This window comes from Micromonospora olivasterospora (assembly GCF_007830265.1).
Classification (GTDB): Bacteria; Actinomycetota; Actinomycetes; order Mycobacteriales; family Micromonosporaceae; genus Micromonospora; species Micromonospora olivasterospora.
On the sequence record NZ_VLKE01000001.1, the window covers coordinates 6423473 to 6538815 of the forward strand.

Genomic DNA, 115343 nt, shown 5'->3' on the forward strand with positions numbered 1-115343 from the left:
GAGGCGATGCTCGCCGCCACCAACAAGATTCCGGTCGCGGCGGGCGACGCGATCCTCTGCCCCGCCGGCCTGCCGCACGCGATCGGCGACGGCATCCTGCTCGTGGAGGTCCAGGAGCCGACCGACTTCTCGGTGCTGCTGGAGTACGAAGGCTTCGGCCTCGCCGACGGCCACCTGGGCCTCGGCTACGACCTGGCCCTGCAGTGCGTCGACCGCGGCGCCTGGACGCCATCGCGCCTCGACGAACTCCGCGGCACTCCGGCGCGACTGCTGCCCGAGGCCGCGGACGAGTTCTTCGCCGCCCGCCGCCTGTACGGCGGCGACCGCCTGGAACGTGGCTGCAGCGTATTGGTCGTGGTGGCCGGAGAGGGCAGGCTGATCGGTGAGAAGGACTACCTGTCGCTCCGGCGGGGGGACACGCTGCTGGTTCCGCACGCCGCCGGTCCGCTTCTCCTCGACGGCCAGGTCGAGGTGATCCGCCTCTCGGCGCCCGCCTGACCACTACCGCACGAGTTTTGTAGCCGCAGATCATGTTCGTGCAGCTGATGCTCCAACTCAGTTGCCTCGCTCGATTCATGACCACCGCCCGGGATGCGCCTCCGACGCCGCCGACACTCCAAGCGATGATCTGCGGTATCGGCTTGCCGTCCAGCATCGAGGACACCAGCGCTGCCGTGTCGTTGGGACGCATCGGCGCCAGGGCGATCCTCAGCTGGGTCGCCCAGGCTCCCCCGATCGGGATCCGCCACCTGTACCAGCCATCGCGGTGAAGCTGACCGCCATCTGCGCGGCCGTGCGGGTGGCCACCGTGGTGTCCCTGCCACACCTCAGCAAGCATAGGGGCATCCCCACGCCCTTGCGGCTGTGATCGCTCAAGGATGCCCTGGTGGTACATCCTTCCTCGGTAACTCCCTCGCGCCCGGAGTATCCGCTTTCATGGAGGGAGCCCACAGCGGGCAGGTGCAGCGGAGAGGGAGCGTGATCATGGCCGAGTGGTCGCCCGACGACCTATACCTGCGCGCCGATCTACAACGGCACCGGGCCGTCGCGAATGACCGTCGCGCTGGTCCGGTTCACCCCCGGCGCCCGCACCAACTGGCACTCCCACGCCGTCGGCCAGACCCTGCACGCCACCGAAGGCGTCGGCCTCGTCGGCACCCGCGACGGGTCGGTGCTGCGCGTCCACGCCGGCGAGACGGTGCTCTGCCCACCGGGTGAACAGCACTGGCACGGCGCCGCCGAAGACACGTTCATGAGCCACCTCGCGAGCCCGGCGAAGCACGTACTGACAGTAACTCCCTCGCTCCCGGCGGCCCGCCCCACGTTGTGCCCACGGGGGATCAAGCGTCATGACTGGTCCGAAGCCACCTCGGACCACGATCGATGGGAGTACCCATAAATCGGGGCGGGTGTCCTGGTCCCGTACGTCCGAGCATGGACGACCAGCAGTGGCCACCTGGGCCGGAATAGGTGTCGACTGTTGACGTGGGCCCGGTGACGTGATGTGCTCAGCACGTAACGCTAACGGAAACCATGGTCGTTAAGACCCTGAGGAGGACCATGTCTCTCACCGTGCCGCCTGCCCTGCTCGAAGCCGCCGAGACGGGCCCCGTGGATGACGACGCCTTCGTCGCCTGCGTCCGGGACTCCCTCCCGTACGCCTGGGACACCGTCAGTCGTGTGGTCGCCGACCTGGAATCGTCTGACGCCGAATTCGCCGACAACGTCGTGCCACCGCCCACCGAGGTGGAGCGCGGGCAGCTGCTGCGCGCGCTGGCCAGCGACGCCATCCGGGCGGGCCTGGAGCGCCACTTCGGGGTGAGGCTGGCGTTCCAGAACTGCCACCGGGTGGCGGCGTTCCGGCTCGGCGCCGTGGACTCCGACACGTACCGCAGGTTCGTTTCGGCTCGGGGCCAGTTGCTCAACCAGTCGCCGGAGCTGCGTGACTGCTGACGCGCCCGGCGCCTCGCGGCCCGGCGAGCAGGCCCAATGCCACCTGTTCCTGCTCGCCGGGCACCGCGCCGACGGCACGCACGCGCAGGCACTGGCGGACGCACACCGCTACGGCCTGGCCGCGGAGGCCACCGGTTACACCGGCGTGTGGGTCGCCGAGCACCACTTCATCTCCTACGGCGTGTGCCCGTCCGCCGTCGCCTTCGCCGCGCACCTGCTCGGCGCGACCCGCCGCATCACCGTCGGCACCGCCGCCTGTGTGCTGTCCGTCCGGCATCCGGTGAGCCTGGCAGAGGAGGCGGTGCTGCTCGACGAGTTGTCCGGGGGCCGGTTCCGGTTGGGGATCGCCCGGGGCGGACCATGGGTAGACCTCGAGGTTTTCGGCACCGGCCTGGATCGCTACACGCACGGCTTCGCCGACGCGGTGGAGATCGTGCTGCGATGGCTGTCGGGCGCGGCGCAGGTCGCCGGCAACGGGAGGTTTCCCTTCCGGCCGGTGCCGGTGGTGCCCCGGCCCCGTCGGCGGGTGCCAACGTGGGTTGCGGCGACCTCGCCCGCCACCGTGGACCTCGCCGCCCGCTACGGCCTCCCGCTGCTGCTCGGGCTGCACGCCGACCTGACGGAGAAGCGGTCGTTGCTCGACCGGTACGCGCAGGTCGCCGCCGCGCACGGTCACGACGGCACGCAGGTGCCGCACGCCAGCGCCCATCTGGCGCACGTCGAGGACACCGACGCGGATGCAGCCCGGACGGTTCGAGAGCGACTCCCGGCGTTGCTGGCCGGCACCAGGGAGTACGTCCGTCTCGACGGCGCCACGGCCGGCCCGCCCGACATCGACGAGTACGTCCGGCGCCTGATCGCCATGCACCCGGTCGGGTCGCCGCAGCGGTGCCGGGCGGCCGTGGACGCGGCCGCGGCACTTCCCGGCGTGCGGCATCTGCTGTTTCTGGTCGAGGTGGCCGGGGACCGCGCGACGACCCTGCGCACCATTCGGCGCCTCGGCGGTGAGGTGTTGCGCCAGCGTTAGCGGGTGCTGAGAAGGTCGTGAACGCCCGAGGGCGAATCGTTACGGCGAGTCGCCCCGGATACTGCCCGGTAGGCCCGAGCCATCGCATACGCTCCCGATCATGGAAACGGTTTTCAGTAGAACGGGAGGGTGTCAGCGGTGAAGGTCGCGTTCGTGGGCAAGGGCGGCAGCGGCAAGACGACTCTCGCCGCGCTGTTCGTCCGGCATCTCGCCGGCCAGGGCCGGCCGGCGCTGGCCATCGACGCCGACATCAACCAGCATCTCACCGTCGCGTTCGGCTGCGATGCGGACGCGCCGCGGATGAGGCCGCTCGCTGAGCACATGCCAGCCATCAAGGACTACCTCCGCGGCGCCAATCCCCGCATCGTCAGCGCGGATCGGATGATCAAGACGACTCCGCCGGGGCGCGGTTCACGGCTGCTGCGGGTGGTCGAGGACAACCCGATCTACGCCGCCTGCGTACGGGAGGTCGGTGGGGTGCGGCTGGCCGTCACCGGCGAGTTCGCCGCCGAGGATCTCGGCGTGGCCTGCTACCACTCGAAGGTGGGAGCGGTGGAGCTGCTGCTCAACCACATGCTCGACGGGCCCGGCGAATACGTGGTGGTGGACATGACCGCGGGCGCGGACTCGTTCGCCTCCGGGCTGTTCACCCGCTTCGACCGCACGGTGCTGGTGTGCGAGCCGACCGTGCGCAGCGTCGGGGTCTACCGGCAGTACGCCGGCTACGCCCGGGACTACGGCGTGGCCCTGTCGGTGGTCGGGAACAAGGTCGAGGACGCCAGTGACGTGGAGTTCCTCCGCGAGCACGTCGGCGGCGATCTGTTGACCTGGTTCAGCAGGTCTGGCTACGTGCGCCGAGCAGAGCGGGGCACGGTCGGCCCGCTGGCCGAACTCGAGTCCGCCAACCAGGCAGCCCTCGCCCAGCTCGTTGAGGCAGTGGACGACACACCGCAGGACTGGGCGGCTTTCACCCGGTGGGCGCATGAGTTTCACCGGCGCAACGCCGCCGCGTGGGCCAACGAGCGCGCCGGGACGGATCTCACCGACCAGATCGACCCGGAGTTCCGGATGGGGCCACAGGCGGTCAGTGAGCCCGCGGTGGTGGGCGGCTGACCCGGGGTTCGTCAGTCAGGCGGCGCACTTGCCGCAGGTGCCGAAGATCTCCAGGGTATGACCGACGTCGGTGAAACCATGTTGGCGGGCGACCTGGTCGGCCCACCGCTCCACGGCAGGACCAGCGACCTCGATCGCCCGTCCGCACTTCCGGCACACCAGGTGATGATGGTGCCGGCTCTGGCTACACCGCCGGTACAGGTACTCCCCACCCGGCAGCCGCGTCGAGTCGATCTCACCGGTGTCCACCAGCATCTGCAGCGTCCGGTAGACGGTGGTCAGGCCGACCCGTGCCTTGCGGTCGACGAGCATCTGGTGCAGCTGCTGCGCGCTGTGGAATCCCTCCACCTCGCGCAGCAGCGCCAGTAGCTCGGCGCGCTGCCGGGTGTTACGGGTCGCACCGGGCATTGTCTCGGTCACCGTCCGCCGTCTCCGCTCGTCCCAGCGCCTGCCTCGACGCCCAACTCCCATGCCCTCCCGTGACGCTGGCGGTCACGTGACATCCGAACCCATTATGCATTGCGCATATGTTCACACTCACGCTCCAGCAGACGGCTCGGGCGGCGCAACGGACAGGAGTGGCGGCAGGGCACCGCACCTCGCGGCCGCGACGAGTACGCACGTGAAACCGAGCGCCCACCGCCGCGCCGATGTCGTCGATGGAGACTCCATGGAAGCCGCGACGGGCGAACGTCTCCGCCGCCGCTTGCTGCACCCGCTCGATCGGAAGAAGCTACCTCAAACCGGAACAACGCCGGGGTCCTGGGCGTGGCCGCCAGGTTGCGCGCCGCGTCGGACTCCTTCCACAAAAGCGATATGGCAAGCTACCAACTATGCGACAATCCGGGCATGTCCGCTGAGCCGACCGACGCGCGGAGCGGGTCCGCGTCGACCGCCGCCCAACTACGGCGAGCGACGGCGGCAAGTTTCGTCGGGACCACTATCGAATGGTATGACTTCTTCCTGTTCGGGCTGGTCACGGCGACCGTGTTCGACCGTCTGTTCTTTCCCCGCCTTAATCCGACGGCGGGCACCCTCGCTTCCCTCGCAGCCTTCGCCGTGGCCTTTGTCGCCCGACCGCTAGGCGGCGTGCTGTTCGGGCATATCGGGGACCGGATCGGGCGAAAGGCGACGCTCATCCTCACGCTGCTGATAATGGGCGTCGGCACGAGTGTCATCGGCCTGTTGCCCACCTACAGTGCGATCGGGATCTGGGCGCCGGTCCTGCTGGTGATCGCTCGGCTGGTGCAAGGGCTGTCGGCCGGCGGCGAGTTGGGTGGCGCCATCCTCATAGCTGTCGAACCCGCGCCCGCCAAGCGTCGCGGCTACTACGGCTCGTGGCCGACACAGGGGGTGAACGCAGGCCTAGCGCTGGCCAGTGCGGCCTATCTGTTGGTGGTTCACCTGACCGGGAACTCGCTTCTGAGCTGGGGCTGGCGCATCCCGTTCCTGGCCAGCGCAGTGTTGCTGCTGGTCGGACTCTATGTCCGGCTGCGGGTGCTGGAGACGCCGGAGTTCCGCGAGATCCGCGAGTCGGGGCAGCGGGCCGGCGTCCCGATCGCCGTCGTCCTGCGGCACCACAAGCGGGCCCTGTTGATCGGGATGGGCGCGCTGACGGCGGGGACCATCCCGTTCTACATCGCCACCGTGTTCACCCTGTCCTACGGACCGAAGCAACTCGGCATGTCGCCGCAGATGATCCTGGCCGGTACGGTGGTCGCGGCGCTGGTGGGGGTACCGCTGATCCCGCTGCTCGGCGCCTTGTCCGACCGGCTGGGCCGGATCCGGGTGCTCAAGGCCGGCGCGGTGTACATGGCACTCATCGCGTTCCCGTTCTTCTGGCTGTTCGAAACAGGCGATCCCGTGCTGGTGGGCCTGGCGCTGGTGTTGGTGGTGGCGGTCGGCTCGGCAGTGACCTTCGGCGTCCTGACGAGCTTTCTCGCCGAGTTGTTCGACGCTCCGGTCCGCTACTCCGGAATTGCCCTGTCGTACCAGCTGAACGGGGTGTTGACCAGCGCTCCCGCACCATTCGTGGCGGCCGGGCTGTACGCCTGGGCGAACGGTTCCTGGCCGGTCGCGGTATACATGATCGCCGGCTCCCTGGTCGCCCTCGTTGCCCTGGTGGCCGCTGGCCGCAGGCCTGCCGGCCCCGGAGAGCATCGATAATCGGTGCGCCGCCAGCCGACTACGGCCGGGCAGGGCGGGAGCGGAGTCTGAGCCGGAACCCTAACTGAGCCTTCGGTGCGCCGCCAGCCACGAGGACGAGCGCCCGCGCCGATGCCGGCGCGGGCGTTCACAAGGATCGGCGACAGCACCAGCCTTCCCGCGGTCGAGACTGCCGCCGGCGCGAACACCACGCCGGCGGCCCTCCTCCCGGTCGATGAAATCCGTCCGTGTCTCGCGGCCTACGGCCTGGCCATTCCTCGCCTTGCACTCGCACCAGGTTGCGCCGACGGCGTCGATTCGGACGTGAGCGCGGCGGGTGGCGTCATCACCAGGACGCCTTGCGGACCCCCGGCAGCTCGCCCCGCAGGGCCATCTCCCGGAACCGCACCCGCGACAGCCCGAAGCGGGTCAGCACACCTCGCGGTCGGCCGTCGATGACGTCGCGGTTGCGTAGCCGCACCGAGCTGGAGTCGCGGGGCAGCCGCGCCAGTTGGCGGACGGCGTCGTCCCGCACCGCCGGGTCGGTGTCCGGGTGGGCGATGGTCCGCTTCAGCTCGGCGCGGCGCCGCGCGTGGCGAACAACCAGGTCGGCTCGGCGGGCCTGCCGGTTGCCGAGGCTCTTGCGGGCCATGTCAGCGCGCCTCCCGGAACTCGACGTGCCGGCGGACGACCGGGTCGTACTTGCGCAGCACCAGCCGGTCGGGGTCGTTGCGGCGGTTCTTGCGGGTGACGTACGTGTAGCCGGTGCCGGCGGTGCTGCGCAGCCGGACGATCGGGCGGACGTCGGTCTGCCGGGCCATCAGACCATCACCCCCCGGGCGCGCAGCTCCGCGACGACCTTTTCGATGCCCTTGCGGTCCACGGTCTTCAGCGCCTTGGCGGTCAGCGCCAGGCGGACCCAGCGTCGCTCGGAGGGCAGCCAGTAGCGGTGGTTCTGCAGGTTGGGGTTCCACCGGCGGCGGGTACGCCGGTGGGAGTGGGACACGGCGTTGCCGAAGCTCGGCTTCGCGCCGGTGACATCACAGCGACGGGACACAGGTACTCCTTCAGGAACGGTTCACTGTAGCGATAATCGTTTTCATTGTGGTCGCGCCCGCTCGTGCGACCTCCAGCGGGTCCCCGAACGGCCTCGGTCGACAGCGACGAGTCGAGGCGACACCCGGCGCCACGCGCAGGTCGCCCACAGCCACCGGCGCCGCCGGCCCACCCCGGCGCTTCCTGCGAGAAGGCCTCGCCTGCCACTCGCCGTCGACCACATGTCTATAATGACAACCGTTTTCAGCTAAGTCGAGAGGACTGTGATGTCGACGTCCCCACTCGCACCGGCCAACGCCGGAGTTCCGGCGTCCGACGCCCGACCGTCGTTGACCGTGCTCAGTGGCTTCTGGCCGTCCGCCACGTACGCCGTAGCCCGCAGCCTGCTCGCGGCGGACCCGTCGCTGCTGCTGATCCGCCACGACCTCGCCGGCCTCGGCACCGGCACCGTCCACCGCATCGTGCGCGACAGCGAGGGAGTACTCGAGGACGAGCGCATCACGCTCGCGCACGGCTGTGTCTCCTGCACCCTGCGCGAGGACGTACTGCCGACCCTCGCCCGACTGGCGCGCGCCCACCCACGCCGGGACCTGATGCTGATGCTGCCGGAGGTGGTCGAGCCGGAAGCCGTCGCCGCCGTCTGCGCGCACTGCCTGGTCGACGGCGCGCCGATCACCGACCTGCTGCACGTCGACTCGTACGTCACCGTCGTCGACGCCGAGCACCTGCTCGACGGGCTGGCCAGCACCGACGACCTCAAGACCCTCGGTATCCACGCCGCCGACAACGACGACCGCGGGCTCGCCGACGTCATCGTCCGCCAGATCGAGTACGCCGACACCCTCGTTCTCTGGGGGCAGTCCCGCGAGGGCGCGTACGACACCAGCCGGCTGTCGGTGCTGCTGGAGCGCATGGCGCCGTGGGCGACTCAGGTCCGCGTCGACGGCGACGTCGTCGACGCCGGCGCGCTCGCCCGGCAGCTACGCGGCACCCGCCGGCACCGCCCCGAGACCCCTGGCGTCCTGACTCGCGGATTGGAGGGCTACAACCTCGGCGCGCACGAGCCGCACCCCGACTGCGGAGTGGTGTCCGTGGTCTTCCGCGCCCGCCGCCCCTTCCACCCCCGACGACTGCACGACGTCCTTGAGGAGGTCAACGCCGAGGTGATCCGCTCACGAGGGCACCTGTGGCTGGCCAGCCAACCGGACACCGTCATCGCCTGGGACTTCGCCGGCGGCGGCCTCAGCCTCGGCTCCCTCGGCCGCTGGCTGGCCGCCCTCCCCGACCCGCACTGGAACGAGGCGTCCGACCACCGCCGGCTCGCCGCCGCCCTCGACTGGGACCCCTACTACGGCGACCGGCATCAGCACCTCGTCTTCATCGGCCTCGACCTCGACCCTGCCGGCCTGCACCGCACCCTCGTCGGCTGCCTGCTCACCGACGCCGAACTCGCGGGCGGTGAGGACACCTGGCGCGGCTACGACGACCCCTTCACCGACTGCTTCCCACTCGCCGACCCCGACCCGAACAACACCGACACCGACACCGACACCGACACCGACACCGACACCGAAGGAAAACAGGTATGAAGCCCGACATCCACCCCAGCTACCAGCCCGTCGTCTACCGCGACCGCGCCGCCGACTTCGCCTTCCTCACCCGCTCCACCGCCACCAGCGACCAGACGATCGAGTGGACCGACGGCAACACGTACCCCGTCATCGACGTACAGATCTCCTCCGCCAGCCACCCCTTCTGGACCGGCAGGCAACGCCTGCTCGACACCGAGGGCCGGGTGGAGAAGTTCCGCGCCAAGTACGCCCGCCGCGGACCGCAGCAGCCACGATGACCGCGGCGCGTATCGCCTGGGCGGTGCACGCACCCCGCCTCGTCGGGCGCCGAGGTTGACCGAGCCTGATACCAGGCCGTCGCCCGCGAACTGGTCGCCTTCGGCGACCGGCTCGCGGGCGACGTTGGCTGCGGGACCGGAGCACAACCTTCACCCTGGCCTGGCAGCTGACCTGCGGCCGGAACCCGGCGGGCGGCTCGCCCTGGTCGAAGGCGCCGGCCCGCCCGTCATAGACCTCCGAACGTTGGAATCCCGCCTGGAGTTGCGCCTGCAGGGGACTCGTCAACGTCGATCGCTGTGACCGGGCAGGACTCGGCGGCGTGTAGGACGTCGTCGGGACGGTCTGCCGCGGGGCGTGGCTCCAGCAGCCGTACCCAGCCGCTGTCATCGGCGCCGAAGACGACGGGCGCCGCAGCCCGGCAGTGGCCCATCGCCATGCACCGCTCGGGGTGGACGGTGACCTCGATGCCGGTGCCGCTCACAACCGGACCGGCCGCTTCTCCCAGCCCCGGGCGACCGCGTCGCTCGTGCGACGCACGGCTGGTTCGGAACCTGCGCCGAAATCGGGGTAGTGCCGTAGCAGCTCCTCGAACACGACCTGTCCCTCCAGGCGGGCCAGCGCAGCGCCGACGCAGAAGTGGATGCCGTGCAGGAACGCGAGGTGCTTGTTGTTCTCGGCCCGGTGGATGTCGAAGCGACCGGGGTCGGGAAAGGCCCGTGGGTCGCGGTTAGCCGTGGCGATGCACGGCGCTACGAGTGTCCCGGCCGCCAGGTGGTGCTCGCCGACGATGCGTCCTTGGTCAGCAGCCTGAAGGTGAGGTGCAGGGGCGAATCGATGCAGCATCTCTTCGATGGTTTTCGGCTACCCTTCACGCCCCGCGGCCCGGTCTTCCGACCACGGTAATGACGACGTATCGATGACACGTAGCGACACACCCCTGATCGCGGCAGATCAGTGCGCCGTGACGGGACATGAGCCGTCGATCGAGTGGATGGTTGCTCAACGGTGGCCGATGCTGACCTCTCGAAGAGGTGCGCAGTTCAATCCCTTACGCCGACCGTCGAGGTCCGACATCGGCCAGCTGGTCAGGCTGGCGGATCGTCTCGAAACAGATGCTCTTTCACACCTCGGCCGCCCCACCGGGTCGCAAACCAGCAGCCCGTGCGAACAAGGTCATGGACGAAGCGTGTCCCGCGTACGTCGCCAGGCGAGAGGACGAACGTGCCGACGACCTGATCACGGCCATACGCGGCCTCGTCGATCGCATAGGTGCCGGGGTCGAGGAGCGGCGGGTTGACATGATGGCAATCCAGGAGCGACCAGTGCGGCCCCGCCGGCAACTCCACCAACCGGACTGGGACGCTCAGCGTGTTCCCGCAGCTCGCGCACCGAAAACCCTCCACTGCGGCAGTGTGACATTCGGGCCAGGCGAAGGCCATCCGAGAATATGAGGGAGCAGTCGTATGCGTGACGGACCACCTCGCCGCGCGCGCGAAGGGATCCATCCGCGTGTGGCCGTGGAACATGCTGAGGTTCAGGGAGTGACATGATGGCCTGGCGCAAGAGCGTGTTAGCTGTCGATGTCGTTGTTGTCGTCGTGCTGGCCGCCGCAGACAGCTGGTTGGTCGACTACGAACTGTGGGCGTTGCCGCTGGCGATCATCGCGCTGGCCCCGGCGGTCGTGTGGGTGGCCGCCGCGCCCACGCCAGCCTGGGCCTGGTCGGTTGCCGCGTTGCTGCTCGCAGTCCCCCTGACGTTCATGTGGGTTTCAAGAGTGCCCCTCACTCGCGGCCCGGCTGCCCCACCCGTCGACTGGGTTCTGCCGTCCGCCGCTGCCTCCATCCTCCTGTGCACTTTCGCAATGACGATCTCCCGCTCCTGGCGCTGGAGCCCGGTGATGGCACTCGCGGCTCTGGCCGTCCCAGTAGGGTGCTGGGGAGTGCTACAGCGGGTGTTTGGGGGTGAATGCTGCATGTCCATCCCGGCCAGCGATGCCGCGCCCGCAGCCTCCGGGTTGGATATCGCCGACGCCGGCCACACCGAATGCGGCCAGGACGGCGGACTCTGCGACGCCCCCATGTCGTGCCTCCTGAAGAGGCTCAGAGGCGGGTGGCTACGCGGACGAGGTCGGCGAGTGCTCGGGAGCGGCTGTGTGGCGGCCAGGCGATGACGGTCGTCACGGTCGGCGCGTCGAGAACCGGCACGGCGGCCAGGCCTTCGAGCAGGTTCGCGCGGCAGGATTCGGGCAGGACCACGGTGGTGCGGCCAAGCGCGATCAGCTGGAAGAGTTGTGTCTGGTTGCGTACTTCCGCTCCGGGGCCTTCGGGATAAACGCCGCCGGGGCCGGGCCAGCGGGCGAGCGGGAGGTCCGGCAGTGAACTGACATCTGCCGTCCGGACGTGGGATCTGCCGGCGAGCGGATGCGAGGCAGGAAGAATGGCGACCTGTCCCTCGGTGTTCAGAATTTCGGTGTCGAGTTCGGCAGTCGAGTCGAAGGGTTGATGCAGCAGTGCCACGTCGGCCTGGCCATTGTGCAGCATTCGCTGGGGCTGGTATTCGCAGAGCAGCAGGTCGACGGCGATGGCACCCGGCTCGGCGGCGTACGCGTCGAGCAACTTTGCCAGCAGTTCGCCGGAGGCGCCGGCCTTGGTGGCCAGGACGAGCGGGGGCTGACTCGTCGCGGCACGTTGGGTGCGCCGCTCGGCTGCGGCCAGCGCGCCGAGGATCGCCCGGCCCTCGGCCAGCAGCACTGATCCGGCTTCGGTGAGGGTGACTTTGCGGCTGGTGCGTTCCAGCAACGCGACTCCGAGTCGTTGCTCGAGCTGAGCGATCGTCCGCGACAGCGGTGGCTGGGCGATACCCAGGCGCCGGGCGGCCCGGCCGAAATGCAACTCCTCGGCGACCGCAACGAAGTACCGCAACTCCCGCGTCTCCACCCGTTCAGAGTACCGCCGAATCGATATCAGCTGGGTATCGTTGTGTGACTCAGACGGTGTTGGTGCCCCGCCGGTGTCCGGTCACGATCAACGGCATGAGCGAACAGACGATTGCGCTGATCACCGGCGCGAACAAGGGAATCGGATACGAGATCGCGGCCGGGCTCGGCGCGCTGGGCTGGAGCGTCGGAATCGGGGCCCGGGACGAGCAGCGCCGGGATGACGCCGTGGCGAAGCTGCGTGCGGCCGGCGTCGATGCGTTCGGTGTACTCCTCGATGTGACCGACGACGCCAGCGTTGTGGCCGCCGCTGCACTGATCGAGGAGCGCGCCGGGCGGCTTGACGTGCTGGTCAACAATGCCGGCGTCGCCGGGGTATGGCCGCAGGAGCCCTCGGCCGTTACGCCGGAGAGTATGCGGGCGGTGGTGGAGACCAACGTGATCGGCGTCGTCCGGGTCATCAACGCGATGCTGCCGCTGCTGCGCCGCTCCGAGCGCCCGCGGATCGTCAACCAGTCCAGCCACGTCGCTTCTCTGAACTTGCAGACCACGCCGGGTGTCGACCTCGGCGGGATCAGCGGGGCGTACTCACCGTCGAAGACGTTCCTCAACGCGGTCACCATCCAGTACGCCAAGGAGCTGAGTGGCACCAATATCAAAATCAACAACGCCTGCCCCGGCTACGTCGCTACCGATCTCAACGGCTTCCACGGAACCCGTACGCCAACAGAAGGCGCCAAGATCGCCATTCGGCTCGCCACGCTGCCCGACGACGGCCCGACCGGAGGGCTGTTCGATGACGCCGGGAATGTGCCCTGGTGACGAGCCGCCACGCGGGGATGACCGCGCCGATGAGCTGCTCGTCGGAGCGTCGGCGGGACGGTTGCCGGGCGGCCGTCATGGTGACCGCCGCAGGCGTCTGCGGATCGTCAGCGCGCGAGAGCGAAGGCCGCAGCCACCGGCGGATGCAGGAGTACTACGCGGCGTCCTCGTCGGGAGGGAGCCACCACGGTGGTGAGCTCTCGTGATCTGGCACGAAGAGTGGGTCCGAGGGGATGCCCCCCACGCGTAGCACCCAGCGACAAAAATGGGCGCTCATGCGTCCAAGGATAGCTCTATACGGAGCGTGAACGGCTGTTCGTGTCGCTCGGGCGCGCGATCACCCTCTCGGTTCTTTGTCGGCCGACCGCTGCGCTCAAATGTGTCTGGCGCGGCATTTCGGGAGGGTCCAGGGGTGCCGTTCCGGCTCGGTCGGCACCAAGCGGCGGTCTGGGTGAAGATGTCAAAGACAACCGAGCAGATCCCGTACGAACCGGCGGTGGGCGCCAATCAGGCCACCCAACCACACGCCGCGATCCTCGACAGCCCGAGCCGTGACGATCTCTTCACCAGTGACACTTCGTAACTGGTGAAGAGATCGTCACGGGATCGCCAGATGGTTCGCGACCGACGATCTCACCTCCTACAGGCCCGCTGGCGGGTGGTGATGGCGGGTTCGCCGTATTCGGTGTAGGTCTGCCGGGTGACGGCCCGGCTGGGGTACTGGATGCTGGTGGGGTGCCGTCGTACTCGGAGTAGCCGTAGCTTCAGGTGCCGGCGAGCCCGTGCCTTCGGCCGCCGGGATCACGTAGTTGACAGTGCTCGGCTGGTAGCGCTCAAAAAAATCCGCCGACCTGCCAATTGTAGATTTTCGTTGAGCCGGGCGGGTCATTTCGTCAACTGGCCCGCGGTGCCGCAGGTTGAGCCAACGTAGAGGGTGCCGTACTTTCACTCGGCGCGCAGGTCGCCGGCGGCCGAGTCGTCGCGCAGTTCGGTCTTACGGCCGAGTGCGTCGTGGACGTACCAGAGGACTCCTAAAGGCATGGTGGCCCGAACGACCAGGGAGCCCATGCCATCGCCGTGGCTCCCAGCGGTCAGCGCATCATGCTGCTGCGCACGCGGCAATCCAAGTCGCAGAGAGCAACCACGAGCTCCTACCGCCGGGGCATCCTGCCCACGCCCGGCCCGCGAGCTGCGCGACCCGGCAGTACGCAACGCCCGCGACTGCGTCGCCCCGCCCAGGCCGCCAAACCGGTTCGCGCCCGGCATCCCCGTTCCGGCCGGAAGAAGGCACTCAACGCTCGGACGTTGCGACGGCCAGCTGAAACCGCCCCTGCGCAGCATCGCGGCACAGGTCCTACCGGATTTCGCCAGAAACGCATGCGTGCCATACAGGCGAAGAGGCCCGGTTTTGTCCGCTTTAGTGGGTTAAGAGCGAATCCGAAGATAGCGGACGTCCAGTTGCGGAGGTATCGAGCGAGCATACGATGTGCGCAGTAGATCAACAGGCCCGTACCTGTTCGCGGTACCACCCCAACCCATCGTGCTCAAGGAAGGCCTTCGCGCATGGAGCCTTCGTAGCCCAACCGGTCGAGCGTGGAAAAGGTCCTTTCCCGAGTGGACTGTACCGGGCGCCCGACCAGGAATCGTCGACTATGGCGCGGGGCCACCAGCCCGGCGCAGGCGTGTTCTGCTCGGCGGCGCCGCTGGCCCTCGGCGACCGGATGTCACCGCCGGCTGGCCGCCAGTAAACGTGCTGCTCCTGCGTCCGACCACGGCGGTGCCGCGGCTGCTCGCCGACGTGTCAGGCGCCCTCGAACCCTTGCTCGGGCCACCGTGACGCAACGAGCACCATTCATGGCTTTGCGGACTCTCTCGCACCACCACCGCTACTCGCTGCACCTCTCTGCACCGACGGGAGATTTTGACATGCTTGCGCCAACGAATACGAGCAATGGAATTGACTATCACGCCGGCAGTAAGAAGATAGCGGTCCACTCGGCCAAGAATGGCGATGGTCTAGCCAGCCCTCAGGGGCAGATGTTGATCCCGACGGTCAGCCAGCAACTGTGCGGGACGCACGGGATTTCGGCATGCACCGTAGTCATGCAACCGGGCAAGGTGTCACGGCTGCATTTACATGCGCGCACAGAGATCGTGGTGGTTTGCGTAGAGGGTTGGGCGGCCACGTTGATCGGGCCCAACTTCGAGCCGGTACTGCATGGACCGGGTGAGTTCCTGTACGTGCCCGAAGGCGTCATCCACGCTGCCGTGAATTTGAGCATGGAGCATTGTTTGGTGGCGTATGAGTTTCGGACTGACCCGAAGCTCAATGAGGATGTGGTGTTGGTGCCTGAGCAGGAAGAAGCCATGCTGGAGGCGGCGGCGAAGCTACAGGATGGTTTTGCGGAGGGCAGGCTGAAGCTGCCGACCCACTGGGATCTCACGGAGCCTTCCAACCTTTCGACCGATACTCATCACAGTCCGCGTAACGCCCTTCGGGCAATCGCACACATCTCCGGGGGTGCCTTGACCTCGGGATAGCCGCGGGTCTTGAGTCCTCAGTCAGGGTTCACACAGCACGCGTACCCGCATCACCCCTGACCGGGCATCGACCGGAACGTCCGTGACAGTCGCTGATGGCACCCCCTGCACTCCGCCCGACACGGCTGCGCAGCGCGGTCAGGCCACCGTCCCTTTGGGAGCCCCGGCCCCGGATGCGCTCTGCCTCGTCCACCACGTCATCGATCATCAGCGGGGTGACTTGTCACTGCCGGCTCCATGACCCCGTATCGCTTCTAGGAGATCGTGAAGATGGCCCCATCGCCAATCGTCGGCGTCTGGCGAGTCAGGACCGAGGGAGCTCCATTTCCGTACCACATGTTTGCCTTCCACTCCGACGGCATCCTCCATCAGTCCAATCCCCCGCTCGGCAACGCCATCACAAGCGACACGGCCGGCTTGGGCGTCTGGCAGGAGCGAGAAGGCGTCGTCAAGGCCCGCTTCGAGGAGTACCGCCTCGCCTACCATGACCACAGCATTACCCGCGGCGTAATAGAGCTCACGCTGAGCGTCAGCCACAACTTGTTTACCGGTACCGCCGAGTTCAACGTCTACGACGTGGATGACAAGCATCTTGACGGCCCCCTCCATGCCACCGTGGAAGGACAGAAAGTGACCTTGGAGTAGTCCCATGCCGGCAACCACCCCGCTGTCGTCCCTAGCCGATCGGGCCGTCGCTGACCCCATCGCGCCGATATTTGGCAAAGTCATGTCGCGACAAGCGGCCGATTCCTCGTTTGTCTCGCTGGCCGCCGGCTCGCCCGACAACCGCCTGCTCCCCAACGACCTGCTCGAAGCCCTGGTTCAAGACGCCCGCCAGGCCGACCAGCACCTCGACCTACTCAACTACACCATGCCCCAGGGCCTGCCGTCGCTGCGTGCGCACTTTGCTCGGCTGCTCCAGGGTCAGGGCGTCCGGTGCACGCCCGATGGCCTGCTGATAACGAGCGGGGGCATGGAGGCCATCAGCCTGGCCGCAGAACTCACTCTCAACCCCGGAGATGTCGTCCTGGTCGAGAGCCCGGCCTTCCCCGGTGCCATGAGCGCCTTTCAGCGCTGCGGGGCCAGGGTGATCCATGTGGACTGTGACGACGACGGCATCATCCCCGAAGCCGTCGTCGAGGCCATCGCACTGCATCAGCCCAAGCTCCTGTCGGTCATGCCCGATTTCCAGAATCCGTCCGGGCGGGTCATGCCCGCCGCGCGCCGGGAGCGCTTGGCGCTGATCATCGAGGACACCGGCGTCATGGCGATAGAAGACGGCGTCTACACGCAGCTCCGGTTCACCGGCGATCCCCTGCCGCCCCTGCAGTCCTACGCGCCCGACCACGTCCTCTACGCCTCTTCCGTCTCGAAGATCCTCGCCCCCGCCATGCGCGTAGGCGCTCTCGTGGCTCCGCCCGCCTTCGTGGAGCACGCCCGACGCGTCAAGTCGGCCTACAACATGCAGGCCTCGGGATTCACCCAAGCCATCGCAGCTCGATTCCTGGACCCTGGAAAGTCTTTTCTCACGGACCACCTCCGGTCCCTCCGCACCGCCTACGCCGATCGGTACAGGGTCATGGACCAGGCGCTCGCACAACATTTCCCGGGCAGTGCCGGCTATACCTGGACCAGACCCTCGGGCGGCATGTTCCTATGGCTCGAAGGGCCAAACTCCGTCGACTTCACCGCAGCCCTCGACCGGGCACTGAAGGCGGGTGTTGCCTACATTCCCGGCTCGCTGTTTTATTTCGACCCCAGGCGTGGTCACCAGGCCGCTCGGCTCAACTACGCCAGCACCTCGCCTGACCGAATTCCTGAGGGCATCGCCCGGCTCGCCATGGCGCTATCTGGCTAGTAGTGCTTTGTTGAGTCGTTGTGGCGTGGCTCGTATGAGCGCCGTGGTGGTGTCTGGCCGCCGCGGTGGATGAGCACCGGACCACGCCGAGGAGCCATATCCGGGTCTACTGCCGTTCTCGTGGGTCGGGTTCATGATCGTCCGGGTAGTGGTGGGCAGAGGCCGCCGCGGCGGAGGTTGGCCATGGTGATCAACGCTTTGGCGCTGTGGTAGCCGTAGGCCTGGCGGGTCAGCACGCGCAGGTGGACGTTGTTGGCCTCGATGCGGGCGTTGGACAGTCCGCTGTCGAGCATGTTGTGGATCGCGGGCAGGTGACGGCGAATCGTCTTGGCCAGCTTGACGAACGGGGCCAGCTTCGACCGGCTCGCCCAGCGTAGCCACGCCTGCAGCAGGAGCCTGCCGTCGGCGCCCTTGACCGCGATGATCTCCCGGAACTGTTCCTTGAGCAGGTACGCCCGGTACAGCGGCCGGTTGGTGGCCTGGATCGTGGCCAGGGTCGCCTTCTGCTTGTCGGTCAGGTTCGGCGGGTTCTTCCACAGCGCCCACCGGGCGTCTTTGAGGGTCTTGGACGCCTCGGTGCGGCCGCCTTTGCCGCCACGGGCGGTGTTCCACACCGCCCGGCGTACCTCGTCGAGGGCGTCGGTGACCCAGGCGACCAGGTGATAGGGGTCAAGGCAGCGGACCGCCTGCGGCGCCCGCTCGGCCACCACGTCACCGATCCAGGCGGCGGCGTCGGCCGACACGTGGGTCAGCGCCGCGGCCCGCTGCGCGCCCAGCTCGTCGAAGAACGCGGCGACGGTGGCCTTGTCCCGCCCGTCGGCGGCCCACACCAGGCGGCCGGTGTCGTGATCGACGACCAGGGTCAGGTAGCGCTGGCCCTTGCGGTAGGCGACCTCGTCGATACCGATCCGTTTGAGTCCGGCCAGTCGATCGGTGCCGGCGGCGGCAGCGTCGACGACCCGGCCGACGATGGCGGCTCTTCGAAGTTAGACGGGGTTGAGGTGTCCGCGGTGGCGGCGGGTGGTGGCGGCACGGGTGCGTAGGCGCTGGTTTTCGGGGTTGCGGAAGCCGTAGGCGTCGCGGGCGATCGTCTTGATGACGCGGTTGGTGCCCTCGCTGCCAGCGTTGGTGATTCCGGTATGCAGGAAGGCGAGGATTTGCGGCCACCAGGTCTCGATGGTGGTGGCGAGGCGCTGCAGTTCGGGCAGGTCCGTGGTGGCGCAGCGGGTGTAAAAGCGGTGCAGCAGTCGGCTGATGGCTTCCCGGTCGGGGTGGGTGCGGGCGGTCGCGAGCAGGTCGAGCAGGTCTTCTTTGGCGTTCCATGCGGCCAGGATCGGTGCGCCGATGCGGGTGGGTAGGGCGGTGAGGGTGTCGACCAGACGGTCGACGTGCCGGGCATGCATCCGGGCCGCTGAGCGGGTCAGGCGGTTGCGCAGCTGCCATTCGGGGTCGCTGGCCCGGCCACGGCGGCCCCGATGGGTAGCGGTCATCCGGCGGCGGACCTCGGTGACGGCCCGGTTGGCCAGTTGCACGACGTGGAAGTGGTCCACCACCAGGATCGCGTGGGGCAGGGCCTCGCGGACGGCGGCCTTGAACACGGTGCACATGTCGATCGCGACCGCCTCGATCTGTTTGCGCCAGGCGGCGGGACGTTGCCGCAGCCAGTCGGTCACCGCACTGCTGGTACGACCCTCGATCTGGGCGAGAAGCCCTTGCCCGTCGGTCAGATCACAGAACCCGACGTGCCACCGGTCGGCGGTCGTGGTCCACGACTGCGTGGCCTCGTCGAACGTCCACCGGGGCTTGCCGCGGCGGACCTCATCGATGCCCAGCACGGTGACGGGATCGGGCTCGTCCGGTAGCACCTGCTCGGCGTGGGCGGTGAACGCTGCCGCGACCACCGGCCAGGACAGGCCGTGATCGCGGGCGGCCTGCACGATCGTGCGGCCGGCGTCGGCGACGGCTGCCCCGGCGGCCTGCCGTAACCGTGCGGTCAGCCGGGCTCTTGCCGGAACCTGCGCCACGTGTTCGGTGAACGTCCGGCGCGGGCAGCCGGCCTGGTCACAGTGCCAGCGGCGTTTACGCCACCGCAACCGCGTCGCTCGGCCGGCCACGGGCAGGTCCCGTGGCCGGGTCGTCACCCATCCCTTGACCCGTTGTGCTCGCACACCGCAGTCCGGGCAGCATCGCGCCTGCTCATCGGCGGTAGACAAGCCGACCACCGGGACGCCGTCAGAATCCAGCTCGACCCGATCGGCAGCCAGCCCGTCCAGGCCCAGCAGCCGGGTCGTATCGTTGACCATGCTCGCAGCTCTTCACATGTGACCATCCGAACCAGACACTCAGATGATCACCGACGGGCTGCGAGCCCCTCACGCTCAGGTCGGCTCATCCGCGAACCCCGCTCAACTTCGAAGAGCCACGATGGCGACCACGCTGCGCCAGGCGATGCGTAGCAGCCCGGTCACCGCCGACGCGGACGTGCGCGCGGCCAGCCACGCCGCGGTGTCCTCGAACGCCGTGGTGAACCGGGCACCGTGACGCGCCCACGGCACCGCGATCACCGTCGGCCCGTGCTCGGCACAGTCGACCCGAGGCACGGCGGCCTCGATGACCACCCGCAGCGTGCCGAAGTCCAGGTGCCGCCACCGCCGCCTGCCCCAGCCGCGGTCGTACCACGGCGCGCGAGCCCGGCAGCGCCCGCAGCGACGCGCCGCGCCCTTGCGCGGCCGGGCAGAGATCACCAAGACCTCACCGTCGGTGTCGTCATCGAGGCGCACGCCCTCGACGACGGCCCGTTCCAGCCCTGCCTGTCGATGCAATAACCTGGTCAAACGCACGCCGTTTCCCAATCTTCAGTTTCTGACCTTCGACAAGCCAGAAACCTAGACGGGACACGGCGTGCCCTGTTGATCAGGGCGTCAACCCACCCACGAGAACATCACAAGAGCCCCATATCCGTTGGTGCTTCCGCCAGGACTGCCGGAACCCCCTGTTGCTGGGAGACCGGCTCGGGGGCTGAGCCGGTGCAGTCGGACATGGTGTCCACTTCAGGCTCCCGCCACAGGTGGCCTACGCGGGCTGGCGGTCGGCCGGGACGCCCAGGCGCAGCAGCGGCAGGCAGGAGAGGAGCAGGCCGACCGCACCCACCCACAGGGCCACCCGGGCGCCGGCGGCGGCCCCCAGCACGGTGCCCAGCAGCGCGCCCAGCGGCATCGCCCTGCCGAGCAGGAACCGCATGGTGGCATTCATCCGGCCGAGCAGCTCGGGCGGGCACAGCTGCTGGCGCAGACTGACCTGGGCCACATTGGAGGCCGTCGCACCCGCCCACAGCAGCAGGTAGCCGCCGGCCGCCAGCCAGATCCGGCCGGCGCTGTCGAACAGGGGTGTGAGCAGCGCGAACGGCGCGGTGACGAGGAGGCAGAGCCAGGCCGAGTGATTCTGCCCGAGCCGCTGGGCCAGGCGCCGGGCCACCACCGCGCCGAGGATCCCGCCGGTGCCGCCCGCGCTGAAGTACGCGCTGGCCGTCGCCGGGGACGCGCCCAGCTCGCTGACCAGGCGCACCGGCACCATCGTCTGCAACACCAGGGCAAACATGTTGTACGGATCCGGGCCAGGTACGCGGCGGACCCGGCGAACCCCGCCGCGATCAGCAGGACGGCGGGTCCGGTGCCGGCCAGCTCGACGGCCAGCCCGGCCAGTGCGGGACCCGCGACCTGCGCCACCGCGAGGGTGGTGCTCAGGCGGGCGTCGCCCTCGACCAGCTCCTCGGGCCGCACCACCCGCGGGAGGTAGCTCTGGTGCGCGACGTCGAAGAACACCGTGAGCACCCCGACGCCGAGGACGACGACGTACAACTGGCCGAGCGCCACGCCGCCCGGCGCCGCCGGCACGGACAGCGAGGCGATGAGCGCGGCCCGCCCCAGGTCGGTGCCGATGAGCAGCCGCCGCTGCCGCACCTGGTCGACGACCGCGCCGGCGGGCAGGCCGACGACCAGGAACGCGACCGTGCCCAGCGTGCCGACCAGACCCACCTGCCACGCGGAGGCGTGCATCGGGCCGACCGCCACCAACGGCAGCGCCACCAGGGCCATCCGGGCGCCGAACTGGCTCGCGACCGCCCCGAGCCACAGGGACCGGAAGTCGTGCTGCCGGAGCAGCCCGGAGCGGCGGTACGCCATGTCAGGTCGGCGCGGCCGTGGTCGGGACGTCGGCCGCCCGCAGCCAGGTCGCGCGCAGCAGGTCGGCGGCCCGGTCCGCCTCGATGTCGGGCCGCTCCGCGAGCAGTTCGAAGAACCGGACCAGAGCGGCACCCACCGGCTCGGCGCCCGGCAGCACCTCGGGGTCGTGGTGGACGGTCAGCTCGGGCTGCTCAGCCGACCACGTGACCGCCAGGTGCGCCAGCGCGGCGTCGCGCGCAAGGAAGTCGTCCCGGTCCGTCCCCAGGTCGCGGACGACGGCGCGGACCGTGTCGGCCTCGGGCCCCAGTTCGCCCGGGCAGCGCAGCCGCACGGCGAGGATCCGCGCCCGGGCGACCACGCCGAGCCGGTCGCCAGCCAGGCCGGCGGCCAGGGATTCCGCCGCGGCGAGCGCCTCCCCGGCCGGCTGCCCGCTCGTCGCGGCATGCCCGGCCGGGCCAGTGCGGTGGCGAGGCGGACCGGCAGGCCCGCCGCCTCGGGCGGCACCGGGGGAAGCGGTTGCCGGCCGTCCTCGGCGAGCAGGAGATCCCGCCAGGCGCGCACCGGGGGGGCGGTGCGCCCGCCACTCGGCCCGGGCCGCGTTGCCGCCCGTGACGGCCCTGCTGGTCAGCACGCCCGGAACGCGGCATCGCCGCGCACGGCCGGGCGAATAGATCCCGGGCACTGGCGGACCGGAGGGGATTTGCACCCCCGATGGGGTAGGGGCTTACCCCCTGATCCACCTTGCCGGACACTCCAGGATCAAGCAGGTCATGGAACGTCACCACGCCGACGAAATGCTCATCCCCGCTCTGTTCAACGCGTCCCGGCCATGATCAACCGACTTTGCCCTGGCGCTGGCGCATTCCCGCACCTCAAGGCCCGATTGTCGTCGTTTCGCCGGTGCGTCGGCGTATTGCTCGGCACAGCCAGTCGGCATGATTGCCGAAAAGGGGCTCTTGTGATGTTCTCGTGGGTGGGTTGACGCCCTGATCAACAGGGCACGCCGTGTCCCGTCTAGGTTTCTGGCTTGTCGAAGGTCAGAAACTGAAGATTGGGAAACGGCGTGCGTTTGACCAGGTTATTGCATCGACAGGCAGGGCTGGAACGGGCCGTCGTCGAGGGCGTGCGCCTCGATGACGACACCGACGGTGAGGTCTTGGTGATCTCTGCCCGGCCGCGCAAGGGCGCGGCGCGTCGCTGCGGGCGCTGCCGGGCTCGCGCGCCGTGGTACGACCGCGGCTGGGGCAGACGGCGGTGGCGGCACCTGGACTTCGGCACGCTGCGGGTGGTCATCGAGGCCGCCGTGCCTCGGGTCGACTGTGCCGAGCACGGGCCGACGGTGATCGCGGTGCCGTGGGCGCGTCACGGTGCCCGGTTCACCACGGCGTTCGAGGACACCGCGGCGTGGCTGGCCGCGCGCACGTCCGCGTCGGCGGTGACCGGGCTGCTACGCATCGCCTGGCGCAGCGTGGTCGCCATCGTCGGCCGGGTCGTCGACGCTGCCGCCGCCGGCACCGATCGACTGGCCGGACTCAAACGGATCGGTATCGACGAGGTCGCCTACCGCAAGGGCCAGCGCTACCTGACCCTGGTCGTCGATCACGACACCGGCCGCCTGGTGTGGGCCGCCGACGGGCGGGACAAGGCCACCGTCGCCGCGTTCTTCGACGAGCTGGGCGCGCAGCGGGCCGCGGCGCTGACCCACGTGTCGGCCGACGCCGCCGCCTGGATCGGTGACGTGGTGGCCGAGCGGGCGCCGCAGGCGGTCCGCTGCCTTGACCCCTATCACCTGGTCGCCTGGGTCACCGACGCCCTCGACGAGGTACGCCGGGCGGTGTGGAACACCGCCCGTGGCGGCAAAGGCGGCCGCACCGAGGCGTCCAAGACCCTCAAAGACGCCCGGTGGGCGCTGTGGAAGAACCCGCCGAACCTGACCGACAAGCAGAAGGCGACCCTGGCCACGATCCAGGCCACCAACCGGCCGCTGTACCGGGCGTACCTGCTCAAGGAACAGTTCCGGGAGATCATCGCGGTCAAGGGCGCCGACGGCAGGCTCCTGCTGCAGGCGTGGCTACGCTGGGCGAGCCGGTCGAAGCTGGCCCCGTTCGTCAAGCTGGCCAAGACGATTCGCCGTCACCTGCCCGCGATCCACAACATGCTCGACAGCGGACTGTCCAACGCCCGCATCGAGGCCAACAACGTCCACCTGCGCGTGCTGACCCGCCAGGCCTACGGCTACCACAGCGCCAAAGCGTTGATCACCATGGCCAACCTCCGCCGCGGCGGCCTCTGCCCACCACTACCCGGACGATCATGAACCCGACCCACGAGAACGGCAGTAGACCCCGAAAAGGGCAGCGGCTGCCAGCAACTCCTCGATCTTCGCCACGGCATGAATCCAACCATGACGCCGCAGAGCGTGCCGATGACGGCGGCGATCAGGCAAGACGACGAATCGGGACGGGTCCAGATCGGCTCCGCTGGCGCATAGCCTTAACGCACGCAGGGCATGTTCTGGCATGTTGCCGACAGAGAGCGGCGGTCCACCGGGCCCGGTGGGATCGTTCGCGCATGATGCGAAACATATTCAGAGCAGGTCTGGCAACTGCCCTGGTCGCCGCCCTGGCAGCAAGTGTGATCACGCCGGCTGCCGCCGCCGAGGAGCCGACCAAGAAGTACAGCACGCTGCGGCTTTGCGACCCGACAGCATGCTACGTCGCCTGGTCGGTGGTCGACGCCGACCACGACGGGGTCTGCGACGCCGACGAGCTGCAAGCCGGCTCCGACCCGTACGATCCGGCCAGCCGGCCGGGCCTGGAACTGATCGCCGAGCTGCTCATCGACCGCAAGCTGCCGTCGTTCGAGTATGGCCTCGCCTCCCTGGTGGCGTTCCCCGCCGAGATCATCAAGGCGCGCGAGGCGCTGGGCGTCGACCCGCTCGGGGCGTTCCCGCTCCACAAGCGCGCCGACGCGCTCACCCGGATGGGCGTCTCCGGCGAGCAGCTGAACAAGTTCGGCATCTCGCCTGAGCACAGCGGCTTCTCGCTCGGCATCGAGGGGGTCCAGCCGGGCGGGGCCCGGCCAGGCGCCCGGGTAAACGGCATGGAGGCCAGCCTGATCAGCGCGGGTGAGAAAAGCCCGAGGACCCACGTGTTCGGGGGCGGGATCGTCAGCACCGAGAAGAACTGGTGGGGCGACACCGTCGATACCTATGCCGACGGCTCCAAGCGGACCACCACGCCCATCGACAACGGGGCCAGCATCGAAATCACCGACAAGGACGGCAACAAGGCGGGCACCACTGTCAAGCATGGCGGCACCGTCCATGAGGGCACCACCGAGGTCACCTACAGCAGCGAGGCGCTCCTGGACAGCGACGACAACCTGATCCAGTCGAAGGACACCGAGCACCGCAAGGAGAAGGACGGGTCGTCGACGACGACGACCGTCACCACGGAGTACATCCGCGACGGAGACGGCAAGCTCATGGGCACCGTCACCGTCACCACGAAAGAAGCCACGTCCTCCAGCGGCGCGACCTCCAAGAGCACAAACACCGCGGTGTGCGACGCCAGCGGAAAGCAGTGCACCGACTACCCCGACACCACGAAGTACATCGATCCCGAGCAGGCGTACAACTCGATGGTGACGCAGGAGAGGGTCGACGGTGTGTTGCGCCTGCGTGGCGCGGCGGTCAACGTGGTCCCGGGTTGGAACGCCCCGGGGATGGAGGAGCAGCCGGAGAACCCCGCCAACCCGTCCACGATCATGCTGGTCGACGGCACGGTGGGCGAACTCTTCCTGCTGACCGAGCCCAAGCGGGTCACCCAGGCCCAGCCCGAAGGCCACCCCGGGCTGCCCAGCCCCAGGGACGCGGGTACGTTGCCGGGCGGCGGCGGGTGCGAGGGGCTCTGCTGACGTCCTTCCGGGCGGTACGACAGAGAGCCGTACCGCCCGCAAGCGGGGCGCATGTCCTCTGTAGCGCTTTCGGTGGGACGCCAGAGTTCGCAGGCGTAGAGGACGGCGCACCGGTGGAATGCACCTATTCAGAATCAGTGCTATTCGTCGAATTTGGCGTCGTCCGTAGCGTCCAGCCAATACCTGCGGCGTCCCTGTTGGCTTGGGAGTCACAGGCCGGCGAGGAAGAACGGGGCGGTCAGCGGGCCGACCGAGCCGAGGAGGGCGGAGCCGAGGCCGGAGGCGGCGCCGACGGCGGCGAAGGTCCGGTCGCGGGGTTTGCGGGGGTGTGGGTTGAGGCGTCGCCAGATGACCACGCCGATGAGGAACACGCCGAGCAGGCGCTTGAGAGGGCGAAGGGGGGCGTGGGCCAGCAACAGCCCGCCGGCGATGGCCAGGGGGACGGCGCCGGCGGCGAACCAGCCGATCAGGGGCCAGCGCAGATGGTGGCGGTTGAGCCAGACCCGGGAGGCGTTGCTGGACAGTTGGGTGAGGGTCAGCATCGGCACGGCCACGCGCAGCCCGAACAGGGCGGTGAACACCGGCAGCAGCAACACCCCGCCGCCGAACCCTGCGACCGCGGACAACGCGGCCAGGGTGAACGCGGCGGCGGACGCGGCGACCAGGACCAGCAGCTCGTGCACCATCACCGGCTCAGCCTGCCACCTCTATCGTCTTCGGCTTGGCCTCCTGCTTGTGGTGCAGCGGCTCCGGGTGCCGCCGGCGTTAGTGACCTGGCTGGTTGTAACGGCGTGAATCTGGCGGGTCACGATTGATGCGGCGACGCGTGTCCGGGGTTTCCGGAGCGTTTGCGCAGTGTCTGGTGGGCGAGGAGACACCGGTCGACCCGAAGGGCTATCACCCGAGGGTTGCCAGTCAGGCTGATGGCTTGCCAAGAAGTCGTTCGATGATTCGGGGTTCGCCGGGCCAGGCGGCCATCAGGACTTCCCGGGGAACCTGTCGACCGGCGTAGCGGAGAGCGAGCGCGACCACGACGATGTCGTCGAGGGGGCCGATGACGGGCAGGAATTCGGGGATGAGGTCGATCGGGCTGGCCACCCAGAGTCCGGCGATCAGGACGGCGATCTTTGCCCGGCGGGGCACTCGGGGATCTCTGCGGAGCCGCCGGACGGTGGTGACACAGTCGGGGATGAAGGCGGCGAGGTCGCGCAGGATGCCGGGCGGTAGCCGGCGGGCCAGCAGGATCAGCAGCGCCCACGAGGCGAGCAGCAGCACGACCGCGATGGCCAGGCCGATAAGCCAGTCACGCATTGGGCACCTCTTGACCGAGTGGGGCGTGCACGGCTTGGTAGACGTCGTCGGCGTAGCCGTCGAGGACCTCGGTGCAGTGCTTGAGGCGGTCCTCGGCCTGGACGCCCTCGGCGACGCCGTAGATGTCGCGGGCCTTGAGTTCGCGGAACCAGCGGCGTAGCCGGTCCAGGCTCTGTTCTTCCTCGTCGAGTTCAGCGACGGTGAGCTTGCCGATGCGCTTCTCTTTGGCGATCTCGGCTTCGTACTTGTCGCATTCAGAGACGAACTCGGTCCACTCTTCGGCGCGGGCGGCGTTGAACTCCCGGATCAGGCTGGCCCGGCTGGGCTCGTCGCGGGCGGCGGCGTCGAGCATGAGCATCTGGCCGTCGGCGCGGTGGACTAGCTCCGCGACGCGATCGAGGCCGGTGGCGAAGACCGGTGCGGCGGGTGCGGCCCAGACACCTCCGCCGACCGGGATGGCACCGACCCGGCGTAGTTCTCGCCAGACCGCGACCCGATGCCGAGACGGCCCAGTCGGTAGTCGGAGCACCGTCAGTAACCAGTCAAGAGAATCATCCGCCACGCGTCGGATTGTAACGGCTGCTACATCCGCATCGGTAGCAGCAGCCGGGAGGACGATGTGCTCCCCTGCTGGGCCGCATCAGCGGGTGCCAGCTGGTCCAGCCGCGGACCTGGCAGTGGTCCAGGTCGACCTGACCCTTGCCGGTCTGGCACAACTCCTCGATGCTTCAGCGGGAGCCCGCGATGGTGACGAGGGTGTGCAGCGACATCGCCACCACGGCCCGACATACCCGCCTCCCGATGACCGGACCGGACCGGACCGGACCGGACCGGACCGGACCGGTGGCATGCTCCACAAGCGCCGGACCATCGCCGCCCGGAGTTCCGCCGACCGCTCAGCTGATCACGCCATGCCCTCTACCGGACGCGCCGATACCCCGGGTCGCCGGCCGGAATGTCCCTTCCCGCGCCAAAATCCAGACGCGATTCACGCGGCGGGCCGGTGACGATCGCCCCCCAGGGTGTCCCGAAAGATCTACCACAGTGGATCATCGGGAGGATCGCATGATCGACGGAAGTCAACGACGACGGATCCGACGCCTCGCGTCCCTGGGAGTCGGCGTACTGCTGGCCAGCCTGCTCGCGCCAACCCACACAGCCCAAGCGCAACCGGACCCGGCGCCCGCACCGGGCAAGGCGACCTTCAGCGAGCCCGCCGCCTTCGACGTCACCGCGCCCCTGCGCGACATCGCCAGCACCGCCCGGCGCTCGCTGGCGTCCACGCCGTGGCAGTTGCCCGAGGAACGCGGACCGCGGCTCAGCGACCGCGGCCACACCCCCGACCAGGCGATCCAAGCCAAGAAGCCGCCCCGCACGATCGGCGGCACCACCGCGAACTTCGAGGGCCTCAGCAACCAGGACAACTTCAACGTCACGGGCCGCCGGGTCAACCCGCCCGACCCGGTCGGTGACGTCGGCCCGAACCACTACGTCGAGATGGTCAACCTGGTCTTCGGCGTCTACTCCAAGAGCGGTCAGATGCTGCTGGGCCCCCTGGCGCTCGGCGACCTGTGGGCCGGCTTCGCGGTCGACGAGTGCACCGACGACTCCGGCGACCCGGTCGTGCTCTACGACCAGCGGGCCGACCGCTGGATTCTCACCCAGTTCACCACCCGTGGCTCGAACTACCCGAACGAGCCGGCCAACCTCTTCTACAACTGCGTCGCCGTCTCCACCACCGGTGACCCGACCGGCTTCTACTACCGGTACGCGTTCAGCACCGGCTACAACTTCCCGGACTACCCGAAGTACGGGATCTGGGGCGACTCCTACCTGATCACCACCCGCGAGTTCGGCACCGTCGACCCGTCCGTCTACGGCATCGGCGTCTACGGCCTCGAACGGGACCGGATGATCGCCGGCGACCCGAACGCCCGGGCGGTGGGCTTCCTGCTTCAGGAGGGCAGGGTTCCGCTGAACCTCATCGGCGACGGCCTACTCCCCGCGGACGCGGACGGACCCAAGCCACCCCCGGCCGGCTCGCCCGCACCGATCGTCGGCACCCAGGACGACGGTGCCGGCTACGGCGCCACCTTCGACGCCGTCAACGTCTGGGAATTCAACGTCACCTGGAACGCCGCCCCCACCGCCTCGATCGGCCTCAAGACCCAACTCCCGACCGCACAGTTCGACTCGGTCTTCCCCTGCCAGCCGACCGCCCGCGACTGCCTGCCCCAACCGGCATCACCAACCCCGACCAGTACCTCGACGTACTCTCGTACCGGCAGCGGCCCACCTGGCGGCTGGCCTACCGCACGTTCGACTCGTACGAGTCCATGGTCACCAACCAGTCCGTCGAGGCGCTGCCCGGGCAGGCCGGTATCCGTTGGTGGGAGCTGCGCCGCGACAAGCGCGGCAAATACACCATCCGCCAGGAAGGCACCTTCGCTGCTCACCCTCGGTGAGGGCACCATCGTCAACGGCACCGCCGCCCAGACCAGCCTCAACTCGCGCTGGGGCGACTACAGCTCGATGAACGTCGACCCCGTTGACGACTGCACCTTCTGGTACGTCAACGAGTACTACACCCAGGCCGGCGCCGCCCAGGCACCCAACGGCAACGGCTGGCAGACCCGCATCGCCAGTTTCCGCCTACCCCACTGCTGACCGACGATCGGGGCGGGCGACCACCCGGCCGCCCGCCCCGATGCCCGCGGGATGGTGCCCCGGCGGCAGGGCCTCGACGAGTGTGACCGCGTCAACGTCGAGCAGCACCTGCCGCTCCTCGCGGCTGGTCGAGCGCACCGGTGTTCTCCTCGATTGTGGGCGGCGGTGGTGTGATCAGGCGTTTGCCCTGCCGCGACGGCGCGGGCCCGTCCGTGCGCGGCGGCCGCCGGCGAGGAAGGTGCGGACGTCGGTGTACTGGGCGGGGACCTGCACGTCGAGGGTGAGCGACTCGCCGTCGGTGGCCGGTTCGGCTGTGACGGCGGAGGTGAAGGAGCAGCACGGCGTCTTGCGGGGGCAAGGTCTCGCACCCTGGTCTCCGGGCCGGCGGGTCCGGTCAGCCGCATCCGGCTGTAGGCCGGCCCGACGGTCTCCACGTGGCAGCGCCGTGACGGCGTCCACTCGACGGCAAGCCTGTACCCGGGCACCGATCGCAAGTTCGATGTGCGCGAGGACTCCGACGGCGCGGAGTTCAAGCATGGTGCCGAGCGCCGGCAGTGCCTCCTCGCCGCGTTCCGGTCAATCCGCCAGGCCCGATACGAGCGGAGCAGTTCCAAACGACAGGGCGCATGGGCGGCAACCGTTGGCGCCTTGTCGGCGTCCCATGACTGTGGGTGTGCGAGCAGGCTGGTCGCGAATGGCCCTCGTGCTGCCGGCCGTACTGCTGGCGGGGTGTGCGGTAGCCGATCCTGGAGGCGCGCCGGCGGCACCGACGGCCGGGGGTGCGGGAGTTCGGGGCACGGCAACGGTCGACGTCGGCTGCCCCGTGCTGGACGCCGGATCGCCGTGTCCGCGGGTCCCCCTCAGGGCCCGGATCGTGGTCTTCCGGGCCGGGTCCGACCATCAGGTGGCGGTTACCGAGGCAGGCGAGGACGGGCGTTTCATGATCGACCTGGAGCCGGGCGGCTACGAGTTGCGTGGCGAGAACGCGACCGGCCGGCCGGTCCCGCAGGCCACGCCTGTCAACCTCGTGATACGGCCGGGGCGGTACGCGGAGATCGAAATTCGGTTCGACTCTGGCATCAGAGGCGCCTCGACGGCACAGTGACGCATCGGGCCTATCTCCGACACATTCCAGCAAGTATGGATATTAGTGAATCCGCCGACTTGCACGCCCATCGCCACTCACCGTAACTGTCAAAACCCGACAATCGCCTATGCCGACGCCTCGACGCCTGGCATCTTCACTGTCGGGAAGCTTCCCGCTACTCACGATCACATCCGTCCGTGCCTCGAAACGAGGGAAACAGTGGGAAGACTACGTAACGCCATGGCCGCCACAGGGTGCGCAGCCCTGTTGGCGAGCCTGCTCGTCACCGTCGACGTCGCCGCAGCGAGCCCGCCCACGGCACCAGCGGCGCAGGTCGCGATCGCCCCGGCCGGACGCGGCTACGCCACCCCGAAGCTCATCGACCAGCGCACCAACTCACCGGCCCGCCAAACCGCCACGACTGCCGACCACCCCGTCCTGGGTGTCGACGGCAAGCCCACCGGCGCCACCCTGCCCGCCGGCATCAGCAAGGCCGCCAAGCCGTCCGCCGCAGCCACCAGCGCCCGCATCCCGGACGGTCCGAACACCGGACCGAGCGGACAACCGCGCGCGCCGTCACCGACCACCATCAACTCCAACTTCGCCGGCATCGACCAGGCCGGCGGCGGCGGCGCCCAACCGTCCGACATCAACGCCAGCGTGGGCACCACCCAGATCATGGAGACCGTCAACCGGCGGGTCACCGTGTTCAGCAAGACCGGCGTACTCCAGTGCACCAACACCCTGGCCGGGTGGCTCGGGCTCGGCACCACCAACGTGTTCGACCCGCGCACCATCTACGACAACCTGAACAACCGGTTCGTCATCATCGCCACCACCAGCGGAACCGCCGGCGCCGCCCCGCGGCTGTTCCTGGCCGCCAGCACCACCAGCAACGCCTGCGGCAGCTACTTCGTCTACACCCTGACCTTCACCGGCGCCCTGTTCCCCAACGGAATGCTGCTGGACTACCCGTACCTCGGCCAGGACCGGACGGCGATCCTGTCCTCGACCAACAACTTCAACCCCGGCTACGTCAACTCCACCGCCTGGTCGGTGTCCAAGGCACAGCTGTACGTCGGCGGCGCGGTCAGCTTCCCCGCCTTCTCCGTCGCCTTCTCCACCGCACCGGTCACCGTCACCGGCATCCCCATCGCCGCCACCGCCAACACCTACTACGTCGCCGGCGTCCCCGGCACCGGCTACAACCTCTACCGCATGAACAACAGCGCCGGACCCGGCACCACCCTCGTACTCCAGGCCACCATCGCCTCCGCCTACGCCGCCCCGAGCAGGCGCGTCAACCAGTGCGGCACCACCGTCACCCTCGACCCCCTCGACGGCCGCATAGCCTGGGCGCCCGTACAGGCCAGAAACTCGACCTTCGTCTGGTTCACCCACGGCCAGAACATCGGCGGCTTCCCGGGCGTCCGCTACGGAGCCATCAACACCGCCACCAACACCGTGACCGTGGCCAACGCCTTCCACAGCGGCACCAGCGACGACTTCAACCCATCCCTCGGCGCCTTCGAAACCGCCCCGAACTCGTTCAACATCTGGCTCAACTGGGCCTACACCGACACCGGCGCCACCACCTGCACCAACACCTCCACCACCTTCAACGGCGTGCTCCCGGGAGGCGGCCTGCCCGCCCTCACCGGCAGCGACATCACCCTGGTCACCGGGTCGAACACCACCACCAACACCCGCTTCGGTGACTACTCCAGCGTCCACGTCGACCCCGTCCCCGCCAGCGGCACCTGCCCCGCCGGCAGCACCGCCCTCCTCGCCCAGCAGTACTTCGTCGGCGGGAACTGGGCCACCCGCCTCGCCCGCGTCAGCATCGGACCCGGCTGCTGACACCTGATCGACACGAACACGGCTGCCCGGCAGTTCGACGACCGCCGGGCAGCCCGTGCGAACGAAATCCCGATCCTCGCGGCGGATCCTCGTGGGACGGGCAGCCACCATCCACCTCCCGGGCCGGGCAGCGCTGCGGCCATCGCCCCGACCACCAGGCCGGCCAGTGCCGCCCCCCACGGCCCGCGGGTGGGTTTGCGCAGCGCCCCACGCGTCGCCAGCGCCGCGGCCAGCTCCGCGACGACCGCAGCACCTCGTCGAGGCAGTACCGCCCAACAGTCAGTAGTACTGATGCCACGTCTAGTTGACCCAGCAGTGCGGCGGTCGTCGCACCATACCGATACCGGCCGGGTGAACCTCGGCCGGACAGGTCGGCGGTTCCGGGCTATGGGTCGAGACGAGCGATGCGGATGTGGAAGGAAGCGCTGCTGGCCGGAGAGGATCTCGGCTGGTCAGCTGATGACCAGCACTCCGCGGTGTTCGGTAAAGTCGCGGCGCTGCGTGCCGGCCGGCGTGCAGCGGGCCCTAGGCAAGGCGTTTCACCAGCACGACAGGATGCACATGGGTACGACGGGCGTCGTCGGGCGCGTGGACGAGCTGGCTCGGATCACTTCGCTGCTACAGCCGCAGCCGGTGGAGCGAGGTCTCGTGATCACCGGCGACCATGGCATCGGCAAGACGGCCCTGTGCGGCGCGGCGACGGACCAGATCCGGGCCACCGGTACGCACGAGCTGCTGCAGTGCGCACCGGCCGAGGCCGAACGCCACCTGGCGTACTCGGGCCTGAGCGATCTGCTCGCCGCGGTCGATCCGGCTGTGCTCGACGGTCTGCCACCGCCGCAGCGGCATGCAATGGCGGTGGCGACTCTGACGGCCGATCCGACACCCACTGCGCCGGACGAGCGGGCGGTGGCGTACGGGTTTCTCGGTGTCGTACGCGCTCTGGCCGCCGTACGCCCAGTGGTGATCGCGGTCGACGACCTGCAGTGGCTCGACGCGCCCACTGCCCTCGCGCTGTCCTACGTGGCCCGTCGATGTGCGGCCGAAGCGGTCGTGTTCTTGCTGAGCGGGGTCGGCATCGGTGGCGTACAGCCGCACCCGGTCGTCGCCGCATTGGGCCGCCGGGCCTGGTCCGAACTGGTCCTCGGTCCGCTCGGGCTGGGATCGCTGCATCGGCTGACACGCTCCTGTTTCGGCGTCGACCTGGCCCGGCCGCAGTTGCTGCATCTGCACGCGACATCCGGCGGCAATCCCCAGCGCGCCCTGGAGATCATGGGCTGCACCGCAGCCGCGGGCCGGCCCGGCACGCCCGAGTACGGTCCGGCCGACGTGGACGCCCGAAGCCGGGACAGCGCGGCTTTCGACGCCGACATCGCGGCCGGCGGCGAACGGGCCGGGTTCGCCCACGCGCAACTGGCTCTGCTGCTGCTGAGCACCCGAGCCGACGTGACGGTGGCCCGGGAGCACGCCCGCAACGCCGTCGACCTGCTCGGCGACGCCTGCCCCATCGAGGTGTTGACCGGCCTGGCCGTCTTGGAGAACTTCGCGGGGCCGACGACGACCGCCCGGCTCGACCAGGCGGTCGCACTGTCGCGTACCAGCCGGGTCGACTCCATATATGAGCACCCGGTGTTCTGGGCCGGTCATCGGCTCATGCTCGAGGATCGGTTCGACGAGGCGCGTACCGAGTTCCTCACGGCGCTGGCGATGGCGGCGCCGGGTGGAGATGAGTGGGCGCAGGCCGCGATGCTCGTGCACGTCGCGGAACTGGAGTGCCGGGCCGGCAACTGGAACGCCGCGGCCGCGCACGCGCGCCGTTGCAGCCTGCTCACCCGGGACGCGGCGCACGGCCAGCCGGGACTGGCCCGTTACGCCGAGGCGATGGTGGCCGTACGCCAAGGAGACCTCGTCCGAGCCAGATCCCTTGCGGCGGAAGGAAGACAGCTCGCCGAAGCGGGCGGCGACGAGCTCTACCGGATCCAGAACACCGGTGTGCTGGCGCATGCCGCCGTCGCGCTCGGCGAATGGGCCGAGGCCGCCCGGCTGCTGCGGGAGATGCCCGATCATCTGATCGCTCTGGGCTGGCGGGAGCCGACCGTGTTCCCGTTGTGGCCGGACGCGATCGAGTCCCTCATGGCGGTGGGCGAACCCGATCTGGCCACCCGGTACCACGGCATCTACGCCGCGAACGCCGACGCCTACGCCCGCCCGACCGCGCAGGCGACCGCGGCCCGGTGCGCCGGCCTGCTGCAGGCTTCGCGCGGTGACCTGCCGGGCGCTCTGGACACCATGAGCGCAGCAGCCCGGCTGCATCAGCGTTCGCCCGACCGGTACGAGTCCGGACGCACGCTGCTGGCGCTGGGCGCGATCCGGCGCCGGGCCCGGATGAAGCGGGCTGCCCGCGAAGCACTCGACGACGCGCTGGCCATCTTCGAAGAACTCGGGTCACCGGTGTGGGCCGAGCGGGTACGCGCCGAGATCGCTCGCATCGGTGGCCGGGTCGCCACGACGGAACTGACCGACGCCGAGGAGCGGGTGGCCGCCCTGGCCGCGCGCGGAGCGAGGAACCGTGCGATCGCCGCCGAGCTGTTCCTCACCGAGAACACGGTGGAGGTGCATCTTTCGCGGATCTACCGCAAACTCGCGGTACGATCGCGCGCCGAGCTCGCACACCGCTTCCCCGCGGGCAAACGTTAGGGGTTTCCGGGATTCCGGATCACGGGTGCGGTCATATCGTGGATCTTCCGGTTCGTTGCCCAGGAGAATCCGCTTGCGACCTTTCAAACTCCGTCCGCCCCGGCTGGTGGCGGCCGTACTCGCGGTGAGCCTCGTGCTCGCCGGTTGCACCGACGACTCGTCCGAGCCGGCCAAGGTGTCCGAGCTGGCCGGCGCGATGTCGACGGTCGCCCAGGATCTGCCGCCGGATGCCGTCGAGGCCGCCGAACGCCTCGTGGACATCGTGCTCGACGGTACGCCGGACCAATCCGTCGCCGCCGCGGCCGAGCTGCTGCGCCGCAGTGGCGTACCGATCGTGTCCTCTGGCGGGCCGGTGGTCGCCATGCCGGATGCGCTGGTGCTCTACGACTCTCCGGTCTACGCCGAGCTGATCCCGGCGCTGGTCACCGCGACCCGCGCCCGCGACCGGTACGCCGTCGACCAGTGGGCCACCCTGCTGACGTCATTGGGGCTCACCACCAGGAAGCTGACCTTCGCACAGGTCACCAACGCGCTGGCCGGCTGGGGAAAGCTCGACGGTGAACAGCCGGCGTTCACGACCGCCGCAGCCGTCGTACGCGCGCTGTCGGCCCGGCGCGGCCAGGTGCTCTACCCCGCCGCCGCCGTGGCCACCACCTATCTCGACCCTCTGCAGACCGTGCTGCTGCTCGCGCACGCCACCAGCCGGTTCGGAATGGTGCGGAAGTCGACGACGAAGGCCACCGCGCTCGGACTGGCCGCGGGCGCGTTCGTCGTTGCCCGAGCCGACGACGACAAGGGTCCGTGCGAGGTCTTCACGACGCTGTTCGAAACGGACAACGTCGCTACCAAAGCCAACAGCGACTTCCTCAAGGACCAGCTGAAGGACCGGCTGGCCGGTGCGGTGCTCAAGGAAGGCGCCAAGGAGATCTTCGACAGGGCGTCCGAGGCGTACGGGAAGGCCGGCGCGACGCTCAGCGTCATCATGCTCATGCTCGGCGCGCGGCTGACCCTGACCTCCGACAAAACGTCGACGCATTTCAAGCACCAGGCGGGCAGCCGAGCCGAGCACGTGACGCTCACCGCGAAGGCCGAATTCGACATCAAGATCGCTGCCGACAAGCTGGAGTGCTACTCGCTGGCCGGTCTGTCGATCCCGAAGGCCGGGCCGCTGGAGGGCTTCACCATCAAGTGGTCCAGCGAACAGGATCAGCGCGGAACGATCCAGAAGGGCGGCAGCGCCTACCTCGTCGCGGTCTCCGCCGACTCGACCAAGATGACCAAGGGCGGCAAGACCGGCGCGGACGGCGTCTCGACGCTCGAAGTCAAACCCCCGGTGGAGAAGCCGGCCGGCACCGGCGAGAAACTCAAGGGATCGGCCACCTTCATCGCAAAGATGGACAAGGAGAACTTCCCGTTCGAGCTGGGCGACCTGTTCGCTCTCGGCAGCGGCGCGGCCGGCTTCGCCGTCTCGAAGATCTTCGACCTGGTCAAGGACGCGCTCACGCGCGCGGGCCTGCCGGAACAGTCCATCACCGTCGGCGTCGACTACCACGGCAGCGACATCATCGTGGCCAAGGGCCACGGGCGCATCGAGCTGATCCTCGCCGCGATCCCCGACGCGTATGTCGATCTGGTCAGTTGCAGCGGCATCCAAGGACCATTCAAGGGTACGGGCGGCTTCGGCGGCTCGGTCACCGAATGGATTCGCCTCGCCCGGCTCATCGGCGTCCCGGTCGCCGACGAATACCCCGGCGGCCGAGCCAGGGTCTCGGTCATGGGCAACGCCGGACAACCCAATCCGTTCCCCATCATGAAGGGCGAGGGCGGCAAGCAGTTCCTCGACGGTGTGCTGACGTTCTACCCGCCCGCCTCGGCGAACAGCGCCGTCATCCTGGACGACAAGCGGGTGGGCCGGCCCGTCGGCGAGGTCGAGATGCTCGTCGCCGGCAACCCGTTCCCGTTCGGGGATCTGGTCTGGCCCGCCGTGCGAGTCACCTCCGACCCCCGCTGCCCGGAGGTGACGTATGAATACGACAACGCGTAGCCGTAGCCTCCGGATCGTGATCGCCGCGGCGCTGGCCTTCGGGTTGTCCGCCTGCAGAGACAACCAGGCGCCGGCCGCCGCTCCCCGCACCGGCAACACCATCGGCGGCGCCAACGTGTCGGTGGCCGGCTACCCCGGCCTCTACTACGACGCCTCGCTCGTCTCCGCCGTCCCGGCCGCCGACGATCACCTGCGCCTGGTGGGTGCCATGACCTGCCCGCAGATGGACGCCATGCTGTCGGCCGGGCAGTGGCGAGTGGCGGATCGCCTGTCGCTGCCACCCGGATCGGCCGGCGCGGCCATCGCGGGAATCGTGCCGGGTCTGTTGCTGGAGCGGGCAGGCACACTGGCCTTCGTCGCGCTCAAGGGCGACCGCGCATTGTGTACGGGCACGGTGATGAAGGCCGGAATCGACGGAATCGCGCTCACGGGCAAGGGGTTGCCGGGTCCCACCACCGGCTGGTCGGCGACGACGATGTGCATCAGACTCGGCGACGACACGCTGAACGTCAGCCTCTACTTCGACACCAGGGCGAAGATCGGCGGACTGGCCACCGTCACGCTGGTGGGCAAGAACGAAAAGTACACGGTGGACGGCAGTGGCAGCGACTTCAACATCTTGATGCTCAACCACAAGTCAACCGTGCTCGACGCCTTCGGCAAGGCGTTCTCCGGTCAGGAGAAGCCCGCCGGGGTCACGATGCGGTCCCTCGAACCCGGCGACGCGTTCAGCGGAACGGCGACCGTCGACGCCACCGCCGCGGACCGGCCCCACGGTACGTTCAGCATCACTGGTCTGGTCGATGATGCGACGGAGGCCACGGTCGGCCTCAGCCTGCCGTTCGCCTGCGCCGACGTACAAGTGATCAAGGCTGGCTAGGCTAGCCGCGACACAGGCCGACGGTCATCGCGGTTCTCCCGTGGTAGGTCATCTTCGACCTGCCAGGGCGCTTGCCGTCGAGTTTGCCGCGCGGATGACCGCGTTCAGCGTGGCGGTGAGCACGGAGCGGTCGACGCCGCCCGTCCAGCTGATGCCGTCGGGGGCCCGGTGTTCCAGGAGGGTGAGTGCGTCGCTGTCGCTGCCGGCCCGGATGCTGGTCTGATGCAGGCTCAGGACGTCGACGGGTCGGCCGTGGGCGGCGAGTGCCGAGGTGAGCGCCTCGACGGGGCCAGTCTCGCTGTGGGTGCTCGTGTGCACCTCGCCGTCCACGCGCAGTGTGACGGTGGTGGTGACTCGCCCGCCGGCTTCGGTGGTCTCGTAGCTCATCAGCGCCACGTCGGCGATTGTCCCGTCGGACAGGTACGCCTCCTGGAAGATCGCCCACAGCTGGGCGGCCGACAGCTCGGTGCCGGTCGCGTCGGTGTGGTACTGCACGTGTCGTGCGAGGTCGATCTGGAGCCGGCGCGGCAGTTCAATGCCGTACCGGGTCTCCAAGAGGTAGCTGATGCCGCCTTTTCCGGACTGGGAGTTGACCCGGATGACGGCGTCGTAGGAGCGTCCGATGTCGGCAGGGTCGATGGGCAGATACGGCACCCGCCACTCGATCTCCCGCTCCGGGCGCCTTTGGACGGTCGCGCGGGCGTGGTGCTCGGCGAAGCCCTTCTTGATGGCGTCCTGGTGGGTACCGCTGAAGGCTGTGTGGACGAGGTCGCCGGCGTAGGGGTGGCGGGGGTGCAGCTCGAGTTGATTGCAGTGCTCGACGGTGCGGCGGATCTCGCCGATGTCGGAGAAGTCGATCATCGGGTCGACGCCTTGTGCGTGCAGGTTGAGCGCCAGCGTCGCGATGTCGACGTTGCCGGTGCGCTCACCGTTGCCGAAGACGCAGCCCTCGACGCGCTGCGCTCCGGCAAGTACGGCAAGCTCGGCGCAGGCGATGCCAGTGCCGCGGTCGTTGTGCGGGTGGACCGAGAGTATGACGCTTTCGCGGCGGGTGAGGTTCTTGTGCATGTACTCGATCTGGTCGGCGTACACGTTCGGGGTCGCGATCTCGACGGTCGCCGGCAGGTTGAGGATCACGGGCCGCTCCGGCGCGGCATCCCACAGCGTCGTGATGGCGTCGCAGATGTCGAGGACGTAGTCGGGCTCAGTCAGGTTGAAGACCTCGGGCGAGAACTCGAACCTCGCGTTCGGCATCCCCTCGGTGAGTTTCAGGACGTCACGTCCACCGGCGAGGATCAGCTCCTTCAGCTCACTCGCCGGATGACCGAGCACGACGTCACGCCAAACCGGTGCGGTCGCGGTGTACATGTGGATCACGACGGGGTTCGCGATGCCCCGGACTGATTCCACCGTCCGCTCGATCAGGTCGCGGCGGGCCGGGGTGAAGACCACGATCGTGACGTCGTCGGGGGCGATGTCGGCCTCGGCGATGAGGCGGACAAAATCGAAGTCGGTCTGTGATGCCGACGGATAGCCGACCTCGATCTCCTTGTAGCCCATCGCCACCATCAGCTCGAAGAACCGCTGCTTGCGGGCCGGGTCCATCGGCTCGGGCAGGGCCTGGTTGCCATCGCGGAGGTCGACCGGCACCCACAGCGGCGCCCGTGTCAGGCGGCAGTTCGGCCACTCACGCTCGGTGAGCGGGATCTCGACCCGGGCGTAGACGTCGCGGTAGCGGTGCGACGGCATCTGCGAGTGCCGCTGGCGGTTCCAGGCCGGTGCGTCGTACGGAACCGGGCCGGCTGGCGTGGCGATGGTGGGGAATGCAGACATGATGGCCGTTCCTTCTCGGAATCTATCGGAGGGCGAACCGGCGCACGTGTCGGCTCCACGGAGGGGAGCCGGTCCGACTAGGCCCCACCGTGGCGACGAAGGAGGAGCGCCATCTGCGTCAGCACATCGGCACCATAGCACAACTCCTCAGACAAGCAGAGGAGTAGTATCCGGTACGTGGAACAGGTAAGACGCACATCGCTGGCCGACCAAGCTGCCGGGCTCCTCCTCGCACGCATCCGGTCAGGCGAGTGGGAACTCGGCGCCAAGCTTCCTGGCGAGACGACTCTGGCGCCCCAGCTCGGTGTCGGCCGGTCGACCGTGCGCGAGGCCATCCGGCAACTGGCGGGCCGCGGAGTGCTGCAGTCCCGACAAGGTGCAGGCGTCTTCGTCACCGCGCTCGACGCCCCTGAGGACTGGGACCTGATTCTGCGACGGGCAGACATCAGCGCCGTCATCGAGGCACGAATCGCGATCGAAGGAGAGGCCGCAGCACTGGCCGCCGAGCGGCGGACACCCGCCGACCTACGCGCGATGCGCCGCGCCCTCGAGCGCCGCCGGGAGCAGCGTGCCGCCATCGAAGAGCATGTTGGCACCGACATGGCGTTTCACCGCAGCATCATCGCGGCCTCACACAACGAGATTTTGGCCGGACTGTTCGACGACTTCGTGCCCCGCCTGCGCGAGGCGATGGTCGAGATGCTCCGGATCCGGGGCCACTTCGGCGACGACGCCGACCATGATGCGCACGTCTGGGTGCTCGACGCCATCGTCGCTCGCGACGCCGACGCGGCTCGGGCGCTGAGCCGCGCACACCTCCGATCACTTCAAGAGGGCCTCACGTGATGACCACCGTTCTCGACCTGCGAAACGTGACCTTCAGACGCAACGAGAACACCATCGTCCGCGGCATCGACCTCACCGTTCGCGCCGGACAGCACTGGGCGCTCCTCGGACCGAACGGCGCTGGCAAGAGCACGGTCCTCTCCCTCTGTGGCGCACAGACCCACCCCACCTCCGGCACTGTCGAAGTGCTGGGGCGCCGGCTCGGACGCGTCGAACTGCAGGCTCTACGCCGCGACATCGGCCACGTCAATCCGCGCCATCCGCTACGTTCGCCACTGTCGGTCCGCGAGGTCGTGCTCACCGGCCTCACGGGCACGATCGAGACGCCACCGCGATGGACGCCGACGGTCGAGCAGATCGAGAGGGCCGACTCACTCATCGCCTCAGTAGGACTGGCTCAACGCCGAACAGCAACCTGGCCGACCCTCTCGCAGGGTGAACGGGGCCGCACGCTCATCGCTCGCGCCCTGGCCTGTGAACCCCGACTCCTTCTCCTCGACGAACCAACGACTGGCCTTGACGTCGCCGCACGTGAGCAACTGCTTGAAACGATCGACAATCTCCCCAACACCTCGCCCGACCTGGCGTCGATACTTGTCACGCACCACCTGGAAGAACTGCCAGCAACGACAACACACGCGCTGCTCATTTCCGGCGGCCGAATCACCGCCAGCGGCCCGGTCGAGGTCGTCGTCACGTCCGAGGAGATCTCGCGAGCCTTCCACCATCCGATCAACGTCAGTCGCTCTGGCGGCCGATGGCACGCACGAGCCCAATCCTCCTCTTCCGGCCCCATACCGGTGCCCACGCTGTAGCCCGGTCGACGAAGGTCACGTACGCGCGGGGCGGTAAACGAACGGTGTGACTCCTGATCAAGGAGCAGCACCTGATGACGGATGTCGTGATCACCGAGGTCGATACTGACCAGGTGGCGAAGCGTGGACCGGCGCGGCCGGCAGGAGACGGGGTTGACGATCAGCTCGTGGCCCAGGTGGCGGAACAGGCTCGCGCGGCGGGTCTGCCTGCCATCGCCTGCCGCCCGGTGGCGTCCGCTGGACGGGATGGACATCGACGCGCCGTGGCTCAGCTACGTCCCTTGTTGTTGCAGGTCGTGGCCGGCAGGGCCTTGCGCGGCTCCCGCACCACAGCCGGACTTCATGTCGACTTATCCACATTGTCCTTATAGATAGCCAGCAGGCGATAGATCCAGTGCACGAACTTGGTGTACGGCGTGATGGCGAAGGCGACGATGACCGCGGCCAGGTGCGCCACCAGGATCGGGCCGAACATCGGGCCGCTCGCAGGAAGAGGGTGAGCAGCCCGGTCACCGACAGGATCAGCAGCGCCCACAGCAGACCGTAGTCGGCTCGTCGCATCGACGGCGTGCCGAGTTCCGGGGCGGTGCGCCGTTTGAGCAGCATCAACCCCGCACAGCCGACGACCATGCCGAACCCGCCGATGGTCCCCGTGATGACCGGCACGGACAGGTACGGGTACGGCGGCATCAGGTGCAGGAACTCCTGCATGAACGCGGCCGAGGTGGTGGAGACCAGACAGAGGCCGAACCCGTAGGTGACCGCCAGGTGCAGACGACGCCGTAGCGGGCTCGGCACGTCGGCGGGATAGTCGCAGTCCTGGCCGCCACCCCGCATGTGCCGCAACTGCACTCCCTGAACCAGGGTCCGCGCCCACACTTTAGGCCGGGTGAGGTCCCGCAGCCTGCCGTGGGTGTCGCGCCAGTAGCGCGACACCGCCGCCGCGAGTACGACGATTGTCCAGAGGCTGGGCGCCGCCACCACGGCCACCATCACGAGGTGCGGAAGGATCTCGTACGGCGAACCCGGGTGCGCACCCGTGGAGTCCCCGGCACCGCCGGTGAGAGAGCTGAGCGCCACGAGCAGCACGAAGATCGCCACGAACCAGCCGGCGACGCCACGCCAGCCGTGCATCCATCCGGGCACGGTGGAGGGCCACACGTAGCTGCGGTACGTCTCCTCCCGTACCTGTGCGAACACCTTCGGCGGATTCAGGTCGAACTCGTGCGGCGGGGTGTACATGCAGGCGCTGAAGCAGTCCCGGCAGTCGTGGCACAGATTGGCCAGGTGGGTGATGTCGCCCCGGGTCAGTGTGCTCCGCAGCTCGAGCGCCGGCCAGACCGGGCAGTATCCGGCACAGTACCGGCAGGAGTTGCAGACGGTGAGCTGCCGCTCGGCCTCGGCGAACAGGTCATCCACGGGCATGGCGCGCCGCCTCTCGACCGGCGATGCGTCCCCACACCGTTCCGATGGTCATCCCGAAACCGGCCAGGTACCCGGTCGACAGAATGTTTCCCGACATGATCTCCCCTGCAGCGAAGACGTTGCGGAACACGCCGCCGTCCTGGCGCCGGACGTGTGCCTGTTCGGTGACCGCCACACCGAGGTAGGTGAAGGTGATCCCCGGCCGCATCGCCACGCCGTAGAACGGCGGCCGGTCGATGCGCTGGGCCCAGTTGCTCTTGGGCGGATCGAGGCCGACCGTGGACAAGCCGTCCCGCTCCGCCATCTGAACCGGCCGCCCGGGCCGCGGTCGACCGCCGCGTTGTACCGGGCGACGGTCTCCTCGACCGCAAGCGGATCGAGGTCGAACCGCGAGGCCAGCTCGCCGATGCTCGGCGCCGCCGACACCCCGTACATCGGGGGAAGGAACAGTCCGTGCACCTTGCTGTCCCACAGGGAGTACGCGATCTGATCGGGTTGCACCGCGATGTTGCGTCCCCAGATGGCGTACCGCTTGGGCCAGATGTCCTCGCCCTCGTCGTAGAACCGCCGCCCGTCCCGGTTGACCACGATTCCGAACGGGATGGTGTCCAGCCGGGTGGCGATGCCCCCGTCGAACTTCGGGCTGCGTGCGTCCACCGCGATGGCGTGGAAGCCGCGTTCCTCGCCGGCTCGTTCCGCGCCGGCGTCCAGCAGCTGGGCGAGGACCGTTCCGTCGTTGTACTTCGGGCCGCGCACGTGGTAGTTCAGCGCGGCGTCGCCCCAGTACCGCCGGAGCCAGTCGATGTTCGCCTCGAAGCCGCCGCTGGCGCAGACCACCGCCTTCGCGCGTACCCGCCGCCGCCCCTGGGCCACCCGAACGACGATCTCGGTGCAGGCATCGCCCGTGAAGCCCAGCTGCTCGACGCTCGCCTCGTACAGGACCACGATTCCGGCCCGCTCGGCCGCCCGGTAGTAGCTGTTCACCAGCGCCTTGCCGCCACCGAGGAAGAAGCGGTTGGTACGAGCCAGGGCCAGGGTTCCGGTCAGCGCGGGCTGCCAGCGCACGCCGTGGTCGGTCATCCAGCGCGGTACGGTCTCCGACTCCCGCACGGTCAACGCGGCCAGCGCCTCGTTGCTCGGCCCGGTGCCGACGCCGCCCAGGTCGGTCCACAACTCGTCATAGGTGTAGCGCCCGGTGTAGTAGGCGTCGGTGTAGTCGTGGACACAGCGGATGTTGCGGGTGTGCCGGCTGTTGCCGCCGCGGAACACCGTTGGCGCGCGCTCCAGCAACAGCACCCGGGCGCCATGGTCACGGGCGCTGAGTGCGCTCACCAGGGCCGCGTTGCCGCCGCCGATCACCACGACGTCCCATGGCTCGTCCAACGCCCCGTTCCGGGCTGGGGCGGAACCCTTCGGCGAGGTGATCATGGCAGGTGGTCCAGTACGGCGCTGGTGACGGCGCGGGTGCCGCCGCGCGGGCACCCGGTCGGCTCGATCTGGACGGCCCCGTCGGCGAGCGCCGACTCGACGGCCCGGCGGACACGTCCGGCCGCCTCGGCCGCGCCCAGATGCTCGAGCAGCATCGCCGCGCTGAGGATCTGCGAGATCGGGTTCGCCAGGTCACGCCCCGCGATGCCCGGCGCGCTGCCGTGCACCGGCTCGAAGTACGAGGTACCAAGGCCGATGTTCCCGCTGGGGCACATGCCCAGTCCGCCGACGGTGGCGGCGCCGAGATCGCTGAGCAGGTCTCCCACGAAGTTCTCGGTGAGCACCACGTCGAAGTGCCGCGGCGTCATGACGAGGTCGTGCGCGGCCGCGTCCGAGTACCGGAAATCCAGCTCCACGTCGGGATACTCGGCGGCGACCTCGATCGTCACCTCGCGGAACAGGGCGAACGAGCGCAGCACCTTGCTCTTGTCGACCAGGGTGACCCGCCGGGTGCCGTCCGCCGGGGCGCCGTCCCGCGTTCGCGCCAACTCGAAGGCGAACCTCGCGACCCGGTCCACCCCGGCCCGGGACACGAAAAGCTGGTCGACGCAGGCGTCGCGGGTGCCCACGCCGAGGCCGCGGGACAGGTAGAGCCCCTCGGTGTTCTCCCGGACGATGACGTAGTCGATGTCGCCGGGACGGTGGATGGTCGGCGTGCGCACCCCGGGCAGCAGTCGGACCGGGCGCACGTTGGCGTACGTGTCGAGGCCGGTGCGGAGCACACCGCCGAGCAGTCCCGCCTCGGTGCCGTCGGGACGACGCACCTGGGGCAGGCCGACCGGTCCCTTGAGGACAGCGTCGACGTTGTTGCGGAACCGGTCCAGGGCACCCGGTTCGAGGTTGTCCCCGGTCTCGGCGTACAGGCCGGCGCCGCCGCGCTCGGTGACCAGGTCCAGTGTGATTCCGGCGCCGCGGACCGCGCGGGTCATCACGGTGGTCGCGGACTCGATCAGCTCCGGGCCGATGCCGTCGCCCTCGATGACCGCGACGCGGATCGTCCGGTGCCCTGCCGGGCCGCCGGCTGCGGGGTACCCGGCCGCTGAGCCGCCGGCGGCCGGGGGGCCGTCTGCCGGGTCGGGAGAGGTGGTCAACTCGCCTGTCCTGCCTTCCAGTCGATCCTGCGGTCAGCGCGGCCAGCACGCCCGCGCGACCCGCAGGATGTTGCCGCCGCAGACCGCGGCGATCTCCTCGTCGCGGTAGCCGTGGGTGACCAGCCACCGGATGACGTTCAACGTCCCCTCCGCGGGGTTCCCCACCCCGTCGACGAGCTCGATGGGGTGGACGGGATGCGCCGCCGACGCCGTCGAACAGGGCGCGCCGGCACGCCTCCCCGACCGCTGGCGCGGCCACGGCTCGTACCCCGTGGCAGGCGCGGCCGTGGGAGGGCGCAACGGCAGGCGCGGCCGTGGGGCGCCCGCGACGGCAGGCGCGGGGCCGGTCAGCGATACAGCAGCGCGAGCACCTGGGTACCGAGCTCGGACAGCCCCTGCGTCTCGAGCGAGTAGTAGACGTGCCGGCCCCGGCGTTCCGCCGTCACCAGTTCCGCCTCACGCAACGCCCGAAGGTGGCGCGAGACCTGAGGCTCGGTCATGCGCATCTTGTGGGCGAGGTCGACCGTCGTCCGTGGGGTACGCAGGATCGCGCGGCAGATCTGGATGCGCATGCCGTCGTGAAGCGCGCTGAGCCGCTTCATGGTCACGTCCAGGCCGTCCCCGGCCGCCGGGCCGATGGCGTACGCGATGACGACAGGCAGCCCGGGGTCGTGCTTGATGATCAGATGGGGGGCAAGGTAGAAGGAGGGGACGACGATCAAGCCACTCCCTGCCGGCTTCACCATCGCCTGGTTGACCTTGTCGAAAACCACCCGGTCCGGATCACGCCGGAGCGCCGCGGTGGGGCTCACCGACACGATTGCCGACACCCCACGCCGGGCGAGGTCGTTCTCCTTGCGCCGCGCGTCGTCGACGAGGCGCGATGCCAGCTGCGCCCACTCCTCGTGGAACCAGTCGTTGGTCACGGCGTGCAGGAAGTCCCGTAGGCCGGCCAACGCGGCGGCCGGCCGCTCGACGATCTCTACCGCCAACTCCAGCCGGGACAGCGACAGCCGCTCCACCCTGCGGAAGAACTCGCGCCGCGCCTGACAGTCCGTCCGGAGGTGACGCACATCGATATCTCTGGAAAATTCGATGAGCGACGGCGCGGACTGCTCGACGAACGCGTCAAGGTTCATCGCGCCCAGTTCGTCGAGTCGATCCTCGATCTGGGCCAGCCGACGGCCAGCCAGACTCACCGGCATGAGGTAACGAGCACGAATCGCTCCGTACAGGGGCAAGAAGTGCCGCGCGCGGGCGAGCAGCTCGCCCTGCCGCTCGTCGGCGTACGCCACACCGCGCACCCGCTGTCCCCGCGGATGGTGATCACCGTGAGTGATCGCATGAAGCATCGACCCAAGCTCCGCGAGCGGATCGACCCGGACGACCACCGCGTTCGCCCGAAGACCCGCCAGGCTAGCGGTCACGGCCACGGCGACCATGGTAATAGCCTGGCTCTCCAGCCCACCGGCGCTCGACCCGTCGGCCAGCAGTCCGCCGAGTACGGCCGGAACTCACATGATCCCTGACCGAGACTCGAAGCAGCGCGTCGACCTGCCCGTCGACGATCTCCTGGATCCGCGGCCGCAGCGCCTCCAACCGGCGCACCGTGAACTCGCCGAGCACGGCCTTGCGCGCCGGACCGTGCTCGGGCGCGTCCATAGCGATCAGAATGCGCTCCTCGTCCGGCCGCCGGGACGCTGCCTCGCCCCGGACCAGCTGCGGGAAGTCCGGATGCTGCCGGTCTGCGCTGAACCGCCGGTCGTTCAACACAATTCGCACGTCTTCGTGGCGGCTGACGACCCAGGCCCGCCCGCCGTCGGGCAGCCGAACCCGCGAGACCGGCTCTTCTTCGCGAATCTCTTCGTACGCCGGCGGCGGGCGGCTGGAGCAGGCGCTGGGCGTACGGCTGGGCGACAAGCCGGGCGCGGAGGTCAAACAGCAGATAGATCGCAGCAGCGACCCCGAGCGCCCAGCCACGAATTCTGGACCAGGCCCAGCCGAACAGCCGTAGAGGCGGGGCCCGAAGGCCGCTGAAGGCCAGGCAGCGGATCACGGTGCCGCGGTGCCGCGTCTTCTCGTGAGTCAAGATCGGCTGACAACTCGGGGCAGTCCTAGCGATGCGTTGGCGATAGCTGCGAGGGACGAATCAAGCAGCTTCCATCCCTCGCCGATGCTGCGCCGGACGTCGTCGTCGAGATGTCTGCCCCCCTCGCTGTCGACCATCAGGGCTCATCGCGTCGGCGGACATCGCCCAGTTCACGCTCCGCCGAGGCTGCCGCCGCCGTCAACGCGCAGCGTCTGGCCGGTGATGTAGCCGGCCTCGTCCGACAGCAGGAACGCGATCGCGGCGGCGATCTCCTCCGGGCGGCCGAACCGGCCCACCCGCGACGCGGCGCGGTACCGGGCGACGCTTTCCGAGCCTTCGGGGTTGTGCTGCCAGAACAGCGTGGTCTCCGTCGGCCCGGGAGCGACCGAGTTGACGGTGATCCCCGCCGGGCCGAGTTCGTTCGCCCAGGCCCGGGAGCAGAATTCCAGGGCGGCCTTCGCCGCCCCGTACGCCGTGCGGTCCAGTAGGCCCACCGTCACCACGCTGGAGACGTTGACGATCCGGCCCCACCCTCGCGCCCGCATCGACGGCAATGCCGCCTGCGTCACTTGAACCGCGGCCCTGACGTGCAGGTCGTAGAGCTCGGCCAGGTCGTCGAGGTCCACCGCGCCGATCATGCCCGCACGACCTATCCCGGCGTTGTTGACGACGGCGTCGACGGGACCGCCGGAGAGCACCTTCTCCAGCGCGACGTCCGTCGCCCTGCGGTCGGCCAGGTTCACCTCGTAGAACTCCCCGGGAAACTCTGCGGGTGCGGACCGTGCCAGGCCGACCAGCTCATGGCCGAGGCCCGCCAGCCGCTCCGCCAGGGAGTACCCGATTCCCTTTGACGCGCCGGTGATCAGCATCCTTCTCGTCGTCATCCCTCGCCCTTCCTGCCTTCATCTACTTTGGAGCGATCGTTTTTGGAAGAACCGGCCGCAAGACCTAGCGCATTTGGAACGATCGCTCCAAATGGAGGTAGGCTGGATTCATGCCACGCGGAAAGACCTTTGACCCCGACAGGAAGATCGACGAGGCGGTCGACCTGTTTTCGCGGCGCGGCTGCGACGCCGTCAGCATCCGCGATAGAGCACGTAAGCGCGTGGATTGACGTGTTACGAGGGTGACCATCCGGCTGGTCCCCGGCGACGTCCGCAAAATCAGTTTTGTCGCGGCACGGGCATGGTCGGCACGGGGGGACGCTGCCCCCATGCCGCGACACTTGCGATGCACAGGTCATCGAACGAAGGACTCTCAACCTGGTCGGCGAACTCCGCAAGATCGGCTGCAGTGATCCCGAACTGCGCATCCAGATCGGCCGCGATGTGCTCGGCGGTCAGCCGCCACGCTCGTCCCATCGGCGTGCCTCCAACACCATGGCTGGAGGCGTGGATCCCCGTATGGATCAGCCCATTCGCGCGCAACTGCGCAGGGAATGACCGAGACCAGCCGTAGTCACTTCCCATCCGTTTGGTGGCGACCGCCATGATCGCCTTGCTGACCTTGCGGTACAGCGGGTTCGGCGATGAGTCGAACGGGAACGGCCCCGTGTCTTCGAGGAGCAGCCAGCCACCTGGGGCCAGCCAGCGCACCACCTTGGCGAGCACGGCGTCACGGTCGATGAGGTGCTCGAACACAAACCTGGAACAGATCAGTTCGAAGCTGCCCTCCGGGAAGTCGTCGACAGTCACATCGTGCGCGATGACTCGCAGGTTCGACGGACGTCCTCCCTCGGGGATCAAGCTGGTATCGAGATCGGCTGCGATTACCTCGCCGTGAGGACACTGGGTCGCCAGCCAGTGTGCGATGGTGCCGACGCCAGATCCGATCTCCAAACAGTTCCAGCCGGGCTGGATGCCGAAGCGTTCGAGCCTGTGAATGGTGTCCTGGTCGAACGCTCCAGCCAGGGCGGTCAACCGCTCCGCCTCCGCATTGTCACTGTGCATGAAAAGAAGATGACCATAAGGCGTTGTGGTTGAATCCATGTCCTTAACCGTGCTCAAGTCGACCATTGTCGCCGCACCGCCTTCTACGGATAGTGACCAACGGGTTGGTAGGCAGGTGTAGTCCTCCCTGGCGACAGGGTTGGACATGCCTTAGCGGGGAATGCGAAGAGCAGCAACGCATGTTGCCTCACCATATCCCAGAGACGATCAACGGGATAGACCCTCGTCGCGTCATACGGTTTCGCGCGGCGCGCAACCGCTGCGTATCCGGCAACCATTTGCCCCGACTGATACTGCATCGATCTTCACCCAGCTCAACTACCACCTCACCGGCCCGGCCCGCGCCCCGGTGGGTTGTAGCGCACTACTGGTCCAGTGAAGGCGTCGCGGACGTATCGGCAGTTGGGAAAGGCGGCTGGTGCGACGAGTGCGGGTGTGGGTGCGGCGGTGAGGGCGGTGCCGGTCGCTGCGGGGCCGCCGACGGCGCCGCGTAGCAGGGTGCGTCGGGTGAAGGAGCCTTCCGGGACACGCGCCATCGCGGTTCCTCCGTTCGTGGGATGGGCCGAAGAGGTAGCGGAAGCGGGCCGTGACGGGTCAGCGGGTGGTGTTCGACGTCGCTGGGCGAGTGTCTGGTGTGGACGGCTTCGCTGGTTGACGAGTCTGCGCGCGTGGCCTCGGAGGCGTCAAGACGCTAATATCTATTAGCAACGCGAGAGCTCACCGGCGTGGCGACCGCGCCATGCGTGGATGGCGCTGCGGCGGGACTGCGAGCCCCAAGCCCGTCGTGGACGGGGTCGACTGTGCCCCCGCGGTCCCCGTCACCGCACGCCCGGGTCTCGCCCAGCGCCTCGGCCTCGCCCGCCACGTAGCCGGCCGGCTTCGGCGCCTGGTTCCCGCGCCGACGTGGGAGGATGACCGCGCGGCTGGTGTGAAGCGCCAGCGGAGCCCCCAGCCGCGCGGCCCCGGACGACGGCGCGAGCGGGCCCCGTGGGGCCGCGCAGCCGCCGCACTCCAACCTTGGTGGATCATCTACAAGCGGATCCGTGAGCAGCGACAGTCGAAGAGGACAGGACATGCCGAGGAGTAAGAAGCGTAAACGTCGGGACGGCTCGGTCGCGAAGTTCCGGGGAGCCGCGAACACGACGACGAGCGTGCCGCCACAGAGACGGTCTCATGAGGTGGACGAAGATGACGACTATTTCGTGGCGAGCTCCGGCGGGGCCGCGCACACTCGGTCTGCTCGGCCGGCGGTCAGCATCGGCCCTGACAACTACCGGACCCACCTCGAGGACACGGTGGTGCGCTTGACGAACCAAGCCAGAGCCAAGGCTGGCGTGCCCCCGCTGAAAATCAATGAACTGCTTCGCCAGGCGGCGCGCAGCCACAGCGCCGACATGGCGCGGCGCGGCTTCTTCTCCCACAACGACCCAGATGGCGTTACGCCCTTCGACCGGATGCGGTCACACGGGTACGCCCAGCCCGCCGCAGAAAATATTGCCAGGGGTCAGCGGCTGCCGCACGAGGTGATTCATTCCTGGCTGAACAGCCCTGGACATCGCGCTAATCTACTAAATCCCGAATTCTCCGTTATTGGCGTCGGCTTGCACCTCGACAGCGGCCCCTGGTGGACACAAAACTTCGGCTACCCGACCCAGGCGTAGTTTTCAACTCCAGACCAACGGTAACGCTGGTCAACTGGTCGTCGGCACTACAGATCTTGAAAGACATCCCAGGAGCCTGCATGGCGTGATCGTGGTCGAGTTCTTCGACGTAGGCGAGTCCCGCCAGGTGCCCTGGCCACGTCGCCCGCAAGCCGCCCGACTGCTGGCAGCTCTCGCCGACCCTGGCCGGAGGTTCGACGCGGTGGTCGTGGGAGAGTTCGAGCTAGCCTTCTACGGCAACCGGTTCCGCGACCTCGCGCCGCTGTTCCACCTGCACGGCGTGCGGCTGTGGCTGCCCGAGCCCAACGGACCGGTCGACGCCAGCAACGAGCTTCACCTGTCGCTGCTGGCCCTACTCGGCGTGCACTCGAAACGAGAGGTCCAACGCTCACGGTTCCGGGCCAAGGCGGCGATGCGCGCCCAAGTGGTCGAGCAAGGCCGTCACCTCGGTGGTGTTGAGCGCCGGCGGAGGTAGCCGCGGTTGGTGGGCGTCAGGCCTGGCCCCGGTCGCCGGTCGAGGCCATGGCCCGCACCACGCGCGAGGGACTCGGCCGTCTCAGGTGCTTCGCCATCCAGACACTGGCCTCGACGAGTTGCTCGAGGTTGACGCCGGTGTGGTAGCCCAGGCCGGTGAGCATCCAGACCAGGTCTTCGGTGGCGAGGTTGCCGGTGGCGCTCTGTGCGTAGGGGCAGCCGCCAATCCCGCCGGCCGACGCGTCGAACTCCGTGATTCCCGCGGTCAGCGCGGCGTGCACGTTGGCCAACGCCTGTCCGTAGGTGTCGTGGAAGTGCATGGCCAGGACGCCACGGGGGATGCCTGCTGCTTCCAGGCGTTCGACGAGCGCGAGCACGTGCCCGGGCGTGCCGACGCCGATCGTGTCGCCGAGGGACAGGCTCGTCGCGCCCATGTCGATGAGCCGTTCGGCTACGTGGACGACCTTGGCGAGCGCAACCGGTCCCTCCCAGGGGTCGCCGAAGCACATCGAGATGTAGCCCCTGACCGCGACGCCCGCGTCGCGGCTGCGCCGCACGACCGGCTCGAACATGGTGAGCGCTTCGTCGACCGAGCGGTTCAGGTTGTTCTTGGCGAAGGATTCGGTGGCGCTGGCGAAGACGGCGATCTCCCGGACACCGCTGGCCAGCGCGCGGTCGAGCCCTCGCTCGTTGGCCACGAGGACCGGGTGCCGGGCCGAGTCCAGGTCGACGCCGGCGACGACGTCGGCGGCGTCGGCCAGCTGCGGTACCCATTTCGGTGAGACGAAGCTGGTCAGCTCGATGGTTCGCAGGCCGGCCGCCAGTAGGCGCCGGATGAACTCGAGCTTCACGTCGGTGGCGACGAGCTGCTTCTCGGCCTGCAGGCCGTCCCGCGGGCCGACCTCATAGATGCGGACGGCATCGGGCATGCCGGGCTGCGCGACCACGCTGGGCAGGTTCATGACGAGCTCGGCTCCGGGTACGTGCGGGAGGGAAAGTTCGGACGACGACGTGCGTAGAAGGCCGACAGGCCTTCTCGTGCGTCGGCGGAGGTGAACGCCTTCTGCCCCAGCAGGGCCTCGTACCGGAAGGCCTGATCACTGGGCAGGTCGGCCAGGTACTGGACGGCTTCTTTGACGACGGCCATCGCCGTGCCGCTGTTCTGCGTCAGCCGCACCGCCCATGTCATCGCCGTGTCGAGCAGCGCGTCCGCGGGGACGACGTCGTTGAGCAGGCCGAACCGCAGGGCCGTGTCCGCGCTGATGCGGTCGCCGCCGAGCATCAGCTGCATCGCCCAGGCGTATGGGATCTGGCGGGTCAGCCGGACCAGCGTGCCGCCGGCCGGAACGACCCCGATGCCGACCTCGGGCAACCCGAACTCGGCGGTCGTGCTGGCGATGCGGATGTCGGTCGAGAGCATGATCTCGAACCCGCCGCCGAGGCAGAGGCCGTTGATCGCGGCGATGATCGGTTTGCGCTGCTGCACATGCTTCTGATGGGCGTGATCCCACTCCGAGATGTCGAAGCGTCCCTCGGCCAGCGCCGGGATCGATTCGGTCAGATCGGCGCCGACACAGAAGGCTCGTCCGCCTCGCCCGGTCAGCACCGCGACGGCGATCGCGGGGTCGGCGTGGACCTCGATCAGGGCGTCCCCCAGCTGCTGATACATCGCCAGGGTGAGGGAGTTGAGCTTGTCCGGCCGGTCGATGGTGACGACTGCGACCGCTTCGTGGCGTTCGAGGGTGATGGTCATTCAGACGACTCCCGCCGCGTGAAGTTCGGCGATGGATTCGTCGGTCAGGTCGGCCAGCGCCCGGAGCAGGACGTCGGTGTGCTCACCGACACGCGGTGCCAGACCTCGAGGCTGAGCGGGAGTGACGCCCAGCTTGATGGGTTGCCCGAACATCCGCAGCGGACCGAAGTCGGGGTACTCGACGTCGACAATCATGTCGCGTGCGGCGATCTGCGGGTCGTTCACGACCTCGTCCATCGTCTTGATCGCCGAGAGCGGGACCTGGTCGCCGGCGAGCGCCTCCAGTTCGGCCTTTGTCCGGTCGGCGAACCAGGCCAGCAGTTGGGGCTTGATCTTCCGTTCGTAGATGTCAGGCTTGAACCGCTTCGCCATGGTGTCGGTCTCGGGATCGTCGGCCAGCTCCGGCTGCCCGAACATCGCACAGGTCAGGCGCCAGAACTTGTCGGTGTAGCCGCCGAAAAAGACGAAGCCGTCCTTGCACGCGTAGAGTTCGTAGGGCTTGACGAACGGGTGGTTGTTGCCCAGCGGCGCCGGCACCGTCCCGTCCACCGTGTATGAGACGACTGCGTTCTCGGTGAGGCTCAAAACGGAGTCCTGCTGTGAGACGTCGACGAGCTGTCCTTGCCCGGTCGCCTCCGCATGGCGGAGCGCCGCGAGCGTACCGATGACGCCGTACATGGTTGCGGCGAGGTCTCCGATAATGGTCCCGACCCGGATCGGTGGCCGATCGGGGTAGCCGTTCATGGACCACAGACCGCCGGTGGCCTGCGCGGAGTTGTCGTAGGCCGGCCTGCGCCGGTACGGCCCTGTCTGCCCGAACCCGGACAGCGCCGTGTAAACGAGCGCCGGGTTGATCTTGTGCAGTTCCGCGGCGCCGACACCGAGTTTGTCCATCGTGCCGGGGCGGAAGTTCTCGACCAGGACGTGCGCCCGCTTGACCAGCGTGCGCAGCACCTCCTTCCCCTGCTCCTGGGACAGGTCCAGCGTAAGCCCGAGCTTGTTGCGGTTGAACTGGGCGAAGAATGCGCTGAAGCCGCTGTGTTCGTCACCGCCGAAGAACGGGGGGAAGCCGCGGGCGTAGTCCGGATCCTTGGGGTGTTCGATCTTGACGACCGTCGCGCCGAGGTCCGCCAGGATCTGCGAGCAGAAGGGGCCGGCGACCACGCGGGTGATGTCGAGGACGACCACGCCCGCGAGTGCGCCCGACGCGTTCCGTCCTGCCAGCAAGCCGTCCAGGCCGGCGAGCGGAGATGTCATGGGAGTTCTCCTTCTGCAGGGCCCCGGTCCGGTCGTACGCGGGGAGGTGGATCTGACGGCCGTGCGAGGGTCACCGACCGGCTCGGCGGAGGCGGCCGACCGCTGCCGTGTCCGGAGCCGTCCGACGGGTCGCGCGAGCAGGATGGTCATGCTCGCGCGACGCGATCGGTCAGGTGGACGGCAGTGGCTGCTCGTCGGCGACGCGGATCCGCGCCTCGAGCAACGTTCCGCAGGTGGGGCTATAGTACTCGTCGATCAGGACCGCGGGGGCGGCGCGTCGATCGCGGACCCGGACGCCGAGCTCGCCCAGCCGCGCGGCGGCGTCGGTCGTCCGCCGGACAGCGTCGGTACGCCAGTCCTCTGCCTCGCTGATGCGTGATCCGCTGGCCGGGCAGTACCACCCGTCGGCGTCCCGTCGCGGCGCCGACGCCGAGGTACCGATCGCTTCTGGGCGTACGGGCACGCTCGGCTGAACGCCGCCGAGCCGGTCTGCTCGCAGCTCGGCCCGGCGGGCGGCGGTGCGAGCCTCGTCGACCTTGCCGTCGGCGATGATCACCCCGTAGACGTCTCGGGCCACTGCGGCGGTGATGTAGGCGTCGTCGAGATCGGCGGCGACGCGGGCGGGGTCGCGCAGGAGTGGATCACCGTATCCACCGCCGCCGGCGATCCACTGCACGAAGACGTCTCCTGCCCGGATCGTCACGCCTGACTGGTTGATCGCCAGCAGCTCCTGGCTCCTCGATTTGAGACCACCCGGGCTCGGCACGACGGCCTGATCCAGCAGTTGGGCGACGTTGGTCTCCCGCCAGATCTCGTGCCCGCAGCCGCCGGCGGGCAGTCCGCCACCGAATCCGTCCGGTGGCACCTGGGCGCTCGGGGAGAAGACGGTCTGGGTGACGGTTTCGGCACCGTGCAGGGTCCAGGCGAAGTCGAGACCCAACCCACCGCGGAATGCGCCGTGCCCGGGGCTGGCCAGGTTGAGGCGCTTCCACAGGTAGAGCACCGGGTAGAGCATCTCGTTCATCTCGACGTCCGGCAGGGCGTTGTTCACCTGGGTCATCATGCCGGCGCAGTCGAGGCCGTCCCGCTCTGGCTGGGCACCGGCGCCGATGCCGCCGCCGTCCATGTTGAACAGCACGAAGAAGTCGCCGGCGTTGGTGTTGCCGGCTGAGATGCCGCCGGTCCAGCTGTCGGCCCAGACGCCCTGGCTGCGCTGCCGCATCTGCGGGTCGCTGCTGTGCTGGCATGCCTGGTTGAACAGCTTGGTCACCAGGCGGCTGACCCGAGCTCCGGTGGTGAGGTGGCCGTTGCTGATCGGGGCCGGCGGCGACGGGTTGACGATCGAGTTGTCGTCGACCAGGACGTCGAAGGCGGTCATGACACCTTCGTTGAAGGGCACGTCCCAGGCGATGATCGGCACGACGGAGGTGGCGATGCTGCCGACCAGCGCGCCGTAGCTGCAGTTGACGAAGCCGCCGGTCTGCGGGCTGGAGCCGCGGAAGTCGAGGGTGATGTGGTCGTCCTGCTTCGTCATCGTGCAGTGGACGCGGAACAGGTCGTCGTCGTGCCCGTTGTGTTCGGTCCACTCGTCGTCGGTGTATACGCCGTCGGGCAGCCGCCGGATGCGCTCGCGCACCACCTGCTCGGCCAGTTCGAAACTGAGCCGGGTGTACTCGCGGAACCGGTCGAGGCCGAACTCCTGCACCGTGGCCAGCAGTCGCTTGATCCCGGTGTTGTTGCTGGCGACCAGGCTGCGCACGTCGTTCCAGTAGAGGACCGGCACGCGCACGTTGTTGAGCAGCAGCCGGCGCACCGACTCCACGGGCTGGCCCCGGTCGTAGATCTTCACGCCGGGGGGCAGGCGCAGCGCCTCGGCGTAGCAGTCCAGTGCCGCGGGCGCGAATCCACCGGGCGTCATGCCGCCGACGTCGACGAGGTGGGCCTGGGACTGGGCCCAGCCGATCAGTTCGTCGCCGTAGAAGATCGGGGAGATGACGTTGGTGTCCGGTGGGTGGCTCGCGCCGGCGGTGTGCGGGTCGTTGCTGATGAAGGCGTCGCCGGGGTGCAGCGGCTCTCCCTCGACAGCCTTGATCAGGTTCTGGACGGCCACGCTGCCGGACCCGATGTGGAACTGGACGTAGTCGGAGTAGGACCAGATCCGGCCCTGGGCGTCGAAGAGGGCGGTGTTGAGGTCCCCGGCCTCGGTTATGACTGGTGATCCGGAAGAACGGATCATGGCGATCCCCATCTCCTCGACGATGGAGTCGAGGCGCATGCGCACGACCTCGAGGGTCACGGGGTCGTAGCCGGCGGGGATGCTGGTCGGTGCCACGGTCTCTCCTTCGGGCGGTCAGGCGTTGTCGAGGCGGATGAGGAAGTGGCCTCCGTCGACCACCTCGACGGTCGCTCGGGCGGGGACGAAGACGGTCGTGTCGGGCTCTTCGAGCAGGCAAGGGCCCATAGCCTTGCCGACCGCGCGGAAGCCACGGTGCACCTCCACGGTCATCAGCTCCGCGGTGGCCGGGTCCACGATCTGCCTGCGGTCGACGCGGTGTTCCTCGACGTCGGCGTCATCCAGGATGTGCTGGGAGTCGGTACGGCCGATGCCGCGAACCCGGCTGTTGACCACGAGGATCTCCGCCTCGGTCCAAGCGGTGCCGGAACCGAACTCTGCCTCGTAGTCGGCGATGAAGCGGCGCCGAAGATCGTCCTTGTGGTGCTCGCCGAAGCGGTCACCGGACAGCCGGGTGGTGACCTCGAAGATCTGACCGGCGAACTTCATGTCCGCCTCCCGGTAGAGCTCGCGCCGATCGTGCGGGATGCCCTCGGACTCAAACCACGATCGCGTGCGTTCCTCCAATGCCTGGAACGACTCCTCGAGAAGCTCGGCCGGTTGGTCGAAGGTCCACGGCGAGGTTTGGACGGCGGAGAAGACCGAGTCGGCGTGCATCAGCCCGAAGGCGGAGAAGACCGCCGCGTTGCGCGGCAGCACGATCTCGCTCACGCCCGTCTCGGCCGCGATGGCCGCCGCGAACAGGCCGCAGGCGCCGCCGAACCCGACGAGCGTGAACTCTCGCGGGTCGTGACCGCGATTGACCGTGACCTTGCGCAGTGCATTGGCCAGCTGCGACGCGGTCAGCCGGTAGATGCCCGCCGCGGCCTCCTCCTCGGTCAGGCCGAGCGGTCCGGCAACCTCGGCACGCAGGGCCTCCCGGGCCTCTTCGGGGTAGAGCGGCACCGACCCGCCGAGGTAGTAGTCGGCGTTGATCAGGCCCAGGACGAGCGCGGCGTCGGTGACGGCCGGGCGGTTGCCTCCCTTGCCGTAGCAGGCGGGACCGGGTGTGCTGCCTGCCGAGTGCGGGCCCACGCGCATGACCCCGCGGCCGTCGACCCAGGCCAGGCTGCCGCCGCCCGCGCCGATGGTCTCGATGTCGACGGCGGTGAGGCTGGTCTGCAGCCCACCGATCTGCGCGCGGGGAAGGACCCGCAACTGGCCGTCGATGATGGCGGCCGCGTCGAGGCTGGTGCCGCCCATGTCGGCGGTGAGAATGCTGCGTCGGCCCAGTCGCTGGCCGAGCAGCCGCGCGCCGGTGACGCCACCGACCGGCCCGGAGTTGAACATGGCGATCGGCGCCTTGCCGGTCTCCTCGACGGACAGGAAACCACCGTGTACCTGCATGATCTGTATCCGCTGCTGCAGGCCACGCGCGGCCAGCTCTTTGGCGAGTTGGTCGAAGTGCTCGGCGACCAGCGGCTTCACCGCGGCATCCAGCGCGGTGGTGACCATGCGCTCGTACTCCCGGTAGACCGGTGTCAGCTCGCTGGACAGGGTGTAGGGCACGCCGGGGTGGTGGGCATCGAGGTATCGGGCGATGGCCTGCTCGTGGGTCGGGTTGCGGAAGGACCACAGCAGGCAGACGGCGAGCGACTCAGCGCCCGCGGCGAACACCCTGTCCACCGCCGCGGCGATGCTCGCCTCGGCCAGCGGCACCAGGACGTTTCCTCGTGCGTCGACCCGTTCGGCCACCTCGACGATCCGGCGACGTGCGACGATCTCGGGTGCCGGGGCCATGGCGTGGGGATCGCGCTCATCAGTGCGCGCCGAGCGGGCGATGCGCAGGGTGTCGCGGAAGCCCTGCGTGGTCAGCAGGCCCACGGGTGCGTACTTCTGCTCGTCGACGGCGTTGGTGACGATCGTGTTGCCCAGCACCAGCCGGTCGACGGAGGTGTAGAAGGCCCGCTCCTGCATGCCGAGGCGCTCTTGGAGAACGCTCAGGGCAGCGAGGATACCGCTGGTGACGTCCTTGGTCGAGAAGGCCTTGCCACGCACGGCACGGCCGTCGATGACGGCGACAGCGTCCGTGAAGGTCCCGCCGACGTCGATACCCACGTACAGAGTCATGTCTCTCCTTCGGGAACGGTGCTTGGCGGAGCCGGCGGTCGGGTCACTGGGCGGCGCGCAGCTCGGCGAGGACCTTCTCGGCGTGCTCGCCGCGAATGGCGCGGTCGCTGATCAGCCGCGCAACGACCTTGTCGACCTCGTCGCCGCTCGCGCCCGCGGTCACCGCGATGTTGCGGGCGTGCAGCGACATGTGGCCGCGCTGAATGCCCTCGGTGGCGAGGGCCCGCATCGCGGCGAGGTTCTGCGCCAGCCCGGTGGCGACGATGACGTCAGCCAACTGCTGGGCGGTGGTGACGCCGAGGATGGCCAGGGCGGCCTGCGCCACCGGGTGGGCTTTGGTGGCGCCTCCGACGAGACCGACCGGCATCGGCAGTTCGAGGACGCCGACGAGGTCGCCGTCGGCGTCCTTCTCGTAGTGCGACAGCGAGGTGTACCGGCCGTCCGGGCCGACGGCATGCGAGTGCGCGCCGGCCTCCACCGCGCGTGTGTCGTTGCCGGTCGCCAGCACGACCGCGGTGATGCCGTTCATGATGCCCTTGTTGTGTGTGGCAGCCCGGTAGGGGTCGGCCTCGGCGAGCGCGGCGGCGTGCACGAGGTTGTCGACGATTTCGGGGCCACCGAGGCTCTCAGCGTCGAAGACGGCACGGGCCCGTGTGACGCGAAGGTCCGCCTTGTTCGTAAGGATGCGCAGCAGCGGCCGCCCGCCGGCGATCTCACCGACGCGGCTGGCGACGGCCTCCGCCATGGTGTTCACCGCGTTCGCTCCCATCGCGTCGCGAACATCGACCACGAGATGCGCGACCACGTAGGTCTGCACCTGGGAACGGACCAATCGGACGCGCAGCTCACGCGCGCCGCCGCCGAGCCGAATCAGCAACGGGTCCTGATCGTTGGCCAGTCGGAGGATCTCGTCTGCGGCCTCGAGTAGCCGAGCGCGAGCGGCCTCAGGGTCGACGACGTCGAGCACTTGCACCTGGGCCTGCATCAGCGGTGCCGTGCTGGAGGTGGTGAAGCCTCCTCGCACGCGGGCGATGCGGGCGGCGTTGCTGGCCGCCGCGACCACCGACGCCTCCTCGGTGGCCATCGGCACGAGTACGTCACGGCCATTGATCGTGAAGTTGGTGGCCACGCCGACCGGGAGGCTCATCACGCCGATGACGTTCTCGATGAGGTGATTGGCCTGTTCCACCTGCAGCCCAGACGCGGGTTCCAGCACGTCAAGACGCGCCAGTTCCACGCCGGTGTTCTCTGCGATGAGCCGGCGCCGCTCCGCTACCGTACGGTCACGCAACCCGGCCAGCCTGCTGGTGGTGGAGGTGGTGGTCATCGTTCCTCCTCGCGCGGCGAGGGCCGCGCCTGTGGTTTGCCGACAGCGAACTGGTTCCGCCTGTCGACCCACGCTAGAAGCAGGTGATCTGCACCACCATAGATCAGAAATCCAGTATCAATTAGCAGCAGGTAGATGTTTCATCCATGTGATAGCCGTCAGATGGTCACCAGGCGGTGCAGGCGCACGGCGATGGCGACCCGGAACCGCCGCTCCGGCGTCCGCCAGTCCGCGCCCAGAAGCTCGTCGACCCGATCCAGCCGCTGCAACACCGTGTTCACGTGGACGCCAAGCGCGCGGGCGGTCCGGGCCGGGCTGCCCTGCTGATCGAGGTACAGGGCCAGCGTCTCCAGCAGCTCGGTACGCCGTTCGGCGTCCCAGGTGAGCACCGGGCCGATCAGTTCGCGGGTGAACGCCTTGACGTCCACGGCGCTGTCACCGAACAGCGCGAGGTAGGGCGCGTAGGCGTCGACGCTGGTGACGCCGGACGCCACGCCGAGACGATCCAGCAGCCGCACGCAGTCGGCCGCCTGGGACCACCGGTGGGCGAGATCACTCAGCGCGCCGGGACGGCCGACGACGACAAGGGCCTCCCGGCCGATCGCCGTACGCACCCGCCGAGCCACGGCCGCGCCGGCCCGCTCACCGCTCTCGTCGGGGGACAACACGGCGACCAGCGCGCCCTGCTCGCCGGCGAGCACTGCGACAGCCGGGTCCTGCAGGGCCCGCACAGCCGCCGGCCGGTCGTCGTCGCGGACCCACACGGCGATGGGCACGCGCGCGGCCTGCAGATCGACATGGCGGGCGCGGGCCCGTTGGCGCAGGTGCGCATCGTGTGGCCGTGACGAATCCAGCAGGTCGGCGAGCAGCTCACCACGGACCTGCTCCTCGGCGCGTACGACGGCGTCCTGCTGCAGGGTTTGCAGCGCCAGGATGAGCCCGGCACGCTCGACCGTGCGCTTGTCGACCGCGCCGAAGTGCTCCGCACCCGAGCCGACGATGATGGCGCCCAGCGTCGACCGCCCCGCCACCGCCGCCGCCACGCCGTACACGTCGGCCGAGGGCACCTCGACGAGCTGACCCGACCAGCTGCTCTCGTCGAGCGCCGCGGCGATCGCGGTGGTGGATTGGAAGGACAGCGGGACCGGGCTGCCGTTCGCGTCGGTCGCGGCCACCGCCGTCAGTGAACGGTCGGTGATCACCACGGCGCGGCGCAAGGCGCGGCTGAGGGTTGCGGCGATGCCCCCGGCGTCCCCGCCGCCGAGCACCACAGCGGTGAGCTCCTCGTGCACCTGCGCGGCCCGCTCCACCGCAGCCGCGTGCCGCGCGGCCTCGGCCGACGCCTTCTCGGCCTCCCGCGCCGAGCGATGGGCGATCTCCAACAGCTCGACGGTCTGCAACACAACCGCCGCGTGATCGGCGAAGGCGGACAGCAGCGCCACCTCGTCGGCGGTGAAGCGGTGGTCGCTGCGGTAGGCGGCGAACAGCACGCCGAGCACCTCGCTCCCGGCCAGCAGCGGCACCCCGAGCAGCGAGACCAGTCCTTCGCCCGCCACCGCGGCGTCGATCTGCGGGTCGTGGCGGACATGGGCGGTCGGGTAGCCGCTGATCCAGCGCGGCGCCCGGGTCTGCGCCACCTCGCTGGCCAGGCCCGCGCCCGGCGGGACACGCAGCCGCCGGAACGCTTCGGTGATCGCCCCCAGCGTCGAGCTGACCCGCAGCTCACCAGTTCCTTGGTCGAACTCCGACAGGTACATCACGTCGCTGCCCACCAGATCGTGAGCGCGTTGCACCAGCCGATCCAGCAGCGGGCCGACACTGCGCAGCTCGGCCAGCTCCCGGGCGCTGGAGAACAGCGCCGACAGCTGCTGGTCGCGGCGCCGCCATCGGCTGACCGCGGCGTGAACCTCGCCGACCCGGCGCCGCAACTCGGCGCCCTGCGCCGCCGTGCCACCCTCAGTCAACCGGTCCAACACATCCGCTGGGACCTCCTGGCCAGCCGTCAACCCGTCCAGCAGGGCCAGCACGGCGTCGACGCCGCCGGTCGTTGGCCGCCGGCCCGGCCCCACCGCCAGCTTGCTAGACGGATCAACCATCAGCTGCCCCTCCCGCCTGGATGACTCGTACATGGTCGCACACGTCACGTCGTTTCAACGTGTCCCGAAATCCGCCATCAGCCTGGGCCGCTGCCGCACGCCTCGAAGAGCATCAAGCAGGCCCTGGTACTGGTGCTCCAGCGCACCGGCACCGCCCGACAGTACGTCGAGGGCAATTCAGAAGCAGGCCGGCGCCCATGGATGTCAGGGTGAGCAGGATCGGTGTGGGCTCGCGACCTGCGCCGGTGTGCTGATGAGAGACCGTCGGATAACCAGCTCGGGTGATTTGGACGGCGATGCACGTCGATGCCGGGTGCTCGACAAATAGATCGCCCCCACCCTGATCGCGTTGTGTGACCAACTGCAACAGTGGCGGGGATGACGCCCGTTCCTGCTATCCGTCGAGCTTGACCGATGCGATGTGGGCGATCCTCGCGCCCTTGATGCCGGTGCGTAACCTGCGAGCCGCGGTCGGTCGTGAACCGGAGCCGACAGCGGCGGTGCTGGACGCCCAGGACCCTGTTGCCGAATTCGTTCAGGCGGCGAGGGCGTAGTCGAGGCGGGCGAGGTAGCTTGTCCCGGTTCGGTCGAGGGGCTGGTTGTTCCACCAGGCATCGAGCCCGGTCAAATTAAGGGCTATTGCGGAGAATGCGTGTTTGAGACGGGTTTTCCGTAGCTCTTCACGCCACGTCCCCTCTTCCGGTGCCATGCCGCCACACGAGGCCTCCCGGACAAGGCCGTAGCTCAACCCAGACCCGCTTGCCGCCCTCGTGATCGTGCACGCCCCATCCGGTCGAGCATGCCTCGATGACGGCGATGCCACGCCCGCCGACACCATCGGGGTCACGGCGTTGGGGCACCACCGACGAGCCGTCGGCGACCGACAGCGTGACCCGACCCTCGTGGGCCTAGGCCCAAGGCCGGGTAGTTAGGGCGTTGCGGCTGCTGTCAAGCGGGGTTTGCGGGGTTTGCGGGGTGGGGATGGTGTGGGTGGTGGGAGTGGTTCGGTGGTGTCGTCGTGGATGGTGATGGCGAGGTTGGTGATCTTCTGGTTGGTGGTGGGTCTGCCGGGTGGGTGTTTGGCGTAGCGGGACAGTGGTGATTTGACGCGGCGGGTGCTGGTGCGTGCTCGGCGTGGTGGGAGGAGTTCAGCGAGGACGGCGCGGCCGATAGCGCCGGTGAGGTCGGTGTTCTCGGGCAGGACGTCGGCGGCGTTGGTGAGTTGTTCCCGGGCGGTGTGCAGGGCGATGGTGAAGCTGGCCCGGTCGGGGTCGGTCCCGGGCCGGGTTTCGGTGGCGTGGACCATCGCGGTGCGCAGCGCCTGGTAGACGGTCAGCAGTGCCCACAGTTCCTGCTGGATGCCGGTCGGGTCGCCGGAGCGCAGGATTCGTCCGTGCAGGATGGTGTGGCGCAGGGCGTAGTACGCCGATTCGTGTTCCCAGCGCTGGTGATAGAGCTCGACCAGGCGGTGTGCCGGGTGCCGGCGGGGGTCGCGCAGGGAGGTGACGAGGCGGTAGACGCCGGTGTAGGTGGTGGCGTCGGCGCAGGTGACGGTGACGGTGGCGTCGATGACCCGGACGGGGACGTGGTTGAGGACGCTCAGGTATGAGCCGTCGTCGAGGCGGGCCAGGACCGGCAGGCGGCGGTTGCCGCGCAGCCGGCCCAGGAATTGGGCGCCGGTGCCGGCGACCGCGGTCAGGAACATGTTGGAGTCGAAGCCCTTGTCCCACAGCACGAGCATGCCGGCATCCAGCAGATGCAGCAGTTTGCTGGCGTAGCTGGTCTCGCCCTCGGCGGTCGGTCCGAACACCGCACCGAGCATGCCGCGGGTGCCGGTCTCGACCAGCGTCATCAACTCCACCGCCGGGTAGCCGTTTCCGGTGCGTTTGCCGAGCCAGGCACGGTTGCGGGCGGTGTCGGCGGTGCGTTGGGAGGTACAACCGTCGAAGGACACCGTGCGATAGCGGCCGAACCGCACCCCGGGAGTGTGTGGCTGCGCGAGAGGCCCGGCGAGGACCTCGAAGAGGGCCTTCACCGGAGCGGGACCGACGCGGCGGCGCAGGTCACGTAGCCCTTTACCCGATGGGACGACCACGACCAGCCCCACCAGCCCGGCGATCATCTTGGCCCAGACCCGCCGGTAGCCGACCTCCGGGAACAGGCACATCGCCAGCACGAAGTACACCCCGACCCGGGACGGCAGGTTCCGTAGTCTTGCCTGCACCGTACCGGTCTCGGCCAGCACCGCATCGACGAGTTCAAAGGGCACGATCGAGGTGAGTTCCCCGAGATGGCCCGGGGCGAACACTCCCGCCGCGACCCGGACAGTGCGGGTGATGGCGGCCACAGTGCGGGACAGGGCAGAATGATCCGGCAACGGAACTCCCGGGCAGAAACGGTGGATCTTGGTCGACCGCCAGTTCTACCGGAGTTCCGTTGCTTTTACCGCCCCCGGGCCCATCGGCTTGACAGCCACGCCCGCCGCCTAACTACCCGGCCTTGGGCCTAGGCCGTGAATTCGACGCAGCCGCCTCCGTGGCGCACCCCGTTGGCCACGAGTTCGCCGGTCACCAACGCCGCGTCGTCGAGCCATTCCTCGTCCTGGAAGCCCCAGCCCTGCAACAGGGCGATCAGCGCCCGGCGGGCCGCGCCGGGCGCGTGTATGCCGAGAGGCAGGTCGAGACGGGCGGTCAGTTCACTCATGGCCGACAGGTCCTGTTCTACCGGCGGGGCATTGACGCGAGGCACCGGTACCCACCCGGGCACGAAGAGAAACCGTGGTGGCGAGCAAAGACGCCTCCCTCTCGGCCGGTCGAACCAGAAGGAAAACCGCAAAAAGATTCAATATTTCATCAATTCCATTGCCCGCTGGACCCACCGAGCAGCCACACGTGCAGGAGAGGCAGGCAAGCAAGGGCCTGACCCACGTTTTCGCAGGTCAGGCTCCTAATACCTGGCCACGCGTGGACGAATTCGAACCCTAACCTTCTGAACCGTTCTCTGGGGCGGCGCGGCGCGCATTGCACGCTGTTGGGGTGTCTTCTGATTTGCCCCGTAACAGGCGTTGCGGCCGCGCGGCGCGGGTTGGTTGCTGCAACTTCGCTGCTTGTGCCGTCAGCAGCAGTTCGCGGCTGGCTCCTTCTCGGCGTTCGGGGTGCAGCAGGCGCTTTCGGTGGCCTTCTGCAACTGGTCGGAGTCGGCTTTGACGGTGTAGACCTCCCAGGGCTCGTTGCCGGGGCCGCGTACCCAGACTTTGTCCTGGAGGGCGTAGCAGCATTCGGTGCTGTTCTCTTCGAGGGTGACCAGGCCGGCGTCGGTGAGGCGCCGGGTGGCGGCGTCGACCTCGTCGGTGCTGAACACCGCGACGCCCAGGTGGTCCATCACGGTCGGCTGGCCGGTTTCGCCTTCGAGCAGTACGAGCTTCAACGGCGGGTTCTCGATGGCGAAGTTGGCGTAGCCGGGGCGGCGCTTGGCCGGCTCGGTGTTGAACAGCTTCGAGTAGAAGGCTACGGAGCCTTCGAGGTCGGACACACGTAGGGCGAGTTGGACACGGGACATGGTTTTTCCTCCTGACGGGTTCAGCGGATGTGGTGGTTGGTGAGCGCGGTGGTGCGGGGGGTGCGCTCGTGGCGGGCGTCGGCGCGGCACGCCGCGGTGCAGACCTGCCCGCACGACTCGCAGAACGTCACGCCCTGGGGATGGGTGCTGCGGCGGCGGGAGAACAGCTTGATCATCGCTTCGTCCTTGTCTAGATGGTCTTCGAAGCAGGACCCACCCACGTTGCACCCTGTTTCGAGATCTGTCAACCTAGACGAATGTCGAAACAATCGCTACCGGTGGTGGACCTGAACGCGGTCGCCTGCTGCTCCCCCATTGCCGCTAGCCCGATGGACGCCGACCAGGCGGCGGTGGTCGCACCGATGTTCAAGGCCCTGGGTGACCCGGTCCGGCTGCGGCTGATGTCGATGATCGCCTCGGTGCCGGAAATCTGCGTCTGCGACCTGACCCCGGCGTTCGACCTGTCCGGACCGACCATCTCCCACCACCTGAAGGTGCTGCGCGAGGCCGGCCTGGTCGACTCCGACCGACGCGGCACCTGGGTGTGGTACCGGGTCCGCCCGGAAGCGTTCCGGCAACTCGGCGCGCTGCTGGACATCTCCACCGCATCCACGCAGGCCACCGCGTGACCCCCACCCTGACCCGCCGGGCATCGGCCGAGTTCACCGGCACGGCCCTGCTGGTCGCCGCCGTGGTCGGCTCCGGAATCGCCGCCGCCCGACTCTCCCCCACCGACATCGGGCTCCAACTCCTGGAAAACGCGATCGCCACCGCCCTCGCGCTGGGCGCGCTGATCCTGATGTTCGGGCCGGTGTCCGGGGCACACTTCAACCCGGTCGTCTCCGCCGTCGACTGGTGGGTCGGCCGCCACGCCGGCACCGGCCTCACGGCCCGGGACCTCGCCGCGTACGTCCCCGCGCAGGTCACGGGCGCCATCGCGGGTGCGGTCCTGGCTGACCTCATGTTCGGACTGCCCGCCGTGACCTGGTCGCGCACCGACCGGACCGGGCCGAACCTGTGGCTGGCCGAGATCGTCGCCACCGCCGGCCTGGTCGTCCTGGTCTTCGCCCTCGCCCGCACCGGCCGGACCACCGCGGCCCCGGCCGCCGTGGGCGCCTACATCGGCGCGGCCTACTGGTTCACCTCGTCCACCTCGTTCGCCAACCCCGCCGTCACCATCGGCCGAACGTTCACCGACACCTTCGCCGGCATCGCCCCCACCTCGGTGCCCGGCTTCGTCGCCGCCCAACTCGCCGGCGGCCTGGTCGCCATCGCCGCTCTCGCCGCCTGGTACCCCCACGCCGGGAACGCCGCAGACGCAGTGGTCGTACCCCACCCCACCCGAGAGAGCGAAACCCGATGACCGACAAGCCCAGCGTCCTGTTCGTCTGCGTCCACAACGCCGGCCGCTCCCAGATGGCCGCCGGCTGGCTCCGCCACCTCGCCGCCGACACCGTCGAGGTCCGCTCCGCCGGCAGCGAACCCGCCGACCAGATCAACCCCGCAGCCGTCGAAGCCATGCGCGAGGTCGGCATCGACATCACCGGACAGGCCCCGGCCCGACTCACCTGGGACGCGGCCGAGGCCAGCGACGTCATCGTCACCATGGGCTGCGGCGACGCCTGCCCCGTCTTCCCCGGCAAACGCTACGAAGACTGGAAACTCACCGACCCCGCCGGCCAACCCCTCCACGTCGTCCGCCAAGTCCGCGACGACATCAAGGCACGGGTGGTGACCCTGCTCACCAACCTGCGAGGCAGCCGGTAGCTCGCGAGCACCCTTGCAGCCGCTCCGGCAATCCGCGCGTTTCGGGCACTACCTTGTGCCCCGGCTCCGCCCAGGTTCGGCGTCGACGCCCGTGGTGTCCGTCTTGACGCGGGGTTCGACCAGCGGATCCTGACGGACCTATTCGGCATGCTGGAGCGCTACCCGGACCGACGGTTCGCCGCCTACGGCGCCCACCCTGCCCACATCAACGAGATGCGCAAACGCTTCGCATTCGCACAGTGGCGCGAGGAACTCACCGCCTAGCCGGCCTAGCGTTGTTTGAAAGGTGCGACGCGCGCGCTCTGCTGGCGGTACCGCCACCGCAGCCCCTGTCACCAGCCTGTCGAGCAGGCAGCCGCTCTCTTCAGCTATGAGCGCCGCCAGCGCGTCGTCTCGCGGTGGAGGGCCGGCTGTGGCGGCAGCGCCCCTGGCTCCAGGCGGACTGCGTCCGGGGGCGGCCTACGGTCGCGGGCCGCCCCCGGACGCCGGTCAGGGCTTGCCGGCCTTGACCGGCTGCTCCGCCGACTCGACTCGGGCCGCTGCGGCCGGGTCGGACGGCCTCGCACCTGGCGGAATGGTGAACAGGTTCCCCGGGACCCGGGGCAGGCCCTTGGGCAGCAGCGGCATCGCCATGGCCGTGGTGAAGAGGGCCATCAGCACCATCATGGTGAACATCTGGCCGTCCAGTACGCCGAGGGTGACGCCGATGTTGAGGATCACCAGCTCGGTCAGCCCGCGGGTGTTCATCAGCAGGCCGACTGAGCAGGAGTCGCGCCAGCTCATGCCGGACAGCTTGGCCGGGGCGGCGGCGCCGAGCAGCTTCCCGAGGCAGGCGGCGGCCATGATGATGGCAAGTTCACCCAGGCCGGTCCAGCCGAGCGCGCCGACGTCGACGGAGAGCCCGGTGACGATAAAGAAGATCGGCAGTAGCAGGCGGGTGCCGCTCTCCAGTGGGGCGTGCAGCGTGGTGGCGAGCAGCGTCCGCGGTTCCCGGGGCATCACCAGGCCGAAGGCGAACGCTCCGAAGATCGCGTGCACCCCGATCCAGGACGTGACGTAAGCGGAGAGGAACACCCCGGAGGCGATCAGCGGCACCAGGTAGGGCGAGGCCTTGCCGCCCCGGGTGAGGCGGCCGACGAGCTGACGCAGCAGCGGCCGGACCACGACCACCATGGCCAGGACGTAGAGCAGGAAGAGCCCCAGGACGGTGACCAGGGTGGCGACGCCCCCGCTGGCCGTGAAGGCGACGACGATGACCGCGAGCAGGGTCCAGGCCATCACGTCGTCCAGCGCGGCGGAGGCCAGGGTCAGGGTCCCAATCCGGGTGGCGGCCAGGCCTGTCTCGCTGAGGAGCCGGGCCAGCACGGGGAACGCGGTGATCGACATGGCGATGCCGAGGTACACCGCGAAGTACCAGAAGGGGATCTCCTTGCCGTTGACCACGTCGTGCCGGTCGTGAAGGAGGGTGGCCGCGCCGATACCGAGCGCGAAGGAGAGGCCGATCGCCGAGAGCGAGACCGAGGCGATCGCCCCGGACTTGCGCTTGAGCAGTTGGGCGTTGAACTCCCAACCGACGAGGAACATGAAGAGCAGCAGCCCGACCTGGGAGATCATCGACAGGTGGGGGCGGATCTCGGTGGGGAACAGGAAGCCGGTGACGTCCCCGGGCAGCAGGCCGAGGACGCTCGGGCCGAGCACGATGCCGGCGGTGATCTCACCGATCACCGGGGGCTGCTTCATTCGGCGGAACAGTGTGACGAGCAGTGAGCCGACGATCAGCACGATAGCGATGTCGGCGACGACGATGGCGACCTTGAGGTCGGAGTGTACGAGGTCCATCTGGGGTTCCTTGGCTCTCAGCACGGATACCGGTTGAGGCCGGAAGTCGGCGCCCCGCCGAGTGCGAGGCACCGTCACGCCCGGCAGGGCGAGACGGTTGACCGGGCCCCGGGCGGACGGTGCAGCCGGCCGGTGGTGGCCGGGGCACCCGGACCGGAGCGCGGGCGTCGGTGAACTGAAGGGAGCGTCGCAGATCCCGGGTACGCCGACCAGCCACCGGTCGCGACGGATCGCTCTGGCTCGCGCCTGACCCCACTCCGACCCGGAAACGTGGACCATCAACAGGTGGACGGAGCGTGATGCCAAGCTGAACGGGCGCGAATGCGCCGCGACGGCGGAGCAGGGAAAGCGTTTGCGGGACGCGGCACGAAAACTATCTCGTGATGTCTACCGCCACACCCCCCGACGTGCCATGCGGACTGCTGGCGCCTCGGCAGGGCCAGACCGGAAAGCCGGAGCGTGCACCCGAAATCCTCGGCACCAATTCTCCACAGACCGCGAATCCTTTTTCGGCACGCTAGTCGACTAGGGATGCCGCGTCAAGGTACAACTTCGACCGGAGAACATATTGAGCACCCATGGTACGGGTTGTCTTGTATTCCCAGAAGATCTCGCAAGCGCGTGGGGGATGAATCAGGGAGCTACAGTTCAACAGCGGCGACCGACGCCGCTTCGGCGGTGTTGAACTGGCTGCTGTTCGTGCCGGAGTCCTGGGACGACACCTGCGTGGCCGGCGCGGACGGCAAACCGGCCAACGTCCACGCCCGCAGGCTGCGTCAGCAGCCGGTCATCCGCGATGCGGCCGGGGCGAAGAAACCACACACCCGCCGGCAGGTGCCGCCCGCCGAGCAGATCGCGCAGATCCGCCGCCGGCGGGCGGCGTCGAAGGTCCCCGACACCGAGCGGTACCGGCCGAAGTGGCTGATGGCCCTGGAAATGCTCGACGAACTGGCCGAATGGGGGCTGCGTCCTCCGCTGCTGACCGCCGACGCCGGCTACGGCCAGTTCGCCGAGTTCCGTCAGGGCCTGGCCGAACGCGCCATCGGCTACATCGTGGCGACCACGTCGTCCACCACCGCTCAACCCGGCGACGCCCAACCCGTCGAGGTTCCGTACGCCGGCGTCGGCGAGCACCCCACACCGAAGTACCGCCAGCCGGCCCGCAGTCCGACGCGGACCACACCGCGGCGACGACGGTGTCCTGCTACCGGTTGACGACCAGCGATGACGAGCTATCGGCGGCACGTCTCGCCTTCCCGGTGGGCGACCGGGCGCGAGGCACCGTAAGTGCTATCCCGATGGGTGCGGGACGGACAGGGGCTCTGGTGGACCTTGGTCAGCCGCCGCAGGGATGGATCGACGTCCTGCACCTGCCGGACGACCCGTCCGACTGGCCCGCGGTCGGCAAGACGGGGCTCTTCGAGGTGTTGCAACATCGGCCCGGCCAGGTGCGGCTGTTTCCGTTGGACGCCGGGATGCGCGGTTAACGAACCGGCTTCTCGCGCTGGTCGGGTGAGGAACGGGCCGCGATCACCAGACGCTACCCCGAGGGTCCGCTTGTCGTGGGAACCGTCACGAACGTGTCCCCCGGCAACCGGGAGTTTGCAGTCACGTTTGACGATTGCTGGTCGGCGGTCGAGTACGAGGATACAGCGCCGTCGGTCGGCTGGACCGGCCCGTTTCAAGTGACGCGTCTGCTGGAGTGGACCCACCGAATCTTGCTGAGGCCGGCGACGTAGCGAGCGAACAGGCGGATATGCAGGACTCGCGTTGATCGGCCGAGCGCCTCCAAGGTCACCGACGCACTCGAGTCGGCAACGATCCATGGTTCTCCTCACCGCGCCTCATCACGAAGCGCCTACCCGCTCTGCGGCATGTCCGTGTGCTTCGAGCCGCGCGTCTCGTCCGAAGACCAGATCACGACAGGAAGCCTTCGAGGCATGTTCGGTCAGGGCCGAAAGCTGGCCCGGTACTCCGTCGGCGTGCGGCCAGTTAGCTCCCTGAATGCGGCGTTGAACGCCGACAGTGAGGTGTATCCGACCATGAACGCGATCTTGGTTACCGGGGTGTCACCCGCAGCGAGTTCCTCGATCGCGGCCAGCACCCGCATTCGGCGCAGGACCGCCCGCCAGGTCATGCTGGTTTCCTCCTCGAAGCGCCGTGCCAGCGACCGCGGCGCGAGGCCAACTTTGGCTGCCACGTCCTCGAAGCGGACCTCACCACCGAGCCGCTGCTCGGTCAACTCAAGGGCCCGGCGCAGTTCCGGTGACCGCCCCGCCGGCACGACGACCGGGCTCGGCTGCTGGGCGAGTCGCCAGGTCACCACGGCGAGCGCGGCGAACAGCGTCTCTGCGTACGCCGTGAGGGGTTCGTCGCACTCGCCCCACGTGCGGCACTCAGTCAGCAGTGCACGTGCCAGCGGGTTGAGGTCGAATACGGTTAAGGGTGCTGGCGGGGGCGGGGTGAATCGGGTATCGAACAGGACCGACGCGGTCGTGACCGGCCGCGGGATGCTCACCCGGATCGGCTGGCCTGCCTCGATCAGGGCGGCCCGCGCCGGCGGCAGCAACCACGCCTGACCCTGCGCCTCCAGCCGAAGGGTCCCGGCGGAGGCGCAGAGCAGGTAGTGGCGGTCCACACACAGGTCGCGAGCGAGCTCCGACGCGAGCGTGCGGACGAAGCTGTACGCCCTGCGGGTCATCGACGGCCTCGCACAGGGCCGATCCTAGAATTCCGTCGCCACGCCGGTCAGGCCACCGTCTCCAGCAAGTCGGCGCGAAAGCGCCGACTCACCGGAGCTCCGATCATCATCGGCCGAATCACTTCGCTCAATTGCGCGAAGGAGTCCGACCTCAGGTATCCGGCGAACGACGCCTCGTCGTCCCACTCGTGGACCACGGCGACTGCGTTGTCGTCCTCACGCGCGGCGTAGACCCGGAAGTCGATGTTGCCCGGCATGGCACGTACCCGGTCACCCTCCACGTCGAATTGGGCGAGGGCAGCGGGTCGGTCGGTGGCAGCAGTCCTGAAGTCGAGGATCGCGATGAACACGAAGACCTCCTGAATAAGGCGGCGACGGCCGCGGGTTGGATGACCCAATCCTTCGGCAGCACGTGCTCAGCCCGCTTCTGCCAGCCGGACGCGTTCACGCTCCCAGCGGACACGCCCGCTCTTCACCTGGGTCCAGGCAACCGCCACAGCAGCCAGAAGGCCCGCAATTCGGCGCAGTCTTCCCGCAACTTCCCTTCACGCACGAACCCGAGCTTCTCCAGCACGCGGGCGGACGCCACGTTGCGCGTATCGGTCTCAGCCTGGACGCGACTCAGGTCCAGCGTGTCGAATGCCCACCGCAGCAAAACGCGCGCGGCGTCGGTACCGAATCCGGTGAGATAGACGGCGACCAGATCCCAGGCGGACCGGTCGGCTGCGAGGACTCGCAGGTACATCAGGAGCAGACAGCCACGCACGATCAGGTACCCGACCGGCAGCAGCAGCCCGGAGGGGGCCTGCTGCACGCCGAGGGTAATGGCGCCAGCACCAACCGTCGCAGCCAGCACGAGCAGTTGGTGCAGAGTGTCGTCCGGGTCGTAGCGGGTGTCGTAGAAAGACTGGCCGATCCATGACCACTGGATGAGCACGTAAAGCACGATGGCAACGGCGAGTTCTTGCACACTCGGCGATGCCCGGATGTCCAACCGCGCGGTCACGCCCAGCAGGGCCAGGACGAATACCAGATCGAAGAAAAGTTCAAGCCAGGTGGCATGCCGCTCTTCGTTCAGCTCCGGCCCGCCGGGGTAGCGTAGCCCCAGCAGACCCGCGGTACGGGACAGCCGGGCCAACCTGCCACCTCCGGCCAATCGCCCACCCCCACGCCGTCACTACCAGTGGTAATCATGACCTAGACGGGTCGTGCCACCATGCTGAGACCCGCCCTGCTGCACCGGTTCCTGCCGCGGCTGAGCCACCGAGTTGCGCAGCGTCTCGGTACCCACCCGTCTCGGCTCGGCTCGCCGAACTCATGCGACAACCAGGTGTAGGCCCCGATCGAGGTGGTACTCGGATGCCCTGGCGAGGAGCGGAGGCCCATGTGGCTGTCAAGACCGAAGAGCGGGTGGGCATCGCAGGTGTCCGGCCGTTCACGATTGAGGTCCCCGAGGCGGAACTCGAGGCGCTGCGCGCGCGCATCAGGGCCACGCGCTGGCCCGAGAGGCAGACCGTCGGCGATCAGTCGCAGGGCGTACCGCTCGAAACAAGCCAGGCGCTCGCGCGCTATTGGGAGAAGGAATACGACTGGCGCAAGGTCGAGGCGAGGCTGAATGCACTACCGAACTTCATCACCGAGATCGACGGGCTCGACATCCACTTCATCCACGTCCGATCGAAACACGAAGACGCCCTGCCGATCATCGTCACACACGGCTGGCCCGGCTCGATCATCGAGCAGCTGAAGATCATCGGCCCGCTCACCGATCCCACGGCACACGGCGCGAGCGCGTCGGACGCCTTCCATCTGGTGATCCCGTCCCTGCCGGGCTACGGGTTCTCCGGCAAGCCGACCACGCCAGGCTGGGGTCCGGAGCACATCGCACGCGCCTGGATCGAACTGATGAAGCGCCTGGGCTACACCCGATTCGTCGCCCAGGGCGGCGACTGGGGCGCGCTCATCACCGACCTCATCGGTCTGCAGGCGCCCCCGGAACTGCTCGGCATTCACACCAACATGGCCGGCACGGTTCCCCCCGACATCGATGCACTGATCCAGTCCGACATCACCGGGATAAACAAGGCACTCAGCAAGCTGCCCTCCAACCTCTCAGAAGAGGAGAAGCGCGCCTGCGGGCAGCTCGACTTCTTCTGGAAGCATGGAGCCTATGCCCTCGTGATGGGGACGCGCCCCGAGACGTTGACCGGACTCGCGGACTCGCCCATCGCATTGGCGAGCTTCATGCTGGACCATGACGCCGCCAGCCTGGAACTGATCTGCCGGGCCTTCGCCGGCCAACCCGGCGGTCTCACACGAGACGACATCCTCGACAACATCACCCTCTACTGGCTGACGAACACGGGCGTTTCTGCGGCTCGTCTCTACGCGGAGAACAAGCTTTCCTTCCTGTCCGCGAAGGGCGTTTCCGTGCCGACCGCCGTGAGCGTCTTCCCGAACGAGCTCTATCAGGCGCCGCGGAGCTGGGCGGAGCGCGCGTACCCCAAGCTCATCCACTACAACCGGCTCGACCGCGGCGGGCACTTCGCGGCCTGGGAACAACCGCAACTCCTCACCGAAGAGCTTCGTGCCGGTTTCCGGCCGCTCCGCTAGCCGAGGCGACTCGGGTATCCCGACGTGGTGTGTTGGGTACGCGAAACGGACTGACGACTGCGAGGGGGATGAATGGACGGCGCACGGATCCCACCCGGATTCACGGAACAGACGGCGCGGGTCGGTCAAATCACGATCAATTACGTACGGGGTGGTCAGGGTGGGACATTGGTCCTGCTGCATGGCTACCCGCAGACGTGGTTCATGTGGCGCAAGGTTATGCCGGCGCTTGCCAAGCGGTACACCGTCATCGCGCCCGACCTGCGCGGCGCTGGCGGTAGCGACGCCCCGGCAAGCGGATACGACAAGAAGAACCTCGCCCGGGACGTACACGACTTACTCGCCCAACTCGGGCTCGAACAGGATATCTGCCTGGTTGGCCACGACATCGGCACCATGGTTGCCTACGCGTACGCCGCCGCCTATGGCGATCAGGTGAGCAAGCTGGTCCTCACCGAGGCGCCCATCCCCGACCAGAACCTGTACCAGGCTCCGTCGCTCACACCGAGCGGGCCGGGCCTGTGGAACTTCGGGTTCTTCAGCCTCCCGAACGGCCTTCCAGAGCAGATCGTGGCCGGCCAGAGGAACTCTGGGTGGATCGGTTCACCGACTCGATGGAGGTGCAGAAGACCGGCATCGGCGCGGACGAGGTCGCGGAGTACGCCCGATACCTTCAGGACGACGCCCACCTGCGGGCGAGCTTCGAGTATTTCCGCGCCCTTCCACAGGACATCGCCGACAACGCCGAGTACGCCAAGACGAAACTCACCATGCCGGTGCTCGCCCTCGGCGCCCGGGCGAGCCTAGGGGACGCCGTCTCCCAACAGGCCGCCCATTACGCCTTCAACGTGATCGGCGGCGTCGTGGAGGACTGTGGCCATTGGATCTTCGAGGAACGCCCCGCCGAACTCACGAGCCAACTGCTGGAGTTCCTCCAACCGGCTTGACCTGACCCGTTCGACTCCGGCCGGCCGTAGCCGGCAGTTTCCGTTGGCCGTCACGGCTCGGAGACGCGGTCCGCGGCGGCGGCGAGCGGATGTGGTTGGCCGCTCATGGCGGCTAACGCGGCCGCCACGGCGTGGAGGTCGGCTTTGATGTATGTGGTGGTGGCCGGCCCGGTGGAGTCGCTGTGCCCGGCGTAGGCGCGGGCGACGCCGTAGCCGAAGTGCCGTTCGACCCAGGTCAGGGTGGTGTGGGGCCGCCCGTAGCCCGAGCGCGCCGCCGCGGCGGCAGGCGGTCTCGGTGTGCAGCCGCATCAGCAGCGCGTCGAGGATGACGTCCTTGCCGCTGGCGCGGGCAGCGAGGTTGATCTGTTCGGGCTCGTCGGGGGTGAGGGCGCGACAGGTGCTCGGTAGCCGGCGGGGCTTGACCAGCCGGTGGGCGGGCTGGCTGCGGCGTCGATGAGCCCGTCGGCGATGGCCCGGTTGTAGATGGCGCGGGCGGCGGCGATGACGTGTTCACCGGCGTGACGGCCGCTGCGGCTGTTACGCCGTGACCGGGCCGTCGCGGCGATCTGTCGTTGCATGGCCTCGATGTCGCTGGCGGCGATGGCGTCCAAGGGGCGCTCGCCCCAGGCGGCGGCCATGCGGTTCCAGGAGGTCCCGTAGGTGCGACGGCCCCCCCGGCCCGGCCGCCGCGATGACGTGGGGCAGCTACTCGGCGAGGGTCGGCAGGTTCGGGCCAGGGGGTCGGCCTGCAGATCGGCGAGGGTGACGCCGAGGTGGGCCAGCAGCTGCCGGGCGGCGGCGACGCGGGCGGGATCAGCTGTCACGACGGCCTTCGAATCCTGAAGCCGTCGTCGGTCGGGTGCAGGATGCAGCCCCGCGCCTCCTGCGGATCGGGCTCCTTGTCGATGAGTCCCCGGCCCTGCATGCGGGGCCGCGTGGTGGGACAGCCGGCTGCGCGACCACTCCATCTTGGCGGCGAGGTCCTTGAGCGCCCACCTACGGTTTGGCTTATCCGACAAACGCCGTGCGCTGGTGAAGGTGGCCCATGGCGTGCGGACGCTGACCAGAGCGGTCTGCTTGTTCGTGATCACCCTGGCCAACATGCTGGCGGGCCTACCGTGGGTGTGGTCGCCGAAGCAGCCGCGATGGTAGGTGCTGCCCTCGTGGACCTGGCTGCCCGGGGGCTTCTGGGCCGGGGTCAGCCACATGGTCTCCGGGGTGGTGCCCCTGGCGCTCCTTCGTCAACCGCCGCCACGACCCCGGCCGATACCGCACCGTCGACCGCAACCGCAACCCAGACCACCACCTCGCCTGCGACAGCGTCGAGGTCCGCTCCGCCGGCTCCGCCCCCGCCGACCAGATCAACCCCGCCGCCGTCGAGGCCATGCGCGAGGTCGGCATCGACATCACCGACCAGACCCCCAAGCTCCTCGAGTACGAGGCCGCCGAGTCCTCCGACGTCATCGTCGCCATGGGCTGCGGCGACGCCTGCCCCGTCTTCCCCGGCAAGCGCTACGAGGACTGGAAGCTCGAAGACCCCGCCGGCAAGGGCGTCGAAGCCGTCCGCCCGATCCGCGACGAGATCCGCACCCGGGTGGAATAGCTCCTCACCGAACTGTGTCCCGCCGCCTGACCAACCCGCCGGCGCTACCCGTCCGCCCGGTGACCCGTTGGGCGGGCCGCCCCTCGCTCATCCGGCCGCTGACACGGCCGGGACAGGTCAAACGGCTCCCTGCCCGCAAACTGACGGTGACCGGGTACTGGTTCAACTGACATATCGATGGTGTTGGTGCAACGATGGCAGACGTGCCAACTGCGAAAACAGCCACGCCTGCCATCTCGCCGCTGACTGGCGAGCCGATCAAGCGCGCCGATGCCGAGCGGCTCGCGGGAGTGCTGAAAGCATTCGCCGACCCCGCCCGGCTGCGACTGCTCAGCCTGATCCAGTCCGCCCCCGAGGGCGAGGCGTCCGTAAGTGACCTCACCGCGCCGCTCGGTCTCTCCCAGCCGACCGTGAGCCATCACCTCCGGATCCTCACCGAGGCCGGCCTACTCGAGCGCGAGAAGCGCGGCGTCTGGGCGTACTACCGCCTCGTGCCGTCCGCGATCGCGGCGATCGCGGACCTGTTGACTCCGCCCCGCAAGCGAGCGACGAAGAAGGCCCGCTGAGCGCACTATCGAAGGTCGGCGCGCCGGCCCTGCGAATGCCGAGCGATAGCTGCCGCACCGGCTACGGCCAGTTTGACCACGCGACAAGGCCGCCACCGGCACCGCGTCAGGGCTAGTGCTGTGTCCACTAACGTTCACCGGGTCTCCGGCGGGGTGTTGTGGATCCTCGCTTGTTGGGCGAGCGACTCCCCACTGGTCGGTGGGGCGGGCCACAGCGGGCCATCTTGACCCGCACGCCGCCGGGTGGGCGGCGGGGGTCACGTCGGGACCGGCCAGCGCCGGGGAGGTGCCGGCCGGCTCGACGGTGCGTGACCATCCCGGGCAGCACGATGGCTGTGGGGGTGGTGCGTCCGCCGCCCGGGATACGGGTGGCGATGCTGGCCGCTGCGACGAGGTCGCGGTGGCCGGTGAACTGGCAGTGCGGGCAGGTCAGGGTCCGCCCACGCGGCTTCGGTATCCGTCGGCGGCAGGTGGGGCAGGTCGAGGACGTGCCGCGTTCGTCGACCAGGTGGACGGTGATGCCGGCGAGGGTGGCCTTGTCGGTCAGGATCTGCAACAGTCGGCCGATCTGCCACTGCCGTAGCCGCAGGTTGTGCCGCCGCCCGGCCGGCAGGTCCAGCACACCGCGGGGGTCACCGACGTGCAGCACCCCGACCCGCTGCTCGACAGCCCACCCGACGACGGCGCGGGCGGCCTCGTGCTGGGCCTGGCGCACCCGCCGCCGGTGCCGGCCCTCCACCGCCCGGGCGCGGGCCCGGTATCGGCGCCACCGCCGTGACCCCCGCTGACCGGGTTTCGGTGCCCGGCGGGCGACGGCACGGTGGCGGGCTTTGGTGTCGGCCAGGTGCATGCGATGCTCGGCGCGGATCGCCCGCCCGGACACCAGCAGCGCCTGCCCGCCAGGGCCAGCGACGGCGTACGGGTGGATGATGCCGATGTCCACGCCCGCGACCCTGGCAGGGTCCGGCCCCTCACCGGGCGGGTACACCGCGACCGGGACCTCGGCGGTGACGTCGAGGAACAACCGGCCGCCCTCGCACAGCAGGGTGATCGAGCGGACCTGCTCCACCGGATACGGCACCTGACGCGCCAGCCGCACCCACAACGCGGTGGTGCCTCTCGCGGTGGGGATACGCACGCGGTGGCCGTCGAGGATGAACGTGCCGTGGTACCAGCGCACCGGCACCAACCCCCGCCGCCGCCTCGGAAACCGCGCCGACGCGTCACCGGCCCTGCGTTGTTTCGCCGCCGCGAACCACGCATCCGAAAACCGCCGCAACACCGACCGCCCACCCGTCGAGTCCAACTCCGCGAAAGTCCCCGCACCCGAGGCCGACAATTCCCGACACAACTCCTGATAGCCCGCCAGCGGGGCGTCGTGGCGGCGCCGCCGCCACGCGTTGACCTCCAGCACGCACGCCCATACGTCACCGGCCGACCGCAGCAGGCCGAAACACCGCCGCCGCTGCCCCGCCGTCACCCGCAACGCGACACGAGCGGTGCGATGCACCACCCGCGGCGCATCCGGATCCCGACGACGAGGCACGAACCGAAGCCAACACCACCAGTACGACAATTTTCACCGCCGACGAACCCGGCAAACGTATGTGGACACCGCACTAGCAACCGCCTCGAACCTCGACGCCTTCCTCTGCGCCAACAGGTGTGATGAGTGGCCGAGTCCATGCCGAGGCCTTCGACGTACATGACCTCGTCACCCTGCGGGGAAATCGCGGGGCTGCTGATGGAGTCGCCGGAGTCGGCCAGCCGACGGTGGTCGCCGGCGGCCAAGTCGACGGCGACCAGGCTTCCGCTGCCCTTGCGCCAAACCGAGACGATTGCCGTCCTGCCATCAGGGGTCACATCCATCTCGGGGGACCCCACCAGGTCCGGACCGACCGGCCGAACCACCGACGCACCCGGCACGAGCAGCAGGTGAGGCGCCTTGGCTGACCCACCCTGCTCGCACGTGAACCGGGCAGCGGGGCTGTGGATGCCTGAAGGTGTCTGCCCGAAGGTGGCAAGGTCTGGCAACCGCCCGTCACAGGGGTATAGGCGACTCGCGGGCCACGGCGCCCGTGCCGATCGCAGGGTGCTTCCGTGCACGTCGGCGCCCCACCTGCAGATTCCTCGACGAGCCACTGCTACTCTTCCCGATCATGAAAACGGTTTTTATTACCGCTGGGCTGTGTGTGGTGTTGGCCGCCACCGGCTGTTCCGGTAGCGAGGCCGCCACACCGAGCGGTCCGACCGGTCCGGCCAGCCCGGTCCAGCTGACCAACTGCGGGCTTCCCCTCGGCATCGGCGCGCCGCCCAAGCGTTCGATAGCGCTGGAACAGAACGCCACCGAAATCATGCTCAGCCTCGGTCTCGCCGACCGGATGGTCGGCACCAGCTACCAGACCGACCCGGTGCTGCCCCAGTTGCGGTCGGCGTACGAACAGGTGCCGGTACTGGCCAAGCTGTACCCGTCGCGGGAAGCGGTCCGAGCGGCGAACCCGGACTTCGTCTACTCGACCTACTCGTCCGCATACGCCCCGGACGCCGCCGGCTCCCGCGCCGACCTGGTCAAGCTCGGCGTGCCCGCGTACCTCTCCCCATTCGCCTGCGAGAACGCGGCGGACGCGATCCCGACGGTGAGCTTCGACAGGATCTTCAGCGAGGTCCGCGACATCGCGACCGTCTTCGGCGTACCCGAGCGGGGTGAGAAGCTGATCCGCGAACAGCAGGGCCGGCTGGACACCGCCGGGCAGCGGGTCCACACGGCTGCGCCGAGCGCTACCGGACAGCCGGGCGCAGGCCCCTCCCTGCTCTGGTACTACTCCGGCACGACCACTCCGTACGTGGCCGGGCACGGAGGCGTACCGGACGCGGTCAGCTCGCTTCTCGGAGCTCGCAACGCGTTCACCGACGTCAGCCAGAAGTGGCCCGCCGGTAACTGGGAGGAGATCGCCAGACGCAACCCGGACGTGATCGTGGTGGCCGACCTGACCCGGGGCGGCGACGGCGACAGCGCCCAGTCGAAGATCGACTTTCTGCGCCGCAACCCGGTGACATCCAAGCTGGACGCGGTGGTCGGCGGACGGATCATCACGGTGTCCGGATCGTCGATGGATCCGTCGATCCGCAGCGTCGAGGCGGCCGAACTGGTCGCCGCGGGCCTGCGCGGGTTCGTCCGATGAGCACGCGGGATACCGCCGACGCCGGCGCGCGGGCCGCCGGGGCGCTGGACCAGGCGGCCGCCCGGCGCCTGCTCCAGCTCTGGGACGACCAGCAGTCCGCGTACGTGGCCCACCGTGACCTGCGGTTCGAGGCGATGTTCGACGTGCTGCGGCTGCACTGCCCGGACGACCTGACGATCCTTGACCTGGCCTGCGGTCCCGGCGCGATCAGCGACCGGGTACTGGCCGGCCTCCCGCAGGCCGCCGCTGTCGCGGTCGACTACGACCCGATGCTGCTGACGGTGGCCCAGGGTGCGCTCGATCGGTACGGCTCCCGGGCCGAGGTGCGCGACGTGGACCTGACGACCGAGGACTGGGAGAAGGCGCTGGCCGGGAGGAGGATCGACGCCGTCCTCAGCTCGACGGCGCTGCACTGGCTCTCACCGGCACAGCTGCTGCGCGTCTACACCGCCGCCGCTCGGCTGCTGCCGGCCGGTGGTGTGCTGCTGAACGCGGACCACCTCCGGTACGACGGGTCGGCTCCCACGCTGAGCGACATCGCCCGCCGGCACGACGAGCGAGTGCAAGAGGAGACGTTCGCCGCCGGCGCGCTCAGCTACTCCGCCTGGTACGCCGAGGCGGCCCGTCATCCGGAACTGGCGGGACTGGCCGCCGAGCGGGAACGGCGGTTCGCCGACCGGCCGCCGCAGGCCCTGGCCTCGCTGGAGTTTCACCTCGCGGCACTGCGTACGGCCGGCTTCGCCGAGGTCGGCACCGTCTGGCAGTACCTCGACGACTACGTGGTGTTCGCCCGCCGATGAGCCCACCGGTCGCACCATCCCTCGCCCCGGCACCCGATTCCGGTGCCGGGGCGAGGCGAGCCTCGTCCACCCCTGCCGGCACCTGGCGGTCGGGTGGCCGGTACGTTCTGCCGCTGGCCGTGTTCCTGTTGCTCACCAGCATCGCAGCAGCGGTCGCCGTGGGCTCGGCCGATCTCTCCGCCGCCGACGTACTGCGTTCCGTGGGCACCCATCTGGGCCTGCCGGCCCGCCCGCTGCTGCCGCTGCCGGACAGCATCGTGTGGGACCTGCGGCTGCCCCGGGTGCTGCTGGCCGCGTTGGTCGGTGCCGGCCTGGCCGTGTGCGGCGCGGTGCTGCAGGCGCTGACCCGTAACCCGCTGGCCGACCCGTTCCTGCTCGGCGTCTCCTCCGGCGCCTCCACCGGCGCGGTGGCGGTGCTGGTGCTCGGAATCCACGTCGGCGCGGGCCCCGTCGGCCTGACCACCGGCGCGTTCGCCGGCAGCCTGGCCGCGTTCGGCGCGGTGCTGCTGCTGGCCGGTCGACGAGCCGTCGAGCCGACCCGCATCGTGCTCGCCGGGGTGGCCGTCTCACAGCTGTTCAGCGCGGTGACCAGCCTGATCGTGATCTCCGACGCGCACACCCAGGACACTCGCAGCGTGACGTTCTGGCTGCTCGGTTCGCTGACCGCGGCCTCATGGCCGGCGGTGGCGCTGTGCGCCGTGGTGACCGGCGTTGGCCTGCTGGTCTGTTGGGCCGCCGCGACGGCGCTGGACGCCTTCGCGTTCGGCACCGACACCGCACGATCGCTCGGCTTCTCCACCGGGCGAACCCGGCTGCTGCTGTTCGGCGTCACCGCGTTGGTGGCGGCCACGCTGGTCGCGGCGAGCGGGGCGATCGGGTTCGTCGGATTGACGGTGCCGCACGCGGTACGGTTCATGATCGGTTCCGGGCACCGCACGCTGCTACCCGCCTGCGCGGTCACCGGCGCGATCTTCCTGATCTGGGCGGACACCGCGGCGCGGACCGTGTTCTCGCCGCAGGAACTGCCGGTGGGCGTGCTCACCGCAGTGCTCGGTGTGCCGGTGTTCGCCCTGGTCATGCTGCGCCGGACGGCTACGCCGTGACCGGCTGGGACGCCACCGGCGGCGGGCGGGCAACCCGAGAGGGCCGCGACGGCAGCGGGCACGTCACGGGCCCGCGTCCGGCTCTGCTGCGCGCGGACCAGATCGGATGGAGCGTAGCCGGCGTGCGGATTCTGGCCGAGGTGGCGCTCACCGCCGAACCGGGTGCCACGGTCGGACTGCTCGGGCCGAACGGCTCAGGCAAGTCGAGCCTGCTGCGGCTGCTGGCCGGGCTGGCGCGACCCGACTCCGGGCTGGTGCTCCTCGACGACGTCGCGTTGAGCACGCTGTCTCGGCGCGCACTGTCCCGGCGGATCGCGGTGGTCACCCAGCAGGCGGTCACCGACGTGGAGATGTCGGCCCTGGAGGTGGTCCTGTTGGGCCGCATCCCGTACCGCCCACGTCTCGCCGGTGTCGCCGCTGCCGACGTGGCCCTGGCCCGGCACGCGCTCGCCGAGGCCGGTCTGGGCGGGTTCGAGCAGCGGCGCTGGTCCACCCTGTCCGGTGGGGAGCGGCAGCGAGTGGACCTGGCCCGCGCCCTGGTGCAGGAGCCGGACCTGCTGCTGCTCGACGAGCCGACGAACCACCTGGACATCCGGCACCAGCTGGACCTGTTGCAGTTCCTCTCGGAGTCGGCGACCACCGTCGTGGTGACCCTGCACGATCTCAACCTGGCCGCACAGTACTGCGACCGGCTGGTGCTGTTGCACGCCGGCCGAGTGGTCGCGGCAGGTGCGCCCGCCGAAGTGCTCACCGCAGACCGGATCGCGCAGGCCTACCGGGTACGGGCGGACGTCGACACGGCGGCTGACGGCCGGCCCCGGGTCCGATACCGCCGGCCCGGCTCCTGATCCGTCTCAGGCTGTCGTAGGTGGCTACAAGGATCGTCGCCGTGACTGGTCGGATCTACAACGATCGCCCTGAAGGCGTGCGGTTCCGGGCCGAGTGGATCGCGGATCCGGGCCGTGGGAAGATTGAGAACGAGATCTGGGACTGGGGCGTGCGTAGCGAGGACGACCCCGACGAGTTCGTGGATTTCCTCGACGATGACGAGCAGCGCCACCGCCACCGACGAGGAGCTCAGGGCGGCGTACGACAAGGCGTTTGGCTGCTCGGCGGGCGCAGCAGCGTGGGTGGGGTGAGGTGCGGAGCAACCTCGCCCGCCCCCCTGATCTCCAGGAGCTCGGCGTGTTGGCCAGGGAGAACTTCACCTGCTGTGGCACCTGCGCGGCCGCACCGGAATCGCCGCGTTTGCGAGATCGGTGGAGCGGGCCGGTTTCCGAGATCCACGACGAGCGGGACGACTCCCGGCACTGGCACGGATACCTCTGGTACCACCAGCAGGACACCGAGTCAGCCGTGCCAAGGTCACCTCCACGACATCTGGCCCGGGCAGCCGCGAGCGTATCCTTCCGCAAGGTGTGCAGTGCCCGCGCCACCCGGTCCGTCCGCCCCGTCGGTTCGGGTACCAACGGGCCGCGGCCTACGAGCCGACGTAGCAGCGGCCGTACCACGACCACCATGGCCAGGACGTAGAGCAGGATGTCAATCCCCTGGAATCGTGGAGGGCGTCGTTATGCGGCCTGGTCCTCCAGGGCGCGGGGCTCCGATCGTTGGTAGTCGATGGGCGAATCGCCAGTCGCAGACGGAGTGTCGCCACGGACGCCGCGACCACATGCCATATTCGAGTGCGGCGAGGATTCGACGGTGAGCAGCGGTCAGCCGCGCTTCGTACCTGCCCGGATCGGCCGGTCTCCGAAGGTTGGCCCGGGGCGGTGGACCCAGCCAGGTTGTCGATCAGGCCCGGTGGGTCAGGAGCCTCGTGAGGCTGGCCCGGTTTGCCACCCCGAGCTTGTGGTAGACACGCCACAGGTGGCTGTCCACCGTGCGGACGCTCAGCCCCAGGTCGGCGGCGATTTGGCTGTTGGTCATGCCGGTGCTGACCATTGCCGCCACTTGGGACTCGCGCGCGGTGAGCTGGTTCAGGACGGCCATCGCCGTGGGTGGGGTGGTGCCGAGGCCTCGCCGGGCCGCCGCGACGTGTTCGGCCAGCCGCGGCGACCCGCTGTCGGGGTACTCGTTGGAGTGCAGAGGTGAGTACGGCTGATCTTGCAGAGGTCAGGTGTCGCGGTGGGCGCCTTGTTCGTCACGGTGGGTTGCGTCTTGCAGGCGCAGGCGGGTGAGGCCGAGCATGTCGATCAGCCATCCGGGTCCGCCGGTGATGCCGCGGGCGCGTAGGAGGGTGTCGACCTCGTGGTGGGTCGCCGGAGTGGTGCGGGCGAGGAAGTCCTCGCAGATCTGGAGCAGGAGTTGCAGCAGGTCGCCGCGGTTGGTGTCGCTGGTGGCTGCGGGGTCGTCCGGGGTGGCCGGGGTGGGCATCAGGCGACGTTCTCGATGGCGGTGAGGCGGTTCTTGAGTCGGTAGCTGGGGCCGTTGATGGGGACGACGTCGCAGTGGTGCAGGAGCCGGTCGAGGATGGCGGTGGCCAGGACCTCGTCGCCGAAGACTTGGCCCCATTCGCCGAAGCCTTTGTTCGAGGTCAGCAGGGTGGAGCCCTTCTCGTAGCGTTTCGAGATCACTTGGAAGACGAGGTTGGCCTCGGGTCGTTCGAGGGGTTGGTAGCCCACTTCGTCGATGACCAGGACGGTGGGGCGTAGGTAGGTTTGCAGCTTGCGGGCCAGGCGGCCGATCGCGTCGGCGGCGGTGAGGTGGCGGACCATGTCGTCGAGGGTGGTGAAGTAGACGGTGAATCCGGCTCGGCAGGCGGCGACCGCGAGGGACACGGCGATGTGGGTCTTGCCGACGCCGGGTGGGCCGAGGAGAGCGACGTTGGCCTTGGCCTGCACGAATGCGAGGGTCGCGAGGTCACGGACCTTGCGGGGGTCCAGGTCGGGTTGGAAGCTGAAGTCGTAGTCGTCGAGGGTCTTGTGGTGCGGCAGCTTCGACAGGCGTAGCCCGGCGCGGAAGCGGCGTTCGTCGCGGACGGCGAGTTCCTCTTCCAGGACGAGGTCGAGGAACTCCAGGTAGCCCATGGCTTCGGTGTCGGCCCGGCCGGTGAGTTCCCGCAGCGTCTTGGCCAGGTGAGGCAGGCCGAGTTTGGTGGCGCTGGCGTGGATGCGGTTGGTGACCAGCTCACTCACTTCGAGACGTCCTTCAGGTGTGGGCGGTTGGTGAACGGGCTGGCCGCAGCGATCTGCTCATAGACCGACAGCGGCCGGGCCTCGACGGCGATCTGGGCGGCGGCGGCCCGGTTGAGCAGGGCTTGCAGCGGCCCCTGGCCGCCGTCGTGACGGGCCGGTCGGCGTGCGGTCGACTGCCCGCTGTCGGGGTCGCCGATGGTGACGGCCCGGGTGTGTCCGTCGGGCAGACCGTCCCAGTGGCTCTCGTCGACCACGCGGGCGCCGCGGCCCACGGCCCGCTGGTGCGTGGCCAGCAGCGTGGTGCCGTCCAGACCGGGCACGATGGCGTGAATAGTGATCGTGGCGGCGGTCGCCCGAATCTCCACGAGTTGGCGGTGGCGGACCCGTCGGGCCGGCACGGAGTAGAGGTTGCCGGCGTAGGCGACCAGGCAGTCCTTGCCGACGTGCCGCAGATGCCGGTCGGCGACCACATACGGCCGGGCGGGGATCGGTCGCAGCGCGGCGTGGTCGCGGACCGCCCGCACGCCGATGATCTCGCCGTGGGTGCGATGCCTTACGGCCCGCCGCTGTGGCACCCAGGCCATGAACGTGGCGTCGAGTTCGGCCAGCGACGAGAACGCCCGCCCGGCCAGGACATGATCGCGGATGATGGTGACCTGCAACGCCGTTGCGTTTGGCGATCGGCGGATGAGTCAAGGGGGACTTTGAAGACGCGAACGGGACTTCTGATAGATCAACTTGTGTCGAGCAAGAAGATCATGCCTCAGGAGTCCCGTTGCAGGAGAAGTCTGTCATCACCCGGTCGATCGAGGTAGCCGGGGGTGTGCACGCGCCCGGACATCTGGGCGAGTTGACCCAGATCATCGACTTCGACCTGGTCGACGCGGTGCTGGAAGAAACCGGGACACGCGAGAAGCGGCTGCGGCTGCTGCCGTCTCGGGTCGTGGTGTACTTCGTCCTCGCACTCGCCCTGCTCGACCGCTGTTCCTACCGAGCGACGTGGGGGAAGCTGACCGCGGCCCTGGCCGGCTTGTGCCTGACGCGGCCGAGTATCTCCTCACTGTCACGCGCTCGCCGCCGGGTCGGAGTAGCGCCGCTACGGCGCCTGTTCGAGACCCTGGCCGGTGCCGTCGGTCTGCTCGGCCAGCCCGGCGTGTTCTACCGGGGCCTGCGTACCGTGGCCATCGACGGCACCCACCTGCACGTGCCCGACGAGGAACGGGTCACCTGGCGCTACCCCAAACGCGTAGGAGACAAGCTGGAGTTCGGCTACCCGCTGCTACGGCTGCTCGTGGTGATCGAGTGTGGGACCCGCGCCCTGCTCGCCGCGGCCTTCGGCCCCGAAACAGAAGGCGAACTGGCTTACGCGCGGCGGCTTCTGGGCGTCCTGGACCGCACGATGCTGCTGCTGGCCGACGCCGGCTTCGACGCCGCGGAATTCCTGCGCGACGTCGGCGCCACCGGCGCGCAGTTCCTGGTCCGCTCATCCGCCCGCCGCTGCCCGACCATCCAGCGTCGCCTACCCGACGGCTCCTACCTGGCCCGCATCGGCTACGGCAGCCTACCCGCTCTCATCCTGGTGCGGGTCATCGAAGCGCAGGTCACCGTCACACTGGCCGACGGCAGCCTGCGGCGCGAGCAGTGGCGGCTGATCACCAGCCTGACAGACCACACCCGCTACCCCGCCCACGAACTCGTGGACCTCTACCACGAACGCTGGCAGGCCGAAACCACGTATTTCTCGATCAAAGCGACCATGCTCGACGGCCGCGTCCTGCGCTCCCGCAGCATCCCCGGGATCGAGCAGGAGGTGTACGCCCTGCTCACCGCCTACCAGGCCCTCATCCGCGCGGCAGCAGACGCCACCTGCACCCAGCCCGGCCTGGACATGGACCGGATCAGCTTCACCGTCCTCATCGACGCCGCCGCCGACACGATCACCACCGCCAGCGGAATCCTTCCCGGCAGCTCAACCGACCTCCTCGGCACGATAGGCCACGCCGCGCTGGCCGACCTCCTACCCGCCTGGCGCCGCCCTCGAATCAAGGCCCGCTCCCGCAAGAACCCGACCAGCAAGTACAGCCCGAACGCCGGACAGCACCCCGCAACCACGCAGACCTACACCTTCCACGCCGACATCACAATCTTCGAAAAGGGGCTTGCCTCCCGCTCACGGCGCTAAACGCAACGGTGTTGTGGTGACCTGCCGTTCGACCCGCCCTTTGCCGGTCGGCCGATAGGCGGCCAGCACATCGATGTCGAAGTCGTAGTGCCCGGCGAACGCGACCGCTTCCGGGTGCAGCGGCACCGCCTGGCCCGGGGCGACATGCCGGCGGACCACGGTCTTGGTCCGGTCGTAGACGATCGCCCCGGGAACCCCGCCGAAGTGCGCGAACGCCCGCCGGTGACACTCCCAGAACGCGGCCAGGTCCCGGCTGGTGGTGAAACAGCAGAACGGGTCCCGCGAGTACGACAGCACCATGTGAAACGAGTACACCTTCGGGATCCCGACATGGGCCAGGATGCCGCCTTCGTCGCCCCAGTCCACCTGCGCCTGGGCGCCCGGAACGACCTCGAACCGGCGGTGCAGCCCGGCCAGCTGATCCGGACTGATCCCCAACTCCGCAGCGATCCGCGGCCGGGCCTGCTGCAGATACAGCTTCACCCGCTGATAGTTGCCGGTGAACCCGTACTGCTCGACAAGGCGTTCATGGATCACCGTGCCCTTGAGCAGCAACTCCGCCCGCAGCCACGCATCGACCACGTGCGCGAACACGTCGATCAACTGCCCCCGAGCCGGCCGCGCCCGAACCGGCGGCACCACCTCGCCGCTACCAGCAGCCAGGTACTTCTTCACCGTCCGCCAGTTCAGGCCCGTCTCACGAGCGATCTCCGAGACACTCGCACCAGCCTCGTGCAACGCCCGGAACCGGCGCACATCCAGCCACCGCTGCTCATCCATCGCTCCCATCGCCAGCCGCCCCACGTCTGCCCGATCACGACCCGAGCAGCCTCACCCTCAGTCACCCGCTGACGACGGACAAACAGTGCGCACCTCTGCAAGATCAGCTGTACTTAGCTCTGCACTCCAGGCCGTACCCCGACACCCGCACGCGTCCGCCAGTTCGGCGGCCCGGTTGAGGTGCCCCGGGACATCGTGGGGTTTCCGGTTGTCGAGGCAGGCGTTGGCGACGACGAGGAGGGTGAGGGCCGCGTCGAGCTTGGCGTCGCGGGCCTCGAACTGGGCGAAGGCTGCCGCGCCTGTCTCCATCGATCCGTTGGGATTGCCGCGTACGCCGTGGGCGCGCGCCTCGGCCCGGCCGGCGTATCCCAGACGGAGTGGGGACGGGCGCCGCCCGACATAGTTCCTGGCGAGTTGTGCATAACCGTCGGTCGCGCCCGGCTCGCCGCGCCGGTGTTCCGCGCAAGCGAGCAGGTCCCAGCACCGTGCGCGGCGCCGCCCCGGCAGGCGCGGCAGCTTCCGTCCGCCCGCCGCGCTGAGCGTCAGGCGGATGCCGCGTTCCGGCTCGCCCGCGTGAACCAGCGCCTCGGCCGCCAGACTGCGGACCACCACGGTGAACGTGGTGTCGAGCCCGTCGCAGACCCGAACGGCCTCGTCGGCCGCCGCCATCGCCTCGGTAGTGTCGGTGCCGGCCTGTAGCCCCACCAGGGCGTTCGCGCGCAGCGCGGCGACTAGCGCCTGGCTCGGCTGGTCGCCGTTGACGCGGGCCAGGTGTGCGGCCTCGTCCAGCGTCTCCAGGCTGCGGGAAAGGCCGCCGAGCCGGAGCTACGACCCGCCGTTGCAGTACTAGGCGCAAAACGCGAGCCTTGATCAACCATCAGCCCATGCCCGGCCAGACGCTCGACCCCGCGTCCTAAAGATCAACTAACTGATCCCCGGTGACATGAGCGTTAGGAAAACCTCATGTCCGGCCCCTGCCAGGTGGCCCAGGCGCCGAGGTTTTCGCTGCTCTCGTCGGCCTGATCGCGCGGCTGGCCGGGGTCGGTGGACATTTCAGCACCGTAGGTGGTCACATCAATGTCGGGATCCGGCCACCCCGGTTCCGTCCACCCCGCCTGCCAGGACGACGCGGTGGGGGCGTACGGGGCGTCCAGCGGCCCGGGCAGCAGCCCAGGCAGACCCGTGCCCGCTGGCGAGGCAGGTGCCGGCCCGGGCATCGGCGACGTATCCCCGTGGTTCAGCCAGGACAGGTCCTCACCACCCTGCGGGCGGTTCGGCTCGGGGGCAGGGCCCGGCACCGATGCTTGCCGGGGCTGATCCGGATCGCTCACCCCGTACCGCGCCGCTCCGCCACGGTGTGCTTCCTGGACCAGCTGCAGCAGACCACGGTCGCGCAATGCCCCGATCCGGCGATGCACCGTCGGCTGCAGTGTGGATGTCACCTCGGCGAGGTCTGACTCGCTGGCGGTGATGGTCCCGTCGCCGTTCATCTGGTCGATCAGGGCGTTCCACAACTGCCGCAGATGCTCCCGTTGCCGCGTGCTGATGCGGTCGGCGTGCTGGTCGAACAGCGCCCGGGCCGCGCCCGGGCCGAGCACCCACTGGCCGCCCGCGGGAAGGGCCGGCAACAGTATTTGCCCGGGCTGACCCGGATCGCTCACCCCGTACCGCGCCGCCCCGCGACTGTGACCTTCCTGGACCAGCTGCAGCAGACCACTGCCGAGCAATACCTTGATCCGGTCATGCACCGTCGGCCGCGGTGTGGATGTCGCCGCAGCGAGGTCTGACAGGCTGGCAGTGATGGTCCCGTCGTCGTTCATATGGTCGAGCAGGGCGTTCCACAACTGCCGCAGCTGATCCTGCTGCTGCGTTGTGGTGGCGATGTGGTCGGCGTGCTGGTCGAACAGCGCCCGGGCCTCCTCCCGGTCGAGCACCCACTGGCTGCCATCGGGAAGGTCCGGCAACAGTACTTGCCCGGGCTGACCCGGATCGGTTACCCCGTACCGCGCCGCCACACCAGGGCGTGCTTCCTGGACCAGCTGCAGCAGACCACGGTCGCGCAATGCCCCGATCCGGTTATGCACCGTCTGGTGCGGTGTGGATGTCGCCGTGGCGAGGTCTGACAGGCTGGCGGCGATGGTCCCGTCGTCGTTCATATGGTCGATCAGGGCGTTCCACAACTGCCGCAGCTGATCCCGCTGCTGCGTTCTAGTGTGGTCGGCGTGCTGGTCGAACAGCGCCCGGGCCGCGCCCGGGCCGAGCACCCACTGGCTGCCCTCGGGAAGGGCCGGCAACAGTACTTGCCCGGGCTGACCCGGATCGCTCACCTCGTACCGCGCCGCCACGCCACCGTAACTTTCCTGGACCCGCCGCAGCAGACCACGGTCGCGCAATACCCCGATCCGGTTATGCACCGTCTGCCGCGGTGTGGATGTCGCCGTGGCGAGGTCTGGCTCGCTGGCGGTGATGATCCCGTCGTCGTTCATATGGTCGATCAGGGCGTTCCACAACTGCCGCAGCTGTTCCCGCTGCTGCGTTCTGATGCGGTCGGCGTGCTGGTCAAACAGCGCCCGGGCCCCATCCGGGTCGCGCGCCCACCGGCTGCCCGCAGTGGGTTGGGGTTGGGGTTGGGGTTGGTCGGGGTGCAGTGGGGCGGTGGTGGGTAGTTCGTCGGCCGGGTGATGGGGGGTGTCGCCGGCGTGGAGAGTGCCGGCGTCGGTGCGGGTCACCGCTGGGGATGGTTGCCAGTCCATGACCGGCCCCTGGTGGGTGGCCCAGGCGCCGAGGTTCCCACTGCCCTCGCCGGCCTGATTGCGCGGCTGGCCGAAGTTGGTGGACATCGCAGCACCGTGGGTGGTCACATCACTGTCGGGATCCGGCCACCCCGGTTCCGTCCACCCTGCCTGCCAGGACGACGCGGTGGGGGCGTCCGGGTCGTCCAGCGGCCCGGGCAGCCCGGGCAGGCCCGTGTCCGCCGAGAAGGCAGATGCCGCCCCGGGCATCGGCGACTGAGGTGCCGGATCCTGCCCGTCCAATCCGTGCGGGAACGACTGCGTCTCAAGGAACTGGCCGGGCTGGTCGCCGCTGGGCTGCGACCACGATGTCGGGCCGGTCGGGGCCTGCGGCCAGGTCGGATCCGTCGGTTGCTGCCCGGGGTCGGGTGCCGTGTCCATGGCCGTGGGCGGACCGACCCACCACGGCTGGAGCGGATCAAGGTCGAGCAGATCGGCGGAGTTCACCTGGTAGGCGGCCCAGTCGTCGAGGTTCCCGCCGTCGTCGGGCTGATTGCCGATGGGCGGGTAGACGTTGGCGGGTATCGCAGCACCGCTCCCGTCGGGCATACCAATGTCGGGAACCCGCCACCCTGCCTGCCAGGACGACGCCGTGGGGATGCCCGGGTCGCCCGGCAGCCCAGGCAGGCCCGTGTCCGCCGAGAAGGCAGATGCCGCCCCGGGCATCGGCGACTGAGGTGCCGGATCCTGCCCGTCCAATCCGTGCGGGAACGACTGCGTCTCAAGGAACTGGCCGGGCTGGTCGCCGCTGGGCTGCGACCACGATGTCGGGCCGGTCGGGGCCTGCGGCCAGGTCGGATCCGTCGGTTGCTGCCCGGGGTCGGGTGCCGTGTCCATGGCCGTGGGCGGACCGACCCACCACGGCTGGAGCGGATCAAGGTCGAGCAGATCGGCGGAGTTCACCTGGTAGGCGGCCCAGTCGTCGAGGTTCCCGCCGTCGTCGGGCTGATTGCCGATGGGCGGGTAGACGTTGGCGGGTATCGCAGCACCGCTCCCGTCGGGCATACCAATGTCGGGAACCCGCCACCCTGCCTGCCAGGACGACGCCGTGGGGATGCCCGGGTCGCCCGGCAGCCCAGGCAGGCCCGTGTCCGCCGAGAAGGCAGATGCCGCCCCGGGCATCGGCGACTGAGGTGCCGGATCCTGCCCGTCCAATCCGTGCGGGAACGACTGCGTCTCAAGGAACTGGCCGGGCTGGTCGCCGCTGGGCTGCGACCACGATGTCGGGCCGGTCGGGGCCTGCGGCCAGGTCGGATCCGTCGGTTGCTGCCCGGGGTCGGGTGCCGTGTCCATGGCCGTGGGCGGACCGACCCACCACGGCTGGAGCGGATCAAGGTCGAGCAGATCGGCGGAGTTCACCTGGTAGGCGGCCCAGTCGTCGAGGTTCCCGCCGTCGTCGGGCTGATTGCCGATGGGCGGGTAGACGTTGGCGGGTATCGCAGCACCGCTCCCGTCGGGCATACCAATGTCGGGAACCCGCCACCCTGCCTGCCAGGACGACGCCGTGGGGATGCCCGGGTCGCCCGGCAGCCCGGGCGGCGCTGGCAGCCCAGGCAGGCCCGTGTCCGTCGAGGAGGCACGTACCGGCCCGGGCATCGGCAACGTGTCCCCGTGATCCAGCCGGGACAGGTCCTCACCCTGCGGGCGGTCCGGTCCGAGGGCAGGGCCCGGCGACGGTGCTTGCCGGGGCTCACCCGGATCGCTCACCCCGTACTGCGTCGGCCAGGGACCGTAACTCTCCTGAACCAGCTGCAGCAGACCACTGTCGAGCAATGCCCCGATCCGGGTATGTACCGTCGCCTGCTCTATATTTGTCGCCTTGCCGAGGGCTCCTTCACTGACGGTGATGATCCCGTTGTTGTCCATACGGTGGATCAGGGCGTTCCACAACTGCCGTAGATCATCCCGCTGCCGCTGAGTTGTGGCGGTGATGTGGTTGGCGTGCTGGTCGAACAGCGTCCGGGCCTCATCCTGGTCGAGCACCCACCGGCTGCCCTCAGGAGGGTCCGGCAACGGTGCTTGCTGGGGCTGAACCGGAGCGCTCACCCCGTACTGCGCCGCCACGCTACTGTGACTTTCCTGGATTAGTTGCAGCAGACCACTGCCGAGCAATACCTGGATCCGGTATTGCACCGTCGACTGCCGTGTGTTTGTCGCCTCGGCGAGGGTTCGCCCGCTGGCGGTGATTTTCCCGTTGTTGTCCATACGGTCGATCAGGGTGTCCCACAACTGCCGTAGATCATCCCGCTGCCGCTCAGTTGTGGTGGCGATGTGGTAGGCGTGCTGGTCGAACAGCGCCCGAGCCTCATCCTGGTCGAGCACCCACCGGCTGCCCTCAGGAAGGTCCGGCAACGGTGCCTGCTGGGGCTCACCCGGATCGCTCACCCCGTACTGCGCCGCCCCGCGACCGTGACCTCTCTGGACCAGCTGCAGCAGACCACTGCCGAGCAATACCTGGATCCGGTCATGCACCGTCTTCTGCCGTGCGATTGTCGCCTCGGCGAGGTCTTCCTGGCTGGCGGTGATGGTCCCGTTGTTGTCCATACGGTGGATCAGGGCTTTCCACAACTTCTGCAGGTCATCCCGCCGCTGAATTGTTTTGGGGAAGTGCTGGTCGAACAGCGGCAGGGCCTTTTCCTTGGTGAGCACCCACTTGCTGCCCGCGGGACGGTCCGGCGACGGTGCTTGTTGGGGCTGACCCGGATCGCTCACCCCGTACGGGGACTCGACCTGTCCGGTGTCGTGCAGCGACTCCGACGCGTCGAGGTGTGGTGTGCCCAGATCCATCCTGTCAAGATCGTCCCATACGTTCTGGAATTCCTGATCACCGGACGCCGGGCCGGTACCAGACGGGTCGTCGTTGCCCAGTGGATCGGAGTGGGGAAGTCGGCCGGGTCGGGGGCGGTGGTGTCTGCCCGCATGGCGTGGGACGGGCCGCGTGGTGTGCTGGTGGAGGCGAGCAGGAACGCGCTGGTGTCGGTGCCGGTCGTGGTTGTCGGCCGCGGGTGGCGGGCGGCCTGGCCGAGGAGATCGGTGATGGTGGCGGGTCGCCCGTCTCCGTCGAACGCGGCCACCCGGGTGCTGGATGCGAACAGGTGCCGCAGCCACGGATCACGTATCGGGTCGTCCGGCTCGGGTCGGTCGGCGGCGCCGGGCAGCAGAGGGTCCCGCACCTGGATCCTCGGCGGCCCGGACTCCTGCGGCTGGCTGTGTAGGGCGAACACGTGCTGCGGTTCGTTCGGTGGCGCGGCCCTGACCACGACCATCGACCCCGGCGCCGTCCGCAACGCGGCCAGCACGTCTTCTCCCGCGACCCCGTCGGGGTGGGCGACACGCTCGGGTACCGTGTCGAGGATCTCCATCAGTTGCGGCCAGCCCATGGTGGGCGCGAGCCGGCCGTCCGGTCCGATGATCCGGTCGTCGAACACCGCCCGGTTGCCCAGCCGCTTGTACTCGGTTTGGAACACATCGAGAGTGGCCGCCACGCACCACCACAGGTCACCGCTGCCGGGACGTGCCTGCTGCGCGGCGGCCCAGTCGGCGGCCCGCTGCCCGGACCCGAACGGCGCGGCAGCCTGCCCAGTCGCCGCGGCAGCCGGCTCGCCGTGTCTGCCGGGGCCGCCACTGACCGGTCCGTCCCGCAACGACACACCCCGCCACGAATCCGCGTCGCTGAACGAACCCGCGTCGCTGAACGAATCCGCGTCGCTGAGGCCGTGCTTGCCAGGCACCCCGCCAAGCGACTCGTCCGGCAAGGACACGTCACCGATCGACATGGTGTCGCGGGTGTCGAGGTTGCTGAACACGTCATCGCTGGGCACCGACATGTCACTGGCGGTGGCGTTGTCACGGCCGCCGGCGCTGGCGTTGTCACGGCCGCCGGCGCTGGCGTTGTCACGGCCGCCGGCGCTGGCGTTGTCACGGCCGCCGGCGCTGGCGTTGTCACGGCCGCCGGCGCTGGCGTTGTCACGGCCGCCGGCGCTGGCGTTGTCACGGCCGCCGGCGCTGGCGTTGTCACGGCGCCGCGTCACGCCGGCGCTGGCGTTGTCACGGCCGCCGGCGCTGGCGTTGTCACGGCCGCCGGCGCTGGCGTTGTCACGGCCGCCGGCGCTGGCGTGTCACGGCGCGGCGCTGGCGTTGTCACGGCCGCCGGCGCTGGCGTTGTCACGGCCGCCGGCGCTGGCGTTGTCACGGCCGCTGGCGTTGGCGTGGTGGTGGATCGGTGTGCCATCGGCGGGGTAGGCGGGGCCAGCGGGCACGGTACTACCGGCGCTGGCCGCGTCGGGGGTGCCAGGCGTCCCCGCCGTGCCGGGCGTGCCGGGCGTGGCGCTGCCGGCGGCCTCGGCGAGGACCTGCTGGTACCGGTCCTTCCATTCCTGTTGGAACGGCCTGGCGAGGGTGTCGTGACCGGCCGGATCCAGGCCGTACCGGTGGGCGAGGGCGGTGAACTGGGCCCGCGCCAGGCCGGCCGCCGCCGCGGTGTGCTGCTCGGACGTTACCGGTACGGCCGGCGCGCCGGTACGCCCGCTTTCCTGAATGTCGATGGTAGCCACACCGGCGGCCGGTCCGGTGGCGTCGGGAACGGTCGCGGCCGAGAAACGGGCGGGCAGGTCGATGACCACCTGCCGGACCGTGTCCGCCACGGCGGCCACCTGCGCGGCGTCGGGACCGGCGACCACAGCGGGCAGCACGGCCGGCAGCACGGCGGGGGCACCGAGGATCGCATCGACCCTTCGGTCCACCTGGCTCCACACGTCGCCCTCGACCACCGCGCGCACAGCGGCGGACGGCACCGCCGCCCCAGCGCCTGCCAGCACGCCGGCGGCCGGCGACGTGCCAGCGCCTGCCGGCACGCCGGCGCCCCCCGCCGTGCCAGCGCCTGTCGGCGCGCCGGGGACTGTCGGCGTGCTGGCGGCCGTGGGTAGGCCGGCGGCGAGGTACTGGTCGATGTGGTGTTGGACGGCCAAGTGTGCCAGCGAGCGCAGCGCCTGCCGGTCGAACTCCGCCGGCAGCCCGGCGACAACCTGCTGCGCCCGCACCTCGGCCGGGAACTGCCCACCCGCGGACGCCAACGCCTCGGCCATCCGGGCCACCGCCCGCTGCCGGACACCCGTCAGAAACCCCTCGGTCAGCGCGGCAGCGGGCAGACCGACCGCGGACAGGAAACCCGCAACAACCCGATCACCCCGCCGGGCCTCGACCCACCCGCCGAAAACCCCCTCGACCGGCACGGCGAGCGCGGCCATGCTCTCGCCCGCCCGAGCCACCCCGGCCAGCAACCCACCGTAACGATCCACCAGATCCTGCTGGAACCGATACCACCGCTCCACCACCGGCCCACCCGCTGCCACAACCCACGCCGGCACCGGCGCAGCCGGCACCGACAGGCTCGGCACCGACCACGACGGCACCGACGGGTCCAGGTGCGGCGTGGGCAGGTCCAGCAGCTTCGGCGTGGGCAGGCTCGATGCCGGCAGCGGCAGCGGCGCGGGCGGCGGCGGGGCCTGCGCGCTGGTACCCGCAGCCTTCGGATCATCGGCCCCGGCCTGGTACCCCGTGAACGTGTCCCCACCAACCGGTGTCGCCCCCACCGGCAGGATCGGCCTACCGTCGGGCGTGAAGCCGGGGCGAGGCACCTGCACCCGGGGCTGCATCACGGCGCGACTCACGACCAGCCCGAGCCCGCCCGCAGCCGCCCCACCTGCCCCCGACAGCGCCCCGGACAGAAGATCCGCACCAAGATTACCGGTGTCGTAGTACCCGTCGACCATCAGGCTGGAAAGCCCACCGAACAGCCCCTCCGTGCCGGTCTCCAACACCGGCCGCGTCAGCAGATCGGTCAACAAAATCTTGGTGGTGTCCGACAGGCCGAGCTTGCCGACCGCGCCCGCGACAACGCCAGCGGCCTTGCCCAACGCCGGCCCGCCCACCGTGCTCAGGAACGCCACCGCCCCCGCGTACGCCGCCTGCTTACCGACCGCCGACCAGTTCACCCCCGACTGCAAACCATCGGTCATCATCGACACCTGCGCCAACAACGCAGAACCCGGCATGAACAACATCTGCATCGCCGTGCTACTCGCCGCCGACCGGACCAACGCCGAACGCAGGACCACCTGAATGATCATCCGCGTCTGGGCAACGTGCGCCGCCGCCCCCACCGGATTCCAGAACCACATCGCCGCAGCGACAGCGAACTCGGCCTGCATGAAGGCGAACATGGCCACCGCCGTACGCTTGCCGTTCTCCGTCTCCAGGAAGAAGTCCCCCATCGCCTCGACCGCGGCGAGCATCAGGTCGGCCGTCTCGGCCATCTTCTTCACAAACGGAACGGTCTGCGCCACGAACCGGTCGAAGGCCTCGCCCTCCCCCGCCTCCCGGACCGCCCTGATCGTCTGCTGCAGCAACGGAACCAGCAGGGAACGCACCCGACCCGCCAGCAACTCCAGCGTGCTCGTGTCCTGGTACAACAACGGCAGCTTCGCCCGGGACACTCTCATCCCGGTGAACCCTTCCAAAGCCTGCATCGAACTCTCACTGAGCTCAAGGGTCGGAACGGCGGCGGCCAACGCGCAACGCTCCTTCCCCGCCCCGAAACAGAGGCAACCAGTGCGAATCAGCAGCCGCGCTGACCGCCACCCAGCCCCCGACCATCTGGCCGGAGCCGTCACGGAATCCGGCGACCCACTCGCGCCGAAAGCCGGCCGCGAGCCGTTCGGCATCAGGCGGGTCTCGGCGTGCGCGGCAAGCTGGGTCGACGCGGCCTCCGCCGCCACGTCCACGTGGTGCTCGAAGGCCAACTGAGGCCCGAGACGTCGGCGAGCCGGTCCAGGGCGGCATTAGCCGGCAACCTCGGCCGATCGGGCCAACGGAAAGCGCGCGGCGAAGTTCGCATCCACGTGTGCCAGGTACACCGAACGGATCCGCCCTAGCGCTGTCGTCGATCCTGCCGGCCAGGTCCAGGGCCAGTGCCCGGAGCGGCCGTGGACGGCGAGGCGCTGTGCGGCGCTCGCATCGCCACCGCTGCGGTGTTCCTACTCGCGGCGATTGGGCGCGGCACCGGTCTGATCCTGGAACAGCGCCAGGTCCACCTGAGTCGTGTTCTGGCCAGCAGTACGGCGGCGCGGGTTTCACGCGAGTCCCCGAGCCGGGCGAGCGTTTCGGCCACTGCGCTGCCGTGAGCGGCGGCATGATCGGAGACGAAGACTCGGAGCGAGTCGTGGACCGCTCTGGGCAGTGCCACGCCAGCAGCCCCACCGTTGGACATTGCTGATGCCCCGCGCCATCTGGCGATCCAGCCGATCGCCCAGATGGGCTGACGATCTGGGCGGGCCGTGCCTGACCGGACATGGGCACTCTCCTTGGAATGCATACCGCGTCCCCGCTCGATAACCCGGAATTCCCTATTGGCAAGCCAGGTTCTCGACTGAACGTCAGCAGGCGATGCCGCGGAGGTTAAAGAGGGATTAAGGCTCTGTCACAGGAGCTGGACGACACCACTACGACGGTGACCTACGACATCGACGGCCACCGGGCTCGGCTTCGCAGGCGCACCTGACTGAGCAGCGCCGACACGCACCTGCCCGCCTGCTGTCACGCCTGCGTCCACACGAAGCACGACCGTGTCGTCGACGCGTGAAAACTGGATCTGGATCTGGATCTGGCCCACTTTCCGTGATCGGAAGTGACCCGGTCAGGCCAGCAGCACGCGCTTGCGGAGTAGATCGAGGTTCGCCCGTCCGTACATCTGTCGTTTAATCATCTTGATCTGGTTGACGTGCCCTTCGACGACGCCGGAGTTGTAGGGCAGGGTCGGGCCGTTGACGACGGCGTCGTGGTCGCGGCGTAGGCCGGCGATGAACGAGTGCAGGTCGGGTTGATCGTCTGCGGTCACCGCGGTGATCCAGGCATTGAGCTGGTGTCCGTGTCGGTTGGTGAGAATCTCCGCGAACGCCGTGACGTGGCCGGCGAGGGCGTCGAGGTGCGGGCAGGCAGCACGGACGGCGGCCAGGCCCGTGTCGTCGTCGGGGTGCAGTTTGTTGGGGTGCCGCAGTAGCCAGGCGGTGATCCGGCGGACTTTCGGCGTCCGCGGCCGGGGTGGTGGTGTGGCAGCGGTCCGCAGGGGTTGCAGGTAGGTGCGCAGGGTGGCGGCGCTGCCTCGGTAGCCGCGGGCGCGAATCTCGGTGAACAGTTCGGTGGTGTTGGTGACGCCGTCGGTGAGGCGTTGGTGCAGGTAGTCGACGTAGCCGTCGAGAATGCTGGGCCGGCCGGCGCGGGGTTTGGCCAGGAGTTCGTCGACCGTCGTGGCGCGGGCGAAGCGGCAGACGGTGCCTCGGGCCAGGCCGAGCCGCCGGGTGATCTCCCGAATGCTGTGGCCCTCGTTGACCAGGTCCTGGACCTGTTGGTAGCGGCGTCGGGTTCGTGGCACGAGCAGGCCCTGTTCCGCCCGGTCGGCGGCGGTGTCGGTGGCGACCTGGGGCAGGTTCACCGCCGCCGGGGACTGTGGCTGTGTCTGGAAGGCGGCGGTCAGGCAGCGGTGGTGACGGGCGACGATCTTCTCGACGTGTTCGGCGAGGTTGTGCCACAGATGCCACCGGTCGGCGACCTGCATGGCGTGTGGGGCGCCGGTGCGGGCGCCTTCTGCGTAGGCGTTGGCGCGATCGCGGCAGATGACCTGCACGGTCGGGTGCTGGCTGAGCCAGGTGGCGAGGGTGGTGGCTTCCCGGTCGGGTAGCACGTCGATCGGTCGGCGGGGGTCGACGTCAACCAGCACGGTCGCGTACCGGTGGCCTCGGCGGAGGGCGAAGTCGTCCACACCCAGCGCTGTTGACTGTGCCCGCCGGGGGGTCGGGCAGGGCGCGGACCAGCCGCAGGACACTGCTGCGGCTGGTCTCCAGGCCGAGGCGGTCGGCCAGCCGGGCGCCCGCCCGACCGGCAAGGGCCAGGCCGATCTTCTCCAGCGTCTGGCGAAGCAGCGGACTGCGTCGGGTGTATCGGCCGGTCAGCCCGGTGACTTGCTCGGCGAAGGTGCGCACCGGGCAGCGCACGGCGTCGCAGAAGAACCGGCGGACCGGTAACCGGATCTCGACCGGCTGGCCGGCCACCGCGACATCTCTGAGTCGACGTTCGTAGCGGCTGCGCACCCGCCTGGCCCGACGACCACACCCAGGACACGCCGCGCGGCGGGCACACGCTCGGGCCCATATCCGCACGCCACCTGGGCGTCGTTCCACCCGCTCGACCACAACATGCGCCAGATGAGGCAGGAGCGCCACAAAATCAGCCGACCGCACGACGCACCCTACACAGTGGTAGCCCGCTCCGTCCTGGGTCATTGTCGATCACGGAAAGTGGGCCAGATCCACTTTTCGGCCGTCGCTGACACCCACAGGTGGTCATAGCGTCGGTACGTGATTGGCTGCCCGTTCCGGTACCGCAGCAACTGGCCCGTTCCCGTGGCGGTACCGCTCCTCGGCATGCCGCTGCAGGTGTCTCATCAGGGTCGGTGACACCGGCTGCCATCGCACCGTCTCGAGGTCCTCGGGCCCGTGGACGGACAGGTCGGTGCCCTTGGGGAAGTACTGGCGTAACAGGCCGTCGGTGTTCTCGTTCGATCCGCGCTGCCAGTGCGAGTGCGGGTCGCAGAAGTAGACGGGCACCCCGGTGGCGACGGTGAACTGCTTGTGCGAAGCCATCTCCGTTCCCTGGTCCCAGGTCAGCGACCCGCGCAGGTGGGCCGGCAGCGTGGCGATGAGGTCCACGAGGACGTCGCGGACCTCTTCGGCGGTGTGTCCGCCGGGCAGGTGTCCGAGCATCAAGTACCGGGTGGCGCGTTCGACAAGCGTCACGATCGCGGACTGGTTGCCCGTCCCCATGATCAGGTCGCCTTCCCAGTGGCCGGGCACGGCGCGGTCGGCGACCTCGTACGGCAGCCGCCAGTTGCTAGCTGACCAGGGTGTAGTCCCGGTTCAGCCGTGTGCGTTGGTGGAACCAGCGGGCGCGGGCCTGGTGACGGCGTCGCCAGTTGAGCCAGTGCGTGGCGTGGCCGGGTGGTTTCGGATGCTGGAGGGCGTTGGCGAGTAGTCGTTTGACCTCGGGGACGGTCAGCGGGATCATTCCGGGCTCGGGTGGCGGCGGCTGGTCCGGTGTGCTTGGCGGCGGTGCCTGGGTGTCGGTGCGGTCGGCGAGGTGGGCGGCGGTGACCGCGCAGACCGCGAGGGCGGCCATGACCAGCACGGTGTGCCGCTGGATCGCGGTGTAGAGCCTCGCTTGGCACTGGTCCAGGCCGAAGTGGTCCTTGCTGAACTCGAAATCTTCCTCGACCGGCCAGCGCAGCCCGGCAGCGCGGATCAGCCTCGTCTTGGTCAGGATCTGCCCCTCGGGCACATGGCAGTAGTGGAAGGCCAGTTCACCGCTGCGCAGGTGACGGCGGATGAGCAGATGATGGCGGGGCGAGGCGGTGGCGATCCACGCCCAGGCATACCAGCGCTGTCCCTTCGACCCGGTACCGGCCGAGCGGACCTCCCACCGACGCTTGTCCTTGACCAGCAGCGTGACGGCCTGTGCGCAGGTCAGTTTCGCTTCGGAGGGCAGGTCGATCATGAAGGTGGCAGCGACCCGCAGCACGTACGCCTGCCCGTGCTGCTCGAAGAACTCCCGTAGTTGTGTGCAGTTGCCGTACACCTCGTCGCCGCAGGCGAAGTCGAATACCAGGCCGTCGGCGAACGCATCAGCACAGATATCGATAGCCAGCTGGCCCTTGGTGCGGAACTCCACCTCCGGCGGCAGTCCCATACCGGCCGAGGCCCGGGGGTCGGTGATGTGCTCGGCCGGGATCCACTGACGCGCCCCGATCAACGCGTGCCCCGTCTTCTCCCGAACGTAGGACAGGTGCACCGTGTTGATCCCGTTCGCGACCCGGCCCGCGCACCCCATGTACTGCCGCTTCACCCCGCACGTCGCCTTGCCCTGCTTGGGCTGGCCCGTCTCGTCCAACGCGCCGACGACCAGGCCACGCCGCCGCCGACGGCGCGCCGCCTCGTCCAGACCCGCAGCGGCGAACCGCCGGACCTGGCTCATCGCGGCCGTCGTGTCCCACACCGCCCGGTTCAGCAGCCGCTGCGTGCGGTCCGGCGTGGCGTCCCCGACCTGCTCGGCGATGGTCCACCCGTTGCGCTTCGGCACCTGGCTGACCAGCGCCGATATGTATCTTCCCGCGTGCTGCCACGTCTGCGTTCGGGCGAAGCACGACCGCAGCCGCTGCAACAGCCCGGCCCGTTCCCGCACCGCGCGCCCAGCCGCTACCCTGGCAACCGCAGCCGCCTTCGATCTTGTAGTCCTCACAAACACATGATCGACAGGCGGCTGCGTCCACGTTGCACGCCCCCACCGCGTCCCGCGAGGTCAGACCACCAATGGCGGCTGCCGTACTCGGCCGGGCGCTCGCTGATCATGACCATGCCATCGGCGAACCGCGGGGTGCGCTGGTCGGGGCGGCGATGTGGCTTGCGGCGGGTGCGGCAGGTGCGCAGCGCGACGGCGACCTCGTTCCATGCCGGCGATTGGAGGGCATAAGAAGTCGGGCAGGACGACGACACCATCCTGTATTGCCGTTGTGACACCATCCTATAGTGCCGCTGTGCGCGCGGAACGCCCGACTCTGCCGATGACCGGACGTCGCGGCTGTCGAGAAAGGGTTTCAGGAATATTGTCGGCTGCACGGGCCGTTCGAGAGGCGGGGTTTCCTTCGGTGGGTGGATGGCCGGACCGTAAGGGTAGGCCGATCCGATGTGCCTTCATTTGATGGCGACGGGGTTTGCTGGTGCGCCGGTAGCGCCGACGATTTTGAGGGGGGCGGCGATGTAGCAGAAGCTGTATTGCCCGTCGAGGGCGCAGTCGTAAGCGAGATCCTCTAGCCATGCTAGTTCGGTGAACACGACGCCGAGGTTGCGCATGAGCGCCGCGTGAAGTGAAAGTTTCGCCGGTACGGCCGGATCGTCGAGTACCTCGTTGGCGATCGTGTCGGTGATCAGGTTGGGGACTTGCATGGTGTCGAACCACTCGACGATGCCCGGACGGTAGGTGAGTCCGGGCTCGTTGAGCTTGTCTGCATAGGCCTTCGGGTCGTATTGGTAGCGCCGCATCGACCCGGTGCGGATCAGCAGGATGTCACCTGGTTCCAGTGCTACACCCTGCTGTTGGGCACAAGCAGTAAGGTCCTCGTGGTCGAAGGTTTCGTCGGCGTCGAGCCAGGTCTTGCCGCGATGGCGGGCCATATCGAGCAGGACACCGCGGCCGACGACGCCGCGTTCAGCGATCGGCAGGACTCCGCCGTGGGTCATCCTGCCGATCGTTGTATCGGCGTGATGTCCGTTCCAGGTGGTGTCGTCGTACCAGGCGTGTCCCAGGCCGTCGTAATGTGTTGTTCCCTGCAGGTACATGAAGATCGTGTCGTCGGCGTACTCCAGGCCGCCCTGGAAGGGTCGGCTTACTCCGTCTCGATAGGTGCTCTTGTCCTGGACGTTCGCTCGCTGGGGTTGCTGGCGGGCGGGCCACATGGGGTCGCCGTTCGGGTCGCACATGGTTGCCTGGAGGGTGAAGACCTTCCCTTGCTGGACTGTTCGAATGCCCCGCAGGATGGCGTTCTGGTCGAGATAGTTGAGGCAGCCCACCTCGTCGGCTTCACCCCAACGTGCCCAGTTGGTGGGTGATCCGGCGAGGAGGTTCTTCAGCTCGGCATGCTCAGGAGTATGCATGATCCTCTCCAGGGGTAGTTCCTCGACGAGACGTCGGCGATGAACTGCCGCGCGGCCCCGGAGAGGACCTGTCGCATGTTTGAATATCGCTTAACGAACTTGGGGGCCGGATCGGGTGTGAGCCCCGCCAGATCTTGCCCGACCATCACCTGTGCGTCGCAATCGGGTCCGGCTCCGATGCCGATCGTTGGGCTCGCGAGTTCGGCCGTGATGCGCTTCGCCGACTCAGCGGGCACAACCTCGAGAACGACGGCGAACGCGCCGGCCGCCTCAAGGTCGCGAGCGTCCTGGATCAGACGTTCACCCGTCTCACCTCGTCGCTGCACCGTGTATCCGCCCAGCACGTTTACCGACTGCGGGGTCAGCCCGACGTGGCCCATCACAGGGATTCCCGCGGTGACGAGCGCTCGACCTGCGGGAGGACCGCCCGGCCCCCTTCGAGCTTCACAGCCTGTGCGCGGCCTTCCTTCATGAAGCGCGCGGCGTTGTCCGAGGGCCTTCTGTGGCGAGCCTTGACAGGACCTGAAAGGCATGTCGCCCACCACCAGGCATCTGGATGTTGCGCCGGTAACCGCGCGAAGCAACGGAAGTAGTTCCTCGACGGTCACCGGAAGCGTGCTGTCGTAGCCGAAGACAACGTTGGCCGCGCTATCACCGACCAGCAGCACGGGTACCCCGACCTCGTCGAAGACCCCGGCAGTAAGTGCGTCGTAGGCAGTCAGCATTGCCCACGGCACGCCGCGCTTCTTCGCGGCCGCCAGGTCCCGGCTGGTCAACCGTCGCCCCCTGACGCCGTACAGCGAGCCGAACCCTCCCGACATGGGCACCCGTCTATTCTAGTACGGCAGCCGCCGTTTGTGATGTCGCTGGTCAGGCGGGCTGGACGCGAGGCGGCCACCGCGTGATCGTCTGTGCATTGTGGACACAACATCAGATCTTGCGGTGGCCGCGTGCCACAGCGGGGTCCAGCGGCAGTACAGCGGCACCGCCGGGCGGATCGAGAACAGTCAGGTCGGGGTGTTCCTGGACTACGCCGGCCGGGACGGACACACCCTCATCGACCGCAGGATCTATACCTGCCGGCGTCGTGGACCGACAACCGGCAGCGGTGCCAGGCCGCGCGCGTGCCCGACGGCATCGAGTTCGCCACCCGGTCCGAGTTGGCCGCCCACATGATCACCGCCGCCCTCGACGCCGGCGTCTCCGCGGGGTGGGCCGCAGCGGACGAGGCCTACGGCAACAGCAGTGTTTTCCGCTCCCACCTGCGCCAACACAGGCTCGGCTACGTCCTCGCGGTATCCCGCAGCCACCTGATCCCGCCCGACAGCGGCAAGGTGAAGATCCGCGCTGACCGGGCCGCCGCGGGGCTACCGGCATCGGCCTGGCAACGCCGCTCAGCCAGCGCCGGATCCAAGGGGCCCCGCTTATACGACTGGGCCTGGCTCGACCAGGTCACCACCGACGCCGACCCCGACGACGGCGGCCGGCACAGCCTCCTGATCCGCCGCAACACCACCACCGGCGAGTTGGCCTTCTACCGCTGCTGGAGCCCGAAGCCGACCACGCTCGCCCAGTTCGTGCGGGTCGCCGGGATCCGGTGGACCGTCGAGGAGAGCTTCCAGACCGCGAAAGGTCAGGTCGGCCCGGACCAGCACCAGGTCCGCCGCTGGGACTCCTGGCACCGGTTCACCACCCTCGCTCTGGCCGCCCTCGCCGTCCTGGCGATCTGCGCCGCCGACGCCGCCAGCACCACCGACGACGGCAAAGACATCGGGCTGATCAAAATGACCGTCAACGAAGTCCGCCGCCTGATCAACATCCTCATCGTCCGCCCGACCAACGGCCTCGCCCACCGTTTGCACTGGTCAGGCTGGCGCCGCCAGCATCAAGCCCGAGCCCGACGATCCCACTACACACGCCGCCTCAACCTCGAACTCCAACCATGATCTCGAACGGCGGCTGCCATACTAGTATTCTAGCTGGCTAGCTTATATAATATCTCGGCCACATTAGCAGGACATCTGAGGTCCATTGTCGCTGCCCCAGCGTGGGACGTGACGGGAAGTTCCCTCGGCGGAAGGGCTTACAACGGCTATGCCACTGCACATTGCCGTCATCGGCGCTGGACGCGTCGGTACCGTGCTCGGGGCGGCGCTGGCCAGGGCTGGACACCACATCACCGTTGTGGCGAGGTCCCCTCGCTCCTTGGCTCGTGCTCGACGCCTGCTCCCCGACGCCTCATTCGTGTCTCTCGCTGCGGCCACGGACGCGGACCTCTTGTTGTTGACCACTTCCGATGACGCGCTCGTACAGGCTGCTCGAGAACTGGCGGACGCTCCCTCGCTGCGAGTGGGACAAACCGTGCTGCACACCTCGGTCGTGCACGGGTTGGGCGCACTCGAACCCCTTCAGCATCGCGGGCTGCGGATCGGGGCGATGCATCCGGCGATGACGTTCACCGGTCAACTGACTGACCTCGACCGCCTCCCCGGAACTACTTTCACCGTTACCGCCCAACCCGACCTGCTCAAGTCACTCCGCCGATTGATCGAGGGCGACCTTAAAGGACGTCAGCAATCACTCCGGGAGGAACAACGACCCCTTTATCATCTCGGGCTGGTCCATGGCGCCAATCATTTGGTGAGCCTCGTGAACGATGCATGCGACATGCTCAGAGCGGGTGGCATCACACACCCACAGGACGTCCTCGAACCGCTCCTGAGGGCCGCCCTCGACAACGCCCTCCACGCTGGGGACCACGGGCTCACCGGCCCCATCGCGCGCGGCGATGTCGGCACGCTCGAATGGCACGTCGCGACCCTGGAGCAGACCCGGCATCCAGCAGCCGACGCATACATCACGCTAGCCCACCGGACTGCCGAACGTGCCCACCACGCCGGCATCCTGTCCGACGTCACCGCCGCTCGACTCATGGACGCCATCGCAATCCGCCCGGATCGTCGGGCCGCGTCGACTCGACGGTGCGACTGCGGTTCCTGATTCTCTAGCCTGCGAGTTCCCAAGGCTTTCGGGACCTTGAGTCGATCGGCTAGTCCGACTGGCGCCCTTCGGATGAGCGGCGCCTCGCTGCGAACGCACTCACATGGCTTCCCTTTGTGTCAAGACACGGCTGGGAGGGTCTGTCAAACGAACGGCTCTGTCCATGATTGCGTGATCAACTGACTGTGCCCCGGATCCGGAGTGCGGCGACGGTCTGTGATCATGGTCGTTGTGTGATCGTCAGTGGTTGGACGTGCTCCTGCCGCACCTGGCGGGTGTGGTGGTCGAGCGGATCGAGCAGACCGCATCAGGTGTGCTGATGTGGGCGTGTGTCAAGGCAGAAGACGGTGTCTGCCCGTCCTGCGGCAGCCGATCGCGCCGGGTCCAGCAGCGGCTGGCCGAGAAGACGCCGGTCACCCGGATCCTGGCCGAGACCCGCGGACACGGTTACACCGGCAGCGCGAACCTGCTGGTGCGCTACATCGACCAGGGCCGGGCCGATCCCGAGCGCGTCGCACCCCGCACCACGCCGCCTGGTCTCCTGGCTGCTGAGCCGGCCCCGCGGACCTGCCCGACCACACCCGGCGCCATCTCGACGACCTGATCGCCGCCTGCCCCGAGATGACCACCCTCGCCGCCCGAGTACGTGAGTTCGCCGCCATCCTCACCGGGCGCCGCGGCCAGGACCTTCCCAGCTGGATCGCCACCACCCGTGCGGACATGCTGCCCGGCTTCGACTCCTACCTCAAAGGACTGGACAAGGACCTGGGCCCGGCGGTCGCGGGCCTGACCGTGCCCTGCAGCAACGGACCCACCGAGGGCGTGAATACGAAGATCAAGCTGCTCAAGCGACAGACCTACGGCAAAGCCGTGGGGTGGCGGTGGACTCAAGGTGATCTTCGGCGTGGCACAGGAACCCCGTCCCTGGCGGAAAGAACCTGTGGTAGATCAGGTGTACGACCGACTCTTCACCATGATGGCGGCGTCGTAGAAAGGGTTGTCCGTGGCGAAGCCCGACGGGGCCAAGAACGAAGTTCGCCACCGCGTCTGGGACCTGCTCACCGAACACCGCGCCGCTCAACCGGACGTGCACGGTTCGATCCCGGACTTCGTGGGCGCCGAACTGGCTGCCCAGAAGCTTGCCGAGCTTCCGGTCTGGAAGCAGGCGCGCGTGGTGAAGGCCGTACCGGACAAGCCGCAGTTGCCGGTCAGGCGTGAGCGCGGGCTGCTCACGGTCGCGCTGGGCGCCACGGGCGGGACGAGGTCGCGACTACTTCGCGAGGGTCCGAGCGCGCGTGCGGCCGTATTCGGCCAGGGCGTGGAACGCGGCCTTCGGCGTCCACGAGCCGTCCGGCAGTACCCGCACGATCCCGCGCGCGGCCAGGTCGTAGTCGTGGTCCAGGTCGCCGGTGGTGGGTAGGTGCCGGTTCGCGAACGTGTATACGAATGCCGCCTCCACCCCGCCGGCCTCGTAGTCGCGCAGCAGGTCCAGGACGTAGCGGGCCTGGCCCTCCTCGTCACGCTCCAGCTGCGCGGTGAGCTGCGCGGTGCGGCCGTGCTCGTCGTACGTCACCGGCTCCGCGCCTCCCGCGACATCGGCCGCGCCGCGAAAGGTACAGCAGCCGAACTCGGTCGCGGCGTACGGCTTGCCCTGCCCCACCGCCGCCGCCAAGATCTGCGGGAACGCCGCGGCGTTGGTCGCGTCGCGGTAGCCGGCGTCGCTGGCGATGATGTCGAACGGTGCCCAGTCGACGTCTTCCAGCGGGATCGAGGCGTAGCCGACGGGGCCGCCGAACCGCTCCCGCACCGCGGGCACCGCCTCGGCGAGGAAGTCGCGTACCGCGGCCCGCGCGGCCGGGACCGCCTCCCGCATCCGCATCGGATCGGTGAACAACGCCATGCGTTCTGCCAGGTCGCGGCCCGGCAAAAAGCCATCGGTGAACATGGCGATCTCGGAGCCCGTGAGGTACACGACCGACGCCCCGCTCTGCCGCAGCCGCTCGGCCCGCCCCGCGCCGTCGAGCACGAACGCCATGAGCCCGTCGCGGTCGAGCCCGTTGGTGAACGGGCAGTACCACACCTCCAGCCCAGCCTCGGCGGCGAACCGCGCGGCCAGCTCCAGCCGGTCCTGGACACCGCCGGTGATGCGCACCGCGTCGCAGTGCAACTCTCGCGGATGACGCGCAGGTCACGCCGCACCGTCTCCGGATCGAACGGCTCGTGGGTCGTGGAGCCGGCGCTCACAAAGCCGGTGTCGTAGTTCATGCCGAAGACACGCATCTGAGCTCTCCTCGCTCGCAAGGTACGCCGCGTACCCTATAAGGTACGTCGAGTACCCTGCAAGACATGAGCACCAGGCGCCGGGGCGAGGAGCTGGAACGGGCGATCCTGCACGCGGCGGCGGAGGAACTGCGCGAGTCCGGCTACGCCGGAATGACCATGGACCGGGTCGCCGCCCGGGCCGGCACCAACAAAAACGCCATTTACCGCCGATGGCCGCATCGAGCGGCGCTGGGCATCGCGGCGTACCGCCACCTCTCCGACGCCGTCATGCCGAACCCCAACACGGGCACCCTCCGCGGCGACGCCCTCGAGATGCTGCGGCGGACGAACGAGACGTGGTCCTCGCCGCACGGAGCCGTCCTACGCAGCCTGCTGGCGGCTGCGGCGGACGAGCCGGCACTGCTCGACCTCATGCGCGAACGGTCGGGCGCGGACACCATGGACCGCGCCTGGCTGACCATGCTCGAACGCGCCATCGCACGCGGCGACGCACCGCCGGACGCCGCCCATCCGCGCGTCGCGACCACGCCGATGATGCTGCTGCGAGCCGAGTACGCGATGCGCGGCATCCCCTCGGTCCCCGACGAGGTACTGGTAGAGATCGTCGACGAGGTCTTCCTGCCACTCGTACGCGGCCGCGCCTGACCACCCACACGCCGAACGCGACCACCAGCGACCCGATGCTCGCCAGAGACATGCCCGGCGCAATCCCCAGCAGCCGGTCTGGGAGACCCGACAACCGTGGCGCCGCGTAGCGTCCGCTCCGCGGTGAGCGGACGTTGCGGTGTATTCATCTCGTCCGGCGGCTCTGGCTAATTGCGGGGTGGCAGGGATGCGACCGGGCGGACCGCGGTGAACTGAGTGTGTTCATACCGGGTGGCGGCGAGCAGCAGCAGCAGCCATTCGTCGCCGCCCTGCCACGGGTAGAGGTCGGCGGCACCGCCGCGTACCACCCTGGGACCGTCGCCGGTGCGTGGGCGGGCATCCGCCGGGGCGCCCACGAAACCGGGAACCCACACATCGGCGCAGATTTCGTTCGCCGAGCCCATGGCGGCTATCCCGAAGGCGTTCTCCGCGGCGGCTGTCCGCTGCTCATCGTCGAAGTCGTCGAGCAGGTGGTCCTCGCCGGGTTTTCCGTCGCCCCGGAACGTCAGGGTGGTGGTGCCGGCTCGGGCCGCGTACTCCCACTCAGCCTCGCTGGGTTGCGCGCACCGCCGCCAGTTCAGCGTCGGACAGGCCCATGCGGAAGGTTCCGCCCGGCACCTCCCGAAAGACCACCCCGGATGGGATGTGCCGCCAGGCCGGTCGCCCAGCCACGATCGCCTCGGTCCACATGGCGCCGGACGTCAACAGCCCGGGCGCCACCATCCGCACCGTCTTGCACGACTACGAGCGCGCGGCACGCGCTCATCGGCAGGTTCAGGATGCTCGCTCGCGCCAATCCCCTTCGAGTGGAGCGGCGTGATCGCTGTCCGAATGGCCTAGATTCCCGAGAGGGGCGGTGATCGGCTGGCCGACCTGCGGGAAATATGATCAGGTCATGCCTTTGACGGTGGAGGACGTCGACCGGTTCGAGCTGTCGAGACCGCGCCTGGAGGCCATCGCCTACCGTCTCCTCGGCTCCGCGGACGAGGCGGAGGACATCGTGCAGGAGACGTTCCTGCGCTGGCAGGCCGCCGACGTCGACCGCGTCGAGGTCCCCGAGGCCTGGCTGACGAAGGTGCTCACCAACCTGTGCCTCAACCAGCTCACCTCCGCCCGGGCACGCCGCGAGACCTACGTGGGCCGGTGGCTGCCCGAGCCGCTGCTCGCGGGGGACCCGATGCTCGGCCCGGCCGACACCGCGGAGCAGCGAGAATCGGTCTCGTACGCGGTGCTCACCCTCATGGAGCGCCTGTCTCCGAAGGAACGAGCCGTGTACGTGCTGCGGGAGGCCTTCGACTACCCGCATCGGGAGATCGCCGAGATCCTCGACATCACCGAGGCCGCCAGCCAGCAGATCTTTCACCGCGCCAAGAAGCATGTCGCGGACGGCAGAGCCCGCAGCGCGATCGACCGGGCCGCCGCTCAGCGGATCGTCCAGGAGTTCCTCGCGGCCGCCGCCAGTGGCCAGACCGGTGAGCTCGTACGCCTGCTCACCAAGGACGCCATCGCCATCGGCGACGGCGGAGGGAAGGTTCCGGCACGCACCAAGGCGTTCGAGGGAGCCGTCGCGGTCGCGAAGTTCGTGTGGGGAATGTTCCAGCCGGCCGACGCCAAGCGCGCAATCGTCGGCGGCTCGCCCGAGATATATCCCTGTACCGCCAATGGCGAACCCGCCGTCGTGGCCGTCGTGGAAGGCCGGGTCGTCGCCATCATGTGCCTGCAGGTCACCGCCGAGGGCATCACCGCCTGCCGTACCCAGGCCAACCCCGACAAGCTCGAACGCGCGACCCAGCAATGGGCGGTGGCCAACCACGGGGAGCCGCTGCTCGTCATGTGACCGGCATCACCTCTGGCTCCTGTCAGCAAGCGGCGGGCCATCCGGTTCAAGTGACAAATCCGAGCCGGAAAGCAAGGGAGCCCACGATGAGGGTGCTGGTGGCAGGAGCGACCGGAGCCATGGGCAAGGAACTCGTGCCGCGTCTGGCCGATGCGGGACACGAGGTGTTCGCCATGATCCGCAGCGAGTCCAACAAGGCCAGGGCAGCACAGCTGGGCGCGGTGCCGGTCATCGCCGATGCGCTGGATCGCGCCCAGGTCGAGGCGGCGGTGCGCCAGGCGGCCCCGGAGGTGATCGTCAACCAGTTGACCGCCATCGGGCACATCGACACCCGCCATTTCGACCGCAGCTTCGCCGCCACCAACCGGCTGCGGATCGAGGGCACCGACAACCTGCTCGCGGCCGCCCGCGCCACAGGAGTACGACGGTTCGTCGCCCAGAGCAACGGCGCGTTCACCTACACGCGGACCGGCGGGCCGGTCAAGACCGAACAGGATCCCCTGGATCGCTCACCGGTCAGCCAGATGGCCCCGATGATCGCCGCGATCGAACACTTGGAGAAGGCCGTGCTGGGCGCCGCCTGGAGCGAAGGGATCGTGCTGCGCTACGGCGCGTTCTACGGGCCCGGCACCTCCATGGCCCCCGGCTCGGAGCAGCTGGAGATGATCCGCAAACGCAAGTTCCCGGTCGTCGGTGACGGCGGCGCGGTGTGGTCGTTCGTGCACATCGCCGACGCCGCGGCGGCCACGGTCGCAGCGGTGGAGAACGGCGGCCGCGGTATCTACAACATCGTCGATGACGACCCCGCCCCGGTCGCCGAATGGCTGCCGGAACTGGCGGCCATGCTGGGTGCCAAGAAGCCGATGCGCGTACCGCGGTTCATCGGACGGCTGGCCGCCGGACCCGCCGGCGTCGTGCTCATGACCGAACTGCGCGGCGCATCCAACGCCAAGGCCAAGCGCGAACTGGGCTGGCACCCGGCACACCCCTCCTGGCGTCAAGGCCTTCAGGTTGCGCCGTGACGTGCTGAGCGTGGTTCTTCCCGCCGCATGACAGTGCAGTAATCGCGATGCGCGGGTTTGGCTCTGCGCCTAGCGTCTAGGAGTGCTCATCGATCTTTGGCGAAGCGTGCACCTGGGTGTCGGTCACGGCCGGGGTCTGCGGTGCGTTTGTATCGGGAGTCGGACCCAGAGCCGGTGATCCGCCAGCTGGCACGTCAGCTTGGGGTGCATCACGAGGCCTTGCGGAACTGGATCCGCCAGGAAATCCAACGGCAGCGGACGTCCGCGGAGCCGTAGTGTCCGTTCCCCGGCACAGTGGTCACATCGATGTGGATGCCGGCCCGATGCTGCTCGGTGAGGCCGGGATGGGTGGAGACCGCGGTGCGGACCTCGACCGCTGGGTCGGCGGCGAGCCTGACGAGCTGGTCGCCGGTCAGGTCGAGGCGACCGGTGACTCCCCGCCGGACCGACGGGTCGGGGTGGCGCAGCATCTCGAACACGTCCGGCGGGACGGTAGAGTTCTCGCCCGTCACCCGCAGCGCTGCCGCGTCGCCGCTGGCCAGCACCTGATCGACCAGGGCCCGGGACAGCGGACGCCGCAGCACGTCGACCCCGACCCGCCCGCCGGGCAGGGCGGTAACGGTCACCACCGCGCCGCTGTGCGACACCGACATCTCCAGTTCAGTTCCGGCAGCATCGGCCGGCCGTGCCAGCGGCCGCAGTGAGAGCACGTGCGGTCCACCGTCACCGCTTCAGCCGGGAGGTCGAGCATTGCGCCGGCGACGGTGCGCAGCAGTGCCGCTCCGAGCAGGAACCGGGCGCGATCCGCCTCCGGTACAGCGCGATCGACGTGCTGCCGCTCGCGGTGGTCGAGCACGTCCAGTAACCCGACGTGCGGCATCGTCAGACCGACAGTAAACACGGTGATCTTGCTCGTCGTTGCCGGCTGGACAGCCACGGCTGCTTAGGTTAGCCTCACCTACCGTGCCTCTGCTGGATCCCCGTCGGGTGCGCGCCGCCGTCCCGGTGTCTGACACGGCCGACGCGCATCACCCTGCCCTTGTCGACTCGGCCGGCTGTCTCAGTTACGGGGAGCTGGCCGATCGGGTGGCTGCGCTCGCGGCCGGTCTGCCGTCAGCACAGGCTGGTCGGCGGCTCGTGCACGTGCCACTGGCCCCGCACCGCGACCTGGTGCTCGGCTATCTGGCGGTGCTGTCGGCCGGCCACGTGGCACTAATCACCCCGCCCGAGCATCAGTCGATCACCACGGTCTACCAGCCCGACCTGTGGCTCCATCCGGATGGCACCTTCGAGACCGCAACGTCGAACCGCGACTCCGACGAACCGCGGCACCTCCTGCATCCGGATCTCGCGCTGCTGCTCAGTACGTCGGGCAGTACCGGTTCACCCAAGCTGGTGCGGCTCAGCCACAGCAACGTGCTCAGCAACGCCGAGGCGATCGGGGCCGCGCTGTCAATCACGGAGGCCGACCGTGCGGTCACCTCGCTACCGCTGCATTACTGCTTCGGGCTGTCGGTGCTGCATGCCCAGCTTCGGGCCGGTGCCACCACGGTGCTGCGGCCCGGGTCGGTGACCGACCCCGGCTTCGCCGATGATCTGCGCCGCGACCGGGTGACCGTGGTTGCCGCCACTCCGCACGTGGTGGATCTGCTCGACGTCCAAGGTGTGCTGGATCAGCTGCCTTCGCTCCGGTTGCTCGCCCAGGCTGGCGGCGCGTTGCCGCCGGCACGGGTGCGAGAGCTCGCCGCTCGGGGCCGCGCGGCCGGCTGGGGACTGGCGG

General features: G+C 69.0%; 108 protein-coding genes and 11 pseudogenes (2 of these 119 running past the window's edge). 51 read left to right on the forward strand and 68 right to left on the reverse strand.

Annotated features, from left to right (window positions below; translation table 11 throughout):
* From JD77_RS28980 to JD77_RS29005, 6 genes are all read left to right on the forward strand, one after another.
* Positions 1–498: the 3' portion of a class I mannose-6-phosphate isomerase gene (locus JD77_RS28980; RefSeq protein ID WP_145777030.1), read on the forward strand. 453 nt of this gene lie to the left of the window's left edge; 498 of the gene's 951 nt are visible here — the last part of the coding sequence; the start codon falls outside the window, past its left edge; the stop codon is at positions 496–498.
* A gap of 32 nt (positions 499–530) precedes the next feature.
* A complete protein-coding gene (locus JD77_RS28985; protein ID WP_145777031.1) occupies positions 531–770 on the forward strand; it encodes a hypothetical protein in 240 nt (79 codons plus the stop codon).
* 281 nt (positions 771–1051) lie between these two features.
* Positions 1052–1399, forward strand: a complete 348-nt coding sequence (locus JD77_RS34430; protein ID WP_246141076.1) for a cupin domain-containing protein — start codon at positions 1052–1054, stop codon at positions 1397–1399.
* Between the two features lie 161 nt (positions 1400–1560).
* Positions 1561–1953 (forward strand): SCO5389 family protein, encoded by a 393-nt coding sequence (locus JD77_RS28995; RefSeq protein WP_145777032.1) that lies wholly within the window; start codon positions 1561–1563, stop codon positions 1951–1953.
* Positions 1943–2980: an LLM class flavin-dependent oxidoreductase gene (locus tag JD77_RS29000; protein ID WP_145777033.1), complete on the forward strand. Its 1038-nt coding sequence runs from the start codon at positions 1943–1945 to the stop codon at positions 2978–2980. The genes JD77_RS28995 and JD77_RS29000 overlap by 11 nt, the downstream gene beginning before the upstream one ends.
* 138 nt (positions 2981–3118) lie before the next feature.
* Positions 3119–4093: an ATP-binding protein gene (locus JD77_RS29005; protein ID WP_145777034.1), complete on the forward strand. Its 975-nt coding sequence runs from the start codon at positions 3119–3121 to the stop codon at positions 4091–4093.
* Between the two features lie 15 nt (positions 4094–4108).
* Here the strand turns inward: JD77_RS29005 and JD77_RS29010 are convergent, their stop codons facing one another.
* Entirely contained in the window at positions 4109–4501 is a 393-nt protein-coding gene (locus tag JD77_RS29010; protein WP_246141360.1) for a Fur family transcriptional regulator, read from the reverse strand.
* A 441-nt stretch (positions 4502–4942) separates the two neighbouring features.
* Here JD77_RS29010 and JD77_RS29020 point away from each other — a divergent pair, with 441 nt between their 5' ends.
* Complete coding sequence (locus JD77_RS29020; protein WP_145777036.1) at positions 4943–6259, forward strand: MFS transporter; 1317 nt, start codon at positions 4943–4945, stop codon at positions 6257–6259.
* Positions 6260–6584: 325 nt separating this feature from the next.
* On the opposite strand, the gene rpsN is transcribed toward JD77_RS29020, so the two are convergent.
* The 3 genes from rpsN to rpmB are packed head-to-tail and all read right to left on the reverse strand — an operon-like array spanning position 6585 to position 7295.
* The gene (rpsN, locus tag JD77_RS29025; protein WP_145777037.1) at positions 6585–6890 is read right to left on the reverse strand and encodes a 30S ribosomal protein S14; all 306 of its coding nucleotides are present in this window, start codon (positions 6888–6890) and stop codon (positions 6585–6587) included.
* 1 nt (position 6891) lies between these two features.
* Positions 6892–7059, reverse strand: a complete 168-nt coding sequence (rpmG, locus tag JD77_RS29030) for a 50S ribosomal protein L33 (RefSeq protein ID WP_013287204.1) — start codon at positions 7057–7059, stop codon at positions 6892–6894.
* Positions 7059–7295 (reverse strand): 50S ribosomal protein L28, encoded by a 237-nt coding sequence (gene rpmB / locus JD77_RS29035; protein WP_145777038.1) that lies wholly within the window; start codon positions 7293–7295, stop codon positions 7059–7061. The genes rpmG and rpmB overlap by 1 nt, the downstream gene beginning before the upstream one ends.
* 262 nt (positions 7296–7557) lie before the next feature.
* On the opposite strand from rpmB, the gene JD77_RS29040 reads away from it, so the two are divergent.
* Positions 7558–8883 carry a CobW family GTP-binding protein gene (locus JD77_RS29040; protein WP_145777039.1) on the forward strand — a complete coding sequence of 442 codons (1326 nt, stop codon included), beginning with the start codon at positions 7558–7560 and terminating at the stop codon, positions 8881–8883.
* Entirely contained in the window at positions 8880–9143 is a 264-nt protein-coding gene (locus JD77_RS29045) for a type B 50S ribosomal protein L31 (RefSeq protein WP_145777040.1), read from the forward strand. The genes JD77_RS29040 and JD77_RS29045 overlap by 4 nt, the downstream gene beginning before the upstream one ends.
* Before the next feature lie 227 nt (positions 9144–9370).
* Here JD77_RS29045 and JD77_RS35770 read toward each other — a convergent pair whose 3' ends face one another.
* The 4 genes from JD77_RS35770 to JD77_RS29065 form a co-directional block, all read right to left on the reverse strand.
* The gene (locus tag JD77_RS35770) at positions 9371–9625 is read right to left on the reverse strand and encodes a ferredoxin (RefSeq protein ID WP_211372731.1); all 255 of its coding nucleotides are present in this window, start codon (positions 9623–9625) and stop codon (positions 9371–9373) included.
* Positions 9622–9987 (reverse strand): cytochrome P450, encoded by a 366-nt coding sequence (locus JD77_RS29055; RefSeq protein WP_145777041.1) that lies wholly within the window; start codon positions 9985–9987, stop codon positions 9622–9624. Before JD77_RS29055 ends, JD77_RS35770 begins: the two co-directional genes overlap by 4 nt.
* 242 nt (positions 9988–10229) lie before the next feature.
* Positions 10230–10490: a hypothetical protein gene (locus tag JD77_RS29060; RefSeq protein ID WP_246141361.1), complete on the reverse strand. Its 261-nt coding sequence runs from the start codon at positions 10488–10490 to the stop codon at positions 10230–10232.
* Between the two features lie 753 nt (positions 10491–11243).
* Entirely contained in the window at positions 11244–12080 is an 837-nt protein-coding gene (locus JD77_RS29065; RefSeq protein ID WP_145777043.1) for a LysR family transcriptional regulator, read from the reverse strand.
* A 95-nt stretch (positions 12081–12175) separates the two neighbouring features.
* On the opposite strand from JD77_RS29065, the gene JD77_RS29070 reads away from it, so the two are divergent.
* Entirely contained in the window at positions 12176–12901 is a 726-nt protein-coding gene (locus JD77_RS29070; RefSeq protein ID WP_145777044.1) for an SDR family NAD(P)-dependent oxidoreductase, read from the forward strand.
* A gap of 945 nt (positions 12902–13846) precedes the next feature.
* Here JD77_RS29070 and JD77_RS34910 read toward each other — a convergent pair.
* Positions 13847–13969 (reverse strand): hypothetical protein, encoded by a 123-nt coding sequence (locus JD77_RS34910; RefSeq protein ID WP_281292139.1) that lies wholly within the window; start codon positions 13967–13969, stop codon positions 13847–13849.
* Positions 13970–14755: 786 nt separating this feature from the next.
* Between JD77_RS34910 and JD77_RS29075 the strand changes: the two genes are divergently transcribed.
* The 3 genes from JD77_RS29075 to JD77_RS29085 all read left to right on the forward strand — a co-directional run bounded on the left by JD77_RS29075 (position 14756) and on the right by JD77_RS29085 (position 17300).
* Complete coding sequence (locus JD77_RS29075; RefSeq protein ID WP_145777045.1) at positions 14756–15442, forward strand: cupin domain-containing protein; 687 nt, start codon at positions 14756–14758, stop codon at positions 15440–15442.
* A gap of 264 nt (positions 15443–15706) precedes the next feature.
* Positions 15707–16087 (forward strand): hypothetical protein, encoded by a 381-nt coding sequence (locus JD77_RS29080; protein ID WP_145777046.1) that lies wholly within the window; start codon positions 15707–15709, stop codon positions 16085–16087.
* Positions 16088–16091: 4 nt separating this feature from the next.
* Positions 16092–17300 carry an aminotransferase-like domain-containing protein gene (locus JD77_RS29085; RefSeq protein WP_145777047.1) on the forward strand — a complete coding sequence of 403 codons (1209 nt, stop codon included), beginning with the start codon at positions 16092–16094 and terminating at the stop codon, positions 17298–17300.
* Between the two features lie 131 nt (positions 17301–17431).
* Here the strand turns inward: JD77_RS29085 and JD77_RS29090 are convergent, their stop codons facing one another.
* The 6 genes and pseudogenes from JD77_RS29090 to JD77_RS29115 form a co-directional block, all read right to left on the reverse strand.
* A complete protein-coding gene (locus JD77_RS29090; protein ID WP_145777048.1) occupies positions 17432–18271 on the reverse strand; it encodes an ISL3 family transposase in 840 nt (279 codons plus the stop codon).
* A 15-nt stretch (positions 18272–18286) separates the two neighbouring features.
* Positions 18287–19603: an ISL3 family transposase gene (locus JD77_RS29095; protein ID WP_145774162.1), complete on the reverse strand. Its 1317-nt coding sequence runs from the start codon at positions 19601–19603 to the stop codon at positions 18287–18289.
* 114 nt (positions 19604–19717) lie between these two features.
* Positions 19718–20140, reverse strand: a pseudogene (locus JD77_RS29100) (transposase family protein); the annotation flags it as partial.
* A 232-nt stretch (positions 20141–20372) separates the two neighbouring features.
* Positions 20373–20885, reverse strand: coding sequence for an MFS transporter (locus JD77_RS34435; protein WP_246141079.1), 513 nt, complete (start codon positions 20883–20885; stop codon positions 20373–20375).
* A 41-nt stretch (positions 20886–20926) separates the two neighbouring features.
* Positions 20927–21481 (reverse strand): annotated as a pseudogene (locus JD77_RS35775) (MFS transporter); the annotation flags it as partial.
* Between the two features lies 1 nt (position 21482).
* Positions 21483–21839, reverse strand: coding sequence for a hypothetical protein (locus JD77_RS29115; protein ID WP_145777052.1), 357 nt, complete (start codon positions 21837–21839; stop codon positions 21483–21485).
* A 705-nt stretch (positions 21840–22544) separates the two neighbouring features.
* Here JD77_RS29115 and JD77_RS29120 point away from each other — a divergent pair.
* Together JD77_RS29120 and JD77_RS29125 are read left to right on the forward strand one after the other, a co-directional pair.
* Positions 22545–23798 carry an ISL3 family transposase gene (locus tag JD77_RS29120; protein ID WP_145772635.1) on the forward strand — a complete coding sequence of 418 codons (1254 nt, stop codon included), beginning with the start codon at positions 22545–22547 and terminating at the stop codon, positions 23796–23798.
* 317 nt (positions 23799–24115) lie between these two features.
* Entirely contained in the window at positions 24116–25399 is a 1284-nt protein-coding gene (locus tag JD77_RS29125) for a hypothetical protein (RefSeq protein WP_145777053.1), read from the forward strand.
* A 209-nt stretch (positions 25400–25608) separates the two neighbouring features.
* Here JD77_RS29125 and JD77_RS29130 read toward each other — a convergent pair whose 3' ends face one another.
* The 4 genes and pseudogenes from JD77_RS29130 to JD77_RS35780 all read right to left on the reverse strand — a co-directional run.
* Positions 25609–26085, reverse strand: a complete 477-nt coding sequence (locus JD77_RS29130) for a sulfite exporter TauE/SafE family protein (protein WP_246141363.1) — start codon at positions 26083–26085, stop codon at positions 25609–25611.
* Positions 26086–26314: 229 nt separating this feature from the next.
* Positions 26315–26710: a YkvA family protein gene (locus tag JD77_RS29135; RefSeq protein WP_145777054.1), complete on the reverse strand. Its 396-nt coding sequence runs from the start codon at positions 26708–26710 to the stop codon at positions 26315–26317.
* The gene (locus JD77_RS29140; RefSeq protein WP_145777055.1) at positions 26703–27272 is read right to left on the reverse strand and encodes a Chromate resistance protein ChrB; all 570 of its coding nucleotides are present in this window, start codon (positions 27270–27272) and stop codon (positions 26703–26705) included. Before JD77_RS29140 ends, JD77_RS29135 begins: the two co-directional genes overlap by 8 nt.
* An 85-nt stretch (positions 27273–27357) precedes the next feature.
* Positions 27358–27477 (reverse strand): annotated as a pseudogene (locus JD77_RS35780) (IS701 family transposase); the annotation flags it as partial.
* Between the two features lie 298 nt (positions 27478–27775).
* On the opposite strand from JD77_RS35780, the gene JD77_RS29145 reads away from it, so the two are divergent.
* Positions 27776–29377, forward strand: a complete 1602-nt coding sequence (locus JD77_RS29145) for a hypothetical protein (RefSeq protein ID WP_145777056.1) — start codon at positions 27776–27778, stop codon at positions 29375–29377.
* Here JD77_RS29145 and JD77_RS32570 read toward each other — a convergent pair.
* Positions 29363–29515, reverse strand: a complete 153-nt coding sequence (locus JD77_RS32570; protein ID WP_170286587.1) for a hypothetical protein — start codon at positions 29513–29515, stop codon at positions 29363–29365. The two genes, JD77_RS29145 and JD77_RS32570, sit on opposite strands and share 15 nt — an antisense overlap.
* Positions 29516–30317: 802 nt before the next feature.
* On the opposite strand from JD77_RS32570, the gene JD77_RS32575 reads away from it, so the two are divergent.
* Complete coding sequence (locus JD77_RS32575; protein ID WP_170286588.1) at positions 30318–30482, forward strand: hypothetical protein; 165 nt, start codon at positions 30318–30320, stop codon at positions 30480–30482.
* Between the two features lie 249 nt (positions 30483–30731).
* Complete coding sequence (locus tag JD77_RS29150; RefSeq protein WP_145777057.1) at positions 30732–32324, forward strand: hypothetical protein; 1593 nt, start codon at positions 30732–30734, stop codon at positions 32322–32324.
* 86 nt (positions 32325–32410) lie between these two features.
* Here the strand turns inward: JD77_RS29150 and JD77_RS35280 are convergent.
* Positions 32411–32575, reverse strand: a pseudogene (locus JD77_RS35280) (metal-dependent hydrolase); the annotation flags it as partial.
* Positions 32576–32885: 310 nt separating this feature from the next.
* Here JD77_RS35280 and JD77_RS29160 point away from each other — a divergent pair.
* From JD77_RS29160 to JD77_RS29170, 3 genes are all read left to right on the forward strand, one after another.
* A complete protein-coding gene (locus JD77_RS29160; RefSeq protein ID WP_170286589.1) occupies positions 32886–35021 on the forward strand; it encodes a helix-turn-helix transcriptional regulator in 2136 nt (711 codons plus the stop codon).
* A gap of 73 nt (positions 35022–35094) precedes the next feature.
* Positions 35095–37065, forward strand: coding sequence for a hypothetical protein (locus tag JD77_RS29165; protein WP_145777059.1), 1971 nt, complete (start codon positions 35095–35097; stop codon positions 37063–37065).
* Between the two features lie 16 nt (positions 37066–37081).
* Positions 37082–37945, forward strand: coding sequence for a hypothetical protein (locus tag JD77_RS29170; RefSeq protein ID WP_145777060.1), 864 nt, complete (start codon positions 37082–37084; stop codon positions 37943–37945).
* 48 nt (positions 37946–37993) lie between these two features.
* On the opposite strand, the gene JD77_RS29175 is transcribed toward JD77_RS29170, so the two are convergent.
* Positions 37994–39778, reverse strand: coding sequence for a 2-isopropylmalate synthase (locus tag JD77_RS29175; protein ID WP_387228668.1), 1785 nt, complete (start codon positions 39776–39778; stop codon positions 37994–37996).
* Positions 39779–39955: 177 nt separating this feature from the next.
* Here JD77_RS29175 and JD77_RS29180 point away from each other — a divergent pair, with 177 nt between their 5' ends.
* Entirely contained in the window at positions 39956–40624 is a 669-nt protein-coding gene (locus tag JD77_RS29180) for a FadR/GntR family transcriptional regulator (RefSeq protein ID WP_145777061.1), read from the forward strand.
* Positions 40624–41439 carry an ABC transporter ATP-binding protein gene (locus JD77_RS29185; protein WP_211372732.1) on the forward strand — a complete coding sequence of 272 codons (816 nt, stop codon included), beginning with the start codon at positions 40624–40626 and terminating at the stop codon, positions 41437–41439. Before JD77_RS29180 ends, JD77_RS29185 begins: the two co-directional genes overlap by 1 nt.
* A 90-nt stretch (positions 41440–41529) precedes the next feature.
* Here the strand turns inward: JD77_RS29185 and tcuB are convergent, their stop codons facing one another.
* The 9 genes and pseudogenes from tcuB to JD77_RS29220 all read right to left on the reverse strand — a co-directional run bounded on the left by tcuB (position 41530) and on the right by JD77_RS29220 (position 49538).
* Positions 41530–42864 (reverse strand): tricarballylate utilization 4Fe-4S protein TcuB, encoded by a 1335-nt coding sequence (gene tcuB / locus JD77_RS29190; RefSeq protein ID WP_145777063.1) that lies wholly within the window; start codon positions 42862–42864, stop codon positions 41530–41532.
* Positions 42851–43168 carry an FAD-binding protein gene (locus JD77_RS35785; protein WP_425463579.1) on the reverse strand — a complete coding sequence of 106 codons (318 nt, stop codon included), beginning with the start codon at positions 43166–43168 and terminating at the stop codon, positions 42851–42853. Before JD77_RS35785 ends, tcuB begins: the two co-directional genes overlap by 14 nt.
* Positions 43169–43197: 29 nt before the next feature.
* Positions 43198–44292, reverse strand: a pseudogene (tcuA, locus tag JD77_RS29195) (FAD-dependent tricarballylate dehydrogenase TcuA); the annotation flags it as partial.
* Positions 44289–45443 carry an isocitrate/isopropylmalate dehydrogenase family protein gene (locus JD77_RS29200; protein WP_211372733.1) on the reverse strand — a complete coding sequence of 385 codons (1155 nt, stop codon included), beginning with the start codon at positions 45441–45443 and terminating at the stop codon, positions 44289–44291. The pseudogene tcuA and the gene JD77_RS29200, both read right to left, overlap by 4 nt.
* Positions 45444–45476: 33 nt before the next feature.
* Positions 45477–45584, reverse strand: coding sequence for a membrane dipeptidase (locus JD77_RS33090; RefSeq protein ID WP_211372734.1), 108 nt, complete (start codon positions 45582–45584; stop codon positions 45477–45479).
* A 206-nt stretch (positions 45585–45790) separates the two neighbouring features.
* On the reverse strand, positions 45791–46876 hold the full coding sequence (locus JD77_RS29205; RefSeq protein WP_170286590.1) for an ArsR/SmtB family transcription factor: 1086 nt from the start codon (positions 46874–46876) through the stop codon (positions 45791–45793).
* Entirely contained in the window at positions 46860–47216 is a 357-nt protein-coding gene (locus JD77_RS33095; RefSeq protein WP_211372735.1) for a hypothetical protein, read from the reverse strand. The genes JD77_RS29205 and JD77_RS33095 overlap by 17 nt, the downstream gene beginning before the upstream one ends.
* A 486-nt stretch (positions 47217–47702) precedes the next feature.
* Entirely contained in the window at positions 47703–48416 is a 714-nt protein-coding gene (locus tag JD77_RS29215) for an SDR family oxidoreductase (protein WP_145777065.1), read from the reverse strand.
* A gap of 279 nt (positions 48417–48695) precedes the next feature.
* Positions 48696–49538 carry a class I SAM-dependent methyltransferase gene (locus tag JD77_RS29220; protein ID WP_170286591.1) on the reverse strand — a complete coding sequence of 281 codons (843 nt, stop codon included), beginning with the start codon at positions 49536–49538 and terminating at the stop codon, positions 48696–48698.
* Positions 49539–50659: 1121 nt separating this feature from the next.
* Between JD77_RS29220 and JD77_RS29225 the strand changes: the two genes are divergently transcribed.
* Complete coding sequence (locus JD77_RS29225) at positions 50660–51142, forward strand: CAP domain-containing protein (RefSeq protein WP_211372736.1); 483 nt, start codon at positions 50660–50662, stop codon at positions 51140–51142.
* 85 nt (positions 51143–51227) lie between these two features.
* Positions 51228–51617 carry a hypothetical protein gene (locus JD77_RS29230; RefSeq protein WP_145777067.1) on the forward strand — a complete coding sequence of 130 codons (390 nt, stop codon included), beginning with the start codon at positions 51228–51230 and terminating at the stop codon, positions 51615–51617.
* Between the two features lie 16 nt (positions 51618–51633).
* On the opposite strand, the gene JD77_RS29235 is transcribed toward JD77_RS29230, so the two are convergent.
* From JD77_RS29235 to JD77_RS32580, 11 genes are all read right to left on the reverse strand, one after another.
* Complete coding sequence (locus JD77_RS29235) at positions 51634–52563, reverse strand: hydroxymethylglutaryl-CoA lyase (protein ID WP_246141080.1); 930 nt, start codon at positions 52561–52563, stop codon at positions 51634–51636.
* Between the two features lie 11 nt (positions 52564–52574).
* Positions 52575–53369: an enoyl-CoA hydratase/isomerase family protein gene (locus tag JD77_RS29240; protein ID WP_145777069.1), complete on the reverse strand. Its 795-nt coding sequence runs from the start codon at positions 53367–53369 to the stop codon at positions 52575–52577.
* Positions 53370–54626: a CaiB/BaiF CoA transferase family protein gene (locus tag JD77_RS29245; RefSeq protein ID WP_145777070.1), complete on the reverse strand. Its 1257-nt coding sequence runs from the start codon at positions 54624–54626 to the stop codon at positions 53370–53372.
* A gap of 169 nt (positions 54627–54795) precedes the next feature.
* Positions 54796–56958, reverse strand: a complete 2163-nt coding sequence (locus JD77_RS29250; RefSeq protein WP_211372737.1) for a hydantoinase B/oxoprolinase family protein — start codon at positions 56956–56958, stop codon at positions 54796–54798.
* Positions 56959–56976: 18 nt separating this feature from the next.
* Positions 56977–59028 (reverse strand): hydantoinase/oxoprolinase family protein, encoded by a 2052-nt coding sequence (locus JD77_RS29255; RefSeq protein ID WP_145777071.1) that lies wholly within the window; start codon positions 59026–59028, stop codon positions 56977–56979.
* A 43-nt stretch (positions 59029–59071) separates the two neighbouring features.
* The gene (locus tag JD77_RS29260) at positions 59072–60355 is read right to left on the reverse strand and encodes a hydroxymethylglutaryl-CoA reductase, degradative (protein ID WP_145777072.1); all 1284 of its coding nucleotides are present in this window, start codon (positions 60353–60355) and stop codon (positions 59072–59074) included.
* A gap of 158 nt (positions 60356–60513) precedes the next feature.
* The gene (locus JD77_RS29265; protein ID WP_170286592.1) at positions 60514–62451 is read right to left on the reverse strand and encodes a helix-turn-helix domain-containing protein; all 1938 of its coding nucleotides are present in this window, start codon (positions 62449–62451) and stop codon (positions 60514–60516) included.
* Positions 62452–63379: 928 nt separating this feature from the next.
* On the reverse strand, positions 63380–64828 hold the full coding sequence (locus tag JD77_RS29275) for an IS4 family transposase (RefSeq protein WP_170286341.1): 1449 nt from the start codon (positions 64826–64828) through the stop codon (positions 63380–63382).
* 128 nt (positions 64829–64956) lie between these two features.
* Entirely contained in the window at positions 64957–65154 is a 198-nt protein-coding gene (locus JD77_RS29280) for an ATP-binding protein (RefSeq protein ID WP_145777074.1), read from the reverse strand.
* 411 nt (positions 65155–65565) lie between these two features.
* Positions 65566–66009, reverse strand: a complete 444-nt coding sequence (locus tag JD77_RS29285) for an ArsI/CadI family heavy metal resistance metalloenzyme (RefSeq protein ID WP_145777075.1) — start codon at positions 66007–66009, stop codon at positions 65566–65568.
* Positions 66010–66029: 20 nt separating this feature from the next.
* Entirely contained in the window at positions 66030–66185 is a 156-nt protein-coding gene (locus JD77_RS32580; RefSeq protein ID WP_170286593.1) for a hypothetical protein, read from the reverse strand.
* 81 nt (positions 66186–66266) lie between these two features.
* Here JD77_RS32580 and JD77_RS29290 point away from each other — a divergent pair, with 81 nt between their 5' ends.
* Genes JD77_RS29290 through JD77_RS29300 form a run of 3 tightly spaced genes read left to right on the forward strand, consistent with a single transcriptional unit; the run spans position 66267 to position 67776 of the window.
* On the forward strand, positions 66267–66638 hold the full coding sequence (locus JD77_RS29290) for an ArsR/SmtB family transcription factor (RefSeq protein ID WP_145777076.1): 372 nt from the start codon (positions 66267–66269) through the stop codon (positions 66636–66638).
* Entirely contained in the window at positions 66635–67372 is a 738-nt protein-coding gene (locus JD77_RS29295) for an aquaporin (RefSeq protein WP_145777077.1), read from the forward strand. The genes JD77_RS29290 and JD77_RS29295 overlap by 4 nt, the downstream gene beginning before the upstream one ends.
* Positions 67369–67776 carry an arsenate reductase ArsC gene (locus JD77_RS29300; protein ID WP_145777078.1) on the forward strand — a complete coding sequence of 136 codons (408 nt, stop codon included), beginning with the start codon at positions 67369–67371 and terminating at the stop codon, positions 67774–67776. The genes JD77_RS29295 and JD77_RS29300 overlap by 4 nt, the downstream gene beginning before the upstream one ends.
* Before the next feature lie 489 nt (positions 67777–68265).
* On the opposite strand, the gene JD77_RS29305 is transcribed toward JD77_RS29300, so the two are convergent.
* Positions 68266–69615, reverse strand: a complete 1350-nt coding sequence (locus JD77_RS29305; protein ID WP_145777079.1) for a cation:proton antiporter domain-containing protein — start codon at positions 69613–69615, stop codon at positions 68266–68268.
* 645 nt (positions 69616–70260) lie between these two features.
* Between JD77_RS29305 and JD77_RS29310 the strand changes: the two are divergent.
* Positions 70261–70782 (forward strand): annotated as a pseudogene (locus tag JD77_RS29310) (transposase); the annotation flags it as partial.
* Positions 70783–70940: 158 nt separating this feature from the next.
* Complete coding sequence (locus tag JD77_RS32585) at positions 70941–71102, forward strand: hypothetical protein (RefSeq protein ID WP_170286594.1); 162 nt, start codon at positions 70941–70943, stop codon at positions 71100–71102.
* Positions 71103–71563: 461 nt separating this feature from the next.
* On the opposite strand, the gene JD77_RS29315 is transcribed toward JD77_RS32585, so the two are convergent.
* The 3 genes from JD77_RS29315 to JD77_RS29325 form a co-directional block, all read right to left on the reverse strand.
* Complete coding sequence (locus JD77_RS29315; protein WP_145777080.1) at positions 71564–72316, reverse strand: AraC family transcriptional regulator; 753 nt, start codon at positions 72314–72316, stop codon at positions 71564–71566.
* Between the two features lie 47 nt (positions 72317–72363).
* Positions 72364–72666, reverse strand: coding sequence for a putative quinol monooxygenase (locus JD77_RS29320; RefSeq protein ID WP_145777081.1), 303 nt, complete (start codon positions 72664–72666; stop codon positions 72364–72366).
* Between the two features lie 122 nt (positions 72667–72788).
* Positions 72789–73454: a GNAT family N-acetyltransferase gene (locus tag JD77_RS29325; RefSeq protein ID WP_211372738.1), complete on the reverse strand. Its 666-nt coding sequence runs from the start codon at positions 73452–73454 to the stop codon at positions 72789–72791.
* A 248-nt stretch (positions 73455–73702) separates the two neighbouring features.
* Here JD77_RS29325 and JD77_RS29330 point away from each other — a divergent pair, with 248 nt between their 5' ends.
* The 3 genes and pseudogenes from JD77_RS29330 to JD77_RS34445 all read left to right on the forward strand — a co-directional run bounded on the left by JD77_RS29330 (position 73703) and on the right by JD77_RS34445 (position 75876).
* Positions 73703–74929 (forward strand): epoxide hydrolase family protein, encoded by a 1227-nt coding sequence (locus tag JD77_RS29330; protein WP_246141083.1) that lies wholly within the window; start codon positions 73703–73705, stop codon positions 74927–74929.
* A gap of 219 nt (positions 74930–75148) precedes the next feature.
* Positions 75149–75511: pseudogene (locus JD77_RS35790) on the forward strand (alpha/beta fold hydrolase); the annotation flags it as partial.
* Between the two features lie 11 nt (positions 75512–75522).
* A complete protein-coding gene (locus JD77_RS34445; protein ID WP_246141380.1) occupies positions 75523–75876 on the forward strand; it encodes an alpha/beta fold hydrolase in 354 nt (117 codons plus the stop codon).
* A gap of 308 nt (positions 75877–76184) precedes the next feature.
* On the opposite strand, the gene JD77_RS29345 is transcribed toward JD77_RS34445, so the two are convergent.
* Entirely contained in the window at positions 76185–76700 is a 516-nt protein-coding gene (locus JD77_RS29345) for an integrase (protein ID WP_145777083.1), read from the reverse strand.
* Positions 76701–77179: 479 nt separating this feature from the next.
* Here JD77_RS29345 and JD77_RS29355 point away from each other — a divergent pair.
* Together JD77_RS29355 and JD77_RS29360 are read left to right on the forward strand one after the other, a co-directional pair.
* Positions 77180–77479, forward strand: a pseudogene (locus tag JD77_RS29355) (arsenate reductase/protein-tyrosine-phosphatase family protein); the annotation flags it as partial.
* Positions 77480–77673: 194 nt separating this feature from the next.
* Positions 77674–78045 carry an ArsR/SmtB family transcription factor gene (locus tag JD77_RS29360; RefSeq protein ID WP_145777085.1) on the forward strand — a complete coding sequence of 124 codons (372 nt, stop codon included), beginning with the start codon at positions 77674–77676 and terminating at the stop codon, positions 78043–78045.
* A gap of 127 nt (positions 78046–78172) precedes the next feature.
* Here JD77_RS29360 and JD77_RS29365 read toward each other — a convergent pair whose 3' ends face one another.
* Positions 78173–79558 (reverse strand): RNA-guided endonuclease InsQ/TnpB family protein, encoded by a 1386-nt coding sequence (locus tag JD77_RS29365; protein WP_145777086.1) that lies wholly within the window; start codon positions 79556–79558, stop codon positions 78173–78175.
* 682 nt (positions 79559–80240) lie between these two features.
* Here JD77_RS29365 and JD77_RS29370 point away from each other — a divergent pair.
* The 5 genes from JD77_RS29370 to JD77_RS35795 all read left to right on the forward strand — a co-directional run bounded on the left by JD77_RS29370 (position 80241) and on the right by JD77_RS35795 (position 84663).
* Positions 80241–81227 carry an ABC transporter substrate-binding protein gene (locus JD77_RS29370; RefSeq protein WP_170286595.1) on the forward strand — a complete coding sequence of 329 codons (987 nt, stop codon included), beginning with the start codon at positions 80241–80243 and terminating at the stop codon, positions 81225–81227.
* The gene (locus tag JD77_RS29375; RefSeq protein WP_145777088.1) at positions 81224–82027 is read left to right on the forward strand and encodes a class I SAM-dependent methyltransferase; all 804 of its coding nucleotides are present in this window, start codon (positions 81224–81226) and stop codon (positions 82025–82027) included. The genes JD77_RS29370 and JD77_RS29375 overlap by 4 nt, the downstream gene beginning before the upstream one ends.
* Positions 82024–83130 (forward strand): FecCD family ABC transporter permease, encoded by a 1107-nt coding sequence (locus tag JD77_RS29380; RefSeq protein WP_145777089.1) that lies wholly within the window; start codon positions 82024–82026, stop codon positions 83128–83130. Before JD77_RS29375 ends, JD77_RS29380 begins: the two co-directional genes overlap by 4 nt.
* A 122-nt stretch (positions 83131–83252) precedes the next feature.
* Positions 83253–83978, forward strand: a complete 726-nt coding sequence (locus JD77_RS29385; protein ID WP_246141085.1) for an ABC transporter ATP-binding protein — start codon at positions 83253–83255, stop codon at positions 83976–83978.
* 292 nt (positions 83979–84270) lie between these two features.
* Entirely contained in the window at positions 84271–84663 is a 393-nt protein-coding gene (locus JD77_RS35795) for a DUF6891 domain-containing protein (RefSeq protein WP_387229368.1), read from the forward strand.
* A gap of 261 nt (positions 84664–84924) precedes the next feature.
* Here the strand turns inward: JD77_RS35795 and JD77_RS29395 are convergent, their stop codons facing one another.
* From JD77_RS29395 to JD77_RS29410, 4 genes are all read right to left on the reverse strand, one after another.
* Positions 84925–85122: a response regulator transcription factor gene (locus JD77_RS29395; protein ID WP_145777091.1), complete on the reverse strand. Its 198-nt coding sequence runs from the start codon at positions 85120–85122 to the stop codon at positions 84925–84927.
* Positions 85123–85245: 123 nt separating this feature from the next.
* Complete coding sequence (locus JD77_RS29400; protein ID WP_145774161.1) at positions 85246–85506, reverse strand: hypothetical protein; 261 nt, start codon at positions 85504–85506, stop codon at positions 85246–85248.
* The gene (gene istB, locus JD77_RS29405; RefSeq protein ID WP_013289162.1) at positions 85506–86267 is read right to left on the reverse strand and encodes an IS21-like element helper ATPase IstB; all 762 of its coding nucleotides are present in this window, start codon (positions 86265–86267) and stop codon (positions 85506–85508) included. Before istB ends, JD77_RS29400 begins: the two co-directional genes overlap by 1 nt.
* Positions 86264–86929 carry a Mu transposase domain-containing protein gene (locus JD77_RS29410; protein WP_246140623.1) on the reverse strand — a complete coding sequence of 222 codons (666 nt, stop codon included), beginning with the start codon at positions 86927–86929 and terminating at the stop codon, positions 86264–86266. Before JD77_RS29410 ends, istB begins: the two co-directional genes overlap by 4 nt.
* A gap of 113 nt (positions 86930–87042) precedes the next feature.
* On the opposite strand from JD77_RS29410, the gene JD77_RS29415 reads away from it, so the two are divergent.
* Positions 87043–88449: an IS4 family transposase gene (locus tag JD77_RS29415; protein WP_145773096.1), complete on the forward strand. Its 1407-nt coding sequence runs from the start codon at positions 87043–87045 to the stop codon at positions 88447–88449.
* Here JD77_RS29415 and istA read toward each other — a convergent pair.
* The 5 genes from istA to JD77_RS29440 all read right to left on the reverse strand — a co-directional run bounded on the left by istA (position 88438) and on the right by JD77_RS29440 (position 98548).
* Positions 88438–89229 (reverse strand): IS21 family transposase, encoded by a 792-nt coding sequence (istA, locus tag JD77_RS29420; protein ID WP_246140622.1) that lies wholly within the window; start codon positions 89227–89229, stop codon positions 88438–88440. The genes JD77_RS29415 and istA overlap by 12 nt on opposite strands.
* A 57-nt stretch (positions 89230–89286) precedes the next feature.
* Positions 89287–89898 (reverse strand): hypothetical protein, encoded by a 612-nt coding sequence (locus JD77_RS29425; RefSeq protein WP_145777092.1) that lies wholly within the window; start codon positions 89896–89898, stop codon positions 89287–89289.
* 281 nt (positions 89899–90179) lie between these two features.
* Complete coding sequence (locus JD77_RS29430) at positions 90180–94808, reverse strand: hypothetical protein (protein WP_145777093.1); 4629 nt, start codon at positions 94806–94808, stop codon at positions 90180–90182.
* Positions 94730–96052: a hypothetical protein gene (locus JD77_RS29435; protein WP_145777094.1), complete on the reverse strand. Its 1323-nt coding sequence runs from the start codon at positions 96050–96052 to the stop codon at positions 94730–94732. Before JD77_RS29435 ends, JD77_RS29430 begins: the two co-directional genes overlap by 79 nt.
* Positions 96053–96139: 87 nt before the next feature.
* Positions 96140–98548, reverse strand: coding sequence for a hypothetical protein (locus JD77_RS29440; RefSeq protein WP_145777095.1), 2409 nt, complete (start codon positions 98546–98548; stop codon positions 96140–96142).
* Positions 98549–99004: 456 nt separating this feature from the next.
* On the opposite strand from JD77_RS29440, the gene JD77_RS29445 reads away from it, so the two are divergent.
* Entirely contained in the window at positions 99005–99202 is a 198-nt protein-coding gene (locus JD77_RS29445; RefSeq protein ID WP_145777096.1) for a hypothetical protein, read from the forward strand.
* A gap of 512 nt (positions 99203–99714) precedes the next feature.
* Here JD77_RS29445 and JD77_RS29450 read toward each other — a convergent pair.
* The 7 genes and pseudogenes from JD77_RS29450 to panB form a co-directional block, all read right to left on the reverse strand.
* Positions 99715–100509, reverse strand: a complete 795-nt coding sequence (locus JD77_RS29450; protein ID WP_425463602.1) for a transposase — start codon at positions 100507–100509, stop codon at positions 99715–99717.
* A 93-nt stretch (positions 100510–100602) separates the two neighbouring features.
* Positions 100603–100899: pseudogene (locus JD77_RS35800) on the reverse strand (ISL3 family transposase); the annotation flags it as partial.
* Positions 100784–101356 carry a transposase family protein gene (locus JD77_RS34915; protein WP_281292142.1) on the reverse strand — a complete coding sequence of 191 codons (573 nt, stop codon included), beginning with the start codon at positions 101354–101356 and terminating at the stop codon, positions 100784–100786. The gene JD77_RS34915 and the pseudogene JD77_RS35800, both read right to left, overlap by 116 nt.
* A 189-nt stretch (positions 101357–101545) precedes the next feature.
* Positions 101546–101950: pseudogene (locus JD77_RS29460) on the reverse strand (IS30 family transposase); the annotation flags it as partial.
* Between the two features lie 13 nt (positions 101951–101963).
* Positions 101964–103307 carry an IS701 family transposase gene (locus tag JD77_RS29465; protein WP_246140610.1) on the reverse strand — a complete coding sequence of 448 codons (1344 nt, stop codon included), beginning with the start codon at positions 103305–103307 and terminating at the stop codon, positions 101964–101966.
* Positions 103308–103816: 509 nt separating this feature from the next.
* Positions 103817–104776, reverse strand: coding sequence for a cyclase family protein (locus JD77_RS29475; protein WP_145777098.1), 960 nt, complete (start codon positions 104774–104776; stop codon positions 103817–103819).
* Positions 104749–105597 carry a 3-methyl-2-oxobutanoate hydroxymethyltransferase gene (gene panB / locus JD77_RS29480; protein WP_246141364.1) on the reverse strand — a complete coding sequence of 283 codons (849 nt, stop codon included), beginning with the start codon at positions 105595–105597 and terminating at the stop codon, positions 104749–104751. The genes JD77_RS29475 and panB overlap by 28 nt, the downstream gene beginning before the upstream one ends.
* A gap of 121 nt (positions 105598–105718) precedes the next feature.
* Here panB and JD77_RS35805 point away from each other — a divergent pair, with 121 nt between their 5' ends.
* From JD77_RS35805 to JD77_RS35810, 5 genes are all read left to right on the forward strand, one after another.
* Positions 105719–105952: a hypothetical protein gene (locus JD77_RS35805; RefSeq protein ID WP_425463580.1), complete on the forward strand. Its 234-nt coding sequence runs from the start codon at positions 105719–105721 to the stop codon at positions 105950–105952.
* Entirely contained in the window at positions 105901–106722 is an 822-nt protein-coding gene (locus JD77_RS29485) for an IS701 family transposase (RefSeq protein WP_425463581.1), read from the forward strand. The genes JD77_RS35805 and JD77_RS29485 overlap by 52 nt, the downstream gene beginning before the upstream one ends.
* Before the next feature lie 148 nt (positions 106723–106870).
* Positions 106871–107776 carry a Rossmann-like and DUF2520 domain-containing protein gene (locus JD77_RS29490; protein ID WP_145777101.1) on the forward strand — a complete coding sequence of 302 codons (906 nt, stop codon included), beginning with the start codon at positions 106871–106873 and terminating at the stop codon, positions 107774–107776.
* A 247-nt stretch (positions 107777–108023) separates the two neighbouring features.
* Positions 108024–108380 carry a hypothetical protein gene (locus JD77_RS29495; protein ID WP_145777102.1) on the forward strand — a complete coding sequence of 119 codons (357 nt, stop codon included), beginning with the start codon at positions 108024–108026 and terminating at the stop codon, positions 108378–108380.
* 17 nt (positions 108381–108397) lie between these two features.
* Positions 108398–108994, forward strand: a complete 597-nt coding sequence (locus tag JD77_RS35810; RefSeq protein WP_145777103.1) for a transposase — start codon at positions 108398–108400, stop codon at positions 108992–108994.
* Positions 108995–109046: 52 nt separating this feature from the next.
* On the opposite strand, the gene JD77_RS29505 is transcribed toward JD77_RS35810, so the two are convergent.
* Positions 109047–109928, reverse strand: coding sequence for a glycoside hydrolase family 113 protein (locus tag JD77_RS29505; protein WP_246141091.1), 882 nt, complete (start codon positions 109926–109928; stop codon positions 109047–109049).
* 194 nt (positions 109929–110122) lie between these two features.
* Between JD77_RS29505 and JD77_RS29510 the strand changes: the two genes are divergently transcribed.
* Positions 110123–110704, forward strand: a complete 582-nt coding sequence (locus JD77_RS29510) for a TetR/AcrR family transcriptional regulator (RefSeq protein WP_145777104.1) — start codon at positions 110123–110125, stop codon at positions 110702–110704.
* A gap of 167 nt (positions 110705–110871) precedes the next feature.
* Here the strand turns inward: JD77_RS29510 and JD77_RS35815 are convergent.
* Positions 110872–111394, reverse strand: a pseudogene (locus JD77_RS35815) (formylglycine-generating enzyme family protein).
* Positions 111395–111599: 205 nt separating this feature from the next.
* On the opposite strand from JD77_RS35815, the gene JD77_RS29520 reads away from it, so the two are divergent.
* Together JD77_RS29520 and JD77_RS29525 are read left to right on the forward strand one after the other, a co-directional pair.
* A complete protein-coding gene (locus JD77_RS29520) occupies positions 111600–112541 on the forward strand; it encodes an RNA polymerase sigma-70 factor (protein ID WP_145777105.1) in 942 nt (313 codons plus the stop codon).
* Positions 112542–112627: 86 nt separating this feature from the next.
* The gene (locus JD77_RS29525) at positions 112628–113563 is read left to right on the forward strand and encodes an NAD-dependent epimerase/dehydratase family protein (protein WP_145777106.1); all 936 of its coding nucleotides are present in this window, start codon (positions 112628–112630) and stop codon (positions 113561–113563) included.
* Between the two features lie 209 nt (positions 113564–113772).
* Here the strand turns inward: JD77_RS29525 and JD77_RS34460 are convergent, their stop codons facing one another.
* Positions 113773–114210, reverse strand: coding sequence for a hypothetical protein (locus JD77_RS34460; protein WP_246141095.1), 438 nt, complete (start codon positions 114208–114210; stop codon positions 113773–113775).
* Entirely contained in the window at positions 114186–114500 is a 315-nt protein-coding gene (locus JD77_RS29540; protein WP_145777109.1) for a 4'-phosphopantetheinyl transferase family protein, read from the reverse strand. The genes JD77_RS34460 and JD77_RS29540 overlap by 25 nt, the downstream gene beginning before the upstream one ends.
* Before the next feature lie 50 nt (positions 114501–114550).
* On the opposite strand from JD77_RS29540, the gene JD77_RS29545 reads away from it, so the two are divergent.
* Positions 114551–115343, forward strand: partial view of an AMP-binding protein gene (locus JD77_RS29545; protein ID WP_170286598.1) — the 5' end (the start) only. It continues 1781 nt past the right edge of the window; only the first 793 of its 2574 coding nucleotides appear in the window; it begins with the start codon at positions 114551–114553; its stop codon lies beyond the right edge, outside the window.

What these genes read in the sequence shown, in the direction of transcription:
- JD77_RS29185 (WP_211372732.1), top strand. Translation starts at nt 40,624, where the DNA reads ATGACCACCGTTCTCGACCTGCGAAACGTGACCTTCAGACGCAACGAG.
- JD77_RS29510 (WP_145777104.1), top strand. Translation starts at nt 110,123, where the DNA reads ATGAGCACCAGGCGCCGGGGCGAGGAGCTGGAACGGGCGATCCTGCAC.
- JD77_RS29475 (WP_145777098.1), bottom strand. Translation starts at nt 104,776, where the DNA reads ATGCATACTCCTGAGCATGCCGAGCTGAAGAACCTCCTCGCCGGATCA.
- JD77_RS29280 (WP_145777074.1), bottom strand. Translation starts at nt 65,154, where the DNA reads ATGAGTGAACTGACCGCCCGTCTCGACCTGCCTCTCGGCATACACGCG.
- tcuB (WP_145777063.1), bottom strand. Translation starts at nt 42,864, where the DNA reads ATGCCCGTGGATGACCTGTTCGCCGAGGCCGAGCGGCAGCTCACCGTC.
- JD77_RS29010 (WP_246141360.1), bottom strand. Translation starts at nt 4,501, where the DNA reads ATGCCCGGTGCGACCCGTAACACCCGGCAGCGCGCCGAGCTACTGGCG.
- JD77_RS32580 (WP_170286593.1), bottom strand. Translation starts at nt 66,185, where the DNA reads ATGATCAAGCTGTTCTCCCGCCGCCGCAGCACCCATCCCCAGGGCGTG.
- JD77_RS29145 (WP_145777056.1), top strand. Translation starts at nt 27,776, where the DNA reads ATGATCGACGGAAGTCAACGACGACGGATCCGACGCCTCGCGTCCCTG.
- JD77_RS29175 (WP_387228668.1), bottom strand. Translation starts at nt 39,778, where the DNA reads ATGTCTGCATTCCCCACCATCGCCACGCCAGCCGGCCCGGTTCCGTAC.
- JD77_RS29240 (WP_145777069.1), bottom strand. Translation starts at nt 53,369, where the DNA reads ATGACCATCACCCTCGAACGCCACGAAGCGGTCGCAGTCGTCACCATC.
- JD77_RS29400 (WP_145774161.1), bottom strand. Translation starts at nt 85,506, where the DNA reads ATGCCCACCCCGGCCACCCCGGACGACCCCGCAGCCACCAGCGACACC.
- JD77_RS29260 (WP_145777072.1), bottom strand. Translation starts at nt 60,355, where the DNA reads ATGACCACCACCTCCACCACCAGCAGGCTGGCCGGGTTGCGTGACCGT.
- JD77_RS29520 (WP_145777105.1), top strand. Translation starts at nt 111,600, where the DNA reads ATGCCTTTGACGGTGGAGGACGTCGACCGGTTCGAGCTGTCGAGACCG.
- JD77_RS29425 (WP_145777092.1), bottom strand. Translation starts at nt 89,898, where the DNA reads ATGGCGGCGGCCGACGAGGCCGTTCGGGTCTGCGACGGGCTCGACACC.
- JD77_RS29055 (WP_145777041.1), bottom strand. Translation starts at nt 9,987, where the DNA reads ATGCTGCATCGATTCGCCCCTGCACCTCACCTTCAGGCTGCTGACCAA.
- JD77_RS29380 (WP_145777089.1), top strand. Translation starts at nt 82,024, where the DNA reads ATGAGCCCACCGGTCGCACCATCCCTCGCCCCGGCACCCGATTCCGGT.
- panB (WP_246141364.1), bottom strand. Translation starts at nt 105,597, where the DNA reads ATGTCGGGAGGGTTCGGCTCGCTGTACGGCGTCAGGGGGCGACGGTTG.
- JD77_RS35810 (WP_145777103.1), top strand. Translation starts at nt 108,398, where the DNA reads ATGACCACCCTCGCCGCCCGAGTACGTGAGTTCGCCGCCATCCTCACC.
- JD77_RS29245 (WP_145777070.1), bottom strand. Translation starts at nt 54,626, where the DNA reads ATGACATCTCCGCTCGCCGGCCTGGACGGCTTGCTGGCAGGACGGAAC.
- JD77_RS29070 (WP_145777044.1), top strand. Translation starts at nt 12,176, where the DNA reads ATGAGCGAACAGACGATTGCGCTGATCACCGGCGCGAACAAGGGAATC.
- JD77_RS29255 (WP_145777071.1), bottom strand. Translation starts at nt 59,028, where the DNA reads ATGACTCTGTACGTGGGTATCGACGTCGGCGGGACCTTCACGGACGCT.
- JD77_RS29135 (WP_145777054.1), bottom strand. Translation starts at nt 26,710, where the DNA reads ATGCGTGACTGGCTTATCGGCCTGGCCATCGCGGTCGTGCTGCTGCTC.
- JD77_RS29085 (WP_145777047.1), top strand. Translation starts at nt 16,092, where the DNA reads ATGCCGGCAACCACCCCGCTGTCGTCCCTAGCCGATCGGGCCGTCGCT.
- JD77_RS29285 (WP_145777075.1), bottom strand. Translation starts at nt 66,009, where the DNA reads ATGTCCCGTGTCCAACTCGCCCTACGTGTGTCCGACCTCGAAGGCTCC.
- JD77_RS29525 (WP_145777106.1), top strand. Translation starts at nt 112,628, where the DNA reads ATGAGGGTGCTGGTGGCAGGAGCGACCGGAGCCATGGGCAAGGAACTC.
- JD77_RS29020 (WP_145777036.1), top strand. Translation starts at nt 4,943, where the DNA reads ATGTCCGCTGAGCCGACCGACGCGCGGAGCGGGTCCGCGTCGACCGCC.
- JD77_RS34430 (WP_246141076.1), top strand. Translation starts at nt 1,052, where the DNA reads ATGACCGTCGCGCTGGTCCGGTTCACCCCCGGCGCCCGCACCAACTGG.
- JD77_RS29300 (WP_145777078.1), top strand. Translation starts at nt 67,369, where the DNA reads ATGACCGACAAGCCCAGCGTCCTGTTCGTCTGCGTCCACAACGCCGGC.
- JD77_RS29265 (WP_170286592.1), bottom strand. Translation starts at nt 62,451, where the DNA reads ATGGTTGATCCGTCTAGCAAGCTGGCGGTGGGGCCGGGCCGGCGGCCA.
- JD77_RS29045 (WP_145777040.1), top strand. Translation starts at nt 8,880, where the DNA reads ATGAAGCCCGACATCCACCCCAGCTACCAGCCCGTCGTCTACCGCGAC.
- JD77_RS29160 (WP_170286589.1), top strand. Translation starts at nt 32,886, where the DNA reads ATGGGTACGACGGGCGTCGTCGGGCGCGTGGACGAGCTGGCTCGGATC.
- JD77_RS28995 (WP_145777032.1), top strand. Translation starts at nt 1,561, where the DNA reads ATGTCTCTCACCGTGCCGCCTGCCCTGCTCGAAGCCGCCGAGACGGGC.
- JD77_RS34910 (WP_281292139.1), bottom strand. Translation starts at nt 13,969, where the DNA reads ATGGGCTCCCTGGTCGTTCGGGCCACCATGCCTTTAGGAGTCCTCTGG.
- JD77_RS29360 (WP_145777085.1), top strand. Translation starts at nt 77,674, where the DNA reads ATGGCAGACGTGCCAACTGCGAAAACAGCCACGCCTGCCATCTCGCCG.
- JD77_RS35785 (WP_425463579.1), bottom strand. Translation starts at nt 43,168, where the DNA reads ATGGCGGAGCGGGACGGCTTGTCCACGGTCGGCCTCGATCCGCCCAAG.
- istA (WP_246140622.1), bottom strand. Translation starts at nt 89,229, where the DNA reads ATGGATGAGCAGCGGTGGCTGGATGTGCGCCGGTTCCGGGCGTTGCAC.
- JD77_RS29305 (WP_145777079.1), bottom strand. Translation starts at nt 69,615, where the DNA reads ATGGACCTCGTACACTCCGACCTCAAGGTCGCCATCGTCGTCGCCGAC.
- JD77_RS29430 (WP_145777093.1), bottom strand. Translation starts at nt 94,808, where the DNA reads ATGGATCTGGGCACACCACACCTCGACGCGTCGGAGTCGCTGCACGAC.
- JD77_RS29395 (WP_145777091.1), bottom strand. Translation starts at nt 85,122, where the DNA reads ATGGCCGTCCTGAACCAGCTCACCGCGCGCGAGTCCCAAGTGGCGGCA.
- rpsN (WP_145777037.1), bottom strand. Translation starts at nt 6,890, where the DNA reads ATGGCCCGCAAGAGCCTCGGCAACCGGCAGGCCCGCCGAGCCGACCTG.
- JD77_RS29290 (WP_145777076.1), top strand. Translation starts at nt 66,267, where the DNA reads ATGTCGAAACAATCGCTACCGGTGGTGGACCTGAACGCGGTCGCCTGC.
- JD77_RS29130 (WP_246141363.1), bottom strand. Translation starts at nt 26,085, where the DNA reads ATGGTGCACGAGCTGCTGGTCCTGGTCGCCGCGTCCGCCGCCGCGTTC.
- JD77_RS29215 (WP_145777065.1), bottom strand. Translation starts at nt 48,416, where the DNA reads ATGACGACGAGAAGGATGCTGATCACCGGCGCGTCAAAGGGAATCGGG.
- JD77_RS32575 (WP_170286588.1), top strand. Translation starts at nt 30,318, where the DNA reads ATGATCGACCTGGAGCCGGGCGGCTACGAGTTGCGTGGCGAGAACGCG.
- JD77_RS29440 (WP_145777095.1), bottom strand. Translation starts at nt 98,548, where the DNA reads ATGCAGGCTTTGGAAGGGTTCACCGGGATGAGAGTGTCCCGGGCGAAG.
- JD77_RS34915 (WP_281292142.1), bottom strand. Translation starts at nt 101,356, where the DNA reads ATGACCCAGGACGGAGCGGGCTACCACTGTGTAGGGTGCGTCGTGCGG.
- JD77_RS29095 (WP_145774162.1), bottom strand. Translation starts at nt 19,603, where the DNA reads ATGGTCAACGATACGACCCGGCTGCTGGGCCTGGACGGGCTGGCTGCC.
- JD77_RS29375 (WP_145777088.1), top strand. Translation starts at nt 81,224, where the DNA reads ATGAGCACGCGGGATACCGCCGACGCCGGCGCGCGGGCCGCCGGGGCG.
- JD77_RS29315 (WP_145777080.1), bottom strand. Translation starts at nt 72,316, where the DNA reads ATGACCCGCAGGGCGTACAGCTTCGTCCGCACGCTCGCGTCGGAGCTC.
- rpmG (WP_013287204.1), bottom strand. Translation starts at nt 7,059, where the DNA reads ATGGCCCGGCAGACCGACGTCCGCCCGATCGTCCGGCTGCGCAGCACC.
- JD77_RS29490 (WP_145777101.1), top strand. Translation starts at nt 106,871, where the DNA reads ATGCCACTGCACATTGCCGTCATCGGCGCTGGACGCGTCGGTACCGTG.
- JD77_RS29075 (WP_145777045.1), top strand. Translation starts at nt 14,756, where the DNA reads ATGGCTTTGCGGACTCTCTCGCACCACCACCGCTACTCGCTGCACCTC.
- JD77_RS28985 (WP_145777031.1), top strand. Translation starts at nt 531, where the DNA reads ATGTTCGTGCAGCTGATGCTCCAACTCAGTTGCCTCGCTCGATTCATG.